Consider the following 115,343-nt stretch of genomic DNA (forward strand, 5'->3'; position numbering starts at 1 on the left):
GACCGAGCTGAACACCACGAGCTGCCCTTCGCCTTGCGCGCGCAGCAGATTCGCCAGGCTGGTGAGGACGCTGACCTGCGCGACGAAATCAATGTGCAGGATCGCCGTCGCGTGGGCGGGGTCTTTCTCGGCACGTCGCTGATCACCGAGCACGCCGAACGCCAGCACCGCGATGCCGATCCGTCCGTGTTCGGCGGCGACCTTCTCCAGCAGCGCCGGATGACTCGCGGTGTCGTCGGCGTCGAACTCGATCGTGTGCACGGCGCTCGCACCGGCGGCCGCGATCTCCGCACGCTGCTCGGCCAGCTCATCGCTGTGTCGCGCCGCGAGAATCACCACCCGCCCCGGCGCCAAGCGCCGCGCCACTTCGAGCCCGATTTCGCTACGCCCGCCCAGGAGCAGCACCGCCCCGTCGACCAACCCACGCGTTCCCATGCGCCACAGTCTGTCACTTGTCCGCCGCGCCATCGCACACCCCGGTGACCTGTTGTCAGCGGTTGTACCGAGCGGTGATGAATGCCGAAGCAGCTTGTCGTAGGTCGCGCGCCGGTGCGAGCCCACCCCTGGCCTCGCCAGAGGTCGGTACGGCGTCGCGGATGGCAAACACGGTCAAGAAGGACATCGATTCGGTCGAGAGCGCTGCCCGGTCGGGCTGCCGCGTGGCGGGTACTCGGCAGGGGCTACGGTCGGAGGATGCCGACCACTACCGCCGAATTGTCGCCCGCCGCCCTCGAGTTCGTCGCCGAACGGCACCTCGCCACGCTGACGACGTTGCGGGCGAATGGGACGCCGCACGTGGTGGCGGTCGGGTTCACCTGGGACCAGGACGCCGGGATCGCCCGCGTGATCACCAACGACGGCTCGGTGAAGGTGCGCAACGTGCGCCGTTCGGGATACGCGGCGGTCAGCCAGGTCGACGGCATCCGGTGGCTCACGCTGGAAGGCCCGGCGACCGTGCTCGACGACCCGGACAGTGTCGCCGACGCGGTGCGGCGGTACGCGGGCCGCTACCGGGTACCCAGGGAGAACCCGACCCGGGTGGTGATCGCCATCCAGGTCCGGCGCGTGCTGTCCAGCAGCACCCTCGTCGCACCGGCTACCGACGGCAAAGCCGAAGGCAACGGCGCCACCGCTTAGCGGTACGGTGGCGACCGCGTCCGCGCGTCACAGCACCGTGAGGCCGTGCGGCTGGTTGTTCAGCGACTCGCTGCCGTCTTCGGTGACGACGACGATGTCCTCGATACGCGCGCCCCACTGGCCGCGGAAGTAGATGCCGGGCTCGACGCTGAAGGCCATGCCCGGCTGCAGGACGAGGTCGTTGCCCGCCACGATGTAGGGCTCCTCGTGCACCGAAAGGCCGATGCCGTGGCCCGTCCGGTGCACGAAGGCGGAACCGAAACCGGCCTCGGTCAACGGATTTCGCGCTGCCGCGTCCACGGCGGCGGCCGTCACACCGGGGCGGACGGCCGCGACCGCCGCCGCTTGGGCGCGCTCGAGCGCGGCGTACCGGGAGGCCACCTCAGCATCGGGTTCCCCCAGCACGTAGGTGCGCGTCGAGTCCGAGTAGTAGCCGGGTTCGACCGGGCCGCCGATATCGATCACCACCACGTCCCCGGACTCGATGCGCCGCTGCGAGACCCCGTGGTGCGGGTCGGCGCCGTGCGGTCCGCTGCCGACGATGACGAACGCCGCCTCGGTGTGCCCCTCCGCCACGATCGCCTCCGCGATGCGGCGTCCGACCTCCGCCTCGGTGCGGCCGACCTGCAGGAACTCCCCCATCCGCGCGTGCACCCGGTCGATCGCCGCACCGGCCCGCCGCAGCGCGTCCACCTCGGCCTGGTCTTTGATCATGCGCAGTTCGCGCAGCACCGGAGTAGCGGACACCGGGAGGCCGGTGAAGGATTCGGCCAGCGGCAGCAGATGCAGCGCGGGCATGGCGTCGGCGACGGCCACCCGGGAACCCACGTGCAGCGCGGACTTCACCAGCGCATACGGGTCGGTTCCGTCGACCCAGTCCAGGACCCGCAAATCCAATTCGCCCGCCGCCGAGGCATCCAGCGAAGCCACTTCCAGTTTCGGGATCACCACCGACGGGGTCGCCCCGTCCGCGGGGATCACCAGGCAGGTCAGCCGCTCGAACGACTCGGCCGCCGACCCGATGAGGTAGCGCAGGTCCGGCCCTGGGGTGATCAGCAGGGCATCCAGATGGGCGGCCCGGATCAGCTCCACCGCCCGCTCCAGCCGAGCACCGTAGACGTCCGCCGCGAACCTGGAATCCGTATGCGAGCTCATTCGTCCGACGTTACCCGCCACGCGTGCCGGAGCAACGCCGAACTTCGCCGGGGGGTGTCGGTGCGGGCGAGTAGCCTCAGCGCGTGACCTCTGTTCCCGGTGCGCCCCTGTTGCTGTTGGACGGTGCCAGTCTCTGGTTCCGCGCCTTTCACGCGATCCCGGAGAAGATCACCGCGCCCGATGGCCGGTCGGTGAACGCGCTGCGCGGTTTCACCGACATGGTGGCTTCACTGATCACCAAGTACGCACCGGCCCGGCTGGTGGTATGCCTCGATCTGGACTGGCGGCCCGCCTACCGGGTTGAGCTGGTGCCGTCGTACAAGGCGCACCGGCTGGACACGTCCCCCGAGGCCGCACCTGGTGCGGAAATGGTTCCCGACAGCCTCACTCCGCAGGTCGAGATGATCCTCGAGGTGCTGGACGCGGCAGGCATCGCCACCGGCGGGGCGGCGGGCCTGGAGGCCGACGATGTCCTCGGCACCCTGGCCACCCGGGAGCGCACCGACGCGGTGATCGTGGTCAGCGGCGACCGCGATCTGCTGCAGCTCGTGCGAGACGATCCCGCGCCGCCCGTGCGGGTGCTCTACGCCGGGCGCGGGCTGGCCAAGGCGGAACTGTTCGGCCCGGCCGAAGTCGCGGCGAAATACGGTGTGCCGGTGCGCAATGCGGGCCCGGCCTACGCCGACCTGGCCACGCTGCGCGGCGACGCCTCCGACGGCTTACCCGGGGTGGCCGGTATCGGCGAGAAGTCCGCAGCCACGCTGATCTCCCGTTTCGGCTCCCTCGACGCGCTGCGCGCCGCGGTCGAGGACCCCGACGCCGAGCTGGCCAACGGCATCCGCGCCCGACTCCGGGCCGCCGAGGACTACCTGAAGGCCGCCGCGCAGGTGGTCCGTGTGGTCCGCGACGCCGACGTCGCGCTCTCCCGCTCCGACGTCCTCCCTGCCGAGCCCGTCGACCCCGACCGGCTACGGGCCCTTGCCACCGCCTACAACGCCGAAAGCCCCGTGACCAGGTTGATCACCGCGCTCGGGGCACGCACCGCCTGAGCCCGATACGAAGGAGCCACGGCGCGCGCCATGGCGATAGGGCCGCGGCGAAGGCGCCACAAGATAAACCGATCCGCGTCCAAGCGGCCGACAGGTCCGCGACGAAGTCGCCAGCCGCACTCGCCCGATCGCCCCCTCGCATCACGGCGCACCCAGGTCGGGCTGCTACCACCCCACGCGACCACCTCGGACAAAGCCCCGTTTTCGAGCGAAGCGAGACCGAGCACGTCCGTTCGCGGCCCGGCTCGCGTCCGAGCGGCCGCCGCGTCCGCGACGCAGTCGCCCAGCGGCGGTCGCTCGGACGCGAGCCACAAGAGGGCCGCGAACACGCCGCGCCGCGGGCGCGGCAAAACAAACACAGTCAGCTGGGCCGGCCGACCTCGTAGGTGCCGTCGTCCTTGGTGATCTTGATGGTGACCTTCTTGGCCTCACCACTGACCTTCACGTCGCACACGAACGTGGCGTCGACCTTGACCTCTTGGCCGGACGGGCAGGACACGTCGCTGACGTCCTGGATGCCGTAGGAGTCCGACAGCACCTTCTTCACGCCGTCCTGCACCGCGGCCTGGTCCAGTTGATCCTTGGCGGTCAGCAGCAGCACGAGGCCGACGATCGCGCCGAGGACGACGACGCCGAGCACGGACAGGCCGATGACCAAACCCTTGCCTTTTCCGCCCTGCGGCGGCGGCTGCTGCGCGGGGGCGCCCCACTGCGGCTGCTGCTGACCCCACTGCTGCTGGCCCTGCTGACCCCAGTCCTGCTGCTGCGGCTGGCCCCATTGCGGCTGCGCCTGGGCGGGCTGCTGACCCCACTGCGGTTGCTGGGGTTGCTGTGGTTGCTGTCCCCACTGCTGCTGCGGCTGACCCCACTGTTGCTGCGGCTGCTGCTCACCCCAGTGCTGGGTCGGCTGGGCCGAGGCCGGTGTCTGCGGTTGACCGCCCCACTGCTGCGTCGGACCCGCGCCGCCGGGCGCCTGCTGTCCACCCCACTGCTGGGTGGGATCGTTGCGTCCCTCCCCGGGTTCGTTCGGTCCGTAAGGGCCGCTCATCTGCTTGCCTCCACTCGCATCGTTGTACACACGGTAGCCCCCCGCATGGGCCTCGTCGCATGACACGACTCTTCCGCCACGGTCGGTACGCGAAAGAAATCAAATCACAATCGAATCCGCCGTGTTGACATTGGCGGCGTTCGCGGTGTCCGCTACGCGCGCCACCGAACCCGTCACCGACACCGGTCAGGCGGCGTCCACCGCGACGACACCCCGCCGGATCGCCCGCACCGCCTTGGCCGCCGTGGCGGCGACCTCCGGGTCGTCGGCGGTGCTGTGGATCTGGTCGAGCAGATCGATCACCTGCCTGCACCAGCGCACGAAGTCGCCCGCCGCCAGCGGTGCGCCCTGATCACCGCTGGCGAGCAGCGACTCGGCCAGCCCGTCGCCGCGCGCCCACTTGTAGACGCCGGTGACGAAGCCCAGATCCGGTTCCCTGGTCGGCGGCAGCTTGTGCCGCGCCTCGTCGGTCCGCAACTCCGACCACACGCCGATGGTCGCGCCGACGGCTCGCCGGATCGGCGCCGTCGGTCCGCTGGCGCCGAGATATCCGCCTTCCTGGCGGGATTCGTACACCAGGATCGACACGACGCCGGCCAACTCGGCCGGACCGAGGCCGCGCCACAGTCCCTGCCGGAGGCATTCGGCGACCAGCAGGTCGCTCTCCGCGTAGATGCGCGCCAGCCTGCGCCCGTCGGGGGTGACCTCGCTGTCGCGGACGAACCCGCGTTCCTCCAGCAGACCGAGGATCCGATCGAAGGTGCGCGCCAACGAGTTCGTGGTCGCGGCGACCTTCTGGCGCATGGACTCGGTTTCCCGGAGCAACCGGTTGTAGCGCTCGCCGACCCGGGCCAGCTGCTCGCGGTCGGGCCGGGTGTGCGCCGGATGCGCGCGCAGGCTGCGACGCAGCGTGGCCAGTTCCCGGTCGTCGGCCGCGGCGGAACGATTGCCGCGCCGCGGCCTGCCCGGCACCGAGATACCGGTGCTGCGCAGCGCCGAGGCCAGGTCGCGGCGGGTACGCGCGGTGCGGTGGTCCACCCGGCGCGGCAGACGCATGTGGCCGAGCGCTTCGGCGGGCACCGGGAAGTCGGCCACCGACACCCGGCCCGCCCACTTGTCCTCGGTGAGCACCAGCGGACGCGGATCCCCCGGCGTCGCGTCCGGCTCCAGGATCACCGCCAGCCCGGCGCGGCGCCCGGAGGGAATGGCCACCACGTCGCCGCGCCGCAAGGCGCCGAGCGCGTCCACCGCCGCGCCCCGCCGGTCGGCGCGGTTCTGCTGGGACAGCTGCCGTTCCCGCTGCTTGATCCGCTCGCGCAGGGCCAAGTAATCCAGGAATCCGCCTTCGGCGCCGCCGAGCTGGTCACGCAGCTTGCGCAGCGCGGCCTCGTTGCGCTCGATGCCGCGCACCAGCCCGACCACCGAGCGGTCCGCCTGGAACTGTGCGAACGACCGCTCCAGCAGGGCACGCGACTCGTCGGCGCCCATCCGGTCGATGAGGTTGATCGACATGTTGTAGCCCGGCCGGAACGAACTGCGCAGCGGATAGGTGCGGGTGGAGGCCAGGCCAGCGACCGCGCTGGTGTCCACCTCTGGCTGCCACAACACCACCGCGTGGCCTTCCACGTCGATACCGCGCCGCCCGGCCCGCCCGGTCAGCTGCGTGTACTCCCCCGGCGTGAGTTCCGCGTGCGATTCGCCGTTGAACTTGACCAGCCGCTCCAGCACGACGGTGCGCGCGGGCATGTTGATGCCCAGAGCCAGTGTCTCGGTGGCGAACACGGCGCGAACCAAGCCGTTGACGAACAGTTCCTCGACGGTGTGCCGGAACGCGGGCAGCATCCCGGCGTGGTGCGCGGCCAAGCCGCGATGCAGCGCTTCGCGCCACTCCCAGTAGCCGAGGATCTCGAGATCGGCCTTGGGCAGGTCACCGGTGTGCTTCTCGATGATCGCGTCGATCTCTTCGGTCTCGTCCGCGCGGCCCAGGTTCAGGCGCGACCGCAGGCACTGCGCGAGCGCGCCGTCGCAGCCCGCGCGGCTGAAGATGAACGTGATGGCCGGCAGCAGGCCCTCCTCGTCCAGCTTGACCAGCACCTCGTGCCGCGGCAGCGGACGGAAATCACGCCGTGGGCCACCTCGGCCGTTGCGCGGGGCGGCCCAGCCGTTCATCCGGTCGGCGGCTTCGCGATGCCGGATGAACCGCACCAGGTCCTCGTCCACGAGGACTTTCTGTTCGGTGGACTTGGTGTCGAACAGGTCGAACATCCGCCGCCCCACCATGACGTGCTGCCACAGCGGCACCGGCCGCGTCTCGTCGACCACGACCGCGGTGTCGCCGCGCACGGTCTCCATCCAGGCACCGAACTCCTCGGCGTTGCTGACCGTGGCCGACAGGCTCACCAGCCGGACATCCGGCGGCAAGTGCAGGATGACTTCCTCCCACACCGCGCCGCGGAACCGGTCGGCGAGGTAGTGCACCTCGTCCATCACCACGTAGGACAGGCCGCGCAGCGCGTCCGAGGAGGCGTACAGCATGTTGCGCAGCACCTCGGTGGTCATCACGACCACCGGCGCGTCCGGGTTGATCGACTGGTCGCCGGTGAGCAGTCCCACGTTGTCGCGGCCGTGCCGCTCGGTGAGGTCGGCGAACTTCTGGTTCGACAGCGCTTTGATCGGCGTGGTGTAGAAACACTTCCCGGCAGCGGCCAGCGCCAGATGTACGGCGAATTCTCCGACGACGGTCTTGCCCGCGCCGGTCGGGGCGCAGACCAGGACGCTGTGGCCCCCCTCGAGCGCCTTACACGCGTCGCGCTGAAATGGATCCAGCCGGAACTTCAGCTCGGCGGAGAATGCGGCCAACTCGCCCGTCTGCGACCGATGATCTGTCACTCGTCAGAGCGTATCGGAGTAGTCCGACACAGGTCGTGCGGATTTCTCCCCCGGAGTCGTGATCGACTCCGCCGGGTCGATCGGCTCGGGCGCGCCCAGCTCGGAGGCTTCCTCATCCGAGAGCGCGCCCCAGCCTTCGCGCTCCTTACGCGCCCGGCGCAGGTCGTTGATCCGGGAGAATTGGATGGCGACCTCGAACAGGACGGTCAGCGCCAGGGCCAGCGCCAGCATGGAGAACGGGTCCTGCGGGGTCACGATGGCGGCGAAGACGAACAGCCCGAACGTGATTCCGCGCCGCCAGGCCTTGAGCTTCTGATAGGTCAGGATCCCGACGAGGTTCAAGCCGATGATCAGCAGCGGGGTCTCGAAGCTGACCCCGAAGATGATCAGCAGCTGGATGATGAAGCTGAAATACTGCGAGCCGCTCAACGCGGTGATCTGCACGTTGTCGCCGATGGTGAGCAGGAAGCTCAACGCGTGCGCGATGACGACGTAGGCCAGCACCGCACCAGCGGTGAACAGCACGGTGCCCGAGGACACGAACCCGATCGCGTACTTGCGTTCCTTGGCGTACAGGCCAGGGGTGATGAACGCCCACAGCTGATACAGCCAGATCGGCGCCGCGAGCACGATACCGGCGGTCATGCCGACCTTCAGGCGCAAGGTGAACTGTTCGAACGGCGCGGTGGCCAGCAGGCGGCATTCCCCGTCGGGGCTCAGCGCCGCGCGCGCCGAGGCGGGCAGCGAGCAGTACGGCCCGCGCAGTATCTCGCCCAGGCTCTCGATGCCCAAGAACGAATGCCCGTACCAGAGGAAACCGAGCACGGTGGTGGCGATCACCGCGGCGATCGAGACCAGCAGGCGGTAGCGCAACTCCTGCAGATGCTCGACCAACGACATGGTGCCGTCGGGATTGGTCCTGCGCTTGCTGCGGCGCGGATCGAACGGGATTCGCATGGTTGGTGATCGCCCCTGGGTTGGTGTGCCTCGCTCGGCTCGGCAACAGCACTACGACCGGAGTGAGTTCTTCCTCACTCCGGCACGAGCGGACCCGCTCAGACCGACTTCGGCTCGGTGCGGGGCTCGGTCGCCGACGGCGTCGCCTGCTGCCCGGCGGGCAGCTGCGGTGCGGGCTGCTGAGCGGAGGCACCCGTGTTCGGCGCGTTGCTCTCGTTCTGCATCTGGCTGACCTCGCTCTTGAAGATGCGCAGCGAGCGGCCCAGGCTGCGGGCCGCGTCGGGCATCCGCTTCGCGCCGAAGAACATCACGAAAACGACCGCAATGATCAGCCAGTGCCAGATGCTCAGACTGCCCATGATCTACCTCCCAAGACTGTGATGTCTCGATGCTACCGGACCGTGACGTGCGCGAACGCCGCCGTCACCGCTAGTTCGCCCGGCGTTCGGCCGACCCGCCCGCCGCGGCGTCGCGCAACTGGCCGAGCAGTTCGGGACCGGTCCAGGTGCGCCGGTCGCCCTGTTCGGCGGCGACGATCAATTCGATCAGCCGCTGATTCACCGGCGTCGGCATCCCGACCATCGCGCCCAGCCCGACGATTTCGCCGCACAGCCAGGAGATCTCGGTCTTGCGTCCCAGCTCCAGATCGTCCGCCATGGATGAGCGCGCCACCGGATCGATGGCCAGGACCTGCCCGGCCACCCGCTGGAACAGGGCGTTGGGGACGGTCAGCAGCGCGGCCATCACACGGGGTGGCAGCGGGGTCAACCGCGCCGGGCGAATGCGCGCCCGTTTCATCGCCGCGAGCGCTTCGCGCTGGGTCAGCGCGAGGCAGCGGCGATAGTCGCGGTCGGCGAGTTCCTCGCGCAGCGGACGCCCGGACAGCGCGTTGATCGGGTTGTTCAGATTGAGCAGCAGCTTCGCCCACTGCACCGCGCGCAGATCCGGATACCGGCGCAAGCCGAGTCCCGCGCGCTCGAACACGTCCAGAAACGGCGCGAGCGCCGGGTCGTCCTGCACCGCGAGGCCGCCTTCGGTGCCGCGGTGGAAGCGTCCGCCGGGATGGTGCACGACGTTGAACATCACCATGCCCGCGAGCACGACGCACTGCGGCAGGATCTCCCGGATCACCGAGTCGTTGCCGATCCCGTTCTGCAGGCTGAGCACCACGGTGCCCGGCCGGATCTTCCCGCTGAGTTCGCGCACCGCCTCCGCTGTTGCCGCCGATTTCACCGTGACGAGCACCAGATCGGCCGATCCGGCGTCATCCGGCTCGGTGGCGACCCGGAACCGGTCCGCCGCGAGCGCGTCGTCGCCGCCGTCGAGGTCGGTGAGCCGCAACCCGGACGCGGTGATCTCGTCGAGCATCCGCCTGCGGCCGACCAGGGTGAGGTCCGCACCGGCCACGCCCAGCTTGCCGCCGACGAAGGTGCCGATGCTGCCCGCGCCGATCACCAGCACGCGACTTCTCACGCCGTTCCCGCCTCTCCTGCCCGGTGGGAGACCGGCACTCGAACCCTCATCGGGCCTCCAGGTATCCGGCTTCCTCGTAAGCCGCCAGGGCGGCGTTCGACCGCTCGCGCACGGCGGCGACCAGTTCCGGCGGACCGAGAACGGTGACGCCTGCGCCGAAACCGAGCAGCAGCCGTGCCATCCAGTCCAGGGTGGCGAACCGCATGGTCGCCTCCAGGCTGCCGTCCGGGTGCACCGCGAGCCGGTGCATCGGGTATTGATCGAGTACCCAAGCGTAGTCGGCGTGGATGCGCAACCGCGCCAGGGGAACGGCCGGATCGTCCTGGAACAGGTCCAGGCCCGCCGTCGCGTCGGTGGCGTGTTTCGGCGGCCGGGCGGGCTCGTCCAGTTCGGTCGCGGCCTCGATCCGGTCGAAGCGGAACAGCCGCACGCCTTCGGCCTGCCTGCACCAGGCTTGCAGATAGCTGTTGTCGTCCACGAGGACGATGCGGATCGGGTCGACGATGCGTTCGGACACGACATCGCGGCTGGCGGAGTAGTACACCAGGCGCACCGCGCGACTGACCGCCAGCGCCGAGCGCACGGCGGCCACGGCGGGCGCTTCCCGCGGCGGCATGCGTGACTGTTCGTCCTCGGCGGGCGCCGACCGGCCCGCGATGGCGGATTCGATCTTGGCGATGGCCGCGTGCGCCGCTGTCGGGTCGACCATGCCGGGCATGTCCACGATCGAGCGCAGCGCGACCAGCAGTGCGGTCGCCTCGGTGGAGGTCAGCCGCAACGGCCGGTCGATACCGGCGGAGAAGGTGACCTCGATGCTCTCCTCGGAGAAGGACAGGTCGATCAGGTCGCCGGGGCCGTACCCGGGCAGCCCGCACATCCACAGCTGGTTGAGGTCGCTCATCAACTGTTTTGTGGTGACACCGAGGTCGGCGGCGGCCTCGGCGGCGCTGATGCCGGGATGGGCGATGAAGTACGGGATCATGTTGAGCAGCCGCGACAGCCGCACCGAGAGCCGGGAACTCATGCCCGCACCTCCGTGTGGTCGAACACCGAGCGCAGCCGGGCGATGACATCGGTCCGGAGGGCCTCGGGAGCGAGCACCACCGCGTCCGGGCCGAGACCGGTGATGAGCCGGGCCAGCCAGTCGCGGGAACGCACCGGCAACTCCACCACGGAACCCGGGCGGCCGCCGATGGTGCGCTCCCCGGTCACCTCGCCGAGCCTGCGGATCTCGCGTCCCCGTCCCTCGGCCACCCAGACCGTGGCCGTCCCGCTGACCGGCGCCGTGCTGGTGACCTGGTCGACGATCGCGCGCAGGTCGACACCCTCCGGCTTGCGGACCGCGTTGCGGGGCCCGTGCGGGGTCACCTCGTCGCCGATCCGGGACAACCGGAAGCTGCGCACCGCGTCGCGGGCCCGGTCGTGCCCGACCAGGTACCACCGGCCGTGGTGGGTGACCACACCCCACGGCTCGACATCGCGCATCAGGTACGGGGCGTTGATCGCGCCGCGGTGCTCGAAGCGCACCGCCTGCCCCGCGTCGATCGCGGCCAGCAGCTTGCCCAGCACCGGTTCCGATCCGCGGGTGCGGGCCGGTACCGCGGGCACCGAAGCCACGGCGGCGTCGGTCTCCACATGGATGCCCGCCGCGCGCAGCTTGAGCAGCGCGCCCTCCGCGGCGGCGGCGAGCTCGGGCGACTCCCACATCTGCACGGCCACCGCGACGGCGGCGGCCTCCTCGTCGGTGAGGTCGATATCGGGCAGTTCGTAGGCGTCCCGGTTGATCCGGTAGCCCTCGATCGTCGAGTACCGGCTCACCGGTCCCACTTCCAGCGGGATACCCAGATCGCGCAGCTCGTTCTTGTCCCGCTCGAACATCCGGCTGAACGCCTCGTCGCTGGCGGAGTCCTCGTATCCGGCGACACTGTCCCGGATCCGCTCAGCGGTCAGGAACTGCCGGGTCGACAGCAGCGCGATGACCAGATTCATCAGCCGCTCGACCTTGGATATCGCCACGCGAGACAGAGTAATCGGCCCGTGGCACGGTAAGCGCCCCGGAGCATGATTCCACTCGGAGTGTTGTCAGGCTATGAGCTCGACGCGGCACGTCAGACCGGGAGCCTTGCTCAGCTCGGCGTCCGAGGTCAGTAACGGGATGACGAGTCGCGTGGCGAGCGCGACGTACAGACCGTCGTAGAGCGTGATGGTATGGCGCAGAAGCCACGCTTCGGAGGCGAGCCAGCCGTGATGGACGTACCGATGATCCACCACCGTGGCCAGCAGGCGTAACCCCGTCGCTGCCGCGGCATCGCTGATCCGTCCTTGCCGCTCGTGACGCCGCAACACGCTGCCGACCTCGGCGTCGATCAGGTGCGGCGCATGACTGATCGACGATTCGAGCAGCTCCACGATCGCCGTCCCCACCGCGTCCTTGCGCAGCAGCGCCGCCGAGAAAAGCGCCACTCCTACATGGACGCGATGAGGCGATCCACGCGCTCGTCGACCGACCGGAACGGGTCCTTGCAGAGCACGGTGCGCTGCGCCTGGTCGTTCAGTTTCAGGTGCACCCAGTCGACGGTGAAGTCGCGTCCCGCCTCCTGGGCGGCGGTGATGAAATCGCCACGCAGCTTGGCCCTGGTGGTCTGCGGCGGGGTGTCGACCGCGGCGTCCACGGCCTCGTCCTCGGTGACGCGCTTGGCCAGACCCTTACGCTGCAGCAGGTCGAACACACCGCGTCCGCGCTTGATGTCGTGGTAGGCCAGGTCCAGCTGAGCGATCTTGGGATCGGACAGTTCCATGCCGTACCGGTCCTGATACCGCTGGAACAGTTTCCGCTTGATCACCCAGTCGATCTCGGTGTCGACCTTCGCGAAATCCTGCGCCTCGACCGCGTCCAGGGTCCGTCCCCACAGGTCGACCACCTGGTCGATCTGCGGATCGCGGTCCCGGTTACGCAGGTGCTCCACCGCGCGGGCGTAGTACTCCCGCTGAATGTCCAGCGCGCTGGCCTGCCTGCCGCCGGCCAAGCGCACCGGTCGGCGGCCGGTCAGATCATGGCTGACCTCGCGGATCGCGCGGATCGGGTTGTCCAGGGCGAAGTCGCGGAACGACACGCCCGCCTCGATCATCTCCAGCACCAGGGCGGCCGTGCCGACCTTGAGCATGGTGGTGGTCTCGGACATGTTGGAGTCGCCGACGATCACGTGCAGGCGGCGGTACTTCTCCGCGTCGGCGTGCGGCTCGTCGCGGGTGTTGATGATCGGCCGCGAGCGGGTGGTCGCCGAGGAGACGCCCTCCCAAATGTGCTCGGCGCGCTGCGACAGGCAGAAGGTGGCGGCCTTCGGCGTCTGCAGTACCTTGCCCGCGCCGCAGATCAGCTGGCGGGTCACCAGGAACGGCAGCAGCACATCCGAGATCCGGGAGAACTCGCCCGCACGGACCACGAGGAAGTTCTCGTGGCAGCCGTAGGAGTTGCCCGCGGAGTCGGTGTTGTTCTTGAACAGATAGATGTCGCCGCCGATGCCTTCTTCGGCCAGACGCTGCTCGGCGTCGATCAGCAATTCCTCCAGGACCCGCTCGCCCGCACGGTCGTGGGTCACCAGTTGCGCCAGGTTGTCGCACTCCGCGGTCGCGTACTCCGGGTGCGACCCGACATCGAGGTAGAGCCGGGCACCGTTGCGGAGGAACACGTTCGAGCTACGGCCCCAGGACACCACCCGGCGGAACAGATACCGGGCCACCTCGTCGGGGGACAGTCGACGGTGACCGTGGAAGGTGCATGTCACACCGAACTCGGTCTCGATCCCCATAATTCGTCGCTGCACACCATCGACATTACAGCCATGTCAGGGTGTTGCGTGGGGCACCGAACAACCCGTATGCATACGTCTTCACAACGATTTGGCCCGCTTTGTCGGAATTTGCGCGCCCGAAATGGGGGTTGCGCCGGAGGATGGACACCTCGGCGCCACATACGGGCATGACGACACGGCCCGCGAACGAGCGTCGTTCGCGGGCCGTCGCGCCTTTCCTCGGCCGGTGGCTCACTCCGCGGAGGGAGTGTCCTCCCCCGAGGCTTCCTCGTCCTTCGACGCGGGTTTGCCGTCCTTCGACGCGGATGCATCGGCCTTCGGGCTCAGCAAACGCTCCAGCGCGGCGTTGGTGACCCGGCGGAACGCGCGGCGTGGACGCGCCTGCTCCAGGGTGGCGACCTCGAGCGAGCTCACCCCGAGCACCCGCTTCTCCTTCTCCGCGCCCTCCGGCACGCCCGCCTGCAGCGCGCGCACCGCGACGCCGACCGCCGCGGCCAGGTCCAGACCCGGCTGGTAGGACGACTTCAGCGCGGTGACGATCGGCTCGGTGGTGCCGCCCATCACCACGAACTCCCGCTCGTCCACGATCGACCCGTCGAAGGTGATCCGGTACAGCACCGACTGCGCGGCCTGCTCCGGATAGCCCACCTCGGCCACGCAGATCTCCACCTCGTACGGCTTGAGCTGGTCGGTGAATATCGTGCCGAGGGTCTGCGCGTAGGCGTTGGCCAGCGCCCGGCCGGTGACGTCGCGGCGGTCGTACTGATAGCCGCGGATATCGGCCTGCAGGATGCCGCCCCGGCGCAGATTCTCGAACTCGTTGTACTTACCGACCGCGGCGAACCCGACCCGGTCGTAGAGCTCACTCACCTTGTGCAGCGTCGCGGACGGGTTCTCCGCGACGAACAGCACACCCTTGTCGTAGGTCAGCACCACGACGCTGCGCCCCCGAGCGATGCCTTTGCGCGCCAGCTCGGTCTTGTCGCGCATGATCTGCTCGGCCGACGCGTAGTACGGCAACGTCATGATCAGGCGCTCCTTTCCTCGGCCGCCTCGCGGTCGGCGACGATCCCGCGGGTGATCTCCGCGAGCCGCGACTCGGCCACCTCGACCGCACCCTCCTCATCGATCATGATCGCCGTCGGGAAGATGCCGCGCACCAGATCCGGGCCCCCCGTCGCGGTGTCGTCGTCGGCCGCGTCGAAGAGCGACTCGACGGCGATGCGCAACGCGCGGTCATGATCGATTCCCTTGGCGTACAACTTCTTCAGCGCGGACTTCGCGAACACCGAGCCGGAACCGACCGCGGCGTATCCGAAACGTTCCTCGCTGCGTCCACCCACCACATCGAACGACACGATGCGACCCGCCTTGTCCGGATCGGTGGCGTCGAGGTCGTAGCCGACCAGCATCGGCACCACCGCCAGACCCTGCAGGGCCGCCGGCAAATTCTCCCGCACCATCTTCGACAGCTTGTTCGCCTTGCCGTCGAAGGTCAGCGGTACGCCCTCGAGCTTCTCGTAGTGCTCCAGCTCCACCGCGAAGATCCGCACCATCTCCACCGCCATGCCCGCGGTGCCCGCGATGCCCGCGGCGGAGTAGCTGTCGGTGATGTACACCTTTTCGATGTCCCGGCTGGCCAACAGGTTTCCCTGGGTGGCGCGCCGGTCACCGGCGATCAGTACACCGCCGCGGTAGCTGACCGCGACAATGGTGGTGCCGTGCGGAGCGATGTCCTTCGCGGAAGTGCCGCCGGAGATTCCGGCGGCACCCTGTCCGAACCTCATGGCTGGCAAGAGGTCCGGAGCATGCATGCGGAGGTAGTCGGAGAAGGAGGAGAGGGCGTACCCCAGGTGGAGCCGCGAGGGGTCACCGACTGTCACTGGCCACCTTTCTGCACGTACGCGCGGACGAAGTCCTCGGCGTTCTCCTCGAGCACGTCATCGATCTCGTCGAGCAGGTCGTCGGTTTCCTCCGCCAGCTTCTCGCGGCGCTCCTGACCGGCGGCGTCTACACCGTCCGGGCCCTCGTCCTCGTCGCCGCCCCCGGCGCGCTTGGTCTGCTCTTGTGCCATGGCAGCCGACCTCCTCTGTCCTCATCATGACGGGACCCATCGTGAGCACGATCCCGATCATGAGCATTGTCCGTGCTCGTCCCTCAACACTACCTACCAGCGCCGACAGTGTGCCGATTTTGTCGCCGCGCTGTGTCAGGTGGTCAGTTGCTCGACCAGGTCGGCGGCGGTGTCCACCCCGTCGAGCAGCTTGCCGACATGCGCCTTCGTGCCGCGGCGCGGTTCCAGGGTGGGGATGCGCACCAGGGAATCGCCGCCCAGGTCGAAGATCACCGAGTCCCAGCTCGCGGCCGCGATATCGGCGCCGAAGCGACGCAGGCATTCGCCGCGGAAGTACGCGCGGGTGTCGGTGGGCGGGTTGGTCATGGCGTCCAGCACCTGCTGTTCGGTGACCAGTCGCTTCATCGAGCCACGGGCGACCAGGCGGTTGTAGAGGCCCTTGTCCAGCCGCACGTCGGAGTACTGCAGGTCCATCAGGTGCAGCTTGGGGGCCGCCCAGCCCAGGCCCTCCCGGTGGCGCATGCCCTCGAGCAGGCGCAGCTTGGCGGGCCAGTCCAGCAGGTTCGCGCACTCCATCGGGTCGCGTTCGAGCAGGTCCAGCACCATGGCCCAGTTCTCGATGATGTCCTGCACGCGCTTGTCGTCGTTGCCGGTGCGGTCGACGAACTTGATCACCCGGTCCAGGTAGACGCGCTGCAGCGCCAGGCCGGTGAGCTCGCGCCCGTCGGCGAGCGCGACGGTCGCGCGCAGCGTCGGGTCGTGGCTGATCGTGTGCACCGCGGTGACCGGGCGGGCCAGTTGCAGATCCGACAGGTCCTCGCCCGCCTCGATCAGGTCGAGCACCAGGGCGGTGGTGCCGACCTTCAGGTAGGTCGACATCTCGGCCAGGTTCGCGTCGCCGATGATGACGTGCAGGCGGCGGTACTTGTCGGCGTCGGCGTGCGGTTCGTCGCGCGTGTTGATGATCCCGCGCTTGAGCGTGGTCTCCAGACCGACCTCGACCTCGATGTAGTCCGAGCGCTGGGACAGCTGGAACCCCGCCTGATCGCCGGACTGGCCGATGCCGACCCGGCCGGACCCGCAGACCACCTGGCGGGACACGAAGAACGGCGTGAGCCCGACGATGATCTGGTTGAACGGCGTCTCCCGGCTCATGAGGTAGTTCTCGTGCGTGCCGTAGGAGGCGCCCTTGCCGTCGACATTGTTCTTGTACAGCTGTAGCCGTGGCGCCCCCGGAACGCTGGAGGCGTGCCGTGCCGCGGCCTCCATCACCCGCTCGCCGGCCTTGTCCCAGATCACCGCGTCCAGCGGGTCGGTGACCTCCGGCGCGGAGTATTCCGGGTGGGCGTGGTCCACGTAGAGCCGTGCGCCGTTGGTGAGGATCATGTTGGCCGCACCGACCTCGTCGGCGTCGATCACCGGAGCCGGTCCGTTCATCCGGCTCAGGTCGAATCCCCGCGCGTCACGCAGCGGCGACTCCACCTCGTAGTCCCAGCGGGTGCGCTTCGCGCGCGGTACGCCCTCGGCCGCGGCGTAGGCCAGAACCGCCTGCGTGGAGGTGAGGATCGGGTTGGCCGACGGCTCGGTTGGGGTCGAGATGCCGTATTCGACCTCGATTCCGATGATGCGCTGCATGGTGTCGAGCCTAGGCGACGCGGCCCGCCGTACCCGCCGCGACCGGCGGAGTTGAATGTCATACCGCAGGTGGTACTTACGGAGGACCCGTCGCGGCGCAGGTCGGCGCGATAGTCTGGGCATGACCGAATCGATCGCCGACACGCGCGGCGACACGCCGGGCCGCCGCGGCGCGGCGGCTGCGCGGAACTCATCAGCACCCGCCCGACTCGTCGCCTTGGACGTGCTACGCGGCATCGCCATTCTCGGCACGCTCGGCACCAATATCTGGATCCTGACCGATCCGCAGGGACTGGTCGGCTACCTCCAAGAGCTGGGCCGGTCATCCGGCGGATGGATGTGGACCGAACGGGTCCTCCAGCAACTGACGCAGGGCAAATTCCTCGGGCTGCTCACCATCATGTTCGGCATCGGCCTGGCCATCCAGCAACGCTCGGCGACCAGAGCAGGGCGGCGCTGGCCGGGCAAGTACCCGTGGCGCGCGGGACTGCTGTTCCTGGACGGCCTGCTGAACTTCGTGTTCGTCGCCGAGTTCGACGTGCTGATGGGCTACGCCGTGACCGGCTTGGTCGTCGCGTTCGTACTCGCCACCGGAGAGCGCGCGCAGCGACGCTGGCTGGTCGCGGCGGCAAGTGTGCACGTCGCCATGCTGACCGCGATCGCGATCGTCATCGCCATTGTCGACCGAGGGGATTCGGCAGTGGATCGGACACTGGACCCGAACCCGTACGCCGACGGGTCGTTCTGGGATCTCGCGTTGTTCCGGCTGGAGAATGCGGGCCTGTTCCGAATCGAGGCAGTTTTCGTGTTCGCGATGTCGGTCGCGCTGTTCCTGGTGGGCGCCCGGCTGTTCCGTGCGGGGGTGTTCGGACCGGAGGGCGCGCGGATCCGCAAGCGGCTCATGGCCATCGGCTTGGGCGTTGCCGCGCCGATCGACCTGATCGCCGGTATCGCGGGTGGCGGCGATCTCATCCTGTTCACCCGCTACGGCAGCGCTCCGTTCGTCTCCCTCGGCATTCTCGCGGCGGCAGCCGAGTGGTACGTCCGGCGGCCCGAGGCCGGATTCGCCGGGCGGCGCCTCAGCGAGATCGGCCGGACCGCGCTCAGCTGCTACATCCTGCAGAATCTGGTGGCGTCGGTCCTGTGCTACGGCTGGGGATTCGGGCTCGCCGCCCGCGTCTCGACCGGCGACCGGGTTCCGTTCACCGTCGGGGTCTATCTGCTGGTGGCGCTGATCATCGCCGTCGGCGCACACCTGTGCTTGCGCCGCTTCGAGCGGGGGCCGGTGGAGTGGCTGTGGCAAGTCGGCTACCGGGCACTGGCCCGGGAGCGATGACGTCCACCAGATACTCGCACGGACGAATCCGGCTGCGTCACTTCCCTCTCGCCGGATCACAGGAGCGAACTCATCGCGTTGGCCGTCGAACTCCACCGCTCGGCGGCTCGGCCGACTTCGGAGCGGAACCGGACCGCGTAACCGCACGGACCGACCGGCTGGTCGCGCGCTGAGCAACTGCTGCACGTTCGCCAGATCCTGGCACGAGCAGAACTCGCGAATCCGCCGGACCAGGAGCGGCAAGATCCGCCGGCCCACCCACCGTCGAACTGGGGCAGAATCGAACGTATGGCAACGGCAACCTGGCACGGCCGCGTCCTCGCGACCAGCGACGACACCATCATCGTCGAGGGCAACCACTACTTCCCGCCGGATTCGGTGCGCTCGGAGTTCTTCCAGCCCTCCGACACCAATACGTTCTGCCCGTGGAAGGGCACCGCCAGCTACTACACCGTGGTGGTCGACGGCGAGACCAACCCCGACGCCGCGTGGTACTACCCCGACCCGAAGCCCAAGGCCGCGCAGATCAAGGATTACGTCGCCTTCTGGCGCGGTGTGGACGTGATCGACAACTGACCCGGAATCCGCCTCGGCCCCGCACGCCGGGTCGCTGCGCGCGCCTCGTTCCGAGTCCGCGTGGCGAGTCGGCGGGTGACATGTCCTCGACCGGTGCGTGACGCCGAGTCGGCGGGCGAGTTCGCTCCACATGCGAGCGGCGATCGGCACAGCGCGAACGCCGCGTGCGCGAAAACGCTGGTTGTCGACGGTGACCTGGCCGCGCAGGTCGGCGCCTTCGTCGACGATCTCCTCGAGGCGAAAATGGCTCGCGTTCAGCCCATCCGGTTCTCTATCGTCGTTCTCGGTTGCGCAAGGGGCGCACCGGATTCTCCGGATCGCGTTCCCCGCGTCGGCGCAGCCACGTCCTTCAGGTGGGCGCAGACCTTTCAAGTCTGTTGGGGTTCGATTCCTCTCCCGATGTCCTCCGCCATGGCCACATGCGCCAGACGCGGCCCTGCGGGCCGACCGGCACCGTCCGGCCACGCCCCCGCCGCGTCTCCGCGGCCGTGGCGGAGGCATCCGAAGGACAACGCGGACAACGACTTTCGGGGGAAGGAGTGAGACCATGTACACCACGGTGATGGAGTGGCAGCGCACGCTGCTGTACCGGGACGGCACGCTGGAGCGGGTTCTGGAGCCGGGACGGCACCGGTACGACGCGAAGCGCTGCACGCTGATCGAGATCGACATGCGCCCCCGGCTGCTGTACGTCACCGGGCAGGAGTTGCTCACCCGCGACGGGCTCGCACTGCGCGCCAGCTACACCGCGCAGTGGCAGGTCACCGACCCGGCCGCGTTCACCACGGGCGCGCAGAACGCGGAGACGGTGCTGTACGCCGCGGTCCAGGACGCCGCCCGCGGCGCGGTCGCCGCGCACACGCTCGAGGAGCTCATCGCCGATCGCGGCTTGCTCACCGGTGATCCCGGCGAGATCGGGGCGGCCGTGGCGAACCTGGGCATCCGGGTCGACGGAGTTCGCGCTCGCGATCTGATGCTGCCCGGCGAACTGCGCAAGGCGGCGCTGGAGACGGTGCTGGCCAAGGAACGCGGCCGCGCCGAACTGGAGAAGGCGCGTGCGGAGGCGGCGGCGTTGCGCTCGCTGGCCAATACCGCGCGGCTGCTCGAGCAGCACCCGGCGCTGCTGCGCCTGCGGACGCTCCAGGTCGCGACCGTGCCCGGTGCCCAGGTGGTGCTGGACCCGCGCGACAACGCCTGACCGCCACGCGACACCACCGCCCGGACGTCGAGCCGTTGGACAAGGCCACGGCTCGGCGTTCGCGGGTGGCTCGGGTCGCTTGATTCGCGCCGAGCCCGGACAGTGACGCCGTGCCGTCCGGATGGCCGCCGTACCCACTACGACGCCGAGCACAACGGTCGGTCGGCGACAGCAGAATGATCCGCCGCCAGGTGTGCTGAATCCGCTCGGAAGCGCTGGCCACCGGAACTGTCGTAAGCCGGAGTCCATTCCCGCCCGGGCGACGACCGCCCGACCGGCTCGGACCCCACGAGCACCCCTGCGACTCAGTCCGCCGCACGGGCCTCAACGTAGTACTCGGCCGAGATCGCCTTCAGCACCTGTCGGACACCCAGCGGCGCCCAGCTCGCCGACCGGTCGTGCCGAACCACCGGGTCGGTCAGCTCGACGACGCGTCCGCGGGTCTCCAGCGCGAATCCGCCCGCGGCGCAAATGTTCTTGACCCAGTCGACGTTTCGCCCGTACGTGAGCGCGATGCGGTAGGCGCCGTCCTGGTCGAAGACCATCACCGGCGTCCGGTAGGACCGCCCGGACTTCCGGCCTTTGTGCAGCACGATGCCGAAACCGGGCGCCCGGCCCGCGACCAGGCCCGTGGTCGGATTGGTGACATGCCGGTTGAAATTCGCCAGTGCGTGCGGAAGCACCATGGGCGGCGATCCTCTCTCAGGGTGGCGTGCGGTGTTCACGTTACTCTCGATCAATGTCCGCTCCCCCGCATCGTGACGCGCCGTACGCCGGGGACCCCCGCAGCGAACCGATCGCGGTCTACGACCCGGCGGGCAACCCGATCGGCGCCGCCGAGCGCGCTACCGTCTACCGCGACGGATTGTGGCATGCCAGTGCCGGCGTGCTGCTGCGTTCACGCGACGGCGCGCGGGTCTACGTGCACCGTCGCACCGACGCCAAACTGGTGTTCGCCGGTATGCACGACTGCCTGGCGGGCGGGGTGGTCGCGCCGGGCGAATCACCGCGCGACACCGCCCTGCGCGAACTGGCCGAGGAATTGGGCGTCACGCCCGATCCCGCGGAACTCGCCCCGGTGGCAACCGTTACTTGGGACGGCGAGTGGGACGACCGGCCGATGCGCTGCCATCTGTTCGCGTACGAACTGCGCTACGACGGACCTGTCCGGCACCAACCCGACGAGATCGCCGAGGGATGGTGGTGGACCGACGCCCAGTTGCGTGCGCGTCTGGCCGACCCGGATTGGCCGTTCGTCCCCGACACCCGCCTGCTGATCCCGGACCTGCTCTCCGCAGGCCAGCCGGAGGACGCGGCGGGGTCTACACCGTGATCAACTGGACGAGGCGACCGAGCCCGCCCACGCGGCGAACGCGCCGGGGTTGCGGGTCTGCAGCAGCACCCGGCCGGGACCGGTGAAGTCGAACACGAATCCCTCGCCGGACTTCAGCGACTGGATCGAACGACCCGAAACCGCCCGTCGGATGGTGAAATTCATCGCCAAGTCGTAGGCGACCACATGACCGGTGTCGATCGTGATCGGCTCGCCCGGCTGTAGATCGATGACATCGATCGCGCCGAACACCCCGACGACCACCTCTCCCTCACCGTGCGCCCGCAGACCGAAGCCGCCCTCGCCGCCGAAGAGGTTCGCGAAACCACCCCATTTGCCCTCCACCTGCACACCGGAGGAATTGGCGATCCAGCCTCCGCGGCTGATGAAGAACGGCCGGTCCTGGGTGATCTGCAGGTTCAGCATGTCGCCGGGCAGCGCGGGCGCCACGTCTACCCAGCCGCCCTGCGGCGGCGCGGTGAACGTGGAGACGAAGAACGATTCGCCGGCCAGCACCGACCGCTTCAACCCGGCCAGGATGCCGCCTTCGGCCTTGGCCTGCAACGTGACTCCCGCCGAATGGGCGACCATCGCGCCGCTCTCGACGCGCATCGGCTCGCCCCCGGCGAGAAAGCACCGCGCGACGGTCGAGGCAGGGCTGTGGCGCAGTTGTACCTTCATGCCCGCCGACCCTACCCCCGATTCCGGATCGTAAGGGTGGGCGGATCCACGCCGCACCGCGACGCCATCTCGGCCGAATCGGCTCGCGAATACGGGCCGGTGATCCTCAGAGCAGGTCGCGCAGCGCGGCCTCGTCGCGCGCGACCACAGCGGCGCCGTCGGCGGTGAACACGATCGGGCGCTGGATCAGGATCGGATGTTCGACGAGCGCCTCGATCCACCGGTCCCGGTCGGTGGCGGTGCGCCCCCAGCTCGCCATGCCCAGGTCCTTGGCGATCTGTTCCCCGGTGCGGGTGATGTCCCATGGTTCGGCGCCCAGCCGTCGCAACACGTCGCCGAGTTCGTCGGCTGTCGGCGGCTGGTCCAGATACTTCCGCACGGTGTAGTCGACACCGGCCTCGTCCAGGAACGCCGTGGCGTTGCGGCTCTTGGTGCACCGCGGGTTGTGCCAGATCTCGGTCTGCCCGGAAGTCATACACGCAGGGTACCGAGGGGCGCGGGCCGCACGCCGAGCACTCCGCGGTCCAGGAACCGGGACCATCCCCGTGCGGACGAGACAGTGGTGCGCCGCCGCCACTGTGCCGCCGGTCTCGGGCGAGACTGCGCATCGCGCTGGAAGATCCGATACTGGGAGGATGAGCGAGGCATCTGTTTCCGATTCATCGTCGTCCGAAAACCCTTACGGCACACCGACCACGTCCGGTCCCGAACCCATCCGGTCGTACCAGAACGTGGTCAATCGGATCGTGCGGACACTGTTACGCGTGCCGGGCATCTCGCGCGTCGTCGGTAAACGGCTGATGATCTTGCACGTCGTCGGGCGCAAGTCGGGCGCGGTCTACGACGTGCCGTTGGCCTACACCAAGCACGGCGAGACTCTGCTGATCGGAACCGCCCTGCGGCCCTGGGTGAAGAATCTGCGCGCGGGCGACCCCGTGCGGGCATCGTTCGGCGGCAAGCCCCGCACCTTCGATCCGGTGGTGCACACCACCGAGGCCGACGTGCTGCGGCTGTATGAGATCGTCGCGCGGGACAATCCGCAGAACGCGAAGTTCAACGGCATCGGCTTCGCCGCCGACGGCTCCCCCTCGAAGGCCGACATTTATCAGACCTGGCAGCGGGGCGGCGTCGTGGTCGAGCTGACGCCGCGCTGAGCACTACCGCCTCCTCGACGACCGCCAGGCCATCGTGCTGTTCGTCCGCCCGTCGTGGTCAGCGGCGGCACGATCTGTAAACGGTTGCCCGCGTTCGACCGCCGCAGCCTGAGCGCATTCGCCGCCGCGTGACCACGGCAATCGGTTCGGCGATCACCCGGCGCCGCGTATGGAGCAGCGGGCCGGTGCCCGGATAGTGCACAGCCCATCCAGAAGTCGAGAGGCCGCATCCGCAGGGTCCGAGCCGGGTGCGCCGACCGATGTGTGCCTGTGCCGCACGGTGGGTAATCGGGCCGTACGCCCACGCCGCGCGAGGTGAAATGGAATGATTCGCGCTGCATCGTCCGGTGCGCAACCCGAATGAAGGAGATTCCCAGCGGTGAGCAAAGTGCAGGCGCGACAACTCGTCAACGGTCGGCGCGCGGGGCGCCGTCGCTTACCCTGGCGCTCGCTGCGGGTTATCGGCATCGTGGCCGTTGGCGCGACGGTGGCGGTGTTCACCGCTGGCGGCGTCTCGGCGAATCCGGGACCGGCACGGGAGCAGGCGCCGGCGACCTGCGCCGCTCCGGTCGCTGGTCAGCCGAACGGCAAGCAGTGGCCCGCCGAGCCAGGTCTCACCATCGACCCCAACGCCGGGTACACGGCGACGCTGGCCACCACCTGCGGCACCATGACCATCGCGCTGGACGCGGCGCGCGCGCCGCGCACGGTCAATTCGTTCGTGTTCCTTGCCGGTGAGCAGTACTTCGACCACACGAAATGTCACCGGATCACCACCGAAGGCATCTACGTCCTGCAGTGCGGTGACCCGACGGCGACCGGTACGGGCGGCCCCGGCTATCGCTTCCCCGACGAGAACTTGGCGGGCGCCACGTACCCGGCGGGCACTGTGGCGATGGCGAACGCGGGCCCTGGCACCAACGGCAGCCAGTTCTTCCTGGTCTACCGCGACAGCCAGCTGCCGCCCGACTACACCCCGTTCGGTCGGGTCACCGCGGGCATGGACGTGCTCACGTCCATCGCCGCCGCGGGCGTCAAGGACCGTTCGGGCGACGGCGCACCCGCCGTCGACGTCGTGCTCGATTCCGTTGTGACCGTACGCAACTGAGTGACCGCGCGGTGGCGGCGCGGTGCCGCCACCGCGTGTCCGGTGGGGATCAGCCCTCGCGCTCCTCGAAGTACACGACCTCCCAGAGATGGCCGTCCGGGTCTGCGAAATAGCCCGCGTAGATGCCCCACGGCCGCTGCCGCGCCGAATGCACGATGCTCCCGCCCGCCGTGCGCGCGAGCTCCAGAGCCTGGTCCACCTCCGCGCGGCTGCCGACGAACCACCCGAGGCTGATCGGCGAACCGTTGACCCGATCGAGCGGGACGCCCGCGTCCTTGGCCAGGTCCTCGCGCCCGTACAGGGCGAGGATGAGCCCGTTGTCCAGCGTGAACATGGCGACCGAACCGCCGGGATTCTGATCATCGCCGACGAATTCGGTCCCGACGATTCCCGGCGACGACAAGCCGAGCTCCCGATAGAACCGCAAGGCGCGCTCCACGTCGCGCACACCGAGGGTGATCACATCGAGTCGCGCCTGCACGGCGGCACCTCCGAACTCTCGACCGACTATCTGCCGAGTCGAGTCAACTCTCTTGTCGGCCGGAGGTCTTGAACGAATCGGACATCGGAACCGGACGAGTCTCCTGCGGAAGGTTTCGCTCGGCAGACACTTTGCGGCGCCGGAGCACCAGCGTGAGAACCGGCTCGACGATTCGGCTGGCGATCGGGCCGAGGACCGCCATCAGCAGCACGTAGGTGGTGGCCAAGGCGGCGAACTCGCCGGGAACGGCGCCCGAGGAGACGGCGAGACCTGCGATGACGATCGAGAACTCGCCATGGGCGACCAGAGCGGTGCCCGCGCGCGCCCGACCGTAGCGGCCCGCACCGGCGCGCTTGGCCGCCCACCATCCGGTGGCGACTTTGCTCGCCGCCGTGACCAACGCCAGTAGGCAGGCCCAGCCCAGCACCGGCGGGATGGTCGCCGGATCGGTGCTCAAGCCGAACAGCACGAAGAACAGCGCCGCGAATAGATCACGCAGCGGTTCCAGAACCTTGGTGGCGTTGTGCGCGGTCGAGTCCGAGATAGCGATGCCGAGCAGGAACGCGCCGACCGCCGCGGACACCTGCACCGCGGACGCCGCTCCGGCCACCAGCAGCGCGGAGCCCAGCAGCTTCAACAGGAAGATCTCACGAACCTCGCTGTCGACGATCGCGGAGACGTAGCGGCCGTAGCGCAGCGCGACGATCAACACCACCGTGACGGCGATCAGGGCGATGCTCAACGTCTTCAACCCGGCGAGGAAACCGACACCGGCCAGCACAGCCGTGAGCACCGGCAGGTACCCGGCCATCACCAGGTCCTCGAACACCAGGATGGACAGCACCACGGGTGTCTCACGGTTGCCGAGCCTGCCCAGATCGTCGAGTACTTTCGCGACGATGCCCGAGGAGGAGATATACGTGACGCCCGCCATCGCGATCGCGCCGGTGAAACCCCATCCGAGCGCGAGGGCGACCAGTACGCCCGGGGTGGCGTTGAGCACGATGTCCATGACGCCCGCGGCCCAGGATCGGCGCATGCCCGTGACCAGTTCCGCCGCGGTGTATTCCAAGCCGAGCAGCAGAAGCAACAGGACGACGCCGATTTCGCTGGCGAGGTGGATGAAGTCGTCGACCTGCCGCAGCTCGACCAAGCCGCCGGTGCCGAACACCAGCCCGCCGATCAGGTACAGCGGGATCGGGGACATGCCGATGCGCGCGGCGATCCGGCCGAGCAGGCCGAGGCCGAAGAACACTGCGCCCAGCTGGATCAGCGCGAGTGCGGTCTCGTGGGCCACCATCGCCGCTCAGCCGTCGGACAGGACGGCGGCGGCGGCCTCCAGGCCCTCCACGGTGCCGACGACGACGAGCACGTCACCGGCGGTGAAGGTGAAGTCCGGACCCGGCGACGGGATCGGCTGCCCGCCGCGCACCACCGCGACGATGGATGCTTTTGTCCGGGTGCGCATCTGGGTCTCGCCCAGCCTGCGCCCGTCGTAGCGGGAGCGATCCGGAATGGACATCTGGCGTGTGGTCAGGCCGGTGAACTGGCGGTGCTCTTCGCGCAGCTGCTCGACCAGCTGCGGCGCACCGAGCAGATTGGCCAGCACGGCGGCCTCCTTCGCGGTCAGCGGGATCTGCACGGTTTCGTCGGCGTTGTCGTCCTTGCTCACGATCAGGTCCATCGTGCCGTCACGATGATCGATCACCCCTATCCGGCGCCGCGTGTTGGCCAGCGGAAACTCCTTGCGCACACCGATACCCGGCAGGGGTGTCACCTCAACGTTCACCACTCCACCCTATCGACCCGGGCATCCGCCGAGTCGGCAGGTGACCGAATTGTCCGTATCAATCCACCTTCCGCCCGACACTCCAACCCGCTTGAGGGCTCGTGGTTTACCACGCGTGGTAAGAGAAATGGCGTGTCTCGTACATCAGCTCGTCGCCTAGCCGTCACTTCCGGCTGCCGATCCGGCCGCGGCGCGCGAGTCCTGTGACGGTCGCCCGTGTGGTGAGCCGGTTGCGACGACCGGGTGCGGTCGTCGTCGCGGCGGCACCGCCGCCGGGCGCGAACGACGATGGCTACCGGCACGATCTGGACGGGCTGCGCGGGGTGGCGATCGCGCTGGTGGTCGCGTTCCACATCTGGTTCGGACGGGTCTCGGGCGGGGTGGACGTCTTCCTGGTCCTGTCCGGGTTCTTCTTCACCGGCTCGCTGCTGCGCGGCGCGGAATCCACGGGCACGGTCCCGGTGCTGCGCACCACGCGCAGGCTTGCTCGTAGATTGCTACCGGCCCTGGTGACCGTGCTCGCCGCGGTCGTCGCCGCGACCGTTGCGCTGCGTCCGTTCACCCAGTGGGGCGAGATCGCCGCGCAGACGCTGGCGTCGCTGCTGTACTGCCAGAACTGGTATCTGGCGCTGTCCTGGTCGGACTACCTGGCCGCTGATCCGTCCGTGAGCCCGCTGCAACATCTGTGGTCGATGGCGGTGCAGGCGCAGTTCTACCTGGCCGCTTTGCTCGGTGTGGCGCTCACGGCGCGGCTGTGCAGGCGGCTCGTGGGGTCCGCCGCGCTGCGGCCGGTTCTGGCGCTCGTCCTCGCGGCGGTCACGGTGGCCTCCTTCGTCTACGCGGCGCACGGCACTGCCGTGTACCAGGGCTGGAACTACTACGACAGCTTCGCGCGCGCCTGGGAGCTGCTGGCCGGTGCTCTGGCGGCGGTCGTGGCGCGCTGGCTGTCGCCCCCGCGGCCGGTGCGCGTCGCCGCGGCCGTGCTCGGCGTGATCGCGGTGCTGACCTGCGGCTGGCTGATCGACGGCGCCGACCGTTTTCCCGGTCCGGCGGCGCTGGTTCCGGTGGGCGCCGCGCTGGCGTTGATCGTGGCGGGCAACAATCTGCCCGCCGGTTCGCGCCCCCTGCCCAACCGTCTGCTCGGCGCGGCGGGCGCCGTGCGGCTGGGCGCGCTGGCCTACGCGCTGTACCTGTGGCACTGGCCGATCCTGGTCTTCGTTCTCGCGCGGACCGGAACCGCCACCGTTGGTCTCGTCGGCGGACTCGGCGTCATCGCGGCGTCGCTGGTGCTGGCCTACCTGACGAACAGGTTCGTCGAAGAGCCGCTGCGGATACGATCGGCCGACCGGGCACCCGCTCGCACCGGCCGAACCGGCCGGATGGTCGTCGCGCTCGGCCTCGCCGTGCTCACGATATCGGTGGGCGAACACGTGGTGACCCGGATGAATCCGCCGGAGGCGGTGGCCCTGCTGGATCCGGCGCACTATCCGGGAGCCGAAGCGCTGGTCAATGGGGCGAGCACGCCGCAGGTGCGGATGCGTCCGACCGTATACGAAGCCCCCGCGGACCTCGCCTATCCGGCGCGCGACGGCTGCATCGCCGACTGGGACACCCGCGACGTCATCACCTGCACCTATGGCGACGCAGACGCGCACCGCACGGTGGCGGTGGTGGGCAGTTCACACGCCGAACACTGGGTGCCCGCCCTGGACGTGCTGGCCCGCAAGCACGGCTTCCGCGTCGAGGTCTACCTGAAGATGGGCTGCCCGCTGACCGTGGCGGCGGAACCGAGGTACAAGGGCGAGGCCATCCCGGACTGCCGCGACTGGTCCGTCGAGGTGATCGACCGCTTAGCGGTGGACCGGCCGGAGTGGGTGTTCACCACAGCGACCCGCCCACGCGACGGTGTCGGCGACGAAACCCCGGCGGATTATCTGGACGTGTGGTCGCAATTGGCCGAGCGCGGGCTCAACGTGCTGGCCATTCGCGACACTCCGTGGCTGCGCCGCGACGGCGTGCGGTATCGGGCGATCGATTGCCTCGCGCAGCAGGGCGACCGGATCAGCTGCGGCATGCCGCGCACGGCCGCACTGGACGAGGTCAATCCGGCCCTGCAGTTCGCCGCCTCGTTCCCCAACGTATTCCCGCTGGACCTTTCCGACGCGGTCTGCGAACGCGAGGTGTGCGCGGTCGCCGAAGGCAACATCTTGATCTATCACGACGAGCACCACCTCACGGCCAGCTACTCGCGATCGCTCGCCCCGGAGCTGGGCAGGCAGTTGTCGCCGATCCTCGGCTGGTGGTGACGCGGCGGGTCAGTTCAGCCGCAGCATGTCCGGCCATGCCTGCGACCACGGCGTGCGCGGTCGCGCGCACCGCCAGAGGGTGACACCGCGCGTGACGCCCGGGAAGCCGAGCCGGGCGTCGACGCGTCCGATCGAGCTCACCTCGGCACAGTGCGCTCGGACATCCTCCTCGGCGCCGCCCACCCACAGGACCGTGGTCGCGTCGTCCGGCGGCGTGCCGAAGTAGCCGAAACCGCGGTTGGGGCTGTAGACGGCGGGCAGGCCGTAGGCCGTCCGGTAGACATCCAGCGCACTCGCTTGCCAATACGAATCGGCGACCACCACGGCCGACGCCCGCTCCGGTTCCGGCAGTGCGCGGTAGGCGGCCGCAGTCTCCGCCGCGAGTTCCGACCAGCCGAAACGCCCGTAGACCGCGATCTCCAAACCCGCCTGGGTCTGGGTGTCCACGGACTCGATCTTCGATTCCGGGCGCAAGGGCAGCGAGAACACGACCAGCGCGGTGGACAACGCGACGGCGGCGGCGGTGGCGATCCCGCGCGTACGCCCCCGGTTCTGCGTCCAGCGCACCGCGCCCACGGCGATCAGCGCGCCGTAGCAGCCCGCGGCGTAGTACGGGCGTCCGTCGGTCGCGACGAAGATCGCGATCAACACCAGCGGCAGCAGCCCGAGAAACCGGTAGGGCCGCCAGGATTCGGCTCGAAACAGCGTCCACACCGCGTAGATCAGCAACAGGCCGCCGAGCAATCCCGCCGACGCCAGCGCCAGCGGCAGCCAGACGTAACGGCCGCCGATCGTGGCCTGCTCCGCGGCGACCACTCCCCCGAGACGCAGCTGCGGCCATCCGTGCGCTGCCTGCCAGATCAGGCTGGGCGCCGTGGCAAACGCGACGATCCCCGCGCCCCACCACAGGGATGGGCGGCGCAGCAACTCACGAGGTCCGTAGCACGCCACACCGATCGCGATCGCGATCCAGAAGAACGGAATCAGCCACTTGACCTGCATATCCACCGCGGTGACCAGCGCCGCCGCCAGCAGCAAGCCGTCGCGGCGGGTGCGGACCCAGCGGATCACCAGCCAGCTGACCACCACCCACAACGCGGTGTCGATCGTGTTGGTGGCCAGCTGGTCGCCCTGCACCAGCAGAAACGGCGACGTGGCGTACGCCGCGGCGGCCAGCACCTGCGCGGCGCGGGTGCCGCCGAACTCCCGGGCGATCTGCGCCGTCACCACCACCGCGGCCACGGTGACCAGCACGGCCGGGATTCGCAGTGCCACCAGGGAACCCGGGGCGAGCAGATCCATCATCCGGGCGATCGCGGGCACCAGGGGCCCCTGGTCGGCGTAGCTGACCACCAGCCTGCGTCCCGCGGCGACGAAATACAGTTCGTCGCCGAAGAATCCGTACCGCCCGATCGAGACCAGCAGCGCCAGCGCGGCAAGCGCGGCCACCGCGCCGACACCGCCGAGCGCGAAGGGCGGCAGGGGCTTCCCGGAATCCGTCCGGCTGCGTTCGGTATCCAGTACCTCAGTCATCATCGGCCGCCTTCCGCGTCGCCATGTCGAACAACGTGCACAGATGCGCGGAATACGCGTCTATCGGGAAGTCCGGTTCCCGCACCGCGCGTCCGGCAGCGCCATCGATGGCGTCGCGAATCGACTTGGCCATCAACAGCGGATCGAACTGCCCGAACTCGCCGCCGCGCTGTCCCTCGGTGAGGATGTCGACAAGCGGGACGATGATGTCGCGTTCCCCGTCGGCGGACGCGAACCTCGGATGGCCGTCGGCGTCACGCAGATTCGTCACGACCTCGACGAGCGCGGCCACGTACGTGGTGTTCGCGGCGATGAAGCCGAGATTCGATTCGAGGTAGGCCAGCAGCTGGGCACGCGCGCCGACGGCCGCGCCCACCCGCGGCGCGATGTACTCCGCCGCCGAGACGTACAGCTGGATCACCAGCTGCGTCATCAGATCGTCTTTCCCCGCGAAGTGATAGGAGATGACGCCCTTGGAAATTCCGGCGTGCTCGGCGATTCGCGCCAGCGACGCGTTGCCGTACCCGACCTCGGAAATCACCTCCACCGCCGCGGCGATGATCTGCCGCCGCCGCGCCTCCTCGATGAACGACCTCCGTTGGCCGCCCGACTCATTTTCTGGCCGCATGGTCAGATTTTAGCACGGGCGGCCAATACGCGGCCTAACGCGCGGCGGCTCGCGCGGCATCGAATGGCGCGCGATCGAAGATGATCCGGATATGCGTGATCCGGCCATCGACGACGGTGTGGCATTCGGCGGCAGGCGCGCTCGGGACCGGAACGGTTGCGGTGTCATACATCAGCAGCGCGGTGCGGTCGTCGCCGAACGACGCCAGCAATGTCGCGTCGATCAGGAGATCCCTGCGGAACGGTTCGAGGAAGCCGCGGAATGCCGCAACCCCCGCCAACCGCCCCGAGGGCGCATCGCAGACGATGTCGTCGGCGAGATACGTCATCGCCCTGTCGAAGTCGAGTCCGGTCCAGGCGTGGTAGAAGGCCAGCGAGGTCCGCAAGGCAGCGCTGTCGGTGGGGTGGGACATGGTGTTTCCTTTCCGTGGACGCATCGGTTCGAGGCCGTGCAATTCGTACTGACACCACAGGCGAGCGGGACGGAACGCGCCGCGTGGAAGAAATCTCGGCATGACACGATGACCGGTGTGCAACGGACCCCGCTGGACCAAGCGCGCGCTGGCGACGAGCAGGCTTTTCGCGCTCTCGTCGATCCGTACCGGCGCGAGCTCGAGCTGCACTGTTATCGCTTGCTCGGCTCGCTCACCGATGCCGAGGACATGGTGCAGGAGACCCTCTTGGCGGCCTGGCGGGGCCTGGCGGGGTTCGAGGAGCGCTCCTCGGTGCGCACTTGGCTGTACCGCATCGCGACCAACCGCTGCCTCAACGCGCAGCGGGATGCCCGTCGGCGGCGACCACCCGAGCCGACGCCGCCGTTTCGGCCGCCAGAGCCCACTCGACGGGGTGAATTCCGCTGGTTGCAGCCCTATCCGGACAGCAGGCTCGACGTCGCCGATCCGGAGCCCGGTCCCGAAGCCAGGTACCAGGCCGCCGAAGCGGTCGAGCTGGCTTTCGTCGCGGGGCTGCAGCGGCTACCGCCGCGCCAAGCCGCCACCCTGGTGCTGCGCGACGTACTCGGTTTCCGCCTTGCCGAGGTGGCCGAACTCCTCGACAGCACACCGACCGTGGTCAAGGGCAGCCTGCAACGCGCACGCGCGACACTCGACCGGCACCGTGGTCGGCTCGACCGGCGGCCGCCCGCACCCGCCGAACTCGACCTCGCCCGGCGTTTCGCGGAGGCCTACCTCGCGGGCGACGTCCACGGCGTGGTCGATCTGCTCACCGACGATGCTTGGCTGTCCATGCCGCCCGCACCGCATGAGTACCGCGGTCGGGACGCGATCGCCGCGTTCTTGGGCGCATCCATCGCCTACCGCGGCGAGCGGCGGGTCCACCTGGTCGGTGTCCGGGCCAACACCCAGCCCGCGTTCGGCGCCTACCTCGACGACCCGGCGCACCCGGTGGCGACTCCGGCCGGGCTGATCGTGCTGACTCTCGCAGGCGATCGGATCAGCGCGATCACTCGTTTCCATCTCGACGATCTCTACCCTCGGTTCGGGCTTCCCGGTCATCTGCCGACCTCGCCGCGGGCCTGAGGCCGACTTACTCACGAATGCGCGAGAGCCGCGCCTCCAATGGAGACGCGGCCCTCGGTGATTCCGGCGAACCTTACAGGTACTGACCGGTGTTCGACTCGGTGTCGATGGCGCGGCTGGCGCTGGCGTTCTTGCCCGTGACCAGCGTGCGGATGTACACGATCCGCTCGCCCTTCTTGCCCGAGATGCGTGCCCAGTCATCCGGATTCGTGGTGTTGGGCAGGTCCTCGTTCTCGGAGAACTCGTCCACGATCGAATCGTAGAGATGCTGGATGCGCAGACCGGGGTTGCCGGTGTCGAGCACCGCCTTGATGGCGTACTTCTTGGAGCGGTCCACGATGTTCTGGATCATGGCGCCGGAGTTGAAGTCCTTGAAGTACAGGACCTCCTTGTCACCGTTGGCGTAGGTGACCTCCAGGAAGCGGTTGTCCTCGCTCTCGGCGTACATCCGGTCGACGACCCGCTCGATCATCGCGCGGATGCACAGCGCCTTGTCGCCGCCGAATTCGGCCAGATCGTCCTCGTGCAGCGGCAGGTCCTCGGTGAGGTACTTCGAGAAGATGTCCTGCGCCGATTCCGCGTCCGGACGCTCGATCTTGATCTTCACGTCCAGGCGGCCCGGGCGCAGGATGGCCGGATCGATCATGTCCTCGCGGTTGGAGGCGCCGATCACGATGACGTTCTCCAAGCCCTCGACACCGTCGATCTCCGACAGCAGCTGCGGCACCACCGTGGTCTCCACGTCCGAGGAGACGCCGGAACCGCGGGTGCGGAAGATCGAGTCCATCTCGTCGAAGAACACGATCACCGGAGTTCCCTCGGACGCCTTCTCGCGAGCCCGCTGGAAGATGATACGGATGTGCCGCTCGGTCTCGCCGACGAACTTGTTCAGCAGCTCGGGGCCCTTGATGTTGAGGAAGTACGACTTGGCTTCCTTGGCATCCTCACCGCGCGCCTCGGCGATCTTCTTGGCCAGCGAGTTCGCCACCGCCTTGGCGATGAGCGTCTTACCGCAGCCGGGCGGGCCGTAGAGCAGCACGCCCTTCGGCGGACGCAGCGCGTACTCACGGAAGAGGTCCTTGTGCAGGAACGGCAGCTCCACCGCGTCGCGGATCTGCTCGATCTGCCTGCCCAGACCGCCGATGTCGCTGTAGTCGACGTCCGGGACCTCTTCCAGCACGAGATCCTCGACCTCGGCCTTGGGGATGCGCTCGAAGGCGAATCCGGCCTTGGTGTCGACCAGGAGCGAGTCGCCCGGGCGCAGCTTCCGGATCGGGGAGTCGGGATCGTCCAGGTCGTCGAGTTCGGCGATGTTGGCCAGCGGACCGGCCAGCCACACCACGCGCTCCTCGTCGGCATGCCCGACGACCAGGGCGCGACGTCCGTCGTCGAGGATCTCCCGCAGGGTTCCGATCTCGCCGACCGCGTCGTAGTGCCCGGCCTCGACGACGGTGAGCGCCTCGTTCAGGCGGACGGTCTGGCCGTACTCGAGCGTCGAGGTCTCGATATTCGGCGAACACGTCAACCGCATCTTGCGACCCGAAGTGAACACGTCGACCGTCTGATCGTCGTACACACCGATCAGAATCCCGTATCCGCTCGGTGGCTGACCCAGCCGATCGACCTCCTCACGCAGCGCGACCAACTGCTGGCGCGCTTCCTTGAGTGTGTCCATCAGCTTCGTGTTGCGAATGGTCAGCGAATCGATGCGGGCTTCCAATTCCCGTGTGCGATCCGGCGAGTCGGCGAGTTGCCTTCGGAGTGCAGCCGCCTCGGCGCGTACTGCCTCGAGTTCTCTCCAGGCCGCCGAATCCGAATTCTCGATGGGGCTCATGTGCTGCTCCTCCCAGTCCCGGTCTATCAACGCTACCGGGCGCGACCCGTTCTCGCTTTCCGACATGGTTTCTTCGTGATCACATCTGGGCCGCGATCGGCCGCAGGACCACCATGTTAGCCTGCCCTAACAAGATCTCGGCGAGCCTGCTCGCCACCGAGCCGAAAGGTTGCTGACCATGCTCCTTCCCGCCAGAACTCTGCGCGTTTCCGTTGCCACCGCCGCGGCTGCGCTGGCCATTTCCTGCGGCCTGGCGGCGTGCGGCTCCGACGACGACTCCGCCGCCACGGCCACCTCGGCGGCGTCGGCCACCGCGACGTCGAGTACCCACGGCCACGGCGACCATGCGGCCGGAGCGCCGACCGCCGAGACGCTGCAGGCCGTGCTGGTCAAGCTCGCCGACCCGGCCGTGCCAACGGCCGAGAAGACGAAGCTGATCGTCAACGGCGAGCAGCGCACGGCGAACATCGACAAGATGAACGCGGGCCTGCAGGGCTACGCGCTCACCTTCACGGTCGCCGACATCACCACCCAGGGCACTACCGCGAATGCGCAGGTGACCATCGCCTCCCCGCACGGCTCCGCGCCCGCTGTGCCGCTGACCTGGGAAAACGTCGACGGAACCTGGAAGCTGTCGGACGCGAGCGGCTGCCTGCTGCTCGGCTTCGCGCAGGCGCCCTGCGTTCCCGCCTGAGCCGGGCGCACCCGGCGGCCGGGCGACCGGCGCCCGCCCGGCCGCGCTCATCCCTTCGAGGGCCTGCGCTGCGGCTTGGGGGTGACGGTGCCCTCGGCCAGCCTGCGGGCGCTGACGAGGAAGGCGGTGTGGCCTTGCATGCGATGCTCCGGACGCACGGCGAGGCCGACCACATGCCAGGGCCGCACCAGTGACTCCCAGGAGCGGGGCTCGGTCCAGCACTCCTGCTCGCGCAGCGCCTCCACCACCTTCGACAGCTGGGTGACGGTGGCCACATAGACGATCAGCACGCCGCCCGGCACGAGCGCCTTGGACACCGCGGGCAGCGCGTCCCAGGGCGCGAGCATGTCCAGCACCGCCCGGTCGACCGGCTCCCCGGCGTAGTCGGCCACGTCGCCGACCGTCAGCGACCAGTTAGCCGGACGTTCGCCGAAGAACGTCTCCACATTGCGGACGGCGTGGTCGGCGTGGTCGGCGCGAATCTCGTAGGAGATCACCTCACCCTGCGGCCCCACGGCGCGCAGCAGCGAGCAGGTGAGCGCGCCCGAACCCGCACCGGCCTCGAGCACGCGCGCGCCGGGGAACATGTCGCCCTCGTGCACGATCTGCGCGGCGTCCTTCGGGTAGATCACCGCCGCGCCGCGCGGCATGGACAGCACATAGTCGATCAGCAGCGGACGCAGCGCCAGGTACGGCGTGCCGTTGGTGGAATGCACCACACTGCCCTCGTCGGCGCCGATCAGGCTGTCGTGCTTGATCCCGCCGCGATGGGTGTGGAACTCCTTGCCCGGCTCCAAGACCACCGTGTACAGGCGCCCTTTGGCATCGGTCAGCTGCACCCGGTCACCGACGCTGAATGGCCCGGTCCGTCTGGCCGTCATGAATCTCCGTTCCCCTGGTTCGAATCCGTGCTGTCGCGCACCGGCGTGTCGGTGCCGCGGGATAGCCTGCCAGGTATGTGCTCGCCCGTGTCCACGCCCCCTGCCGACGACGCGCAGGCGTCCGAGCCCGGCGCGGCGGCCAACCGCGCCAGACCCGCGCTTTCGCCTTCGCGGGCAATGGATTTCAAGCAGTGCCCGCTGAAGTACCGGTTCCGCGCGATCGATCGGATCCCGGAGCCGCCGTCGCGGCACGCGGTGCGCGGCACGGTGGTGCACGCGGTGCTGGAAGACCTCTACGGGCTGCCCGCGGCCGAGCGCCTGCCCGAACGGGCCGACGCGCTGGTGCCCGCGGCGTGGGCGCGGGTGCGCGCCGACCGGCCGGAGGTCGCCGAGCTGATCGTCGACGAGGAACTCGACGCGTTCTTCGCCGAGGTGCGCGCGCTGGTGGGACGCTACTACCGGCTGGAGGATCCGACCCGGTTCGATCCGGAATCGCGCGAGGCGCACGTGGAGGTCGAACTCGACGACGGCGCGCTGCTGCGCGGGTTCGTCGACCGGATCGACGTCGCCCCGAGTGGTGCGCTGCGGGTCGTGGACTACAAGACCGGGCGCGCGCCCGGGCCCATGCAGGAGACCAAGGCGCTGTTCCAGCTGAAGTTCTACGCGCTGGTGGTGCTGCGCACTCGCGGCCTGGTGCCCGCCCAGCTGCGGTTGATCTACCTGGCCGACGAACAGATCCTCACCTACACCCCCGATGAGCAGGAGTTGTCCCGCTTCGAGCGCACACTGTCGGCTCTGTGGACGGCCATCCTGGAGGCGGGCCGCACAGGGGATTTCCAGCCCAACACGAGCTGGCTGTGCTCCTACTGCGATTACAAGCCGCTGTGCCCGGAATTCGGCGGCACGCCCCCGCCCTACCCCGGCTGGCCCACCGGCGGTGCGGCGGAATCACCGGACGAGACGCTGGCCGAGGCGGTGTCCGACTGAACGGTCGACCCGTATGCAGCAGGTCGGTCCGACGGTGGTGCCGTGTGCGCGGAGACGGGCGCGGCCACACGTACCGCCCGACAAGGCCGCGGCGTCGTGAACCCCGCGCCATGGAGAACGCCTTGCCGCCGATTTCTACCGGGTACCCGACCGAACCGGGGAGTGGCCCGGCATCGCCGATGCGGTTTCGGCGAACAACCTCCGCGAACACCCGAGCACAGGCCCGGGTACGGGATCTTCCGGCACCGTACCCGGGCGTTGCGCTCAGAGGGTGAAGTCGCGGAACAGCAGGACCGAAAGTCCAAGGCCGACAGCCAGGTTGACGACCGCCGCGGAACCGAACACCACGATCGGCCGCCAGCCCGCCTCGCGCAGTCCGCGCAGCGAGAACTCCAGGCCGATCGAGACGAACGCGAGGATCAGGAACCAGGTGCGCAGATCGTTGACGATCGCGATGTGCGCCGTGCCCGACTTCTTGTCCACGGCCTGCAGATACAGCGTGCCGATGATCGAGGCGGCGACGAAGCCGAGCACGAACTTCGGGAACCGCTCCCAGAACTGGCGCGCCGACGGCCGCACGGCGCCGGGTGAGCGCTCGACGCGCAGCGTGAAGTACGCGGTCAGGGCGATCGCGACGACGCCGATCAGCGCGTTCTGCGTGGTCTTCACAATGGTGGCGATCTGCAGCGCCTTCTCCCCCGCGATGGCGCCGGAGGCCGCCACCGCCGCCGTGGTGTCGATATTGCCGCCGATCCAGGCGCCCGCCACCGCGTCCGACAGCCGGAACACCTCCGCCAGCCAGGGCAGCAGGAAGATCGACGGGAGCGCGAAGAGGATCACCAGCGAGGCGGCGTAGGCGATCTGCTCGCGGCGCGCCTGCACCGCACCCGCGGCGGCGATGGCCGCGCTGACGCCGCAGATCGACACCGCGGAGGACAGCAGCGCGCGCAGCTTGTCGTCCAGGCCCAGCCGTCCGCCCAGCCACCAGGTGAAGCCGAAGACCGCCGTGATCAGCAGCAGCGCTTGGAGAATGGACGGACCCGCGGCGGTGACCAGGATTTTCAGGTTGATCGACGCGCCGAGTAGCACCACGCCCGTCTTGATGAAGAACTCGGTGCGGAATCCCGCCGAAAGCCGATCGCGCAGAGCGAGTTTGCCGAGCACGACATTGCCGATCAATCCGATCGCGATGGCATACACCGGGTATTCGATCGACTTGGCGACCCGCTTGACGGGGGTGTCCGCCGCCCACTGCGGGACGTGGGTGTCGAAGTAGCGGGTGAGCGCGCCGAGCACGAGCACGACCGCGACGCCCGCCGCGACGGCTCCCGCGGTCGGCCGCGCCACCGCCTGCACCGCCGCGGTTTCCGACGACGGCACCTCCGAACGCGCCGCCGCGTCGGATTCGTTCTCCCGCAATACTTTCGGTTCGTTCGCCGCTCCGGCGCCTTTCTCGGACATCACGGCACCAGCCAGTCCGGGATCACGCCGAGCAGCACCAGCGCGATCAGGATCAGGCCGACGATCGCGGCCAGCCAGTCCTCGTTCCAAGTGAATGTGCTGCCCGAGCTCTCCTCGGGTGATGGCTGTGACACGGGGCACTCCTTGCGTTCCTCATCGAGAGGCCGCACGGTAGCAACACCTGGTCACAGCGCACACCGATTGCGCTCAGCGTGAATGAATCACGCGAACCGGACGATTCCGGCGTTCAGAATGCGCGGCAGGAGCGAATGTCTGTGGCCAGGATGGCTTTCGCACCCAGATCGGCCAGCTTGTCCATCAGCTCGTTGCTCTGCTTCCGGGGAACGAGCGCGCGCACGGCGACCCAGCCGGTGTCGGCCAGCGGAGCCACCGTCGGCGACTCCAGTCCGGGGGTGATGACGAACGCCTCGTCGAGCAGGTCCTTGGGGCAGTCGTAGTCGAGCATCACGTACTGCTGGGCGAACACCACGCCCTGGATGCGGGCGACGAGCTGGTTGCGCGCCCGGTCGCTCTGATCGGCGTCCTTGCGTTCGACGAGCACACCCTCGGAATCGCACAGCGACTCCCCGAAGGCGACCAGGTTGTGCTGGCGCAGGGTGCGCCCGGAGCCCACCACGTCGGCGATGGCGTCGGCGACGCCGAGCTGGATGGAGATCTCCACCGCACCGTCCAAGCGGATCACCTCCGCCTCGATGCCGCGGCGGCGCAGATCGCTCAGCACCAGGTTCGGGTAGGAGGTCGCGATGCGCTTGTCGTAGAGGTCTTCGACCTTCCACTCCCGTCCGGCGGGGGCCGCGTAGCGGAAGGTGGAGCGGCCGAAGCCGAGGGCGAGCCGCTCCTGCACCGGCGCGCCGGAATCCAGGGCCAGGTCACGCCCGGTGATGCCGAGATCGAGTTCACCGGAACCGACGTAGATCGCGATGTCCTTGGGCCGCAGGAAGAAGAACTCGACTTGATTGGCCGGGTCCAGGACGGTCAGGTCACGCGAGTCGGTGCGCTTGCGGTAACCGGCCTCGGCCAGGATGGAGACGGCGGATTCGGACAGGGCGCCTTTGTTGGGGACTGCGACGCGCAGCATGGGGAGTCCTTTCGGGAGGAGAAACCGGGAATCGGACGGCCGTCACAGATGTCGGTACACGTCCTCGAGCTTCAGCCCGCGGCCCACCATCAGCACCTGCACCCAGTACAGCAGCTGGGAGATCTCCTCGGCGAGCGACTCGTCGCTCTCGTGTTCGGCGGCCAGCCACACCTCACCGGCCTCCTCGAGCACCTTCTTACCCTGGGTGTGCACGCCTGCGTCCAGCGCCGCAACGGTTCCGGACCCCTCGGGGCGGTTGACCGCACGATCCTGCAGCTCGGCGAACAGGGATTCGAAGTTCTTCACGAGGAGCCATTGTTTCAGACCCGGATGCGGGCCTGTTGCTCCGGCCCACGATGGCCACCGATGCCGACCGCCCGGCTCTCCACCCGTTCGAGGTGCGCAAGAGCCGGGCGGGACGCGACTAGTTGCCGGAGAGCAGCGCCGTCAGATCCGCCACCGCCGTGCGCAGGTGGTCGGCGAAGGCGTACATCTGGTCGGCGACCGGCTTCGGCGTGGCCAGGTAGATATTCCAGCGGTCCGGGAGCAGGACGTAGGCGACGCCGATGCACCGGGAGCTGGTGGAGCCGAAACCGAAGTAGCGGATGTTCACCGACGGCGCCGAGCTGGTGCTCAGGTAGTCGTCACGCATGATGGTCCAGCCGGGGCTGTCGTAGAGCGGGATCGGATCGGTGACGCCCAGTTCCGCTCCGCGGCGGCGCTGGATCCATTGCAGCTCCCACAGGTGCTGCTCGGGCGCGTCCCCCGCCTGGCACTGCTTGGCCCGCTCCACGTGCGCGGCCGCCGCCGCGCGTGCCGCGGCGAGCTTCATCGCGGCGTCGGCGGACGGGTCCTGCATGGTGTCCACGAAGGCGATCATCTCCGGGGTGACCACCCGCATGGCCTCGGTGCGGCCGTTGCGGTACTGCCTGGTCGCGATGGACTCGTAGGTGGCGCCGGTGAGTCCCTTGCTGCGCCGGTGGGCGAGCTGGTAGCTCAGCTGCGCGAACGCGTCCGGTGAGATGCCCAGCTGCTTGGCGCGGGTGGTCCCGAAATCCGGGAAGGACACCGTCTGGGTGGCGTTCTCGGCGGCATAGCGGGCGAAGTCGGCGCCCGCCGCGGCGATGTCGGCGCGCTGCGCCGCGTCGAGGACGAACTCGATCGGCTCGACCGGGGGCAGCCCTTGCGCCTGCGCGCCGGAGCGGGTGGCGTGTTCGGCCACGGGGGTTTCCAGCAGGGTGTCCACGAACGACAGGATGGTGGTGCCGTCCAGTCCGCAGTGCTCGACGTTGATGCCCGCCTGCCCGTCGCCGAAGACGATGAACGACACCGATTTGTCGAACCACCGGTTCGCGCTGTCCCCGTGCAGCAGTTGATCGCAGGCGTGCAGTTCGTCGCGCGGAGCGAAGTCCTCGAGACAGATGGCGAACAGCGCGGTCTCGACGGTGTCCAGCGCCGCGGCGTTCGCGGGCTCGGCGAGCAGCCGCTGCCTGCTCTGCGCCCATTCGGCGCGAGCCTTCGTCGTCAGATGTCCCACCGCGCTGTCGGTGCGGGCCGGGCGCGCGCCCGCCTTCAGGACCGCGCGCAGCCCGTCGGCGAGATCCTCCGGCGAGTAGGGCGCCCCGTCCGGGCCGATCACGTCCATCCGGAACATGCCGCCGCGGAAGAACACCACGATGTGCCGGGCGTCCGAGGGGCCGGGCCACTCGTCGCTGTAGGGCACCCGCACCGAGTCCTGCTCGGCGCCGGGAATCCTGGTCTCGGAGAACAGGTACTTGTTCTGCCACATCGACAGCTGCTGCCCGCGCTGGGTCACCGGCGGGATGGCCTCCTGGTCGAGGGCCAGCTTGTAGCCCACCGCGGCGGAGATGATGCCGGCGGCGCGATCCACCTGAGTCGCGGCCGTGGAGGTGGCCAGCGGCGTGTCGTCCCGGAACAGGAAGAAGAAGTTCGCGTTCAGCGCGATCCGGTCCCGCCGGCCCAGATACCGCGACGGCCAGAACAGATCCAGCCAGCTGCCGACTCCGGGTGTCGCGTCGTACTCCGCGAGCGCCGCGTGCAGGACGCGGCCCGGCCCGTCGGCGCGCAGCAGGTCGTCGACCGCTGCGCGGGTGGCGGCGAGTTCGTCGGCGGTCAGCAGCGGCTGGCACCACTGCAAGAACCGGCCGCAGCTGTCCTCCAGCGTCGGCAGGGGCACCCTGGGTAGGTGGTCGTCGGCGGCGAAGGTGCGTTCGGTCAATGCGGATCCTCGGTGTCGGCGTGATGTTTCGGCAGCGGCCTGGACACGTACAGGGTGGCATACAGCCACCCCTGGTCTTCCCGGCCGGTGGTGTCGATCCCATTGGCGGACAGGGTGTTCAGCACTCGCGCCTGCTCGGCCTCGGAGGCGAACCTGCGCTGCTCGTACAGCCCCGGCGCCTGTTCGGTTCGGTAGCCGAGCGCGGCGAGTTCCGCCGCGATCGGAGCGAAGTCGAACATGCGCAACACGAAGTGTGCCATCCACGGCCGCCTGCGCGGGTGTGCCGTGGCCACGCGGGTCAGCGTCTTTTCGGTGACATATCCGATGCAGCCGGTGGAGACCACCAGATCGGCGGTGGCCAGCAGCGCGCGCTGCTCGTCGGTCGGCTCGCCGGACTCCAGGTCGGCGTGCACCACGTCGTGCACCAGCCCGGCCTCGTGCGCGTAATCGAGCGCGGGGCGGGCGGCGTCCATGCCGACGAAGCGGACGTCGGCCGGTCCGGCACTCGCCGCCAGCCGGGCGCGGTCGCGCTGGATCAGACCGGCTCGGTCGCAGCGGGCGTCGGCGTAATGCTCGGCCAGGTCGCCGATGGTCGTGTCGAAGCGCAGCAGCGCGGCGTTCACGCCATAGGAGCAACCGATGTCCAGCACCGTCGGTGTGGTGACCCGCGCGGAGGCGCGGTACTCCCGGATCTGCTGTTGGAAGAACGGCTTCGCCAGGTCCGGAATGCGGTAGTCCAGATCGGACATGCGCGCGTAGTAGGCGCGCGGATCAGGGCGGTCGTAGATGTCGTCGAAAGACGCTTTCCCGGTGGTGTCTAACGGCACTGGCACTTGTCGGTCCTCTCGGGTCGAGCTCGGTCAGTCGAGCCGTTCGGCTCAGTCGAGCAGTCGATCGCCCCGGACAGCGTCGGCCGCGGCGGCTAGGTGGTCGGGTAGCACGCGGCCGAAGAGCTGCCGGGTACGCTCCACCGTGCCGACCATTCCGGGGCGATCGGTGTAGGCGAAGATGGCCGAATGGCGCTGGCGCGCACCGCTGACGGGTGAGACGCGGTGCAACGAGAAGCGACCGCGGAACAATTGCAGGTCGCCCGGACGCAAGTCGAGCCGCTGGACGAAACGGTCACCGGAGCCGGTCAGCACCGCCCGCACGTCATCGAGGTTCTCCGCCTCGGGTGTGCGGATGTTGGGGCAGTATTCGAAGACGCCACCGCTCTCCGCCGGCTGGGTCAGCATGGAGACGGTGAATTCGTTGGTGTCGAAATGCCAGGGATGCGACATGCCCGGCGCGACGACGTTGAGGCACAGTCCCGCGAGGGGATCGGCGAACTCGTGCAGCTCGGACAGGCCGAAGCAGTCGGCGACGAACCGCTGGAACAGCTCGTCGGTGTAGAGGCGGTGGATCAGCGCGTCGGCGGGGATGCGGTCGCGCGGCACGAACGCGTTGCCGCGCTCGAGCACGATCCGGCCCGGATGATCCTGCGGCAGTTGCGTATCCAGCGGAATGTTGTACGCGTTGACCTGCTCGACCTCGTAATACGCGTGCGGGGCCATCTGCTCTCCCTGCGCCCGCAGGGTGTCGGTCAGCTCCGGCCGGATGAAACCGCGCAATACGGTGCAGCCGCTGTCGGCCAGGTCCGCGCGGGCGTCGCGCACCACGGCACGCAGACCGGGACCGTCCGGGTCCGCCAGAGGAAACCGTGCGGTATCTACGATCTCGTCGAGTACGCCCAACGCTGCCATGGCGTCATTTTGGTGCAGCGCCCGCCGACACGCCCGAGATTCGGCGAGATTGCCGGTGATCACCGTCACACGTACTATCTGCGCGCACTCACGTTGCGGCACAGTAACTCTCGGCCGCTGGAACGATTCAAACGCGCACGCGTAACGTCTTTTCGAGGTCGCCGACGGTCAGCCCGACCAGCGAGTCGCGGAATACCCTCCCTCGCGCCGGGGGCACCGGAACCTCGCACGGAACCACTATCAGCGCGCAGCCCGCGGCCTGGGCCGCGCGCGCACCGGTCGGCGAGTCCTCCACCGCCACACAGTGTTCCGGGTCGAGGTCGAGCAGCTCCGCGGCGCGCAGATAGACGTCCGGCTCCGGCTTGCCGTGCGCCACCTCGTCGCCGCACACCGAGACATCGAAGAAGTCGCGACCGAGGGTGTCGAGCCCGAATTCCGTGAGCGACCGCTTGGTATTGGTGACCAGCGCGCTGGGCAGACCGGCCGCGCGAACCATGGCCAGCGCGTCCTTCGCGCCGGGCCGCCACGGGATGGGGCCGGTCATCAACTCGGTCACCCGCTGCTCCAGGAACTCCCCCGCCGCCCGCAGCGAGGCCGGGGTCGGCTCGATGCCCAGACCGGTGAACATGATCCGCAGGGCGTTCGGGCCCGACGCGCCGATCAGCGCGTGCCGGATCGCGTCGGTCATCTCGTGGCCGTGCTCGCGCGCCAGTTCGCGCACCGCGATGTCCCAGAGTTTTTCCGAATCGAGCAGCGTGCCGTCCATGTCCCAGAGCACTCCGGCCAGTCGCGCTGTCACGTTCGGTGTCTCTCCTCTGCTCAGGTGCCCGATGCGGCGATTTGCAGCTTGGCACTGTCCCCGACGACCTCGATCCATCGGTTCTCCGAGGTCGTCGTGCCGTTGTTCAGGGTATAGGTCAGTGCGACCACCGCCCGATTCGCGCCGCTCTGCGTGACCGAGCCCACGCGGACGGAACGGATCGTGCCCCAGAAGCGCACATAGGAGTCGTAGCCGGTCTGCGCCTGGTAGCCGGGCGACAGCTGGGTCCATGCGCCGGAGACGTTGGCGGGCAGCATGCCGTAGTAGCCCTGGATGAAGGAGGCGATCCGGTCCGGCGTCGGCGGGCCGGACTGGGTGGTGGTTCCGGTCGCGGTCGGGCCGGTCGTGGTCGACGGGGCGGGCGGTGTCGTGGCCTGGGGCGAGGGAGTCGGCGTAGGTGAAGCGGAGCTCGGTCCGGGCGTGGGGGTCGCCGGGGGCGTCGTGGCCGGGGCGGGTGGGGCTGGCACGGCCACGGAGGTAGGCGTCGACGCGGGCGTGGGCACGGCCGTAGCAGGCGCCGGAGCCTGTGCCGGGGCTTGCGCCGGAGCCTGTTGCTCGCCCGGCGCGGCCGCATCGGCCGACGGCGAACTCTCGGCGGCCACACCGGGAAGCACGACTGCCGATGTCGGTGTGGCGCCATCTCCCTCGCGGTTCCCGGCGTTCACCGTCGCGACGATTCCGGCCAGGATCAGCACCCCCACCACCGCCGCGGCGGCTACGGCGAGCATTCGGCCGCGGTTGGACCCGACCAGGACGCCCGGCAAGGTCGCGGCCACGCGGCCTTGCGCCGGGATCGGGGGGCGTTGGGCGGCAACCGGCTGCGGCGCGGGCGGACCCATGATCGCGGCGGGCACGACCGCGGTGGCGCCGGTGTCGCTGGACTTCTCGGTCGACGCGGTCACGGTCCGTTGCGGCAGGACCGTCGTCGCGGCCGTGCCCGGGGCGGGCATCACCTTGGTCACCGGCGCGGGCAGCTCCGGATTCCGCCCGGCGGCAACGGCTTCCAGCGCCTCCTTCGCCTCGTGCATGGTCGGCCTTGCGTCGATGGTCGGAGCGAGCAAGCGCATCAGCACCGGAGCGAGCGGGCCCGCGGACTCCGGCGGCGGGACCTCGGCCCTGGCCACCGCGTGGAGCAGCGCGAGCGGGTTGTCGCCCTCGCCGAACGGCGGGCTGCCCTGCACCGCCGCGTACAGGGTGGAACCGAGAGCGAAGACGTCGGAAGCCGGTTCGGGATTCTCGCCGCGCGCCACCTCCGGCGACAGGTAGGCGGGTGTGCCGGCGAGAAAGCCGGTGGCCGTGACGGTCACGTCGCCGACCGCGCGGGAGATGCCGAAATCGGTGATCTTCACCGTGCCGTCGTCGGCGACCAGGAGGTTGGCCGGTTTGACGTCGCGGTGCATGATGCCGGCGTCGTGGGCGGCGGCCAGGGCGCTCGCGGCCTGTGCGCCGATCTTGGCGACCTCCAGTGGAGGCAGGGTGCGGTTGCCCGACAGCTTGGCCGCCAGGCTCGGCGCGTCCAGATACTCCATGACCAGCCATGGCTGGCCGTCTTCCTCGGCGACGTCGAAGACGGTGATGGCGTTCGGATGGTGCAGACGCGCCGCGATCCGGCCCTCGCGCATGGCGCGCAGCTTCGCCTCCAGCGCCGCCGACCCGGACAGTCCGGGACCGAGCAGCAACTGCTTGACCGCCACGGTGCGCTGCAACCGCACGTCGGTGGCTCGCCAGACCACGCCCATGGCGCCGGTGCCGATCGGATCCGTGAGCCGGTATCGTCCCGCGATCAATCGATCCGCCGTCATCGTGGTGTGCCTCTCCTACTTACGCGCCAAGCCGTTCCGCACTCCGCGCGTAAGCCCCGGAGAAATCTCCGAAACACGTACGCGCCGAGGTGTTTTGCACCACCGAGCAGAGACGCGAACGCATCCGCCGACTGCTCCGGATGCAGTTACAACGCCTTCGACAATGGCACATCCACCCGACAGACATCCACCTACCCGCGCCGATATGGGCGATCGCCCAGGTCAACACCGCGCGCCCGCGCCCGGCGACGCGCCGTCCGGGTGCGCGCATCCGCACCGGATACGACATCCGACCAGGTAGCAAAGGACCTTCCCGCGGCCTATCGGGTGGCAGACGGCCGACACCATGGACGACCGCCCGACCGAGAACACCCCGGAACCGTGTCAGGAACGGCGATCCCATCAACCGATGACATCGCCTGCTCACACGATCGAAGGCCCGTCGACCCCGAGGCGAGTTCCGATGGATACAGCACCGGCCGATCGGCACCCACGCAGCGATGCCCTCGCCGTAACAGCCCAGACACTGCCGCACAGCCGACCCGGCTCGTCCTCCGAGTAGGCAGGCGGCAGGCCTACGCCGACAACCGGTTCAGGCGTTGAAGTACTTCGCCTCCGGATGCAGCAGGACGAAGGCGTCGGTGGATTGCTCCGGATGCAATTGCAGCTCTTCGGACAGGACGACGCCGATGCGGTCGGCCTCGAGCAGGTCCACCAGCTTGGCGCGGTCTTCCAGATCGGGGCAGGCGCCGTAGCCGAAGGAGTAGCGCGCGCCGCGGTAGCCGAGTTTGAAGTACTCCAGCACGTCGGCCGGATCGGATTCGGCGACCGCGTGGCCTTCCAGGACGAGCTCCTCGCGGATGCGGCGGTGCCAGTACTCGGCGAGCGCCTCGGTGAGCTGCACGCCGATGCCGTGCACCTCGAGATAGTCGCGGTAGCTGTCGCCCGCGAACAGCTCGTTGGCGAAGTCGGCGATCGGCTGGCCCATGGTGACCAGCTGGAACGGCAGGACGTCCACCTGGCCGATTTCCTTGGCGTAGGCGCGCGACCGGATGAAGTCGGCGATGCACAGGAACCGATCGCGCTGCTGGCGCGGGAAGGTGAACCGATACCGTTCCGGCGCATCGGGATGCGGTTCGGTGAGCACGATGACCTCGTCGCCTTCGGACACCGCGGGGAAATAGCCGTACACCACCGCCGCGTGCTGCAGCACGCCCTCGGTGCTGAGCCGGTCCAGCCAAGCGCGCAGACGCGGCCTGCCCTCGGTCTCCACCAGTTCCTCGTAGCCGGGCCCGTCGCCGCCGCGCTGCCCGCGCAGGCCCCACTGCCCGAGGAACAGCGCCCGCTCGTCGAGCAGGCCCGAGTACTCGTGCAGCGCGAGACCTTTCACCACGCGCGTGCCCCAGAACGGCGGCACCGGCACCGGCAGGTCCGCCGCGACGTCGGAGCGCTCGGGTACCACGACGGGCACCTCGGCCGCCCTGCGTTCCGCGGCGATCCGCTTGGACCTCTCGTGCCGCGCCTTGCGCTCGGCGGCTTTCTCCCGCTCGGCGATCGCCTCCGGGCTGTCCGGGTCGGGGCCGCCGCCGCGCTTGCGGGTCATGATGTCGCCCATCAGCCGCAGGCCTTCGAACGCGTCGCGCGCGTAGTGCACGTCGCCCTCGTACACATCGGTGAGGTCGTTCTCCACGTATGAGCGGGTGAGCGCCGCGCCGCCGAGCAGCACCGGGAACTGCCCGGCCACGCCCTTGGCGTTGAGTTCCTCGAGGTTCTCCTTCATCACCACGGTGGACTTCACCAGCAGGCCGGACATGCCGATGACGTCGGCCTTCTTGTCGATCGCGGCCTCGAGGATGGTGGAGATCGGCTGCTTGATGCCGAGGTTGACCACCTCGTAGCCGTTGTTCGACAGGATGATGTCGACCAGGTTCTTGCCGATGTCGTGCACGTCGCCCTTGACCGTGGCCAGCACGATGCGGCCCTTGCCGCTGTCGTCGGTCGCCTCCATGTGCGGTTCCAGATACGCGACGGCGGCCTTCATCACCTCGGCGGACTGCAGCACGAACGGCAGCTGCATCTGGCCGGAGCCGAACAGCTCGCCGACCGTCTTCATTCCCGCCAGCAGGGTCTCGTTGATGATCTGCAGCGGCGGCACCTCGGTCATGGCCGCGTCCAGATCGGCCTCCATCCCCGCCCGCTCGCCGTCGACGATCCGCCGCTCCAGCCGCTCGAACAGCGGTAGCGCGGCCAGTTCCTCGGCCCGCGACGCCTTCGACGACGACGTGGACACGCCCTCGAACAGCGCCATCAGCTTCTGCAGCGGGTCGTAACCCTCGGCGCGGCGGTCGTACACCAGATCCAGCGCGGCCTGGCGCTGTTCGTCCGGAATCCGGCTGATCGGCAGGATCTTCGACGCGTGCACGATCGCGGAATCCAAACCGGCCTCCACGCATTCGTGCATGAACACCGAGTTGAGCACCTGCCGGGCCGCCGGGTTGAGACCGAAGGAGATGTTGGACAGACCCAGCGTGGTCTGCACCGCCGGATGGCGGCGCTTGAGCTCGCGGATGGCCTCGATGGTCTCCAGGCCGTCGCGGCGCGACTCTTCCTGGCCCGTGCCGAGGGTGAAGGTCAGCGTGTCGATGATGATGTCGCTCTCCGACAGGCCCCAGTTGCCGGTGATGTCGGCGATCAGCCGCTCGGCGATCTCCACCTTCTTCGCCGCGGTGCGGGCCTGGCCCTCCTCGTCGATGGTGAGCGCGACCACCGCGGCGCCGTGCTCGGCGACCAGCCGCATGGTCTGCTGGAAGCGCGACTCGGGGCCGTCGCCGTCCTCGTAGTTCACCGAGTTCACCGCGCAGCGCCCGCCGAGATGTTCCAGCCCGGCCTGCAGCACCGCGGTCTCGGTGGAGTCGAGCATGATCGGCAGCGTCGAGGCGGTGGCCAGCCGGGCGGCCAGCTCGGCCATGTCCTGGGCGCCGTCGCGGCCAACGTAGTCGACGCACAGGTCGAGCATGTGCGCGCCGTCGCGGGTCTGGTCCTTGGCGATGTCCAGGCACTTCTGCCAGTCGCCCGCCAGCATCGCCTCGCGGAACGCCTTGGAGCCGTTGGCATTCGTGCGCTCGCCGATCATCAGGATCGAGGCGTCCTGCTCGAACGGCACCGCGGTGTACATGCTCGATACGCTCGGCTCGTGCACCGGGTCGCGACGCTCGGCGATCGGCGGCAGCGTGGGCTCGACCTCGCGCAGCGCCGCGGTGACCTGACGGATGTGCTCGGGCGTGGTGCCGCAGCAGCCGCCGACCAGCGCAAGCCCGAATTCTGTGACGAACCCGCGCAGCGCGACCGCCAGCTCCTCCGGGGTGAGCGGGTACTCCGCGCCGTTGGCGCCGAGCACCGGGAGTCCGGCGTTCGGCATCACCGAGACCGGCACCCGCGCGTGCCGGGACAGATGCCGCAGGTGCTCGCTCATCTCGTCCGGGCCGGTGGCGCAGTTCAGGCCGATCATGTCGATGCCGAGCGGCTCGAGCGCCGTGAGGGCGGCGCCGATCTCACTGCCGACCAGCATGGTGCCGGTGGTCTCCACCGTGACGTGCGTGATGATCGGGATCCGGCGGCCGAGCTCGGCCATCGCCCGCCTGCTTCCGGTCACCGCCGCCTTCACTTGCAGCAGGTCTTGGCAGGTCTCGATGAGGATGGCGTCGGCGCCGCCGTCCAGCATGCCGAGCGCGGCCTCGGTGTAGGCGTCGCGCAACGCGGCGAACGGTGCGTGGCCCAGTGTCGGCAGCTTGGTGCCCGGGCCCATCGAGCCGAGCACATACCGCGGCGTACCGTCGAAGGACGGGCCCATCTCGTCGGCGACTTCGCGGGCCAGCCGGGTACCGCGCTCGGACAGGTCGCGGATCCGGTCGGCGATGTCGTAGTCGGCGAGGTTGGACAGGTTGCAGCCGAAGGTGTTGGTCTCGACCGCGTCGGCGCCCGCCTCGAAATAGGCGCGGTGGATCGAGCGCAGCACGTCGGGCCGGGTTTCGTTGAGGATCTCGTTACAGCCCTCCAACCCGCGGAAATCGTCCAGGGTCAGATCGGTGGCTTGCAGCATGGTGGCCATCGCACCGTCGCCGATGACGACACGGCGGCGCAGCGTGTCGAGTAGCGTGGTGTCGAACTCGGCGGGGATGGACGCAGACATGCGTTCCAGCGTAGTGGGCAGGCCGGACAATCCAGGCCACCCCGTCGAAGCGTGGTGTCCTGTACCACAGTGGTCGTGCCGCCATGTCCGCCCCAGGCGAGGCGAACACAGCACCGATCCCACCGGCATACGGCACGCCGGGTCGACGAACGCCGTAGGCTGACCGAGTGAACGCCAGTGAAACTCCCGATCCGGAACTGCCGACGTTGCGGGATCCAGTACTGGTCGCCGCCTTCGAGGGCTGGAACGACGCCGGGGACGCGGCCAGTGGCGCCGTCGAACATCTGGAACTGATCTGGGACGCCGAACCGTTGGCCGAACTCGACTCCGAGGACTACTACGACTATCAGGTCAACCGGCCGACGGTACGCCAGGTGGACGGTGTGACCAGGGAAATCCAGTGGCCGTCGACGATGCTGTCGGTCTGCTCGCCGCCGGGCAGCGATCGTGACGTGGTGCTGCTGCGCGGCATCGAACCCAATATGCGCTGGCGCAGCTTCTGCGGCGACCTGCTGGAGTTCATCGAACAGCTCGGGGTGCAGACCGTCGTCATTCTGGGCGCGCTGCTGGCCGACACCCCGCACACCAGGCCGGTGCCGGTGACCGGCTCGGCCTACAGCAAGGAGGCGGCCGAGCGGTTCAATCTGGAGCAGACCCGCTACGAAGGCCCCACCGGGATCACCGGCGTGCTGCAGGACCAGTGTGTGAAGGCGGGGGTGCCCGCGGTGTCGTTCTGGGCCGCCGTTCCGCACTACGTCTCCCAGCCGCCCAATCCGAAGGCGACCATCGCGCTGCTGCACCGGGTCGAGGACGTGCTCGACATCGAGGTCCCGCTGGGCGAGCTGCCCAAGCAGGCCGAGGACTGGGAGACCGCGGTGAACGAGATGACCGTGGGCGACGACGAGATCAGTGAGTACGTGCGTTCGCTGGAGGAGCGCGGCGACGCCGCGGCCGACGTGAACGAGGCGATGGCCAAGATCGACGGCGACGCCATCGCGGCGGAATTCGAAAAGTACCTGCGTAGGCGGGGTCCGGGCAGCTTCGGGCTCTGAGCTCTCCGGCCGCGGCGGCCTCGGCTCGCGCGGCCGCACGCTCCGTTCACCGGAAGTTCGCCAGGGGGCCGCCTTCGGAGCGGAAAGCGGCCGCCTCCTACACTCTCGCCGGTGACCGTGCTCCCGATCGTCGCGCATCTGCGCAGCTTCGACGACCGGATCGCCGTCCACTGCCCCCATTCGGATGCGGCGAACGCGGTCGCGGCGCAGCCGATGCCGCAAGCAGCGCAGCGAGTCACCTACGCTCGCCTCGCCACGCTCGTCGAGGACTACGCGACCGAACTCGGACCGGGCCGCCGCCTCGTCGCGCTCGCCGCGCGCAACGATCTCGCCTCGCTCGTGGCGTATCTGGGCGCCCTGAGCGCCGGATGCGTCGTGCTGTTGACCGGAGAGATCACTGCGGAGTTGCGGGCGACCTACGATCCGGACGTCGTCATCGAGGCGGGCCGTGCCGAAGTGGTCCGGGAGAGCTCCGCGCATCGCCTGCACCCGGAGCTCGCGTTGCTGCTCAGCACGTCGGGTTCCACCGGGTCACCGAAGCTGGTCCGGCTCTCGGCGACGAACCTGCGGGCCAACGCCGCCGCGATCGCCGAGTACCTGGCGATCGGCCCGGGCGACTGCGCGGCCACCACGCTGCCGATGTACTACTGCTACGGCCTCTCGGTGGTGCACAGTCATCTGTTACGCGGCGCGAGCCTGCTCCTCAGCGACCGGTCGGTATTGGACACGGAGTTCTGGCGCGCGTTCCGCGACTGCCGCGCAACGTCGTTCGCCGCCGTCCCCTACACCATCGACCTGCTCGACCGCATCGGGTTCGTCGGCATGACGCTGCCGCACCTGCGCTATGTCACCCAGGCGGGCGGCAGGCTCGCGCCGGATCGGGTGCGCGAGTACGCCGCGCTCGGCCGGCGATCCGGCTGGGATTTCGTCGTCATGTACGGCCAGACCGAGGCGACCGCTCGGATGGCCTATCTGCCCGCCCATCTGGCGACCGAGCATCCCGACTGCATCGGAATCCCGATTCCCGGCGGAGAATTCACTCTCGAACCGATCGAAGAAGACCCGGACGGGACCGGCGAGCTGATCTATCACGGCCCCAACGTGATGCTGGGCTACGCCCGATCCGCCCGGGATCTCGCCCTCGGCCGCACGATCGGCTCGCTGCGCACCGGTGACCTCGCCCGCCGCACCCCGGAGGGGCTCTATCAGGTGGTCGGCAGACGCAGCCGATTCGCCAAGATCTTCGGCCTCCGCATCGATCTGGAACGCCTCGAATGCCGCCTCGCCGCCGCCGGATTCACGGCGTGCTGCACCGATGACGACGCGCACGTGATCGTCGCGGTCGAGAACCCCCGATCCGATCCCACCGAGATCGCGGCGCGACTGGCCGGGTTGCCCGCCGCGGCGGTCCGGATCCTTCCGGTCGAGCGGATCCCGCGGTTACCCAATGGCAAACCCGACTACCCGGCTATCCGGCGATCGGCCGAACCCGCACAGCAGACGCGCGACGTACGCGCCCTGTACGCCGCGACCCTCGGCATCGACCCCGCGCGGATCCGGCCGGACCGCACGTTCGTCGATCTCGGCGGCAACTCGCTGACCTATGTGACCACCGCGGCCCGGCTGGAGCGCATGCTCGGACACCTGCCCGCCGACTGGCCGAACACGTCCGTGGCGGAGCTGGAACGGATTCCGGAGAGGCGCAGGCGCTTCGGACGTGCGCTGGACACCGGAACGCTGCTGCGCGCCGTCGGCATCGTGCTGATCGTGGGATCGCACGCAGGCGCGTTCGTGCTGTGGGGCGCGGCGCATGTGTTGCTCGGCGTCGCGGGATTCAACTTCGCGCGCTTCGCGGTGACCGCGGCACCGCCCGCCGAGCGACTGCGCCACACTCTGCGCACCGTAACGTCGATCGCGGTACCGACGGCGGCCTGGGTTGCGCTCACCCTGGTGTGCAGTGATTACTACGGCTGGCAGAACGTGTTGCTGCTGAATAAGGTCCTCGGCCCCCGCGACAGCCCCACCGCAGGGCACCTGTGGTTCCTCGAGGTGCTCGTATACTTCATGCTCGCCGCCGCGCTGCTCATCCGGATCCCCTGGGTGGACCGTCTGCAACGGGCCGACCCGTTCTGGTTCGCGATGACGCTGGTCGCGGTGAGTCTGGTGTTCCGTTACCAGGCGTTCGGCCTGTATCCGGCGAAGGATGTCCCGTTCTCCCCGCTTGCGGTGTGGCTCTTCGCGCTCGGCTGGGCGGCGGCGAAGGCGAGTTCGGCGTGGCAGCGGGTCGCGGTCAGTGCCGTCGTACTGGTCACGGTGCCGGGGTATTTCGGCGTTCCCGATCGGGAAAGGCTGGTCATGGCGGGTCTGCTCGCGCTGGTGTGGTTGGCCGCGATCCGCGTTCCCGCCATCGTCGCCGCCTGCGCCGCTGTGCTGGCCGATAGCTCGCTGTTCGCCTATCTGCTGCACTGGCAGGTGTACCCACTGTTCGGTCGGTACCACCTCATGGCGCTGCTCGCATCTCTCGCGGCGGGTGTGGCCGCGGCCAAGGGGGTGGCGATACTGCGGCGATGGGGATCGAGGAGATTCCGGGCAATCCGGTCGAGCCGGTCAGCTCTCCACGGTCCAGACCCGAGCCGCGGCCTCCTGAGCGAGTTTCGCGATCAGGATGTCGCGCGGAATGGTCTGGCCGGCAAAGTGATCGAGTGAGGGAACCACCACGTGGTGCGCGTCGGCGCGCTTGAGTTCCGCGGTGAGCTCCGCCAAGGCCGTCCCGTCACCCCCGGTCGATTCGTGGAACGTCGCGGCGAAGCAGAGCCCTTCTTCGCGAGCGAGGCTGCTCATCGCCGCCTCCAGCTCTTTGCTGTGGCCATCGGCCAGATCGTCACGCAAGTATCCATAGATCAACGCTTCCACCCGAACCTCCGTTGGATTGGGATCGCTGTTCTCTGAAGTGGATCCACCCGTTCTACGGGGTTACTGCGCTTCGTGCAAGAGCAGATGTACTTGCAGTTGCTCTGGCGCGGATGCCTGGCAAACTTTCCGCGTCGATGTCAGCATGCACCATGCGGCAGCGCGAATCGAGCTGTCAACCCGATGACATCTGTCTGCCCTATCGGGGCCACCAAACGTTAACTGGTGCGATACTACAGACGTGGCCGCTACTGACGATCGACCCGTCTGGGCTGTCCGGATGCGTTCCGAGCGTGACGCGAGGGGGTGGTCGCAAGCCGACGCTGTTCGCGTGATGCGCGGAAAGTCATCGCACAACCTGCCGACGGACAGCACCCTCCTACGCAACTGGCGCCGTTGGGAATCGGGCGAATCACGCCCGGACGACTTCTACGCGCCCATCATCGCCGCCACCTTCGACACGGTGACCGCGGCGTTCTTTCCCAAGGCCAGACCGAACCGGGACGACGAATTGCTCTCCGCGACGGGCATGGACACCCTCGAGTTCCTGGGCAGACTTCGCATCTCGGACGTGTCCCCGGTGACACTGGAGGCCATCCGGATCACCGCCGAGCGCCTGTGCTGCGAATACTCCTACGCCGACCCGCACGAGCTGCACACCGAGGGCACCGCGTGGTTACGCAGGATCACCTCGTTGCTGGACGGTCGCCTGACCTTGGCCCAGCACCGCGAAATCCTGGTCCTCGCCGGATGGGTCGCCCTGTTGGTCGGATGCGTCGACTACGACCTCGGCCGGCGCACCGCCGCCGAGGCCACCCGCCGCGCCGCCCACTCGCTGGGTCAGGAGGCCGAGAACACCGAGATCACCGCATGGGCAGCGGAAATGGCCGCGTGGTTCGCGCTCACCCAGGGCAACTACCGTGGCGTGATCGAGACGGTGCGGCCGACGCTGGAAGTGAGCCAGGACCTGCGCGTCGGCGTGCAACTGGCCGCCCAGTGCGCCAAAGCCTGGGCCAGGCTGGGCAACCCGCGGGAGGTGGAGTCCGCGCTAGCGGAGGGGCGAGCAATCTTGGAGCGACTCGACCATCCGGCGAATCTGGACAACCATTTCGTCATCGACGCGCAGAAGTTCGACTTCTACGCGATGGACTGCTGCCGGGTGGCGGGCGAGGATCGGCTCGCCGAATCCTACGCACGTGAAGTGATCCGGAACGCGACCCGCCCCGACGGCACGGTGCGCAACCCGATGCGGATCGCCGAGGCGCACCTCACGCTGGCCGTGGTCGCGGTACGCAACCGTGATCTGGAAACGGCGGTGGCCGAGGGCATGCGCGCGTTCGCGGGCAGGCGACGCTCGCTGCCGTCGCTGATGTGGATCGCCGGCGAAGTCGCGCGCGAGATCATCGAGCGCTACCCCGGCGATCCGCGCACCCGCGCGTATCTGGAACAGCTGCGCTCGCTGTCCGTCGAGTGAGCCGGGCTTGCCCGCAGCCTCGGCGAACGGTGACGAACCGGACGCGTCCACGCCGAACACCGGAACGTCGTGCAGGCGGCGACCAGCCCGCTACTACCCTGTTCCCGGTGACCGACTCCGATGACGGCTGCGCCGACGACCGCTGGGACGAGCGGCTGCGGCTGTTCTCCTTCGCCACCGCCGAGCGCCGCGCGGACTACCTGCGGGTGCTGCGCGCCTTCGACAGCGCGCGGGCGGCGTACGTGGTGTTGCTGCACGCGGACGACGTCGCGGAGTGGATCGAGCGCAACGGAAGCACCCTGCGCCCACCTGATCTGGGCAATGAAAACCAACCGGTCGCGAATGGGCGGGGCGTCGATCGCGCCGAGCAGCGGCGAAATCCGCCCAGCGATGCACGGCAGGAGTCGGAAACCCCTGCGCCGGACCATTCCCCGGCTGCCGAACGCCCGGCGGCGCCGCGCCTGACCGCCGCCGAGATCGGTCCCCTGCTCGACCAGCTGCACCAATGGGGCGTACTGCAGCGCAGTTACGACGGAACCCGCGCCGCGACCCTGGCCGAGTATCGCAACCGGCACTACGTCTACCAGTTCTCCCAGGCGGGATTTCAGGCATACCGGGCGGTCGCCGGTGTGCTCAGCGCACGCCTCGACGAGGCCTCGCTCTCGCGGCTGGTGCTGCCGGAGCTGCTGGCCGATCTGCACGCGCTGGCCCACGCGAACCGGGCGGGCGACGCCGAGCGGGTCTACCGCACGCTGCGTCGACTCGATGCCGCGCTGTCGGATCTGGCCGCCCGCGCCGCGCACTTCTATCTCGGACTCGGCGATCTGGTCCGGACCACCGAGATCACCCCGGAGTCTTTTCTCGCGCACAAGGACGCGCTGCTGGCGCACATGCGAGAGTTCAGCCTCGACCTGGCCAGGTTCACCCCGCGACTGGCGGCGGCGATCGCGGAGATCGAGGAGACCGGCGTCGAGGAGCTGATCGCTCGCGCGGCGCGCTGTGACGAACGAGTGCTGCTGAGCGTCACCGAACGCCGGTCGGATTGGCAGGCGCGATGGGACGGGCTGCGGACCTGGTTCGTCGCCTCCGGCGGCGCTGAACCGGCGGGGGCGACGGAAGCCGAGCGGCTGCGCGAGGCGACCATGAGCGCCATCGCCGCGGTGCTGTCGCTGCTGCGGCGGGTCACCGAGACGCGGCGCGGTGGGGTGAGCCGGGAATCGGCGCTGCGGCATCTGGCCGCCTGGTTCACCGCGGCGCCGAGTGCGGACAGCGCCCACGCGCTGTTCGACGCGGTGTTCGGGCTCGGCAAGCCACGGCATCTGGCGATGGAGCACCCGGACGCCGACCTGATTCCGGCGATCAGGTCCTGGTGGGACGCACCGCCGTTGGAGATTTCGCGCACGCTCGCCGAAACCGGGCGGCCCCCGTCCGCGGGCGCGCCCGCGCGGATCCACCGCAACGACGCCGGGATCCGGCGACTGCGCGAGGCCCAATTGGACGCGCAGCGGTCCCGTGCCGAGGCCGCCCGGTCGCTGGCCTCCGGTGACGTGCACGAGCGGGTCCTGGATGAACGGGAAACCGAAGTGCTGCTGCGCCTGCTGGACGCCGCGTCCACCGCGTGGGTTCCGGTGCGCGGCCGGGTGGCGGGCAGCACCGGTTCCGACAGCGGGGTCACGCTGACGGTGTCCGAGCACGAGGGCCCGACCGTCGTGCGCACCACGCGCGGGCTGCTGCACTTGAACAACCGGGCACTGAAGATCGAGCAGACGACCAAGACGCGGCCGCGCGCGTCCGGGGAGCGTGGCTGATGCACGGACGCACCATCGACTCGCTCGCGCTGGACAACTATCAGCGCGCCGCCCGCGTCGTCCTGGCCAATCATCTGGTGACCCGCACCTATCCGGATCGGATCGCGTTGCCGCTGATCCGCCGCTGGGCCACCGAGCTGCGGGAGGATCTCGCCGAATTGTTCGGCTACCGGCTGGAAGTCACCGAGACCACGGCGCGGGTGTTCCCCGTGCTGGACCGCCTCGACGCCAGCAGGCCGGCCCGCACGCCTGCCGAGCGCGTGTTCGACCGCAGGCGCTATGCCTATCTCGCCTTGGCGCTCGCCGCGCTGGGCCGCGCGGGTGATCAGATCACGCTGTCCGAGCTGGCCGATCAGGTGGCCGCCTACGCGGGCCGGGTGGACGGCCTCGACCTGTCCACGGACCGGGCCTCCGATCGCGACGCGTTCGTCGACGCGGTCGGCTGGCTGACCGTGCGCGGGGCGCTGACCTTGGCCGACGGCGACGCGGGCGGGTGGGCCAGCGATCCCGACGCCGGTGAAGCGCTCTACGACATCGACCGCCCGGTGGTGTTCGCGTTGTTCCGGCCGCCGCGAGCGTTGCAGCATCTGCACAGTGTGCGTGGATTGTTCGCCGAGGAAGCCACCGCCACCGGCGTTTCCGCGCATGCCCCGACCACCGCGGAGATCGCCCGCCGGGTGCGCAGGGCGCTGGTCGAACGACCGGTGGTCTATCTCGATGACCTCGCGCCCGACGAACGTCCGGTGCTCGCGCAGGACCGGATCGTCGCGGATGTGGAGCTGTTGACCGGCCTGCGTGCCGAGCGCCGCGCCGAAGGCGTCGCGCTGATCGACACCTCGGGACGGCTGTCGGACACGCGTTTCCCGGGGACCGGCACGCTGGCCCAGGTCGCCCTGCTGCTGGCGGGGGAGATCGCCGATCGCGTGCTGGACATCGACAACCCGCTGCCACGCCGCCTCGGCGCCCCGCACCCGGGTGGGGCGCTCGCCGAGGAACTGGACGCGGCCATCCCCGAATCCACCCTGTTCACACCGCTGACCCAGCCGCGCTCGCCGGATTCGCCTCCCGCCGAGGCCGGCTCGCCGGATGCCGAGCCGGAGCAGGAGGACGCGCCGGTGGCGAGTACCTATCCCCTGGTCGACGCGGCGTGGCTGCGCGAGACGATGCAAGCGCTCGCCGACCGCTACGGCGCCACCTTCGCTGCGCAGTGGCAGGCCGACGTGCCGCGTCTCACCACGGAGGTGGTGGCGCTGCTGGAGCGGCTGCGGCTGGTTCGGTGTGTCGAGGAGGGACTGCTCGTGCTCCCCGCTCTGGCCCGCTACCGCGGCGCGGTCGTGACGGTGCGCACCAAGCGGGCCGCGGAACTGTTCGTCACCGCGGCCGACACCTACGGGCCCGGCGGCGCCGGGACGGAAGGGAACTGACGGATGTCGCTCATTCACGGAGGAGTGCGGTTCACTCCCACCCGCGCCGGGATCGTCAACCTCTGGGACTACCGCGACCAGGAATTCTGCTTCGCCGACGGCAGATTGGTGCTGCGCGGGCCGAACGGGTCGGGCAAGACCAAGGCGCTGGAGGTGCTGTTCCCGTTCGTGCTGGATGGGCGAATCGAGCCGCGTCGGCTCAACCCGTTCGCCGGCGAGGAACGCACGATGAAGTCGAACCTGCTCTACCGCAAGCAGGACTCGGCCTACTCCTATGTCTGGATGGAGTTCGCGCGCGGTCGCTGGGACGACCCCGAAGTGGTCACCGTCGGTATCGGCATGCGCGCCACCCGGTCCTCGGACAAGGTGACCCGCTGGTACTTCGTCGCCGACGGCCGCGTCGGCGTGGATTTCTCGCTGATCGGTCCGGACGACCGTCCGTTCACCCGCAAACAACTCGCCGAACAGATCGGCAGCGACTCGATCGTCGACCGCCCGGTGGACTATCGCAACGCCATCGACGCGCGCATGTTCGGTCTCGGCGCGCAGCGTTACGACCAGCTGATCAACCTGATCCTCACGCTGCGCCGCCCGCAGCTGGCCAAGAACCTCGATCCGCGCGGGCTCTCCCAGGCGCTGACCGACGGCCTGCGCCCGCTCGACGAACACCTGATCCTGGACGCCGCCCGGTCGTTCAGCGATATGGAGGAGGTGGCCCGAACCCTGGAGGGGCTGGTCCACGCCGACACGGCGACCAGGGCTTTCGTCGAGGTCTATCGGAAATACCTCGCGGTCCAGGCGAAAACGGACGTAGACCAGGTGCGGGCCCGGCTCGACGCGGTCACGCACGCGAGCACCGCGCTGTTCGCGGCGACCGCGCTGCGCGAGCGCAGGGAGACCGAACGCGCCGCCGCCGAGGCCCGAGCGGAGGACGCCGACCGCGCCTACGAGCAGGCCCTCGCCGATCGGGAAAACCTGCGGCGCTCCAGCGCTTACGAGGGCAAGCAGCAGCTCGACGACCTGGCTGACGCGGTACGGCGGCTGGAGACCTCGGCGGGCGTGCACGCCGACAAGGCGCTGAAAGCGCAGCAGACGGTGGACCAGCGCGCCGCGGAGGCCGAACGCGCGCGCAGCGCGGTCCGCGCCGCCGCTGCCGCGCTCGCCCGCGGCGAGGACGAGCTGCGCGCCGCCGCCGAGGACGCGGGCATCGCATGGACGCCGCTGCCCGAGACAGCACGGGCCGAACAGCTCACCACGGCCGTGCACAGCCACGCCGAGGAGCGCGACGCCGACGTACGGGCGGTGCGCAGGGCGTTGGGTGCGGTTGACGCCGCGGCCGCCGAACGCACCAGGGCCGAGCGGCTCGCCGAGCGTGCCCGCGAACTGCGCGACGCGGCCGCCGCCGAGGTCGCGCACGCCGAGGCGACGGTCGCGTTGGCCCGCACCGAGGCCGCGGGCGCGCTGCGCGGGTGGTGGGAGGAGCACCGTGCGATCTACTCCCCCGTCCGCGCCGGGCTGTTCGAGGCGCTGAACTCCGCGGTGACCGAGGCCGGTTCGGACGCCGCCACCGTCGCCGAAGTGCTGGCGGAGCGGGCCGAGCCCCTGCTCGACGAGATCCGCGGCCGTCGTCAGGAGGCCCGCGCGCGGGCGGCGACGGCGGCCGCGCGGGTCAGCGAGCTCACCGCCGAACGCGAGCGCGTCGCGGCCCAACGCGACGACGCCCCACCGGCATACGCGGCCCGGTCCGGCCGTACCGGCCAACGGCCGGGCGCCGCGCTGTGGCGTCTGGTGCGCTTCGCCGACGATGTGCCGCCCGAGACCGCGGCAGGTATCGAGGCCGCGCTGGACGCCGCGAACCTGCTCGACGGCTGGGTCTGCCCACCGGACGCGCTGCCGGGGGATTTCGAGTCGGATCAGTTCCTGGTGCCGCTGCCCGCCGCGGACCGGCCGACCGGCCGCACCCTCGCCGATGTGCTGGTCGTCGAGGACGATTCGGACGCGCTCACCGTGCCAAGGCAGGCCGTAGCCGACGTGCTCGCCTCCATCGCCCTGCACGACGGCGCGGACCGACCGGACGCGGCGGTGACGATCGAGGCCAGCGGTGGATTCCGTCAAGGCGTGCAGGTCGGCAGGCACCGGAAGGCCGACGCGGAGTACATCGGTGCGACCGCAAGGGCCAGGCGCCGCGAGATCCGCTCGGCAGAGCTGACCGCGGCCATCGCCGCCGCGGAGGAGGAGCTGCGCGTCTTCGAGCGGCAGGAGGCGGACGCCGCCGCGGAACTCGCGCGAATCTCCGCCGCCGCCAAAGGGCTTCCGCGTCCGACCGCGGTGCTCGCCGCGCTGCGTGCGGTGTCGGAGGCCGCGGGCATGATGCGCTCGCGTGCCGAAGCCGCCGCCCACGCCGAGCGCGAACTCGACCAGTCGATCGCGGAATTCTCCGCCGCGGAGAAGAAGCTGCGCGCCACCGCGGCGGCGCACCGCACCCCGCGCACGGGCACCGAGATCGACGCCCTCGCCGCCGCGATCCGGCACTTCGAGAACACCGGCGCCGGACTGCTGCGGCTACGCGGCGACCACGAGCGGGAACGCGAGCGGGAACGGGAAGCCGATGACCGCCTGGCCGAGGCCGCCGACCTGGCCGAGGCGTTCGTGGAGGAAGCGGAAGCCGCGCAGTCCGGCTACCGGGAACAGCTGCGCAAGCTGGAGACCCTGCGCGAGGCGCTCGGCGCGGGCGCGGCCGACATCGATCGCGAGCTGGAGCAGGCCAGGCAGCGGATCGAGGCGACCAAGGCCGAGCAGAAAGCCGCGCGCAAGGCCGCCAACGAGGCCATCGAGGCGGTCGGTGACGCCGAGGCCGCCTACCGCACCGCCCACGAATCGCTCGCCACCGCGCTCACCGAGGTGCTCGCGGAGGTGAAAGCCCTTGCGCCCTATGCCCAGCCCGATCTGCTTACCCTGCTGGGCGCGTCCACCGACGGGCGCTGGCCCGGTAGCGACGCCGCGTGGTCGACGCCCGAGCAACTGCTGTACCGGATCTCCACTGCGGGACCACAGGCGCAGCCGGGGGTGCTGCCCGACGAGGTCGCCGAGCTGTTCGACGCCCTCGCCGCCGCCACCGCCTCGGTTCGGGCGAGCGAGGCGGCACGCAAGTCCACCCGCAGCGCGGTGACCGCGGCGCTCCAGGAGTTCGACGCCGCCCTCGCCGGTTCCGGCCGCGACTACCGGCTCCAGTGGGACGCGGCCGACGGCCTCACCGTCGTGCAGGTGCAGGACGAGCACGGCGTCTCGGCGCTCGCCGAGTTCGCCGACCGCGTCGACACCGCGCGCCGCGATCAAGAACTGCTGCTCACCGACGCCGAGCGGCGCATCCTGGAGGACGCGCTGCTGACCGGCCTTGCCCAGCAGATCCACGAACGCACTAGCGACGCCCGCGATCTGATCGCCAGGATGGGCGCGGAGATGAAGCAGCGGCGGATGTCCTCGGGCAACACCATCGGCGTGCACTGGCTGCTCGCCGACAACCTGTCGGACTCGGCGCGGGCGATGTGCAAGCTGCTGGACCGGGACGCCTCGGCCCTGACGGCCGAGGACCTGGCGGCGATCCGGGCGCATTTCGCCGCCGAGATCCGCGCGGCGCGGGCCGCGCACCCCGAGCGCTCCTATCCCGAGATCCTCGCCGCCACCCTGGATTACCGCAGCTGGCGGGTGTTCTCGTTCACGCTGATCTCCGCCGACGGCAGCGAGGACAAGCTCACCGTGGCCAGGCACAGCGCGCTGTCGGGTGGCGAGCAGTCGGTGTCGCTGCACCTACCGCTGTTCGCCGCGGCGCACGTCATGCTCGATTCGGCCGACCCGCAGGCGCCGCGCCTGCTCGCGCTGGACGAGGCGTTCGCCGGTGTCGACGACAACGGCCGTAGCGAATTGCTGGGGCTGAGCGTGCAATTCGACCTCGACCTGTTCATGACCGGCTACGACCTGTGGATCACCTATCCGCACGTTCCAGCGTGCGCGCACTACGACCTGGCACACAGCGCGGCCGAGAACACCGTCAGCGCGACGCTGCTGGTGTGGGACAGCGGCGAGCTGCTCGCCGAACACGACGGAACCGATCTGACCGCCGCGCTCGGCTCACCCGACCGCCGCCGAGTTCCCACCACGATCGAAGGAGGGCTCGAACTCGCGCCGGTGACCTGATCAACGCACGCTCGCGTCCGGCTTCATCGGCGGGCAGTCCGCGCCAGGCAGGGTGGCCAGTTCGAAATGCCACCACTCGTTGTCGAACATCCGGCACAACCCCCAGCGGTTGCCGTTCGCCTCCAGCCACTGGGCGCCCTGCCGCGGACCGACGTCGATCGCCTGGCCGGAGACGTGCGTCGATTCCTCCGGCGGCAGCACCCAGCGGCGCGCGCCGTCCGGGCCGTAGGTCGCCACACCGTCCTCCCACAGCGCCTGCTGCTGGGCGCGCGTGCGGTATCCGGACGTGATGGACAGCGGCACACCCTGCGCGTGCGCCTCACGTTCGGCGAGCGTGTACGCAAGGGCCAAGGCGGGCTCGAGCCCTTCGGTCCCGGTCGCCGAGCCCACCGACTCCCGCTGCTCTATGCCGCTGAGGTCGGCCTGCGCCTGCCCCGCCAGAACGCCGGTCGCGACCAGCGCGGGCAGCACCGCCACCGATAGTCGCGCGAGCAACCGACTCCGATCACGATTCCGAAGCACCATGCGCTGATGCTATCGTCCGCGGTCGCCTATGCCGGGTTTGCCCCGGTTTGCCGGACCGCTGGCCTCGCCGTACCGCAGGAGACTGCCCTGGGACGAGCCCGGCACGTCGCGACGGCGAGTAGCCCGACGTCAACCATGCGCCCTCGACGGCCGGGTGCGCGCGGAGCCATCCCCAAGAGACCTTGTGGACAACATTCAGCGAATTCCACAGCTAACGGCACTACTTCACAGAATAGTGCCCTGATATGTCCGATATGTGCCCAATTATCCTCAGGCAGCAAATGTTTCGCTCACATGGAAGACTTGCTCTCCACAATGTATTCCAGTGTTGTGGATCACGCTGGATGGGTTGGCGCTATCACTCCCGGATTGTCGGAATCCCCAACACTTCTGAACAAGCCCGCCGGACCCGGCCGATCACGTCAAGGCACATCCGGGCCATTCCCCAGCAGCTTTCCACCCTCGGGAGGCATTCGGTTCGACTCGAATTTCACACTTCCTCCCCATGCGGAGATCGAGTCGGGAGCCACACGAGCCTTCGTTGACCGCGACAGCGACGGATCGAGCGACGCCCGAAATCCTTTGCTACCCAAGCGCCGCGAAGGCAACAGGCGCAGACGCACTGCGGACGGCTTCCGGCCTGCGCCGAAGAGCCGTCCGCGAGTGACATGCGACTGTGCACAGAGTGTGAGCATTTCCACATTTCGCTCCACAATATGTGAAGACCTACCGCACCGGACATTCCGGCCGAATCACGCGTGCGGGGGACCGTCCGGTACGCTCGGCCGCGTCGCCGCCGCGGCTACGCGCCGCCGACCGCGGCGAATCGCTTCCGCCGCTTGCCGATAGCGTCCGATCCGATCCAGGATCTCGCCGCCGTGCGCCCGGGCGTAGGCGAGCGCGACCCTGATCTTGCTCGTGTGCAGATCCGACTTCGCGCTGAGCACCGCGATACGGCGCTCCACCGGACCGTCCAACTCCCGTAGGCGCGCAACGACTTCCCAGATGTCGGGTCCGGCGGCCAGCGCCGCACGCCGATCGTGCAGCGGGCCACGGAAGACGATCCCGGGGTGGTCGAGCTGATCCACGCCCTCCTGGATCAGCCGATCGAGTAGCACTGTGCAGGTGGTTCCCTCGCGCGCGGCGCGTTCGGCCAATCGGCGCGCGGCCGACTCCGACACGCACAACGACGTGGACTCACTCCTGGATGTACCCATAACCACTCCTCGACCCGCATCGGTACCGGTCAACGACGTACTGCGTCGTGGGTGCCCGGTGCGACGGCGAGGCCACCCGGCGATCGGGGTGACATCGCCGTGTCCGCGGACTGCCGCCCGCGGCGGGGCGTGGCTCAGACGCGCTCCTTGGAGCGGGTGCGCACGCGCAGCGCGATGGGCTTCTGTGTTTCGGCGAAGAAGTCGTTGCCCTTGTCGTCGACCACGATGAACGCGGGAAAATCCTCGACCTCGATCTTCCACACCGCTTCCATGCCCAGCTCGGGATACTCCAGCACCTCGACCGACTTGATGCAGTCCAGCGCCAGCCGGGCGGCGGGGCCGCCGATGGAGCCGAGGTAGAAGCCGCCGTGCTCCTTGCACGCCTTGGTCACCTGCGCGGACCGATTGCCCTTGGCCAGCATGACGAACGAGCCGCCCGCGGCCTGGAACTGGTCGACATAGGAGTCCATCCGGCCCGCGGTGGTCGGACCGAAGGAACCGGACGCGTAGCCCTCCGGGGTCTTGGCCGGGCCCGCGTAGTAGACGGCCATGTCACGCAGGTAATCGGGCATCGGCTCGCCCGCGTCGAGGCGCTCCTTGATCTTGGCGTGCGCGATGTCGCGCGCGACCACCAGCGGCCCGGTCAGCGAAAGCCGGGTCTTGACCGGGTATTTGGACAATTCGGCGCGGATCTCGTCCATCGGCCGGTTCAGGTCGATGCGCACCACGTCACCGCCGAGGATGGCGTCGGTCTGCTCGGGCAGGTACTGCGCGGGCTCGCGCTCGAGCTGCTCCAGGAAGACGCCTTCGGCCGTGATCTTGGCCAACGCCTGCCGGTCCGCCGAACACGACACGGCGATGGCGACCGGGCAGCTGGCGCCGTGCCGCGGCAGACGCACCACCCGCACGTCGTGGCAGAAGTACTTGCCGCCGAACTGCGCGCCGATACCGAAGGACTGGGTCAGTTTGAAGACCTCTTCCTCCAGTTCCAGGTCGCGGAAGGCATGTGCCGACAGCGACCCCTCGGTGGGCAGGTTGTCCAGATAGTGCGCCGAGGCGTATTTGGCCGTTTTCAAAGCGAATTCGGCGCTGGTGCCGCCGATGACGACCGCGAGGTGATAGGGCGGGCAGGCCGCGGTGCCGAGCGAGCGGATCTTCTCGTCCAGGAACTCCAGCATCCGAGTGGGATTCAGGACGGCCTTGGTCTCCTGGTAGAGGAAGGACTTGTTCGCCGAACCGCCGCCCTTGGCCATGAACAGGAACTTGTAGGACGGGTGCGCCGGATCGCCTGCCGTGGAGTACAGCTCGACCTGTGCGGGCAGATTGGAACCGGTGTTCTTCTCCTCCCACATGGTGATCGGCGCGAGCTGCGAGTAGCGCAGGTTCAGCTTGGTGTAGGCGTCGAACACGCCCCGGCTGATCCATTCCGCGTCGTCGACGCCGGTGAGCACGCCCTCGGACTTCTTGCCCATGACGATCGCGGTACCGGTGTCCTGGCACATCGGCAGGATGCCGCCCGCGGAGATGTTGACGTTCTTGAGCAGATCCAGCGCGACGAAACGGTCGTTGCCGCTGGACTCCGGGTCGTCGATGATCTTGCGCAGCTGGCCCAGGTGCGCCGGACGCAGGAAATGGCTGATGTCGTGCATCGCCGTCTCGGTGAGCAGCCGCAGCGCCTCCGGCTCGACCTGCAGGAACGTGCGCCCGTTGTGCTCGAACGTGCTGACGCCCTCGGTGGTGAGCAACCGATAGGGGGTGTCGTCCGCGCCGATCGGCAGCAGGTCTGAATAGCGGAACTCCGGCGCGGTCACCAGTCGCACTCCTTCGGATGGGCCCGGGCGCCATGAACGGCCGGGCTGGTCACGAGCACAGCGAGCCTAGCCACCACCGCGCGCGCACCGATGGTTAGGCAACCCTATCTCGGACAGTTGGCCAAGAAAGGTTGCACGTTCAACCCCGGTGATGCTACCTCTCATCTCTGAGAACGCGCTCGGGCGTCCGGTCGCCCGGCCGCGCGCAGACTGTTCGCGCGCCGCACACGGCGAGGCCGAACGGTCTTTGTGATCACGCAGAGTTTGGAGCGCTATCGTGACCGATCCCCATTGGCTCGATGAGGTCGAGATGCGCGCCTGGGTCGGTTTCGTGCGCACCCGCGACCTCATCGCCGCGGCGGTCGGGCGGGATTCCACCAGGGAGTCCAACCTCACCTATGTCGAATACTCGGTGCTGGCCAACCTGTCCGACGCCCCCGACCACCTGCTCACCTTCGCCGATCTGGCGGCCGCCCTCGAGTGGTCGCAGAGCAGGCTGTCGCATCAGATCACCCGGATGGAGAAGCGCGGGCTGGTCGCGCGGGAGCCGATTCCCGACGACGCCCGCCGCACCGCCGCGCGGCTCACCCCGCACGGCGCCGAGGTACTGACCGGCGCCGCGCCCGCGCACGCGCGCAGCGTGCGCAGGCACATGATCGACGTCCTCGATCGCCAGCAGCTGGCCGCCCTGGCCGATATCTATGACACGTTGCTCGCGCATCATCGACGATCGGCGACCGAGAGCTGACTCAGGCGGGCGCGGCCGCCCCGCGATCACCCGAAGTGCCTGCCGAATCGGCTGATTCGGGCACACCGAGCGCCAGCTCGAAACCGGCGGGCACCACCACATCCGAGCGGTCCAGATCGGTGACGCGGGTCTTGCGCAGGCCCAGCAGCGCCGAATCGATGCCGCCGCGCAGGATGTCCAGCACGTTCTCCACACCCGCCTGCCCGTTCGCGGCCAGGCCCCACAGATACGCCCGCCCGATCAGCACCGCACGCGCCCCCAGCGCCACCGCCTTCACCACGTCGCTGCCGCGGCGGATGCCGCCGTCGAGCAGCACCTCGATCTGCGAGCCCACCGCGTCGGCCAGCACCGGCAGCGCGCGGACCGCCGCCGGAGTGCCGTCGAGGTTGTTGCCGCCGTGGTTGGACACCGAGATCCCCGCCACACCGGCGTCCACCGCCCGCAGCGCGTCGTCGACCCGCATCACGCCCTTGAGCAGCACCGGGCCGTCCCAGTGCGCGCAGATCCAGCGCACGTCCGCCCAATCCGGCGCCTGCGTGCCCATCCATTCGCCGTAGGCGCCGAAGAAGCCGGGTGCGGGGCCGTCGCCGACAGCCATGTTCGGAGCGGTCAGGTCCGGGATGCGGCCCGAGCGCACGTAGGTGGCCAGCCACCGCGGACGCGCCAGGGTCTGCGGTGCGAATTTCAGCATGGTGCGCAGGTCTAGTTTCTCCGGGATGACCGGGCTGCCCCAATCGCGCCCGTGCGAGAACGACCAGTCCAGCGTCAGGATCAGACCCACCGCCCCGGCGGCTTTGGCGCGCGCCATCCGATGCAGGATCTCGTCCTTGCCGCCGCACCAGTACAGCTGGAAGAAGGTGGCCGGGTTGGCCGCGACCACCTCTTCGATCGGCTTGCTGGCGAACGAGCTCAACCCCATCGCGATCCCGCGCGCGGCCGCGGCACGCGCGACGGCCACCTCACCGTCCGGATGCACCGCCTGCACACCGGTCGGGGAGATCAGCACCGGCATCGACAGCTGCTGGCCCAGCACGGTCGTCGACTGATCGCGCTCGCCGATCGGTCCGGCGACATGCGGCGCGAAACCCAGTTCGGTGAACGCCTTCTGGTTGTCCTCGATGGTCTGGCCGCGCTCGGAACCGGCGATCAGCGCGCCGTACACCGATTTCGGCAGCCGCTTCTTCGCCCGCCGCTGCGCTTCGGCGACGGTCTCGAACCACGGATTCATGTTCCGGTCCTTTCCGGGGAGTTCTCCGGCCACCAGAGCCGGGTTCGGTCGAGCAGGTCGGCGCAGAGGTGATCGAGCAGGGCGGCGCCTTCGGCCTCGGTCGCCCCCGCCGGGTCGCCGAGCACGCCGTTGGCGCTCACCGCGCGGACGCCCGCGGCGCGCAGCACCGGCAGCAGCTCGGCCAGCGGACGCGGGTCACCCGCCGCGGCCCGATCGGCACGCACTCGGTCCGGCGCGAGCGCCAGCTGCAACGCGGTCTCCGACCGCCCCGCGTGCAGGTCGCCGTCGAAGCGCGGCAGGTAGACGCGCACGTCGCGGGACTCGGCGCGCAGCAGGTCCTTCGCCCGACGCAGCGGTTCGAGGTTGCCGCCGTGCCAGTTCACCAGCAGGATGCGGTCGAAGGTGTCGGTCGCCGAGCGGCACAATTCGACCACCAGCAGCTCCAGCGCCGCCTGCCCGATCGAGAGCGTGCCGGGAAAACCCGCGTGCTCGCCGCTGGCGCCGTAGGGGATCGCCGGTCCGACAAGCACATCGGATCGTGCGGCGGCCAGCCGGGCACACAGCGCGGCGGCGACGTCGGTGTCGGTGGACAGCGGCAGATGCGGGCCGTGCTGCTCGGTCGCCCCGACCGCGACGGCGAGGATCGCGCCCGCGGCGGCCCGCTCGCCCGCCTCGGGCCAGGTCAGATCCGCCAACATGCGGCGAGATTATCGTCAGTCACTGACATAATCAAGAGTCGTGACGGCCGAGCAGAATCAGACGATGCGGCAGAACCGGACCACGCGCGGACGCCCACGCGGCACCACCAAACGCGAGCTCGAACTGATCGCCATGCGGCTGTTCACCGAGCAGGGCTTCGACGAGACCACCGTCGAGCAGATCGCCGCCGCCGCCGGCATCAGCGGACGCACGTTCTTCCGCTACTTCCCCACCAAGGCGGAGGTGCTCTGGTACCAGTTCGACGACGAGGTCGCCGCACTGCGCGCGGCCTTCGCCACCGTCGCCGACGACGTCCCCATGATGACCGCCGTGCGCGGAGTCGTGGTGAACGCCAACCGATATCGCGCGGAAGACGTCCCGGAACTGCGCACCAGGATGCAGCTCATCAGCACCGTCCCCGCGCTGGCCGCCACCGCGGGCGCGCACTACGACGCCTGGGAACGCGCGGTGAGCGCCTTCGCCGCGGAACGGCTCGGCGAACCCGAGGACGGACTCATCCCGCTGGCCGTCGGGCGCACCACGCTCGCCGCGGCCCGAGCCGCGTTCGACGCCTGGCTCGCCCGCGCCGACGCGGACCTCACCGTGTATTTGGACGAGGCGCTCGCGGCGCTCGAGCGCGGGTTCGCTACGGTGCCGTGAGGGCCGCCACATCCGAACAACAGGCGAACAACCGGCAGGTTTCGTCGGCGACGCGGGTGGGGTATGACTAGGCTCGGAATCGGCGAGCAGCCGAAGCACGAAGATCCCGACTCAACCGTCGAAAGGGGCAGGAGTTTCCATGTCCGAGGTGTCCATGAGCCTTTCGGCGGATTCCCTGACCGCGGGACCGGTCGACAATCTGCTGCCGCAGCTGGTCGAGCACCTGCGCCAGAACCGCACCGCGCTGCGCGAGGAGTGGGCCCGGCGCATCACCGACGCCCAGCTGCTGACCGCGATGACCCCCGAGGAGATCTTCTCCGAGGCGACCTCGGTCTACGACAACTACGTCGAGGTGCTGGAGACCGGTAGCGTCGAGGCCCTGCAGGCCTACGCCAGGGACCTGTCCGAACGCATCATCCCGCGCGGCGTCGAAACCGACGAGGTACTCGGCATCGTCCTGTTGCTGCGCGACGTGCTGGCCCGCTCGCTGTTCGAGAAGTACCAGGCGGACTTCGAACTGCTCAACGCCGTGCTCGACGCCTACGAGCCGGCGGCCAACCGCATCGCCAACACCGTGGGCGTCTCCTTCGTCCAGGAGCGCGAGCGCGTCATCCGCCAGCAGCAGGAGGCCATCCGCGAGCTGTCCACGCCGGTGCTCCAGGTGCGTGAGCAGCTGCTGATCCTGCCCATCATCGGCGTGCTGGACAGCCAGCGCGCCCGCCAGCTCACCGAGCAGCTGCTGCGCGCCATCCGGGCCAACCGCGCGAAGGTCGTCGTCATCGACATCACCGGTGTGCCCGCGATCGACTCCACGGTGGCCAACCACCTGGTGCAGACCGTCGACGCCTCCGGACTGATGGGCGCGAACGTGATCATCACCGGTCTGTCCTCGGAGATCGCGCTGACCCTGGTCACCATCGGCCTCGATCTGTCGAAGATGAACGCGGTCGGCGACCTGCAGGGCGGTATCGAGGAAGCCGAACGCCTTCTGGGTTACGAGGTTTCCCGCGTCACCGAACGGGTCACCGAACGCGACGGCCGCTGATCAGGCGGGCGGGCACATGCCGGTTCCGATTCTCAAACAGGGTACGTATCTGATCGCGTCGGTGCAGTCCGCGCTGACCGACGCCGATACCGAACGCCTGCAGGACGACCTGATGAAACAGGTCAGCAAATATCGGGCACACGGCATCATCGTCGATGTCACCGCAATCGACGTGATGGATTCGTTCGCCGCGAGATCGTTGCGTACCATCGCGCACATGACGCAGCTGCGCGGCGCCGAAACGGTGATCGTCGGCCTGCAACCAGAAGTCGCGTTCGCCATGGTGCAACTCGGTCTCACCTTCGAGGACATGCACACCGCTCTCGATCTGGAAGAGGGACTCGCCTGGTTGGACCGCAAAACCCCAGCCCGTCGCCAGCGAGACGGTCGTGACAGTGGCCGCTGAGAACGTGGTGATCGCGGTCAGGGTGTCCGGGGACATCGTGACCGCACGTCAGGCCGGACGCGAACTGGCAGCAAAGCTCGGATTCACCCTCACCGATCGAACCATGATCTCCACGGCGATCTCCGAAATCGCTCGCAACATCACCAGTTACGCGGGCAGCGGCGAGATCCGTTTGCTGGTCGATGACCGAGAAGGCCGCCAAGCGCTGGTGGTGCAAGCCGAGGATCAAGGGCCCGGGATCATCGACATCGCTCGCGCGCTGGAGGACGGCTACTCCACCGGGCGCGGTCTCGGGCTCGGCCTGCCCGGCGCCCGGCGGTTGATGGACCGGCTCACCGTCGACTCGGCGCCCGGACGCGGCACCCTGGTGGAGATGTGGAAGTGGGTGCCCAACGGTGCATGAGGATGGGCTCATCGGCCGGATCGAGTGGGCGGTGGCCGGTCGCGCACTGCCGGGCCAACAGGTCTCCGGTGACCGCGGCGTGGTCCTCGACACCGGCGGCGGCACAGTTCTTTTCGCCGTCATGGACGGGCTCGGGCACGGCGCCGCCGCCGCGGACGCGGCCGACCGCGCCGTGCGGGTACTCGCGGAGAACCGCGCCGAACCGCTCGACGTGCTGATGGTGCTGTGTCACCGCGCGATGGCCGACACCCGCGGAGCGGCGATCTCGCTGGCCCTGTTCGACGAGCGCGACACGGTGCGCTGGCTCGGCGTCGGCAATGTCGAATCCCAAGTGCTGACCGCGGGTCCCGCCGGTCTGACCGTGCACGCCACCGTGCTGCTCACCGCGGGCATCGTGGGCTACCGGCTACCGGCGAACCTCCAGCCGCAGTCCGTGGCCGTGCGCCCCGGCGACCTACTGCTGATGTGCACCGACGGCATCGTCTCCGAATCCGCGTCCAGGATCGACCTTTCCAAATCCACCGCCGACATCACCGCCGAAATCCTGGCCCAGCACGCCAAGGACACCGACGACGCACTCGTGCTGGCCGCCCGGCACCGCGGTGCGAGGGGAGCGCCGGGGCGCGCGGCAATGGCAGAGCCGCGCGGCAGCGAGGCGCGGGCATGAGCGCACTGCTGGCCGATTTCCTGGACGCCTACGCGGACGCGCTACGGCGGCACCTGCATTCGCCCAGCCAAGCGGGTCTCGCCGAAGGCTACGAACTCGGCAGGCGCGCGCTGGTGGAGGGCATCAGCCTGCTCGATCTCACCGAGAATCACTTCCGGGTCGTCCAGGACGAACAGCAGCGGCACGACGCCGCGCCCGAAGGCGGCGAGTCCGAGAACCGGGTGCCCGAGCACGCGCTGGAATTCCTGTTGCAGACCCTTGTTCCGTTGGATATCGCCACCCGCGGCTATCTCGACGGCACCCGCCGATACGAGCAGCAGCGTTCGCGCGCCGACGATCTCGCCGGACGGGACGCCTTCCGCACCGCGCTGGTCGAATCGCTGCAGGACGGCTTCTTCGTCGCCGACGCGCAGGGCACCATCATCGAGGTCAACACCGCCTTCGGCGCGCTGACCGGCTACGGCGCCGCGGGTGTCCCCTATCCGCTGCCGCATCCGTGGTCGAGCCCGGAGGGAACGCGCTATCCCGATCTGGGCACCGAGGCACAGCGTTTCGTCATCCCGATCCGGCATCGCGACGGGCGCAACGTGTGGCTCGCGGTCAGCACCAGCGCGCTGATCAGGCCGGAGGGCAACGAGCGGATCTTCGTCGGCACCATTCGCGATGTGACCGCCGAACACGACGCGCAGGCGCGCGATCAGGCGGCCTCCCGGCTGGCGACCGCGGTCGGTGCGGCGACCAGCGTGGTGGAGGTGCTCGCCGTCGGGCTCGACGAACTGCGCCGCACCGTGGGCGCGGAGACCGCGGTGGTGGCGGTGTGGCCGAGCCGCAACGCCGCGCCCGAAGTGTACGTTTCCGGCGCGGGCGCCGACGGTGCCTCGCACAACGGCGCCGCCTCCCTCGACGACCGGTCGCGCGCGCTGCTGGACCGGGCCAGGCGCAGGCCGCCGCGCAGCCTGCTGGCCATCCCCGAGGGCGCCGAGAGCTCCGAGGGCATCGTCGCTCCGCTCGGTGAGACCGGCGACGCCGCCATGTGGTTGCGGTTCGCCGCGCCCCGCGCGATCGGCGCCGCGGACTGGACGCTGTTCTCCCTATTGATCGGCCACCTCAGCCTCGCGGTTCAGCGGGCGCGCAACTTCGACCAGGCACGCGCCACCTCGCTGACCCTGCAACGGGCCATGCTGGGGCCGATCGAGCTTCCACCGCGCTTCTCGGTGCATTATGAGCCAGCGCTGCCGCCGCTGGAGATCGGTGGCGACTGGTACGACGTGGTGCCGCTGCGGGACGGCACCATTGGCGTGGTGGTCGGCGACTGCGTGGGTCGTGGCCTGTCCGCCGCGGTGGTGATGGGCCAGCTGCGGACCGCGGCGCGCGCGCTGCTGCTGCGCGGCGCCGGACCGGCGCAGTTGCTCGCCGAACTAGACACGGTCGCCTCGCGCATCCCGGGCGCCATGTGCACCACGGTGTGCGCCGCCGTGCTCGACCCGGTACGCGGGCTGGTCCGCTACAGCAGCGCCGGGCACATGCCACCGATCCTCGCCGATGTCGGCAGGACCGGCAGACTGCTCGAGGGTGGCCGATCGGTGCCGCTGGCGACGTTCGATCCGCCGCGCCGCCCGGAGGCCACCACGGCCGTGGCGCCCGGCTCCACGTTGGTGTTGTTCACCGACGGCCTGGTCGAACAGCGCGGCGTCGACATCGATGAGGGGTTCGCCAAGATCGCCGCGGTGCTGGCCGACACCTCGGGACGGCTGCCGCGCGAGGTCGCCGACGCGGTGCTGTCGCGGCTGCGGCCCGCGGCCGGATACGACGACGACGTGGCCATGGTGGTCTACCGCCAGCCGCCCGCGCCGCTGCGACTGGACGTGCCCGCGCACGCGGACGAGCTCGCGGTCCTGCGGCGCACGCTGAAAGGCTGGCTGGCCGCCGCGGCGGTGCCGCACGACTTGGCCGCCGATCTGGTCGCCGCGGCCAACGAGGCGTGCAGCAACAGCATCGAGCACGCCTACCGCAACGGGGACGCCGGGCGGGTCCTGCTGTCGGCCACCTGCGATATCGACACCGTCGTGATCGTGGTCACCGACACGGGCAACTGGAAGCCACGCGCCTCCGATCCCGGCTATCGCGGTCGCGGCATCGACATGATGCGCGCGCTGACGGAGGAACTCGACATCGACAACTCGGGACCGGGCACGACGGTCCGGATGTCGGTGACATTGCCCGCGATCACCTTCCCGGTGGCCAACCCGCTTCGGGGCACGAACCGGCGGATTCCCGGGTGATCGTGCGGCGATAGGGTTTCCGCCAGCCTGCGGCACACGCGGTGCTCACCTACCTTTCGTTTTCGATGAGGCGCAGGCCGGTGACGATGTCGGGTTCGATGGCGATCACCGCATCGGTGACCCCGTCGACCCATGGCCGCAGCAACTGCTCGTAGTGGGCGGCACGGGCGGGATCGGTGACCGGGTGCGCCAAGCCGACCACGACGACCGACCATCCCAGATGCCGGACCGGGTCGATCTCGTCAGCCTCGTAGGCCACCACTACCGGGGAGTTTCCGCGCACCGCGGTGGTGAGCCCGGAAGAGAGCCGGGTCCGCACGATGATCGCGCCGCGGTCGTCGACCAGGTGATTGACCGGACGGATGGCCGGTAAGGCGTTGCGGGTGAAGACCACTCGGCCGATCGGCACCCCGGCCAGCAGTCGCATCGCTTCCGCGCGGTCGAGCGCGACGGTCGCACGGGCCGTGGGCCCCGCGGTGATTCGCTCGGTCATGAGTCGGCCCCCAGCACGGCCGCCACCGACACGGCTTCAGCCGACTCCAATTCGGAAGTACTCACCCGGCACCGACTCGCTTTCCGTTCCGGCGATCACCACTACGACCCTGGCGAATATCCCCGGATCGGCGCGTCCCCGAGTAGGGCCGAAAGTCCCCGTGCCGGATGACCAGCGCACCGCCGCATGCCCGATCCGGACATGACCCGGCACATTTACCGGAAGAAGAGCGTCACGGTGACCGCCACGGCGATGGCCGCGGCCGCCAGGGCGGCGGTGACAGGCCAGCCGAACCAGCCGACGGCGGCGGCACCGAAGGCGGTGCCCACGCTGCCTCCGATGAAATAGACGACCATGTAGGCGCTGTTGAACCGAGCCGGGGCCGCCGGGTCGATGGCGAGAACCGTGCTCTGGTTGGCTACCTGGGCCGCGAACAGTCCGGCGTCGAAGAGGCCGAGGCAGATGAGGGTCATGACGGTATTCGACAGAACGACGCCAAGGGCCGCCGCCGCCGAGACGGCGAGCACGAGCCCGAGCAGGACTACTCGCCGCGCGCCGACGCGATCGGTCCACGCCCCGGAAACGCGCGTGGCGGCGACGCCGAGGAGTCCGGCGAGGGCGTACATCCCGATCCGTTCGGGCGAATACGAGAACGGCGGCTGGGACAGCGCGACCGCGATTCCGGCCCAGATCGTGCAGAAGGCGAAGAACCAAAGGGCGCCGCGACCGGCCGCCACCCGGAGTATCGGAAATCGGGCGTATAGGCCTGGGATTCCTCGCAAGGTCGCCAGATAACTCCCGGTGGCACTCCCCTCCGCGGCGGGCAGCGCGAAGTAGGCGGTGACCGCGATAGCCGCGCACGCCACTGCGAACACCGAAAGCATTCCGCGCCAGCCGATCAGATCCGTCAGCCACCCGCCGACAATCCGCCCCCCGAGAACCCCGGCGGAGATACCCGCGGTCACGACTCCCAGTACCGTGGCCTGCCGCCGCGGTTCCGCGAAACGCCCGGCGACCGAGCTCAATTGCGCACCGACCGAGGAGCCCGCCCCGATCAGGCCGACGACCAGGCCGAGCAGCCAGGGCGAGCCCACCACCGCACCCGCCGCCAAAGTGAGGGCCAGCGCACCGAACTGGGCCGATACCACGATCCGCGGCGCGAACCGGTCCACCAGCGGTGCCAGTAGCGCCAGCCCCGTCAGATAGCCGATCGGCCCGCACGCCAGAGCCGTGCCGATCACCGCGAGCGAGGCGTGCAGTGAACCTGCCACCTCCGCGATGGCCGGTTGCAGCGGATAGGTGCTGGCGGTGCCGAGCGCGGCCGCGAGCGCCATGAACCACACAATCGGTGTCCGCAGCACCGCGACGCGAGTGCCTGGAATCAGATCGGTTTCCATGGCACCGACGGTAGGAACGCCGAGACCAGGATTCTGGCGGAAAACAGACGCCACCGTCGCCCGGAGCCGGAGCTGATCCAAGCCGCCGGTGTCGACCGTCAGAGGGTCAACGGAGCGGTAGGCGGGAAGGTGACCGGCAATTCGGCCAGCGCCCGGTGGAAGGGGCCCGGCCGCCAGTTCGGCGCCTGGTTCGGCAGGTTCAGTTCGATCTCCGGCAGTGCGTCGAGGAGTTGGTCGATGGCGTCTTGCGCGATCAGGTAGGCCAGCGGTCGCGCGGGGCAGGCGTGCGGGCCGAGGCCCCAGGCCAGGTGGGAGCGGTTGCCGGTCAGGTCGTCGGCGCGGATCGCGGGGTCGTTGTTGCAGGCGGCCATGCTGATGACGACGGGCTGGTGCGCGGGCAGCCAGACATCGTCGATGAGGATCGGATGGCGCGGGTAGGTGATCAGCAGGTTCGCCAGTGGCGGGTCGTTGAACAAGACCTCGTCGAGGGCATCGCGGGACGACAGGTTGCCGCCGAGGATGCTGTCGCCGAAACGCTCGTCGGTGAGCATCAGCAGCAGGGTGTTGGCGATCAGGTTCAGCTCGAATTCGATCCCGCTGCCGTAGACCTGCAACGCATGTTGGGACGCCTCCACGTCATCCAGCCGGGCGGGATGGTGCAGCAGTACCGAGGTGATGTCGCGTTGGGGTTCGGCGCGTTTGAGCGCCACCAATCTCATCACCGCCTCCCCGACCATCCGGTTGCCCTTCTCGGCGTCGATACCTTCGAGCAGGGCAGCCGTACCGGCGGCGACCTGCTCGCCGATCTCCGGGGGACAGCCGAGCAGATAGTTCACGACTTGGAATACCAGAGGGAACACGTACTGGCGGATCAGGTCCGCGGCGCCGTCCTGGCAGAAGGAGTTGATCAGCGGAATGGCAAGTCCCTCTACCACGGAGTGGAGGGCGTACAGATCGACCTCATCGATGCTCGCGGTGATCGCCCCTCGGTAGCGGGCGAAGTCGGCTCCGGCGCTGCGGCTGGCCATCGGCCGCCACTCCATGAGCGGGAGAATGGGGCAGTCAGCGGGAATGTTCTTCTGCCAGGCGCGCGGGTCGGCGGGAAAGTGCTCGGGATCATTGAGGATCCGCACCGCGGTGCTGTAGCCGACCACCAGGGTGGCGGGTACGCCGGGTGACAACTCCACCGGCGCCAAAGATCCATACCGCCTGCGCATTTCCCGGTAGGCGCGGTGTGGATCTGCCGCGAACTCCGGCGAGTACAGGGGCACCCGCGGGACGTCGGAATCGATCGGCGAGCCGTGGACGACCGGGCACGACTGGGCTGAAACCTGAGACCGCGGCGTACTCAAGAAGCGAACTCCCAACTGCTGGTAATGCACTGCACGATTGCTGAACTACCGGCTCCCTGCCCTGAGGAGGACCCGGCCACCGGGTCCGAGCCGGAACCGGTCGATGGTATAGCGCACGAAACAACATCGACAGGGCAATGCGCGGCCGGACTCCCGCCCGGCCGCGACACCGCGATGGGCAGCAAAAGCGATCGGTGTCAGACGCCGAGAGCGTCCAGCGAATCATGATCGTCGATCGCCGTGGTGATTCGCCTCAACAGCGTCAGGCAGGTCTCCACCGGCTGCATCTCGGGTTGATACGCCGCTCTGCCGATCGTGAACGCCCAAGCCGCCGAGTCTGTCACAGGCAGCCATCCGCGGGTAGGGTGCTGGATCGAACGGCGGCACGGATTGGAGCGGACTGGTGCATGTCCATCACTTGGACGCCGGGGGAACCCGCCCCTTTGGAGGCCGTTTGTTCGACGGCCGACCAGGGGTCCTGCGCCAGGCGGACGGAGCGTGTCATTGCCTGTTGATCGAACATTCGGCCGGGTTGGTCCTGGTCGACACCGGTTACGGCGAGCAGGCAATGGTGCGGCCGGATGCCTGGGTGGGTCGGAAACTCATCCGGCAATCGAACCCTGTTCTCGACCGCCCGATCGTGCGACAGGTAGAGGAGCTGGGGTTTTCTCGTGATGACGTCCGGGACATCATCGTGACGCACTTGGACCTCGATCACGCGGGCGGCCTCGCCGACTTCCCGCACGCGACCGTGCACGTTCACCAGGCCGAACTGGACGCTGTCGGAGGGCCGTTCGGCCGCCGGGAAAGGTTCCGGTATCGGCCGGTGCAATTCGAGCACGGACCGAAGTGGTCGGCCTACAGGGAGTCCGGCAGCCGTGGCGAGGGCTGGTTCGGGTTTCAGGCGGTGCGCGAGTTGCCAGGTCTGCCACCGGAAATACTGATTGTTCCGCTGGCGGGACACACACGCGGCCATGTCGGAGTCGCCGTGGACACCGGGACCGGCTGGCTGTTGCACGCAGGAGACGCGTACACCTACCACGGCCAGATGGCTGCGAAGTCCTCAATGCCCATGGGGACGCGGATCTTTCAGTGGTACGTGGACACTGGACGCCGGTCCCGGATCGAAAATCAGCGGCGGTTGCGGCAATTGGCTCGCGATCATCGTGACGCGGTGACGGTGTTCTCCGCGCACAGCCCCACGGAGTTCGAGCGACTGCGCCATTGAAATCCACTGTCTCGCGTCGTCGCCGAACCATTGCGTCAATGCCTGGGTGGCAGGGATCCATGGCGACCTGGCGTCGGCAATCCGCTGTAGGCGAGGTGGTTATTCGCGGGTGCGTACGGCGTGGAGGTATTCGGCGATGGCCGCGCGGTTGCGCGTGAGGCAGTCGATGCGGCGGGACATGCGGGTGAGTTCCGCTTCCAGCAGTGCGAGCATCTCCGGGGTGGCGTCGTCGAGCACGATCGAGCAGGGCTTGTCGAGGCAGGGCAGGATCCGTTTGATGATGCGAGTCGGCAGTCCGGCATCGAGCAGTCCCCGGATCTGCCGAACCCGGTCTACCAGGCGCTCGTCGTAGCTGCGGTAGCCGTTCGGGCAGCGCTGCGCGGCGATCAAGCCCTGCTCTTCGTAGTAGCGCAGCAGCCGGCGCGAAGTGCCGGTCCGCTCGGACAACTCTCCGATGCGCATGTGTTCCACCTCATAGTGACCCGAGTTGACCATCACATACATGTGAAGGTTTCAGCATATGGTTCATGAAGATAGGTATCACCACCTTCGTTACCGACGAGGGGATCAGCGCTCCGAAGCTCGGCCCGGCGCTCGAGGAGCGCGGGTTCGAGTCTTTGTTCTTGGCCGAACATTCGCATATTCCAGCGAGCCGGAAGTCCCCGGCCCCGGGCGGAGGCGAGCTGCCGCGGACGTACTACCGCGCGGTGGATCCGTTCGTCGCCCTCGCCGCCGTCGCGGCCGTCACCGAGCGGTTGCTCCTCGGGACCGGCGTGAGCCTGCTGATCCAGCGCGACGTCATCCACACCGCCAAGGAGGTCGCGACGCTCGACCTGATCTCCAACGGGCGATTCGTATTCGGCGTCGGTGCGGGCTGGAATCGGGAGGAGATGGCCGATCACGGCACCGACCCCCGCACCCGCGGCGCGCTGCTCGACGAGCAACTCGACGCCATCCGAAAGATCTGGACCGAGGACCTCGCCGAATATCACGGTCGCTTCGTCGATTTCGACCCGATGTACGCCTGGCCGAAACCGGTGCAACAGCCACATCCGCCGATCTTCGTGGGCGGCGGGCAAGCAGCGGCCGAACGCGCGATCCGCCTCGGTGTCGGCTGGATCCCCGCCGCGGTGAGCGATCCCGCCGCGATCCCGGCTCAGCTGTCCCAACTCGGCGGAAACGACGTGCCTGTCACGGTCGCATTCGTCGCGGCCGATCCGGCCCTGATCGAGGGCTATGCCGAGGCCGGGGTGCAGCGATTGCTGTTCAGCCTGCCGACCCTCCCCGAGCCGGAAACACTGCGCGCCCTCGATGAAATCGCGAAGATAACCGACCACTACCTGGCCTGAAGCGCGACCCCACGCGCCAGGTCTTGCCTTGACATCGACGACAAGGTTTAGCGTTGCGACGCCGGTGCGGTGCGCAGGTCGCCACCGCGCCGACGCGCACACGAAGGAGAGTCTGTGAAGTTTGCGATCAGCTACAGCACGCCATTCAACGGGACCGATCCCGACCGGCTCGTCAGATTCGCCCAGCATGCCGAGAGGTCCGGTTTCGAGGCCCTGTATCTGCAGGACCACATCGTGTTGTATCCCGGCGCGTCCTACGGCGCCGGGGAACTCCCCCCGACATTGCCCTACTTCGATCCGCTGGACTGTCTGAGCTTTGTCGCCGCAGCGACGCGACGGCTACTGCTCGGCACCGGTGTGCTGTTGCTGCCATACCGCCACCCTGTGGTGCTCGCCAAACGCTTGGCCACCATCGATGTCCTGTCCAGAGGGCGCATGCGACTGCTCACCGTCGGACTCGGCGCCCTGCCGGGCGAGGCTCAGGCGATGGGGGTGGACTTCCACACCCGCGGCCGCCGCGCCGACGAGGCGATCGATGTGCTGCGGCTGCTGTGGTCGGGCGGCCCCGAGGGGGTCGGGTATCACGGCGAGTTCTTCGCCTTCGACAATCTCTGCAGCTACCCGAAACCGCATGAGGCGGCAGAGCTTCCGATCCACGTCGGCGGATCCAGCCGGGCTGCCGCCCGACGCGCCGGTCGACGCGGCAATGGCTACTTCGCGGGCGGGATGCTCGACGAGGCCGAGCGTGATCTGCAGATCGAGCTGGCCCGCAAGGAAGCCGCGGAAGCGGGCCGTGACCCGGCCGCCGTGGAGTACACCCGCTGGGGCTCAGCCGATCTGTCGGTCGAGCAGGTCCAGCAACTCGAAGAACGCGGTGTCACCCGGATCGTCGTCAACCTGCCCCCGGCGACCGCCGACGAACAGCACGACCGAATGTCGGAATTCGCCGCACGATTCGATCTCGTGGCGAATGGTCGCTCCTGAATCGCTTGCGGTGCGGCCTCACCCATCCGCCACCGAGGCGTCGTGTTCATCCACCTTGCGAACTCGGGTGGTCGCCGCGGTGACGAGCTTGCCCTCGTGGTTCTCGGCGCGCAGTGGGGCGACGGGGCTGCCGTCATGGTCGACGAGTGTCGAGTGGGGTTCGTTGTCGGTGAAGGCGTGGCGTTCGCCCCATTGGCGCAACGCTACGACGATGGTGAAGAGGTCCTGCCCGGCTTCGGTGAGTTCGTAGCTGTGCCGCTTGCCGCCGGGGGTGGTGCTCGTGGTGAGGATGCCGTGGTCGACGAGCCTGCGCAGGCGATCGGTGAGGATGTTCCGGGCGATCCCGAGCCGCTGCTGGAATTCGGTGAAGGTCGCCGCGCCGTCCATGGCGTCGCGCACGATCAGCAGGCTCCAGCGATCGCCCACGATGTCGACAGTTCGCGCGACGGGGCAGGTGGGATCGGTCCACTCGCGGCCGGAACCGAGCGTCGTGGTCATGAGCCTCCTCGCAATCGGTTGCAATTCGAAACCATTATTCCCTACCCTCAAATGGTTGCATTTTGCTACTGATTTGGAGGTGCGGTGACGACAGGAGTCACAAGGTCGCAGCGATTTGTCCTGGCGTTGGTGTGCGCGGTGGCCGTATCGACGATCTATGCGATCCAGCCGGTACTGGAGACAGCGGGCACCGGCCTGGGATTGGCGCGCGAATCGCTGGGCGGGCTGGTCGCCGCCGGGCAGATCGGCTACTTCATCGGTCTGATCCTGCTGGTGCCGCTCGGAGACATGGTGAATCGCCGTCGGCTCATCACCGTGCATCTTGTACTGACCGCGGCGGGAGCCGCGGTCGCGGCCGCCGCCCCAAACGGTGTCGTCGCGGTGACGGGACTGGCGATCGCGGGCCTGTTCGCGGTCGTGGTTCAGGTGACTGTCGCATATGTCGCCGCCGTCTCCGCGCCGAGCGAGCGGGGCCGCAATATCGGCGCGGTCACCTCGGGTGTGGTGATCGGCATCCTCGGCGTCCGGGTCCTCGCGGGCGTCCTGGGCGACACGGTCGGCTGGCGTGCCGTGTACGCGCTGCTCGCCATACTCTGCGTGGCTCTGGCCCGCACCGTCCGCGCGACACTCGACGCGGACCACAGAACTCCCGGCGCACGGTACGCGCAGGTGCTGGCGTCGACGGGGCGGCTCGCTCGCACGGACCGCCTGTTTCTGAGCCGAGGCATGATCGCCTTCTTCCTTTTCGCGTCCTTCGGAACCCTCTGGAGCGGGCTCGCCCTCCCTCTCGGCACCGAGCCCTGGAACCTCGGCACCACGCAGATCGGCCTCTTCGGATGCGCCGGACTGGCCGGAGCGCTCGGCGCCGCCCGCGCGGGACGATGGGCCGACTCCGGTCACGCACAGGCGATCACCGGTTCCGCGCTGGCCTTGCTCGCCGCCTCCTGGCTGCTCATCGCCCGGACCGAAACAACCCTGTGGCTGCTCGTCATCGGCATCATCCTGCTCGACTTCGCCGTCCAGGCAGTGCATGTCAGCAGCCAGCACCTGCTCACCGCGGCGCATCCCCACCACGCCAGCAGCGTCATAGGCGCCTACATGGCCTTCTATTCCCTCGGATCCGCCCTCGGCGCGATCACGACCACCTGGGCATACAGCACCTGGGGATGGTCGGCCTCCTGCTGGGTCGGGGCGGTCTACTCCCTCGCCGCACTGGTTCTGTGGGGACTGGCGCAGGTCACCGCCATCACCCGGCGCAGTACGGCGAGTTCGCCACGACCTCGATCGAAGTGTCCAGAAGCGGCGCAGCGGGGACACGGCCGGGGCGCCGCCGCAACTGCTCAGATGCGAAGAAGGCGTGCCGTGGGAGGCTGCGGCTGATCCCGGGTGGCGCGGAGGTGGTCGGCCCGATCGAGTCGAATCCGCTTGTGCCAGCGGGTGTCCGGCGCATTCCCAACACTGGTGAATTACTGGCTATCAATCGGCCTATCCTCCCGTTACCGCGCCGGATCGCGGCCCGACAGTCGGCGAGCGCCCGATCCGCGAACGACCACTACCTTTGGGGCTGGCGATGACCCGATTCGCGCACTTCGTGGGCAGCGTGCCCGCACCGTTGACGACCAGCGACCGCGACGTGCTGGAATGGTTCGTCCGGCACAGCCGCGGCCAGCGGTTGACGGGAGTTCCCCGGGACCTCGATCCGAACTGGGTGGTGCAGTATCTCCGCGACCGGGAAAGACACCTCGACGTCTTCGAGGTGGTGCGTCGCGGTGACTTTGCCGATTACTCCGACATGCGGGCCTACGGCATACGCCGCGGCCGCACACTCGAACCCCGACACGTGTCGATGGATCGCACGGAGCGGATTGCGGAAGTTGTCACGGAATTTCGCGCGTTGCGGCGCCGCCACCCGGAACTGGCGGACACGCCACTGCAGATCAGTCAGCCGAATCCGCTGGACATGGCGCTGTTCGTGTTCGCGGGCGCGGCGGTTGCCGACGGTCTTCCGCTCGGACGCGCCCTGCGCACATCGCGACGGTCACGCCCGCGCTGCGCGCCTTGCCGGTGTTCGTCGAGGCCGTGCTGGCCGAAATGGCGGGTCTGGTAGCGGATTACGGCGACCTGCTCACCTGGCAGGTGGAGTCGCCGATCGCTCAACTGGCGCTGGTGAAGGCGTCGCGGTTCGGCGCGCAGGCGCCGGTCGGACGGTTGGTGGCCGGACAACTCGCGGGATTCCTTGCGCGGGCATACGACACCGGCGCACAGACGGTTCTTCACCTCTGCTATGGCGACTACCAGCACAAGGAACTGCTCGCACCGCGCAACCTGGCGCCGTCGGTGAATCTGTTGAACGCCGTCGCACGAATACTGCGCGCACGCGGAGTCCCGCTGCCGCCCGCGCACATTCCGTGTGCCTACGGTGCTCATCCCGCGCCGCTGGACCCGGCCTTCTACCGGCCGCTGCGCCGCTTGGACGCGAGCTGGCGCGTCATCGCCGGGGTCGTGTCACCGGCCGGCGTCGACGGCAGCCTCGAGGCGCTGCGGCTGTTCGAGCGGGCCGCCGACCGCCCGGCGTACGCAGTGGCGACCGCGTGCGGTCTCGGACGATGCAGCGTCGAGGAGGCGGAGCGGGCCGCGGCGGTCACCATCGCGACCGCCGAAGCGGCTCCTTTCGTTGCGGCGCAAGCCTGAGTGGTTCCGGCACCCGGCGCGGACGTTACGGCTGCTCCGAAACAGCGTGCCTCCGCGAAATGCGTGCCGATCAACTCGCATACACAGTTGCGGAGGCTCCCGCGAAAACAGCGACACCGTCACAGTGTGCGGTGAGGGATATGGTCGCCTGTCCGGTGGCGTCATCTATCGCTCGGACCGTGCCGCCGAAGGTGATCTCGGCGACGCGGTGGGGATCCACGAGAACCGGGCTCGCGAACTGCACGTAGTAGCTGACGACACAATCCGCGACGCCGAGCCATTCGGTCAGGCACGCGGCGCCGAGCCCCATCGTCAGCATGCCGTGGGCGGTGACCGCGCGCAGCCCCGCATGCCGGGCGGCTTCGTCGCTCCAATGAATCGGATTCACATCGCCGGAGACACCGGCGTAGTGAACGAGTTCACCACGCGACAGGCGGAATACGCGCTGCGGAAACTCCCGCCCCACCGTCAAATTCGGCACAGCGGCGTGTGCCCCGGCCGCTGTCGCGGGCTGCGACGATCGCACGGGTTGCGGCGCGGGACCGGTCACTGCCGGTCCGGGAAGGTCGAGCATGGCGAGGGCCGCCACGGTCGGTGCGAGTTCGTCAGCGCGCCCGGCGAGCGTGGTGTGCACGGTCTGCACCAGGTTCGCCAGGCCGTCGCGGATGACGGTGGTGACCGCTATGAGGTCACCGCTCGGTGTGGATCGACGCGAATCGACGATGATCTCGTGTGTCAGCCGATCCCCTGCGACTACGGGGCGGTGGCAGCGAATGTCCTGATCCACCTGGAGTAGGCGCGCTGGGTCGTAGCCGTCGAGCGCGGCCCGCATCTGCGACCGTTGCGTCAAGGAGCCGACCGCCGAGGCGAAGGTGATCGGCGCGACCAGCCCCGGATGGCCGAGCGCGGCGGCGGTGGCGTCGTCCCAGTGCGCGGGATGGAAATCCTGGACGGCGCGGGCGAAATCCCGGATCTTTTCTCGGCCCACCTCGTAGTGGTCGGCAACGTCGTAGCTACGGCCCACGGTGGGGTGCGGGAACATGATCGTCTCCTCGGGTCACCGTGGGGTACGAGCGGCGAAGATCCGTTGGCCGTGCGCGGCCAACGCGTGCTCCGGCCCGGGCAGAACCAGCCACGCGGGCAGACCGGCCGCGATGAGCTCGGCGCGCCATTGGGTTTCGGTCAGGAAGATGCGGTCGGTGCCCGCGCGGACATCGTCGCGACCGGGACGGACACCGCCGGGACGGGGGGACATCAGGAAATGCATGGAGGTGAGCAACTGGCAGTGCTCGCGACAGGACTCGATGACGACGAGGTGACCGCCGGGGCGCAACAGCTGGTTCAGCCGTCCCAGCGCCATGCCGCAGTGGTGGGCATTGTGCAGCGCGTTCGCGGCCAGGATGATGTCGAAGGACCGCTCCTGCGGCAACTCGGCGTTGAGATCGAGCAGGTCGAACCGCAGCCAGGAGTAGCGCGAGAAGCGCGCCCGGGCGGCATCGAGGAAGAACGACGACACATCGGTGAAGTGGTATTCGACGGGGAGGCCGTCGAGTAGCGGGAGGAGGTCGGCGGTGGTCCCGCCGACACCCGCGCCCAGTTCCAGAATGCGTACGGGGTGGCGGTCGGCGGCGAGTGCGTCGACAGCGCGGGTGACGACCGCGCCGGCCGCCGCGTTCAAGTATCGGTTGACCGGGTTGTCTCGGTATGCGGCCTCGGCGGTGAGCAGGTCGGCGTCCGGGAACAACAGTTCCTGGGCGAGCACTCGGTCGCGCAGCAGATCGAGCACACGGCGGTTGGCGGCGGCGAAGAAGCGCGCGAGCTGCGGGGAGAACCCGAGGTCGACGCATACTCGGTGGAGATCGACGCGGTGCGGCGCGGTGACTTCCCGAAGGGACGAGAAGGTGTGTCCCTCTTCGTGTTCCAGCCACCCGTTCACGCTGAGCATCCCGAGCCAGCGCCGCAGCAGCCAGCGATGTCGCGGTGCGACATCCAGCGCTACCGCGATGTCGTCCGCGGTGCGCGCCGTACCGCCGGACAGCGCTGGCCGCAGCGCGGCGGCCATGGCGCGCAACCCGAACAGGTCGAGGTCGTCGCGCGCGGAAAGGAGGTGCCGCGCGTCGAAATCGGCGACCGCGTCCGCGGCGCGCGCAGCGATGTCGAGGACCTCGCCGGTGGTCATCGCGCACCGTTCAGCGGCGGGATGTTGTGATTGCAGCGGAACAGGTTGTCGGGATCGTAGATGCCTTTGAGCTGCCGCAGTCGCGGATAGGAATCGCGATGGTAGGCACGGCGCACCCGTTCTGGTGACGCGGTGTCGTCGAGGATCCCGATGTAGGGCCCGCCCGCCGAGCAGCCCTGCAGCGCCGCCAGGACCTCGGCGATCCACCGCCGCGAGGGGTCCAGGTCGGTCCCGGTCGGCCCGCCGGAGAACATGACGGCGTGGTAGGCCGCGTCGTGGTATCCGAACGCGGCCGCGTCCACCGGCATACGGCGCAGCGCGCCGCCGAGTTGATGGACCGACACGAGCGAGTACGGGGTGGGCATGCCGGCCGCGAGGTCGACGAGCGAGTCGATGGCGTCGTCGTCGAATGCGCGCAGCCATTCGGTTCCGGTGGCGGTGCCGTGGCCTTCGTGAAACGCCTGCTCGGTATTGCGTTGCAGCTGCGGGTATTCCAGCGGCCGGATGAGGTCGAGCTCCGGTTCGCCCAGACGCTTCAGTTTCGCCAATTCCGCACGGGCCCGGTCGTCGGGCCCGAAGTAGGCGACCGTGACCGCGGCCATCGGCGGCCCCTCCGGCGCGGTGGGCGGCCAGTGGAGCATGGTCGCGCGCAGCGCCAACTCGTCCGGGGCCTGCGCGCAGAGCTCACGGAACGCACGGAAGACGGTGCGCCCTGCCTCCAGCCGGAACAGCAGCGTGCCCGCGTGCACGGAGCCGATCGGATGCAGTTCGAACTCGACGGCCACGACGACACCGAAATTGCCGCCGCCGCCGCGCAGCGCCCACAGCAGGTCGGGGTGGTGCTCGGGGGTAGCGTGCACCAGCTGTCCGTCGGCCAGCACCACGTGGGCGGAGCGCACGCTGTCGCAGGTGAAGCCTGCCATCCGCTGTAACCAGCCGCTGCCGCCGCACAGCGTGGAACCGATCACGCCGACCGTGGACACGTCCGCCCCGGTCACGGCCAGGCCGTGCCGATGACAGGCACGATCGAATTCCGCCCAGCTGACGCCCGCGCCGACGGTGGCACGCCGGGCGATCGGATCGATGGTGACCGTGCGCAGTTCCGAAAGATCCAGCAGCAGTGAGCCGTTCGCCGCCGCGTGCCGCGCGACTTCATGGCCGCCGCCACGTATCGACACGGCCATCCCGTGCCGCCGCGCCGTCATGACCGCGGCCCGCACGTCAGGGACTCGGGCGCAGCGCACGATCGCGGCGGGCCGCTGGTCGACGGCTGCGTTCCACCGTTGCCGGGCCCGGTCGTAACCCGGATCGCCCGGGGCCAAGACGGCGCCGCGGCAGGTCGCGCGCAGGTCGGCGAGATAGTCCGTCGAGTGGGTAGGGATCATGTGGCGGCGAACTCCTCGGAGACGACGATGGGAGGCTGTGCCGTAGCGCCGCGCAGCAATTCGAGATAGTCGGTGAGGACTTCCGGTATCCGGCGGCGCACGTAGCGCGTGAACGGGTCGTTGCAGGCGGCGTCCGTCGGATCGGCGCGCACGGCTTCCAGATCCGCCTGGTGTTCGGGGCGGCCGACGGCCAGCAGCCGCGCGTCGGCCGAGTCGAGCAGGACCGCGCATTCCGGCGGCAGCGCCGCCGCGAGCGCAGCCGGGGCGACCGCGTCCGCGGCCTCGTGGTCGAGCAATGCGTTCGGGATGCCGGTGACCATGGTCGCGTCCCCGCGTACGGTGTCGGCGAGCGCGGCGATCCGGTCGGCGTCGCCGCGACCGGGAAGGTCGCGCCAGGCGACGGTACGGTGCGGGCCCGGCGCAGGCGCGTCGGCGGTCAGCACCACGTCGTAGCGGTATCGGGTCAGCTCGGTATCGTCTCGCATCGGCTTGGCGTAGCACGCGACCCGCACCTGTCGGGGATGCCTGCGGGCGATCCGAGCGAAAAGCCGGGGATCGCACAGCAGCTCTTCCTCCGCGTCGAATCGGGCGGCGGCCCGCCGAGCCAGGTCGTCGGCACTCAGGCCGGGATCGCGGGCCAGTTCCAGCCATCGAGCGAAATCCCGCGCCCCGAGGAGATTGCGGATGTCGCCGACGACGACGGTGCCGCCGGGCGCGACCGCGTCGAGTGCGTCATCGACGACGGCGGTGAGGTAACGCTCGTCCGGGAAGCACTGGGTCACGCTGTTGAGCACCACGCAGTCCGGTCGCCCGCTGGGGTCCAGTGCACGCAGTGCCGCCCCGACCTGGTCGGTGGTGAGCTCGTGCGCGGCGGCGCGCAGCACCGACACCCCTGGAAGCCGTCGAGCGCGCAGCCGTTCCACCACGGGCGCGGCCGGGTCGAGCCCAAGATAGCCTCGCGTGGACGGATACAGCCGGTGGACGAGAAGCCCACTGCCGCAGCCTATCTCGAGGACGATTTTGGGTTGCCCGCGACGGACCAGGCCGACGGCGTGGCCGATCCACTCCAGCATGTGCTCGCGCGGGAACGCCGCGCCGGTGTCGGAGGCCCGCCATCCGGACAGATCGAGATCGTCGCCGTGGCGTAGCTCCTCGGAGGAATAGACGTACTCGTACACGCGCCGCCAGTGCTCGAGGTACTCGATGAGCAGCGCCCCGGGAGCGGGCCGCACCGCGACGGCGTCGGCAGCGGGGCGCACCACGAGCGCCGCCCGCCGCCCGTCCCACCACGCCGAATCGACCCACGGGTGCCGTCCGAGCGCGGCGGCCAGCTGATCGGTCACGGCTTGCGTTCCTCCGCCACGGCCGCGAGTTCGGCCGCCGCGAACATCCGGTACACGCGTTCGGGATCGTTGGCCGCATGCGCTCGCCCTCCGTGCACGTCGCGCCAGAAACGCTGCACGGCGCTGTCGGGCCGCAGCGCGCGGCCCCCGGAGCTTTCGAACAGCCGGTCCATGGCGGCCACCGCGCGCTCGGTGCCGCGGACCTGGTCGCGGCGCAGGCGCAATCGGTCACGCGGTCCGATGGGCCGGTCGGCCGCCGCCAGCGCGTACAGTTCGTCGATGTTGTGGGTGATCTGGCGCCAGGCGGCATCGATCTCGGTGGCGGCGAATGCGATTCGCTCCAGCGTGGCCGGGTCCTCACGGAACTCGTCACCGCGGTATCCGGTGTCCTTGCGGGCATCGCCGGGCAGTGCGGCCCGCACCCGGCCGCTCTGCTGCTCGAGATACGCCCGATAACCGCCGCGCGCCATGCCGACAATGGCCGCGGTGATGGCGCTGGTGTGCAGGCAGCCGAACGGGATCCGGTACAGCGCGCCGTCGTTGACCTGCTGACCCGGCGTTCGGCATGCGGTCACCGCGTCGGAGGCGAGCACCCGGTGTGCGGGCACGAAAACCTCGTCGACATGGATATCGTTGCTTCCGGTGCCGCGCAGGCCCATCGCCTGCCACACGTCCGAGACGAGATAGTCGGCGGCGGGCACCAGGAATGTGGCCGAATCGACCGGTTCGCCCTTGTCGAGGACCCGCGCGCCGAGCAACGCCCACCGCGCGTGGTCGCAGCCGGAAGCGAATCCCCATGTGCCGCTGAGCCGGTAGCCGCCGTCGACGGGAACGGCGGTGCCGGTCATGGCGTAAGAGGAGCAGATGGGGATGTCGGCATCCGACCCCCACACTTCGTCCTGGGCGCGACGGTCGAACAGCGCCACGTTCCAGGGCGACACACCGAGGACGGAGGCGACCCACCCGGTCGATCCGCATGCCGAGGCCAGCTCGGCGGCCGCGGTGTAGAAGATGGCCGGGTGCGCCTCGTGCCCGCCGTAGCGCCGCGGGCGCAGCAGGCCGAAGAACCCCGTCGTGGTGATCTCTTCCAGCGACTCGATCGGAATCCGCCTGGCCTGCTCGGTGTCCTGGGCGCGCTTGCGCAGCGTCGGCAGCAGTTCGCCGACCGCGGCCAGTACCGCGGCGGTGGCGTCGTCGGTCATTGCGTTGTCCTCCCTAGCGGGTCGGGTGATCAGGCATGTCCGGTGGGCCGTCTCGTCCGTTCCGTGCGACACCGGATACGGCGATCGGTCAGCGGGTGAAGCGCAGCAGCCCGGTCGCCGGGTCCGCGTCGGCCAGCCGCAGACCGGCCGTGCGCGCCTCGGCGGTGAGGCGGTCGGCGTCGGCGGGCCATACGTGGTGCTCGGTCCGCACCTCCTGCACCAGTTGGTCGCCGTCGTAGCTGCGGTAGGTCATCCGCCAGACGAGAGACTCCGCGTCCACCGGGTCGGCTCGGCTCCAGCCCTCGTACCGCAAGTCACCCGCCCTGGCGGTGGTGTACCGGCGTTCCGCCGACGGCTCGACGCGCCCGGGTCGCTGCACTTCCACCACGGCGTCGGCTCCTGGGGCGAGCGAGTCCGCGATGGCATTCCATACCCGGGTGCGGGTAGCGGGGTCGAAGTGCCCGATCACCCCGAGAGCGATCACCGCCGCGCATCCCGTGGGCAGTCGTGTATCGAGGAATCCGCGCGGCAGCACGGTGATTCGCGCGCGGAGATCTTTGCGGGCGGCCAGTCGCGACAGCAGCACCGCGCGCATCGCCGCGGCCGGTTCCACGGCCACGATCCGCGCGTCGGGCAACGCGTCGGCGACCAGCATCGTGGACAATCCGGTGCCAGCCCCGATATCGGCGACCGGTCCGGCGATGGTGTCCACCTCGGCCAGCATTCTCGCCAGCACGGGTTCCACGCCGGCCACGTAGGGTGTGGCCATGAGGTCGTAGAACTCCGCGGCGGCGGCATAGTCGTCGGTCACGGCTGCTCCGAATCGCCCAGGCTCGCGAGCAGTTCCGACACCATGTGGGCCACCGTCAGGACGGCAGGCGGTCGCAGCAGCGCATAGTGGTGTGCCGCGACCGGCCGGGTGTCGATGACGACGCCGGTGTGCGCCGCCCACCCGAGGTCCTCCAGATCGGAGCAATCGTCGACGCCCATGCCGACCCCGGAATTGTGCGGTGCGGGCAGATCGGCGCGCACCAGGAGCATCTCGATTCCGTCGCCGTCGAGATGACCGGTGTGATGTGCGCCGAGCGCGCGCAGATGACGCCGGAATATGTCTTCCCTGGCCTGCTGGTCGGCCCGGTCGCCGCGCTCTACGAGGCCGGCGGCGGCCAGCCTGCGCCGGATCTCGGCTCGCTGCTGTTCGTCCGGATGCCGATCGAAATCGGCGCTCAGCGTGCCGGTTTCCAGGTCGAGATCCAGGAAGGCGGCCAGCGAGCCGAGGTAGCGCGTCCAGAATTCGCGGCCGTCGACATGATGGATGCGATCGGCGATATTCGAGTCGAGCATCACCAGCGCCTCCACGGTGTCACCGGCCGCGCGCAGCCGTCGTGCCAGCTCGTGGGCGATGATCCCGCCCATCGACCAGCCGCCGATCCGGTAGGGGCCGGTCGGCTGGTGAGCGCGCACGACCCCCTCGTACACCCGTGCCAGATCGGCGATCGTTTCCGGTCCGGGAGCACCGGCCAGTTGCGGGTCCTGGATTCCGATGACCGGTGCGCGGGTGTCGAGACCGCGCGCCAGATCGACATAACAGAGCACGTCGCCGCCGGTGGGGTGGATGAGGAACAGCGGCCGTCCGACGCCGTCGCGCAGCGGCACCAGACAGTCACCCGGCGCCGACGGCTCCGCGGCTTCGCGCCGCGCGGCCGCGGCGACCGCGGCCAGCGTGGGATCGGCGAGGAATTCCCGTGGTGTCAAGGCCAATCCGAGCTCGGTACGCAGGCGGTTGAGCATCCGGATGGCGAGTACCGAGTCACCTCCGATGGTGAAGAAGTCGGTGCCGCGGTCGAGGTCACCGGGGACGTCCACCATCTGCTGCCACAGTCCGGCGACGGCGCGCTCGGCATCGGTGGCGGGCGGTCCGCCTACCACCGCAGGTACCGGTGCGGCGACGAGGGAGGCGGGTCGCTCGGCATCGGGTACCTCGAGCGGCGCCGTCCAGGTGCCGGGCCGGTCGACGAGCGCGGTGATCGTGTCGCACACCTGCGCGAACAGCGTGTCGAGCACGCCAGGGGGGAACAGTTCCGCGACCGCGTCCAGGTTCACCACCACCGAGTCGTCCCAGTCCCACTGGAACACCTGCATGTCCAAAGCCACTTGCGGCGTGCGTACACGCTGGTAGAAATCCCGGACGACGACCGCGTCGGGGGTGCCGCCCGGCGGATTGAGCCCGAGGGTGCTGTGGAAGACGACGGGCGCCTGGGGTGCGGTGTCGCGCCTGCGCCGCGCCAGTTCCCGCAACACCTCGACGCCGGTGACCTGTCCGTGGTCGAGCATGGTGGCGATGGCCTCCTGCACGGTCCGGGCGGCGGTCAGGAACGTCGGTCGCGCGGGCAGGGCGATGTCGAGCAGCACGGTCCCCGCGTAGGGGCCGATGGCGTGATCGAGATCGCGCGGAAGGTGCAGGCGGTTGAGATAGAGCACGTTCAGCAGGAAGCGGCGGTGCCCGGCCATCCGGGCCAGCGCCGACGCCCAGCAGGTGGCGAACACCGTGGTGGGTGTGATGTTGTACTCTGCGCAGCGGTCGCGCAGGACCGCCATGCGCTGGCCGGATACTCGGAATTCCCGTCGTTCCAGCGCTTCCGGACGTGCCTGATCGAACGGCACCGCCAGAGGTAACGCGGGAGCGGGCGGGAGATCGTCGATGCGTTCCCACCACCAGTCGCGCTGTGCCCGCCATTCCGGTTCGCCGCGCTGGCGCGAGATTGTTTCCACGTAGTCGCCGAAATGCGCGGTGAGCGCGGGCAGCACCGTATTGGGTTCGTCCAGGTAGGTGAACAGCTCGGTGAACATCAGCTGCACCGACCACCCGTCGGCCACGAGCAGGCTGCAGACGATGTGCAAGCTCAGTTCGTCGCCGGGAAGCCGGACGGCGGTGACCGCGAACGGCCACGGATCCAGCCGCGGGCCGATGCGCTGCGCCTCGGCGCGGATGGCGGCCAGCCGCCGGTCGATCTCACCGCCACTGGCCCCCCTCAGGTCGAGGTGGACGATCGGGAGCGCACCCAGTCGCGGATCGTCGAGGGGCAGTACCTGCTGCGTGCCGTCCGGAAGGAAGACCGCCCGCAGCATGGGCTGGCGTTCCACCTGCCGACGCACCGCCGCATCCAGGACGGTCGGATCGATCCCGGCGAGCCGGAAATCGACATAGTTGTGCGCCGAGTCGTAGCTGAGGGCGTACCCGTGCTGCTGCCCGACCCAATAGGCCTCTTGCAGCGGAGTGAGCGGGAACGCTGCGGCCGGGTCGGCCTGCCGCGCCAGCTCGACAGCCGTCGCCGAGGTACCGGAACGGCGTTCGGCGATCAGCGCGACGAGGTCGGCGAACGACAGATCCCCGACCAGCTCCGCCACGGGCACCGCGACACCGAGTCGCGTGCGAACCATGGTGGCCATGCGCACCGCCAGAACCGAGTCCCCGCCCAGACCCACGAACGTGGAGTGGGATTGCACGGCAGCGATGTCCAGGCCGAGGACCTGCGCCCAGATCTCGGAGACAGCGGCGGCCACGTCCTCGTCGCGATCCGCTTGGCGCACACCGGAATCCGGTGCGGTCCACGCCTTCGGATCACCGGCGAGGCGGCGCAGCCACTCCACATACGAGGCGAACGCGGTGTCCGCGGCCGCCGGATCGAGGACGGTCTCGAGGACGTCCCACTGGAGTTGCACTCCCCCGGCGTGGACGAACGCCTGATGGTCGAGCCACACCTGGGGTGTCTGGCTCACGCCGTGCACGATTCTGCCCGCCCACTCCAGATCCGGGGCGCCGCCTACCAGTTGAGCCACATCGAGGGCGCTGGTGAACACCACCGGCAGCAGGCGGCGCTGCCCGGTGCGGGAGGACAGTTCGGCGAGCAGATCCAGCGCCGAATACTCGCGGTGATCGATGTCGTCGAAGAGTCGCCGCTGTGTGCGGACGACCCGCTCTCGGAAGGATCCACCGGCGGTGCGATCGACTTCGTGGGCCAGGAGCGTGGTGAAATCACCCACCGCGCCGTCGATTCCTGGCAGCGCCACCGGCCGGTCGACCAGGGTCAGCGACAGGGTGAACCGCTCGTCACCGGACCAGGCGGCGAGCACGTCCGAGTACGCGGTGAGCAGCACCGCGGACGGCGTGACGCCGTGCTCTGCCGCCAGCCGCCGCAGCCCATCCCATTCCTGTGGTGCGAGCCGGGCCTCCCGGCGGCCGAACCACGGCTGCGCCTGCGTGCGGGTGTGGGTCGGGAGGTCGGGCGCCGCGGGCAGGCTGTCCATCCGCTGCCGCCAGTAGTCGATCGCGCGACTGCGGTCCGCGGACTCCGCGCGGGTCTCGGTATATGCCACGTAGTCGGCGAACCGCGTCGGCAGCGGCGGCAACACCGCGGCCGGATCGGTGTAGAGCAGACGCAGATCTCGGTCGAGAACGAGGAAACTTCCCGCATCGCAGACCAGCGCATCGATGCCGATGAACAACCGGGTGGTGGTGTCGTCCAGCAGCGCGGCCCGCACGTCGAACAACGGCCAGCGGTCCGGGCGGTGCACCCGATGCGACAGCCGCCGCCGCAGGTCCGACAGCGTGTCCTCACGTGCGGCGCCGGCGGAGCCGGTGAGGTCGTGGCGGCGAATCCGGAACTCCGGCACCTGGGCGAGGATCCGATTACGCCCGTCCTCGGTGATGACCGCGCGCAGCATCTCGTGCCGCCGGATCACCTGGTTCCACGCCTGCTCGTAACGATCCAGATCCAGCTTGTCGCAGTCGTATTCGAGGTAGATGTGGCAGGACACGTCACTCAACCCGAATGCGCCCGACCGGCCGACCCAATATGCGTGCTGCACCCGGGTCAGCGGGAACGTGGCGTCGACGACCGCACCATCGTCCGGACGTTCGATGGCGGTGGCAGACGGTTCGGGTGAATCCGGCGCGGCCGCGGCGGGCGACGCCGGTCGGCGACCTCGCAGCAGCGCGGAGAAGGCGGCCACGGTCGGGTGCGTGAGTAGCTCCCGCATGCGGATATCGGTGTGTTGACCTTCGTTGAGGATGTCCAGCATTCGGGTCGCCAGCATGGAGGTTCCACCGAGTGCGAAGAAGTCCGCCTCGGCGTCGGCTATCCGCTCGCCCAGCAACTCTTCCCAGAGCGCGGCGACCTGCTCCTCCTCCGCACTCGCGAGCGTGCGCGATGCGGACGGTTCCACGGCGGCGGCCGTTGCCTCGGACGCGCTCTTCGCGCTCACCGGAGCAGGTGCGGCCGGTGACGTCGCCGGTAGCGGGCTGCCGTTCCGCGTCGGCGATTCGGTCCGATGGTTCGTCTCCGTCGCCGCCGACCGGCCGTCGGGCATCACCGGCTCACGGGTGGGCATCACCGCCGACAGTCCGAGGGCCGCTGGGGCCTGCGCCTCGGATCGTGCGAGCACCGTCGCCGGAGCTTCGAGTCGAATGCCCGCGCCATTCGGTGCGGGAGGCGCTGCGGACCGGGTACGGGGCGCGGTCGGTGCCGTCTGCGTTCCAGTGGGCGGGTCGATCCACAGACTCCGGCGTTGAAAGGGGTAGGCGGGCAGACGAGTGCGGCGGCGGCGACGATGCATGGCCTCGACGTCCACGGCCGCGCCGCTACACCACAGGTGACCGACCGCGGTCAGCAGCGCGGCGCGATCCGGGGCCGAATCACGGGTCTGCTCTTCGGGTTCCGCGAGCGTGCTCAGCGCCGCGGTCAGATTGGCCGGGGCGTTGCGTCGTGCGAGCGCGGCCAGCGAGCTGCCCGGTCCGACCTGCATGAGAGTTGTCGGAGCCGCGGCAGTCGCGGCTTGCAGCGCGGCCGCGAACAACACCGGTTCCCGTAGATGCCGCGCCCAATGCTCGGCGTCCAGCGATCGGATCAGTCGACCGGTGCGGGTGCTGTAGAGCGGCAGCGTGGCCGGAGCGGACGGTACGTTTTCGGCCGCGGTGCGCAGCGGCTCGACCGCCGCGGCCACGGCGGGAGAATGCAGTGCGGCGTTGATACGCAGCCTCCGGGCGCGGATCGCGGCTCGATCGAGGGCGGCCGACAGCGCCTCGATGGCGTCGACCGGTCCCGACACCACACAGGCGTCCGGGCCGTTGACGGCGGCGAGCGCGATCTCGGGGTAGCGGCCCACAGCGGCGCGCGCGTCCTCCTCGCCGAGCGCGACCGCCAGCATCGCGCCGGGCGCGGCATCCGCCAGTGCGCTGGACCGGACCGCCACCAACCGGGCGGCGTCCGGCAGGCTCAGCACTCCCGCGACGACGGCGGCGGCGTATTCGCCCAAACTGTGGCCGATGACGCCGTCGGGCTCGATGCCATAGTGACGCAGGATCACCGCGGTGGCGAGCGACACCGCGAACAGAGCTGGCTGTCCGTAGCGCACGCCGTCGACGTCGTGCCGGGCAGCGCGGCCGCTCACGATCTCGCGAATGTCGTAGTCCAGCAACGGCAGCATCGCTTCGGCGCATTCATCGATATGCGCGGCGAACACGGGCTCGTCGCGGTAGAGCCCGGCCCCCATACCCGAATACTGCGCACCGGCACCTGGAAACGCGAAGACGATGTCCGGTCGCTTGGACGGTAACGGCCCGGCGGCAATGGGCCGCGGATTCGGATCGTCGCCCGACAGCAGGGCCGTGGCACGCCACCCGGTCTCCGGATGTCTCCCGCGCGACACGGTGTAGGCGTAGTCGGCTCTGGTTTCGGCCGTCCCATCGGTGTCGGCCCGCGCGATTTGCTCCTGGCATCCGGCTTCCGTGACCGCCGAGACCAAGAGCAGTTGCGCGCGCGGGTCGGGGTCGCTGGAGCCGCTGTGCACGGGGGCTTGTTCGAGCACCACGTGACAATTGACGCCGCCGATGCCGAACGAGCTCACCCCGGCGATCCGGGTGCCATCGCGTTCGGGCCAGTCCCGGGTGTGCTCGACGGCTTCGAACAGCCCACGATGGCGTTCCAGGTCAGGATGGGCCGGAACCGCGTGCAACGTCGCCGGAATACGCCGATGCGCGAGGGCGAGGGCGGTTTTGATCAGTGACGCGATGCCTGCCGCACTGTTGGTGTGGCCGATATTGCTCTTGACCGACCCCAGCGCGATCGGCTGCGGCGCCGTTCGGCCGGTGAACACCGCGGCCAGCGCCGACAGCTCGATCTGATCGCCCAGCGCGGTCGCCGTGCCGTGTGCCTCGATCAGGTCGACCGCGTCGATCCCGACATCGGCGACCGCGAGCGCCTCGGCGATGGCCCTCGCCTGTCCGGCCGCCGACGGAGCGGTGAATCCGGCCTTGCCGCCGCCATCGTGGTTCACCGCGCTGCCGCGCACGATCGCGTAGATCGGGTCGCCGTCGGCGAGGGCGTCCGCGAGCCGCCGCAGCACCACCATGCCCACGCCCTGACTGTGCACCATGCCGGTACCGCCCGCTCCGAACGCCCGGGTGTGGCCGTCGGCGGAGAAGACCGCGTCCGGAACATGCAGGTAACCGCGTCCCTGGGGGACGATCAGCGACGCGCCGCCCGCCAGGGCGGCGTCGCATTCCTCCGACAACAGCGCCTGCGTGGCGAGGTGCACCGCGACCAGCGAGGTCGCGCAGGTGGCCTGCACCGCCACAGCGGGACCGGTGAGGTCGAGCCGGTAGGCGATCTGCTGGGGAAAATAGTCCGTCAGCGTGCCCGTCTCCGCCTGCAGCCGCCCGATCGGATCTCGTTCGGCGTTCAGGCGATAGGCGGCGAGGTTGTGCTCCAGATAGTCACTGCGCGAGGCCCCGGTGAAAACGCCGACGGCGCCGAGGCCAGCGCCGACACGGTATCCCGCGTCGCCGAGCGCGTCCCACGAGCATTCCAGCAGCAGCCGCAACTGCGGATCCATCAGTTCGGCGTCGCGCGCGAGAATCCCGAAATGCTCTGGCTCGAAACGATCCTGCCCGTCGATCACCGCACCGACCGGCACGTAGTTGCGGTGCGCGCGCAATTCGGCGGACACGCCGCGCGCGGCGAGCTCCGCGTCGTCGAACCGGGTGAGGCCTTCCCGGCCCGAGGCGAGGAGATCCCAGTACGAGGCCAGGTCGGGTGCGCCGGGAAAACGGCAGGCCATGCCGATGATGGCGACGGCGTTGTCGTCGTTCACGATTCGATCTCCATTTCCGAGTCCACCGCCAGTTGTCCGCGCATCATCGCCAGCACCGGGCACGAGGCCTCGACGAGCCGATGCAGCTCCCGATACCGGGCCGGTGTGTCGGGGCCACCGACCCGAGCCCGGATGTGCACGCGCCCAGGCTGTGCCGGATCCGTGAGCCCGAAGACAGGACCGAGATCCACGTCGGCGGTGACGTCCACCGACAGCGAGTGGATGGCGATACCCAGCCGTGCCGCGTGAAACCGGTAGGTGACCGCCTGACAGCTGCCCAGCGCGGCCAAGGCCATTCCGATCGGGTCGGGACCGGCGTCACCGCCGCCTGCCGCCACGGGTTCGTCGACCACGAGGCTGCGGCGGCCGATGCGCACCCGCATCTCGGTCGGGGTGCCCGAGCGGTGTTCGGTATGGACGGTGAAACGCTGTCTGCGGTCGGCCGCGCGGCCGGAAGCGGCACGCAGCCGGAACACGGTGTCAGCGAACGACATCCGCGAGCCTCCCTTTCGATCGGTGCGCACGCCGGCGGCGTCCGCGCGCTGCGGCGTCGGTGAGATCGATCGGCGCGGCGCCGGATCGGCTCGTCGACGGGTCGGGGGCGACACGGTCGGCGATCCAGTCCGCGAGTCGCCGGACGGTGCCGAGCCGGAAGATGTCCGGGACCGTGAGCGCCGGGGTGAGATGGCGCAGCCTGCGATGAGCGCGAACCAGGGTCAGAGAGGTCGCGCCGAGATCGTGGAAAGGGGTGGTCGCCGCGACCTCGGGGCCCAGTAGATCGGTGAATACCTCGCTGATCACGGCCTCCACGCGCGCCCGGGCGGCCGTGGCGGTCGTGGTGGCGGCGGTGAGGACGAGTTCGGCCGCGTCGCCGTAGCGGGCCTCGGCGACGAGCCCGCCGGCCGTGGCCGAGGCGTGCAGTCGGCCTACCCACTCGTCGGCGTGGTGCGCTGTGGTGCCATCGATGGGTTCCGCGCGCAGCGTCAGCGTCAGCCCGAGCGCTTCGGCCTGCCGCGCCGCGTGCACCAGCCAGTCGTCGGCCGGTGTCCACACCTGGTCCCCTGCCCGGTCCGGTGCGCTCGCCGGAAAACAGGAGGCCGCAGCCGCCGCACCGGTCGTGACGTCGGCTACTCGCGCGAGAAGTGTTTCCGGATCGACCTTCTCGGGCGTGGGACGATCGTTGCGGCCGGACCTTACTGCTCGACCGTTCTCGACCGGTCCCTGGGACGCCGCGGCGGTCGCGACGGAACGGAACGGGTTCGGCAGCCGGGAATGGTCGACCTTCCCGTTGGACGTCAACGGCAAGGCGTCCAACGGCACCCACCGGGACGGCACCATGTAGTGCGGCAGGTGTCGCGCCGCATGGTCAGCGAGTTCCGCGGTGTCCACCGGTGCGGCGCCCGCCACGACGTACGCCACGAGCTGCGGCCGGTCGTCCGCCCCCGGCACCGCCGCCGCCACACAGCGGCGAACTCGCGGATGCCGGGCGAGCACGGCTTCGATCTCGCCCAGTTCTATGCGGTGGCCGCGCACCTTGACCTGCCGGTCGACGCGGCCGAGGAACTCGATGGCCCCATCCGGACGCCATTTGCCCAGGTCGCCGGTGCGATAGAGCCGCTGGCCCAGCCGGTCGTCCCGGATGAAGCGGCGCGCGGTCTGCTCGTCGTCGCCGACATACCCGCGTGCCAGACCGGCTCCGCCGATGTGCAGCTCACCGGGTACGCCGACCGGACACGGTCGGCCCTGCTCGTCGAGCACGAGGAAGGACTGGCCGCGCAATGCCGTGCCATAGGGGATGCTGGTCCATTCGGGCCGCACCTCCCGGATCGGATGACAGATCGACCAGATGGCGGCCTCGGTCGCGCCACCCAGACTGATGACCCGCACATGGTCGCCGATCACCGCACGGAGCCGGTCCGGCAGCGACAGCGGAATCCAGTCCCCGGACAACAGCAATACGCGCAATGAGCGCAACCGCGCCGCCGCCGCCACATCGGCCTGGGCGTATTCGACGAGCATCTCGGCGAGCGCGGGCGCGGTGTTCCACACCGTGACCTGATGCGCCGCGACGAGCTCGCACCAGTGCCCTGGGTCGCGCAGCCGCTCGGCGTCCGGCAGGACCAGCGCGCCACCCGCGCCGAGCACGCCGAAGATGTCGTACACGGACAGATCGAAACTCAACGCCGACAGCGCGAGCACCCGGTCGCTCGGGCCGATGCCGAAGCGCTCGTTGATGTCATCGATGGTCGTGCGCGCGGCGCGATGTTCCACCGCGACGCCCTTCGGCTCACCGGTCGATCCGGAGGTGAAGATGACGTAAGCCAGAGCGTCGTCCGCAGTGGCGATCGGCTCGGCCACGGTTACCGCACCGGAGGCGGCTTCCAGCGGATGCGCGGTGACGTTCTGCGGAAGTTCGACGCCCGGTGCGGTCAAGGCGTGCGTGATTCCGGCGCGGCGACAGACCGAGGCGATCCTCGATGCGGGCCAATCGGGCTCGACGGGCACGAATGCCGCCCCTGCCCACAACACGGCGTACACGGCGACGATCTGTGCCGCCGACTTCGGGGCGAGGACCGCCACCCGGTCATGTGGCCGGACCCCGGCCGCGATCAGCCGACCGGCGAGTGTGCGCGCCCGCGTGGCTATCTCGCCGTGCGTGAGCGTCTCCCTGGCGGACAGCACGGCAGCGGCCTCGGGCCGCGTCGCCACCTGATCGCGTTGCGGGTCGATGAGCAGCCCGGCGCCGAGTCCGGGCGGAAGCGGTTGCACCTGCTGGAAGTGCGGGTTCCAGCCCAGGTCCACGGTTTCCCAGGCGTCGTCGTCCTCGGCCAACCGACGCAGCAGGCGGGCGTGGGCGGTGAGCATCTGGGTCACGAAGTCGGCCGGGAAGACCTCCTCGACCGCGTCCCACGCCAGCCGAAGTCCGCCCGCCTCGTCCCAGACGATGTGGTCCAGGGTCACCTGCGGGGTCTGCGAGACGCCGAAGATCTCGTCGCCCAGCCATCCCGCGGCCGGGCCCTCGGCCTGGCCCAACCCCACGCCGCTGGTGAAGACCACCGGATAGCGCGGGGCCAGGTCGGGGAACTGCTCGCGCTGCACCTCGACACCGCTGTAGGAACGGTGTTCCAGATCGGCCCAGAACCGGGCGTTGACGCGGCGGGCGAAACCGGTGAAGCCCTGCCACGAACCCGGGTCCGGCGACGGCATCTCGACCAGCGCGGTGGTGCTGAAATCCCCGACCACGCCTTCGATGTCCGCGGTGTCGGGCCGATCGAACAGGGTGGCGTTGAGGCAGAACGCGTCGGTGGCACCCCAGCGCGACAGGGTGAGGCCGAAGGCCGCGAGCAGCACGGCGGTGGGGCTCAGTCCGCGCCGCGCCGCCTGCGCGGTGAGGGCCGACCAGTGCGACGGACTCAGCCGTTCTTCGTGACGGCGGAAGCGAGCGGTGCGAATCGTTTCCGGTGCGGCGGCGTAGGGCAACCGAGGACCGGGTGGCAGGACGGTCAGTCGCTCCCGCCAGTACGCCTTGTCCCGTTCTCGTCGCTCCGTTTCGGCCATCCGGCGTGCGCGCAGTACTCGAAGGAACGTGGTCGGCGGCGCCGCCGGCACGGCGTCGGGATCGGCGACGAATCGCCCCCACTCGCGCATGAGCTGAATCCAGCTCGCCATGTCCAGCATCATGATGTCGAAGCCGACGTACAGCCGTATCGCGCCGGATGGCAGCAGCGCGGCGTGGATGTCGAACAACGGACCGGTGGCGGTATCGCGCACCTGATGCGACTTCTCCTGGCGCAGCCGCGCCAGTGCCGCGGCGGCGTCGCTTCCGGGATCCCGCAGATCGGTGATCTCGATGCGGTAGGGATCCCCCGCCGGCAGCACCCTTTGCCGGCCATCGTCGGTGACGACGGCCCGCAGCATGTCGTGCCGGGCGACGACCTTGTTCCACGCCGTCTCGAGCGCGGCGACCTCGGACCACGCGTTCGCCGCCACGAACCGCTCTGGATCACGGTCGAACTCGAAGTAGTAGAAAGTGGCCACTCCGCCGAGTGGCATCCCCTTCTCCCGGCCGACCCAGTATGACGCCTGAATCGGGGTGAGCTCCTCCTCGTCGACGGCGTCGGACACCTCGGCGGCGGATGACACGGCATCGGCGACAGACGTGTGATCGAGTGTCCCACCGCGATTTTCGACCTCGGTGGCCAAAGTCTCGAGTGTGGCTCCGACAAAGGAAGCCAGCGGAACACGGACGCCTGTGCGTTCGGCCAGGCGCAGATGCAGACGGGCGGCGAGGAAGGAATCCAGTCCCAGTTCCTGCAACGGGCGCCGCGCATCCACCGCGCTCGCGTCGATTCCGAGAACCGTTGCAGCGCAACGGCGAACTACGTCTACGGTGGTCGCCATCTCCAGCCCTTGCTCGGGAAAACCAACGCGCCTACACTAACCAGTAATGACAATCTTTTTCAACAACGCGTTGGACTGCTACCGGTTATTGGGGCGGTCGGGACTGCGCGTGTCGCCGATGGCATTGGGCACCTTGACCTTCGGGTCCGCCTGGGGATGGGGGGCGGACAAGCGGGAGGCCCGGCGGATCTTCGACGCGTATGTCACACGCGGCGGCAACTTCGTCGACACCGCAGGCAACTACACCGGCGGCACCGCCGAGGAATGGCTCGGCGAGTTCGCCGCGGCCGACCGGGACAGCCTCGTCCTCGCGACCAAGTACACCGCGCTGCGACGGCTCACCGACCCCAACTCCGGTGGCAACCATCGCAAGAACATGATCGCCTCGGTCGAGGCCAGTCTGCGCCGCCTGAACACCGACTATCTCGATCTGCTCTATCTGCACCTGTGGGACGACCTGACCCCGGTCGAGGAAATCCTGCGCGGCATGGACGATCTGGTGCGCACGGGCAAAGTGCTCTACGTCGGCATCTCCAACACCCCCGCCTGGCAGATCGCCCGCATGCAGACCATTGCCGACCTGCGCGGCTGGACGCCGCTCATCGCCGTCCAGCTCGAATACAACTTGGCCGAACGCACCGTCGAGCACGACATGCTGCCGATGGCACGTGCGCTCGGCCTGGGCGTCGTCGCCTGGTCGCCACTGGCAGGTGGCGTTCTCACCGGCAAATACACCCGGGACGATCTACCGTCGGACGCACGCAAGCCGACGCTGGGGACATCCCGGAAGGAGTTGATCCTCGCCGGTGAAGGTCTCACCGAACGAGCTCTGGCCATCGCCGACGCCGTGCGCCGCGTCGCCGAAGAGCTCGGCCGATCACCGGCGCAGGTAGCCCTCGCCTGGACGCTGCGCCAACCCGATGTCACCGCGCCCGTTCTCGGCGCGCGCACCCTCACACAGCTCGAGGACAATCTCGGCGCGCTGACCGTGCAGTTCGAGGACCATCAACTGGAGTACCTCCGGAAAGCATCCGCCACCACTCCGGGATATCCGCACAACGTCCTCGCACGCCCCATGGCGCGCCGGACCATCGTCGGAGACATGCGCATCGAAACGCGCTCCACATCCTGACACCGATCACCGACGTCCCGAGGAAACGATTGTGGCTCTCTTCGACCTGTTCATCGACCACCTGCTGCGCCGACCGCGAGGGCGGCTGGCCCGGATGATGTGGCGCGACATGAAGTCTCACCGCGAGATCTTCCGCGACACGCTGGCGGCGCTGAACCTCACCCCCGACGACAACGTGCTCGAAATCGGCTGCGGCGGCGGCACCTTCGCCACACAGGCGCTCGCGCTCGGCTGCCGGATGACCGCGGTCGATCACAGCGCCGACATGGTGGCGCTCACGAAATCGGCCAACGCGGACGCCGTGCGCGAAGGCCGACTCGAGGTCATCGAGGCAGCCGCCGAATCGCTACCCCTCCCGGATCGGCACTTCACCTGCGCGACCGCGATGAACCTGCTGTTCTTCGTTCCCGTTCCGGCCCTGCTCACCGAACTGCATCGCGTCCTCGCACCGGGCGGACGTCTCGTCCTGCACACCGTCGCGCCCGAACCGCCGCGCTCGGTCATGCCCGCGCCGCTGGCCGAACGCGTGCGCTTGCACTCCGACACCGAACTCGTCGCCATGCTCGAAGCGGCAGGCTTCCACCAGCCGCGCGTCGAGCGAGTCCGCGACGCCTACCAACTCGTCACGGCGGCACGGCCGAGCTGAATGAACGCGCTAGAACAGATCAGCCAGCTTGGCAGCCACTTCCGAGCTGGACTCGTTGTCGGTGTCGATGACCAACGCCTCACCGCGGGATCGACGGAGGACAGCTGTCTCCTCAGTGGAGCGAGCAATTGTTCGCATCTGTTGCTGAGCCGACGCCCCGACCAGTGAATCGCCCGCCAGCTCAGGACCGTGACCGCGGGCGCGCTGTGCGATCCTCTCGGCCAGCGCACTCGGGGATGCCTCCAGGTACGCAATGGTGACAGCCTCGTCTGCGAAAGCATTCCGATATGGATGCGGCGTACCCCGCGCGACGACAACCAGCGCTCGCGCACCTGCGTCCCGGTAGCCGCGCCAGACCCGAATGAGGTTGTCGACTTTGGCGTTCGGTGCCGAGTCCGACTGGTGGAACCCGAGCTGATCCACGTCGATATACGCGGCCGGGATGTTGCGACTCCACAGCATTCGGAAAACTTCCCATCCCACGGTCGATTTGCCCACCGCGGTCGGACCGGCGAGAAGCAGCACCGATGCCGGACCCTCTGGCGCAGGCGCTATGGGTGCCGAGGCCGGTCGCAGGATCGGGTGCGTCTGCGTCGCGAGAGGAACCCGGTCGGCCAATGCCTCGACAACCGCGCCGGGGGACATGGTCGTGATATCCAACGGCAAACCCACCGCACTGCGGTCGAGAGCATCGGCGAACGCTATCGCCCCCTCGAGCCGTTCCACAGAGGATCCGCGCTCGAGGTAGCGGCGCCGCAGTTCCTCGCGTGCGCAGCGTAGGCGCACCAACGTGAACTCGACGTCGCGAGCCGTGCGAACGTACGGGTCGATCCCGCGATGCGAATCGACGACGCCGGACACAATGAGTTGCTGGGCACCGTGGTCGCGAAATGTATCGATCACCGCGATGAGATTCGTCGCCTTAAGACGATGGTATTCCGGGTCGCCTGGCGGTGCCGGAACGAGCAGTCCGAGTTGATCGATATCGACATACGCGACCGGTCGGCCCCGCGCCGTCGCCCACAGGTACAGCGCCCAACTCACTGTCGATTTGCCGACGCCCGGCGCGCCGGTCAGCCACAGTACCGACATAGGCCGCAATCGAAATCCCTTCGTATCCCCGATCGAGCCGCCCATGATCCCGGGTGCGACTTCGGCCGCTCAACCAAATTTCCGCCGATACATGCAACGGTCTCAACTCTGGGTCTCCCGACGTTCGCCCGCGTCGCCGAGGTCGGCCGCCAGTCCCGATCCCGATCGCGCGGAAACCCTCGCCCGCGCTACCAGCGACTCACAGCGCCAGATCTACACTCTCGCCCGGATGGGACCGACTCGGCACCTCCAGAGTCCCGAAGGGAAGTTCGAGCTCACGATCGTTGACGGGACACGGTTACGAGCACTTCTCGACATGCGGGCAAGGGTTCACACGATCTGGTCGAGGACGGCTGCCATTTCGCGGGACTGGAGTATGACACCTACGTGGCCGGCGGGCAGGCGGGGTATGCGTCCCCACGTCTCGGCCCCCATCGACCACCGGTAGCCGAGCGGCTGAAACGAGAAAGGCTCCGCACCGTAACGGTGCGGAGCCTGCAAGTCACGCTGGATCAGATAGCGCGGACGTCCTGAGCCTGCGGACCCTTCTGGCCCTGCCCGATCTCGAACTCCACACGCTGGCCCTCATCGAGGGTCTTGAAACCCGAGCCACCAATGGCCGAGTAATGCACGAAGACGTCAGGACCGCCTCCGTCTTGAGCGATAAAGCCGAAGCCTTTTTCGCCGTTGAACCACTTCACGCTGCCTTGAGCCATGCTGTACTAATTCTTTTCTGTAGATGAGCCGCGCAGATCACTTCGATTAGCCCGGTCTCGCGTCCCACTATGCCACACTTCGAAGACTCGCACGTCCACGGCTCGAGACTGTAGGCAGCGTCACTGATCGCGCGCCGTCTCCCAGGTGCCCCTCTGTCCACCTCCCATGAGGCGCGGATGCAGGCCCGGACATCGAGCTGCCTGACGCAGGGGCAGCGCCCCCGGCGCGACGCCTCGCCCAGGTCGTCGCACGCTGGGACGGCGCCGCACGGATGCGTACGAGGCGATGGGCAGATGACCGAGCGGCCAGTGCCGCTGCGTCTTCCGTGCAATTTCACGGTACGCTGAAATACGTTTCAGCAGGTGCTGAGACCGCATCAGCAGGCGATCATGCGCGATCGCGGAACGGGCGGAAGGGGGACAGCAGGACATGGCGGCACGAGCTGGGAGGGGGCCGCGTGGGGAACGCGGCGCGCAGGCGGACCGTATCTTGACGGCGGCCCGCAAGTCCTTCGCCGAGCGGGGCTACAGCGGGACCTCACTGCGGTCGGTGGCTCAGGCCGCCGATGTGGATCCCACCCTGGTGAACTACTACTTCTCCAACAAGACCGGACTGCTGAAGGCGGCGCTGGAGCCGCCGGACGCCTTCGGTGCGGGCATTGCCGAGGCCGCCCGGGCGCCGCTGGAGGAGCGCGGGCGAGCCTTCGTGGAGGCGGCGCTGCGCATGTGGGACGACCCGGCCACCGCGGAGGTCCTGCGCTCGATCATCCTCGCGGCAAGTCACGAGCCCTTCGCCATGGAGCGGCTTCGATCCGTCTTCTCCGCGCTCGTCCTGCAGGTCGTGTCGGCGAGCCTTCCCGACGCCGAGGCCGAGCTACGCGCGGATCTGGTCTCCACGCAGATCGTGGGCCTGGCGATGACACGTTACGTCTGGGCGATCGACCGCATCGCCGACATCCCCTCAGAGCAGGTCGTTCGCCTGATCGCGCCGACTGTGCAGCACTACCTCACGGGCGCACTGGGCGAGGACATCCCGGCGAACGCCTGACCGCTACTGACTGCCGGGGCGGACATCGCCGGTCAGCCCGCTGGTTTCCAGCGCAGACCGCCGATTGCCGAATCTCCAAATAATTCCCGCACCATGGGATGACCTGCGAGGACGGTGCACCTGCCCCGGTCCGCAGCCCCCTCGGGCATTCACGACCCCGACACGTACGACACGGTCAGCGGGCGCGGACCCGCCATATTTTCACGGCACATGGAAATTACTCTTGTCCGCAGTCAGCCGGTGCGCGTACGGTGAGGACAGTTAATTTCAGTACACGTGGAAATGAAGGTGCCATGGTCCGATTCAAGGCCGCTGGAGTGGAGCCCGGTCAGCGTCAGCTCAACGGACCGCAGACCACCGGGCGTCAGTACCGCAACCTGTCCCCGGCGCTCCACGGGACGACACGCCAGGACAATGTGCCCGTCCCGGTCCGCGACGGCACCCAACTCCTGGCCGACATCCACCGGCCCGACGCGGAGGGCAGGTTCCCCGCCCTCATCGCGGCGGCCCCCTACCCCCGCCAGCTCCAGGATCTGGGCGCCCCCGCGGCCATCATCGAGGCCGGTGCCAGCGACTTCTGGGTGCCGCGCGGCTACGCCCATGTCATCGCCAACCTCCGGGGCACGGTCGGCTCCGGCGGCACCTACACCTTCTTCGACGAGCAGGAGCGCAAGGACCTGTTCGACTTGGTCGAGTGGGCCGCCGGGCAGCCCTGGTGCGACGGAAGGGTAGGCATGATCGGCATCAGCTACTACGCCATGAGCCAGTTGGAGGCAGCCACCCAGCGCCCGCCGCACCTCGAGGCACTGTTCCCCTTCAACGTCACTGTCCAGGTCCGGGAAGCCGCCTACCACAACGGCCTGTTGAGCGAGGCCTTCATCACCCCCTGGATCCATGCGCTGGGCGTCCTGTCCGCCCACGGCGACCGCCTCTACCGCAATGGCCTGTCCCGTCTCCTGCGCCGGTTCCTCGCTATCCCCGCCGTCCACCGGCGGTTCAGCCGGACCGACGCTGTCCAGGTACACCGCCGCCTGGAGCAGGTCAGCCGCTTCCGCCACGACGCCCAGCCATGGAATGCCCTGCTCGAGGCGGTGGCGACCGAGCACCCCACCCGCGATGCGTGGTGGGACGAGCGTGACCTGACCGGACTGCTCGCCGATGTCGACATACCCGTCTACCTCGGCGGCGAGTGGTCCAACGTCCCCCTGCACCTGACCGGGCTCTTCGAAGCCTGGGACGCCCTCGCCCACAACCAGCAGGTGCGCATGGCCATGCTCGGGGACCACAGCCTGCCCTGGCCATGGGAAAGCATGCACGTCGAGGCCCTCGCCTGGTTCGACCACTGGCTCAAGGGCCGGGACACCGGCATTCTCGAAGGCCCTGCCATCCGATACTGGTTGCCCGGGGCCGAACAGTGGCACACCGCCGACTCCTGGCCTCCGCCGGCCACCCACACCGCCTTGGCTCTCAGCGCCGATGGCTCCCTGACGACCGACGAGCGGCCGGGCGAACGCAGTTACGCCACCGACAGCGCGAAACCCCTGCCAGGGCAGCTGAGTTGGACCAGCGCCCCCCTTCCCGACGACATCGACATGGTCGGCCACCCCGAACTACGGCTCACCGCCACCAGCAGCACGACCGACACGGCATGGATCGTGCTCCTGCAAGACGTCGGCCCGGACGGCACGACCGCCGACATCACCCAGGGCTGGCTGCGCGCCAGCGTGCGGCAGGTCGACGAGGACGCGAGTGAGACGGGTCGGCCCGTCCTCCCAGCGCGGGCGCAGATCCCCATCCCTCCGGGCGAGCCGGTCGACTACCGCATCCCGCTGGTCGCCAACGCCCGCCGTTTCCAGCGCGGGCACCGCATCCGGCTGATCCTCACCAGCGACGACAATCGCAAGGAGTTCCAGCCCATGCTGCGGTTCAGTCACGCCCCCGTCGGCGTGGTGTGCGTCAACACGGTGCACTCCAGCTCACGCCTGCTCCTTCCGATCCTGGACGGCGAATGAACGGGATGCGCTGCGGCCGCGACGATCCGGCGGCCCGCTCGTCTCGATCACCCTCCGGGTGAGCCGCGGCGTGGCGCACCAAACCCCTGTTCACCGCGGCGCCCCCTAGGCAAGACCGTCCCGATCTCATGGAGTTCGCTGATGACCACTACATCCACCCGCAAGGCGAGCCCGAGCCTCCTCCGCCACACATCCGCGATCGGCGGCGCCGTCCTGGTCACAGCCCTGCTGTGGGCCGCAGCCCACAGCCTCGGCGTCGAACTTCGCGTCGATGCCCGCAACGGACGGCCGCCCCAGACCGTCGGCCTGCCCCTCGTCGTCGGCAGCACGCTCGTCGTCTGCCTGCTCGCCTCGGCGACGCGGAAGTGGCTGGACCGGTTGACCGACCGGGCCCCGACGGTCTGGACCCGACTGACCGTCACCGTCTTGCTGGTATCGCTCGCGCCCCTGACCTACGTCCAGGCATCCGGCAGCGCCAAAGCCACGCTCGCCCTGATGCACCTGGCAGTCGCCGCCGTACTCGTTCCGCTCCTGGCTCGCGGAAGCGGCGACCGCCCCGGAACGCAGCAGCACGCCAGCAACCAATCGATCCGCTGAGAGCGCGGAGCGTGATCCGTCCGCGGCCCGGAACGTCGAAGGATCCGCTGCTGAAGGCGCGTGAGTTTCTCGATCATGGCAGTACAGAGAGGTCGGCAAAGTGATGCAATGCCATGTCACAGTCCGATTCCCGGGTTGGCCGCCGATGCATTACAAGGCCGACTCCGTGGCAGCGCATACTTTTGCGAAGGCAGCATATGAAATGGGACTTGCAACAATTCAAATCGATCAGGATATGCGCGAAGCATTGCGGCCCATGCCTTGTCAGCGGCTCTGGCAATGAACAAACATGCCTGATGCCGCGTGCCGCAGCAGCTGATGAGCTCGGTCGGAGCCGAATCCCGTGTCGTGCCAGGCTGTTCGAGATCCAGCCGAACTCGACTCGGACTCGAACACACCCCACCGCTCATCGCCGACCGTACCGTGGATGGGCGGTGGCTCATGGATGCCGAACGCGAGTTGGCCACTACCGGGGCATGGGCATGTTCGGGTCAGACCAGTAGGCGGGGTCGCGGCCGTAGTTCGGTGTCCGGTACGCCAGGTCCCATGGCGCGCCGGGGACGATGAGTTCGCGCCAGGGAGCGACTTCGACGTAAAGAACACGCATCGCATTGAGCGCCGCGAAATGCAGGGCGGGCCCATCGGTGCTGACCGCGTCCTCGGCGACGGCAACCTCGAAATTGCGTTCCAGACCTGCCCGAACGGTCGCCTCGACACACACATTGGTCTGCAACCCGGCGACGATCAGCCGACGGACGCCCATACTGCGCAGGATCGGGTCGAGTTCGGTGTAGGCGAAGAAGCTGTGGCGGGTTTTGTCGAGTACCAGGTCATTCGGCTGCGGTGCCACGGCATCGATGATCTGTGATCGCCAGAGCCGATCCTCGGCCGTCAGCCTCGGCAACAGCGGGGCGCGCAAGCGTCGATGCCGGGCGGAGCGAGGATTCAGCGCCAACGACCCCGCCGGGCTGGGAAGTTGACGGGAATACACCACCGGGACGCTCATCGAGCGGGCAGAGTCGGCCAGCTCACGGCACGCGGTCACCACCTGGTCCAACTGCCAGATCGGCGGCCAACCCAGCGCATCGCGGACGTCTTGGACGAGATAGCTATTCTGCAGGTCGATCAGCAACAACGCAGTGTCGGACAACGGCTCCCCCAACTGACGAACACAACTGATCCTCGGACAAGACAGCGTAGGGCCTGCCCGCATCACTGCGCGGCGGTTCGCCTGAGCTCGGGTTGTATGAGCCGGTGAACACACTCCCTGGTCCGCCGCCACGTCGCCGCCATGCTGGACTGGCGCACCGAGGATTGGGGGCTGCCGATCAACCAGACCGACATGGCCGCCACACTCGTGGGCGCGCTGCTCGCGCCGTTCATCGGCGGCCTCGTACTGGGAATGATCCCCTCCCGCAGCGAAACCATGGCCGCCGCGCACTTGACCCGGTACGTCGGCTGGCTCATCGGTGTCGAGGAACAGTGGCTTCCCACCGGTTTCCGGGATGGTGTCGCGATCCTGCACCACTGCCTCGGTGCCATCACCAACCCCAATGACACCAGCCGCCGGCTCGCGCTGCCGATGGCTGATGACCCGCTGAACTGGCACTATCCGAACCTGCCCGGTCTGCGCGGTCGGATCGCCCGCGCTCAGCACTTGTCGGTGAGCAGTTCGTTCCTCGGACCCAAGGCCATGAAGATCCTCGGGCTGCCCGCCTACATGCCCCCGTGGTATCCCGCGCTGCGTATCCCGGTGAACCTGGTGCGCAGCGCGCTGGTGCGCTGGTGCGGGGCATCCCCGGCGGAATGGAGCGCGCGGCGGTGCAGGGCCGGCGTGAGCGGGCTTCCCTCGCCGCCGTGCGGTCATCCGGGTCGGCCGGCGGCCGGTGGGTGTGGCCACTCATCCGGAGCGACCACTGGCATATGTCGCCAACTCCAAGTCCGATACTCTGTCGGTAATTCGTGGGGAAGAACAAATCGCGGCGGTCGATGTGGGTTCACGGCCGTTCGGCGTGACCGCCGATCCCCTGAACCGGATCTGGGTCACACACGACGCCGGTGCCGTGTCGATAGTCAATGCATTGAGCAACACCGTAACGGCGACGGTGGAGGCCGGCTCGCGCCCAACCGGGGTCGCCGTCGACCTCCACAGCGGCCATGCCTATGTCGCCAATAGCGGTGAGGACACCGTGACCGTCATCGAACCATGAAATAGCCGCACGCATTCCCGAACTCGACCACTCGCATACGATCGTTCACCAAAGCCGTTCAGCGACAACCGCAGCACGCATTACCCCGCATTCCGACTCGAACCGCCCAACCACGGTCGTGCCGGCGCGAGCGTCGGCTGGCCTGACGGGGTATTTCTCGAACCCGCGGCCTGGAGAATCGGTAATTCGAGTAGTCCGTTACTCACGTCGAGCCGACCTCCGGGCAATATTCTTCCCCTCTACCGGGCGATCCGCCGGAAGGGGCACTGATGGCGAGCGTTGACACCGTTCTGCCGATACCGGCAATTTCCCGCCGCCACCTGCTCCGGACTCACCACGACCGTTCACATTCCGATTGCTGCGTCCCGAGGGCTGGCTCACCTCGGCGAGTCGGCGGGCGTAGTGCGGAGCGCTTGGTGCGCGCACTGCCTCACCCCAGTTCGGGCAATCAGAGATGTCGCCGTACCAGCCGATTCTCGCCCCATACCCGGGCTCACTGCCGACCAACGCCTCGAAGGGATAACGAATTATGGGACTCAAAAGCATGCTGCTCACCTCGCCGAGCCCCGACCAACAGCTGGAGAACTGCTTGGTTTCCGATCCGGCACATATCGGAGAGGGAATCAATGCCGTCGGCGAGCACGTGCGGCGGATTCAGATCGCGCTCAACGAGGTCGACGATGCCGGTCTGGAAGTCGACGGTATCTATGGGGAGGACACCGGTGACGCGGTCGAGGACTACAAGAACGTGCGCCACATTCTGGCCCCCGGGCAGACCCAGGCCGACCGCATCGTCGGCAAGCGAACGATCAAGACCCTCGACGAGGAGGTGTTCGAATTCGAGAATACGACGCCTCCGGAATCCGGCTTGGTCTCGCCGACCGCGGCGGGCCTGCCGCACGATCACCAATCGTGCCCGACCCCGCCGCGGGTGCGGCACGCAGGACCGGACGGGCGCGCCGAGCATCGTGGTACGCCGATCAATCCCATCGGCACCGCGATGAAGATCAACATCTATGGCGAAGGCGAAACGGACTATGTGGGCTTCGCCGACTTCGCCACCGAGCCTCAGTTCGCTCTCGGCCGGCCGATGACCTCAACCTTGGTCGATGGATGCGCCAGCGACATCTGTGTACGCCATTCACCGCTCAGCGCGGTGACCCTGAGCGAGATCCGGCGTCTGGCTCAGTCGGCGCTGGTCGGTGGATGCCGGTTCACATACGCATCGAACCGAGAACTGTTCCTGACCCCCCGCGCGGACATCCTCGGTCTCGGCACGGTCATCCAGCAGCACCGCATCGCCGATCCGGACCATCCGAACAACCCCGCGAAGGACATGGAGGTGTGGGTCGTCGACATGTTCTGAATGAGAGCGCGGCATCGGCGAAACGTGTGCGTAGGCCCGAATGCGACAGGGCGATTCAAGTAGTTCGCTACTCATGTGGCTTCAATCACACGAATCTATCTTCAGGGTAGTTGACCAGCGATGCAGTCCGATCGCCATAGCTAGCCAGGAGGTAGCGTGGACCCGAAAGAGCTGTTGGCCCGGGTGGCGGGCCTGCTGTGGGGGTTGGCAGACCGGTCGGCGGCTTCGGTGGCGGACACGGTGGACGCATTGCCTGAGCTTGCGGGCGAGACCGAACCCGCATTGCGGGGCAAACTGCTCGAGCCGCTGGCGGATCTGCCGCGGCGGGAAAGCCTGCTGAAATTGGCGCACGATCTGCTGGGGAATCCGACCGATGCGGGAGCGCCAGTTCGCGCGCACGGGTGGCAGCGGGCCCAGGGCGCGCGGCGCGGGATCGCCTTCGTGTTGGCCAAGAACGGGGCGCGGGCTGTTCTGGCGGTGTCGCCGGGGCCGGTGGTCGATCTCGTCGTCACCCCGAACGCGGCCCTGGACCATACCGTGCTCGGCCAGGAACTCGATCTGCGCTTGGATGTCCGGACCACCGGTGCGTGGACCGCGTCGTTCGCACCGGGTGCCACCGCGGTGGCACCGAATGGCGAGGCTCATATCACCGTAGGGAAGAAACAGCTCACGGCGGGTTCG

The 115,343-nt window shown here is 69.0% G+C and carries 99 protein-coding genes and 1 pseudogene (1 of these 100 running past the window's edge); 40 read left to right on the plus strand and 60 right to left on the minus strand.

Annotated elements, in window-relative coordinates:
- Positions 1-435: SDR family NAD(P)-dependent oxidoreductase (locus tag ON34_RS14120; RefSeq protein WP_040779534.1), on the minus strand; the 435-nt coding region annotated here is incomplete at its 3' end.
- A gap of 258 nt (positions 436-693) precedes the next feature.
- Between ON34_RS14120 and ON34_RS14125 the strand changes: the two genes are divergently transcribed.
- Positions 694-1,137 carry a PPOX class F420-dependent oxidoreductase gene (locus ON34_RS14125; protein WP_040779535.1) on the plus strand — a complete coding sequence of 148 codons (444 nt, stop codon included), beginning with the start codon at positions 694-696 and terminating at the stop codon, positions 1,135-1,137.
- A 27-nt stretch (positions 1,138-1,164) separates the two neighbouring features.
- Here the strand turns inward: ON34_RS14125 and ON34_RS14130 are convergent, their stop codons facing one another.
- Complete coding sequence (locus ON34_RS14130; RefSeq protein WP_040779536.1) at positions 1,165-2,292, minus strand: M24 family metallopeptidase; 1,128 nt, start codon at positions 2,290-2,292, stop codon at positions 1,165-1,167.
- 83 nt (positions 2,293-2,375) lie between these two features.
- Here ON34_RS14130 and ON34_RS14135 point away from each other — a divergent pair, with 83 nt between their 5' ends.
- A complete protein-coding gene (locus ON34_RS14135; RefSeq protein ID WP_040779537.1) occupies positions 2,376-3,341 on the plus strand; it encodes a 5'-3' exonuclease in 966 nt (321 codons plus the stop codon).
- A gap of 361 nt (positions 3,342-3,702) precedes the next feature.
- Here the strand turns inward: ON34_RS14135 and ON34_RS34590 are convergent, their stop codons facing one another.
- From ON34_RS34590 to dop, 13 genes are all read right to left on the minus strand, one after another.
- Complete coding sequence (locus tag ON34_RS34590; RefSeq protein WP_051022570.1) at positions 3,703-4,389, minus strand: DUF4333 domain-containing protein; 687 nt, start codon at positions 4,387-4,389, stop codon at positions 3,703-3,705.
- A 186-nt stretch (positions 4,390-4,575) separates the two neighbouring features.
- Positions 4,576-7,278 carry a DEAD/DEAH box helicase gene (locus ON34_RS14150; protein ID WP_040779538.1) on the minus strand — a complete coding sequence of 901 codons (2,703 nt, stop codon included), beginning with the start codon at positions 7,276-7,278 and terminating at the stop codon, positions 4,576-4,578.
- A gap of 3 nt (positions 7,279-7,281) precedes the next feature.
- A complete protein-coding gene (gene tatC, locus ON34_RS14155) occupies positions 7,282-8,235 on the minus strand; it encodes a twin-arginine translocase subunit TatC (protein ID WP_040779540.1) in 954 nt (317 codons plus the stop codon).
- Positions 8,236-8,333: 98 nt separating this feature from the next.
- Positions 8,334-8,594, minus strand: a complete 261-nt coding sequence (tatA, locus tag ON34_RS14160; protein ID WP_040779541.1) for a Sec-independent protein translocase subunit TatA — start codon at positions 8,592-8,594, stop codon at positions 8,334-8,336.
- A 70-nt stretch (positions 8,595-8,664) separates the two neighbouring features.
- The gene (locus tag ON34_RS14165; RefSeq protein ID WP_040779542.1) at positions 8,665-9,708 is read right to left on the minus strand and encodes a 2-dehydropantoate 2-reductase; all 1,044 of its coding nucleotides are present in this window, start codon (positions 9,706-9,708) and stop codon (positions 8,665-8,667) included.
- A gap of 46 nt (positions 9,709-9,754) precedes the next feature.
- The gene (locus tag ON34_RS14170) at positions 9,755-10,732 is read right to left on the minus strand and encodes a helix-turn-helix transcriptional regulator (protein WP_040779543.1); all 978 of its coding nucleotides are present in this window, start codon (positions 10,730-10,732) and stop codon (positions 9,755-9,757) included.
- Positions 10,729-11,724: a helix-turn-helix transcriptional regulator gene (locus ON34_RS14175; RefSeq protein ID WP_083889420.1), complete on the minus strand. Its 996-nt coding sequence runs from the start codon at positions 11,722-11,724 to the stop codon at positions 10,729-10,731. Before ON34_RS14175 ends, ON34_RS14170 begins: the two co-directional genes overlap by 4 nt.
- A gap of 66 nt (positions 11,725-11,790) precedes the next feature.
- Entirely contained in the window at positions 11,791-12,171 is a 381-nt protein-coding gene (locus ON34_RS14180; RefSeq protein ID WP_040779544.1) for a type II toxin-antitoxin system VapC family toxin, read from the minus strand.
- A 2-nt stretch (positions 12,172-12,173) separates the two neighbouring features.
- Complete coding sequence (gene pafA / locus ON34_RS14185; protein ID WP_174186519.1) at positions 12,174-13,532, minus strand: Pup--protein ligase; 1,359 nt, start codon at positions 13,530-13,532, stop codon at positions 12,174-12,176.
- 219 nt (positions 13,533-13,751) lie between these two features.
- Positions 13,752-14,546 carry a proteasome subunit alpha gene (gene prcA / locus ON34_RS14190; protein WP_040779550.1) on the minus strand — a complete coding sequence of 265 codons (795 nt, stop codon included), beginning with the start codon at positions 14,544-14,546 and terminating at the stop codon, positions 13,752-13,754.
- A 2-nt stretch (positions 14,547-14,548) separates the two neighbouring features.
- Positions 14,549-15,403 carry a proteasome subunit beta gene (prcB, locus tag ON34_RS14195; RefSeq protein ID WP_040779552.1) on the minus strand — a complete coding sequence of 285 codons (855 nt, stop codon included), beginning with the start codon at positions 15,401-15,403 and terminating at the stop codon, positions 14,549-14,551.
- Complete coding sequence (locus tag ON34_RS14200; protein ID WP_014986166.1) at positions 15,400-15,594, minus strand: ubiquitin-like protein Pup; 195 nt, start codon at positions 15,592-15,594, stop codon at positions 15,400-15,402. Before ON34_RS14200 ends, prcB begins: the two co-directional genes overlap by 4 nt.
- A gap of 135 nt (positions 15,595-15,729) precedes the next feature.
- Positions 15,730-17,229: a depupylase/deamidase Dop gene (dop, locus tag ON34_RS14205; protein ID WP_040779556.1), complete on the minus strand. Its 1,500-nt coding sequence runs from the start codon at positions 17,227-17,229 to the stop codon at positions 15,730-15,732.
- 121 nt (positions 17,230-17,350) lie between these two features.
- Between dop and ON34_RS14210 the strand changes: the two genes are divergently transcribed.
- From ON34_RS14210 to ON34_RS36055, 3 genes are all read left to right on the plus strand, one after another.
- Positions 17,351-18,565, plus strand: a complete 1,215-nt coding sequence (locus ON34_RS14210; RefSeq protein ID WP_040779558.1) for a DUF418 domain-containing protein — start codon at positions 17,351-17,353, stop codon at positions 18,563-18,565.
- A gap of 288 nt (positions 18,566-18,853) precedes the next feature.
- Complete coding sequence (locus ON34_RS14215; protein ID WP_040779560.1) at positions 18,854-19,141, plus strand: DUF427 domain-containing protein; 288 nt, start codon at positions 18,854-18,856, stop codon at positions 19,139-19,141.
- A gap of 547 nt (positions 19,142-19,688) precedes the next feature.
- Complete coding sequence (locus ON34_RS36055) at positions 19,689-20,339, plus strand: slipin family protein (protein ID WP_040779562.1); 651 nt, start codon at positions 19,689-19,691, stop codon at positions 20,337-20,339.
- Between the two features lie 305 nt (positions 20,340-20,644).
- On the opposite strand, the gene ON34_RS14225 is transcribed toward ON34_RS36055, so the two are convergent.
- Complete coding sequence (locus ON34_RS14225; protein WP_040779564.1) at positions 20,645-21,025, minus strand: nitroreductase family deazaflavin-dependent oxidoreductase; 381 nt, start codon at positions 21,023-21,025, stop codon at positions 20,645-20,647.
- 53 nt (positions 21,026-21,078) lie between these two features.
- On the opposite strand from ON34_RS14225, the gene ON34_RS14230 reads away from it, so the two are divergent.
- Positions 21,079-21,672: an NUDIX hydrolase gene (locus ON34_RS14230; protein WP_051022575.1), complete on the plus strand. Its 594-nt coding sequence runs from the start codon at positions 21,079-21,081 to the stop codon at positions 21,670-21,672.
- Here the strand turns inward: ON34_RS14230 and ON34_RS14235 are convergent, their stop codons facing one another.
- On the minus strand, positions 21,673-22,353 hold the full coding sequence (locus tag ON34_RS14235; RefSeq protein ID WP_040779566.1) for a TIGR00266 family protein: 681 nt from the start codon (positions 22,351-22,353) through the stop codon (positions 21,673-21,675).
- Between the two features lie 106 nt (positions 22,354-22,459).
- Entirely contained in the window at positions 22,460-22,828 is a 369-nt protein-coding gene (locus ON34_RS14240) for an arsenate reductase family protein (protein ID WP_040779568.1), read from the minus strand.
- Positions 22,829-22,988: 160 nt separating this feature from the next.
- Between ON34_RS14240 and ON34_RS14245 the strand changes: the two genes are divergently transcribed.
- On the plus strand, positions 22,989-23,507 hold the full coding sequence (locus ON34_RS14245) for a nitroreductase/quinone reductase family protein (protein ID WP_085997075.1): 519 nt from the start codon (positions 22,989-22,991) through the stop codon (positions 23,505-23,507).
- 379 nt (positions 23,508-23,886) lie between these two features.
- A complete protein-coding gene (locus ON34_RS14250; protein ID WP_083889424.1) occupies positions 23,887-24,615 on the plus strand; it encodes a peptidylprolyl isomerase in 729 nt (242 codons plus the stop codon).
- 49 nt (positions 24,616-24,664) lie between these two features.
- Here the strand turns inward: ON34_RS14250 and ON34_RS14255 are convergent, their stop codons facing one another.
- From ON34_RS14255 to ON34_RS14265, 3 genes are read right to left on the minus strand one after another with little or no spacing between them, the layout of a single operon-like run.
- The gene (locus ON34_RS14255) at positions 24,665-25,096 is read right to left on the minus strand and encodes a VOC family protein (RefSeq protein WP_040779571.1); all 432 of its coding nucleotides are present in this window, start codon (positions 25,094-25,096) and stop codon (positions 24,665-24,667) included.
- Between the two features lie 43 nt (positions 25,097-25,139).
- Entirely contained in the window at positions 25,140-26,396 is a 1,257-nt protein-coding gene (locus ON34_RS14260; RefSeq protein WP_040779573.1) for a cation:proton antiporter, read from the minus strand.
- 6 nt (positions 26,397-26,402) lie between these two features.
- Positions 26,403-26,885, minus strand: a complete 483-nt coding sequence (locus ON34_RS14265; RefSeq protein ID WP_040779671.1) for a cation:proton antiporter regulatory subunit — start codon at positions 26,883-26,885, stop codon at positions 26,403-26,405.
- Positions 26,886-27,106: 221 nt separating this feature from the next.
- Between ON34_RS14265 and ON34_RS14270 the strand changes: the two genes are divergently transcribed.
- On the plus strand, positions 27,107-29,191 hold the full coding sequence (locus ON34_RS14270) for an acyltransferase family protein (RefSeq protein WP_083889440.1): 2,085 nt from the start codon (positions 27,107-27,109) through the stop codon (positions 29,189-29,191).
- Between the two features lie 9 nt (positions 29,192-29,200).
- Here ON34_RS14270 and ON34_RS14275 read toward each other — a convergent pair whose 3' ends face one another.
- Genes ON34_RS14275 through ON34_RS14285 form a run of 3 tightly spaced genes read right to left on the minus strand, consistent with a single transcriptional unit; the run spans position 29,201 to position 31,764 of the window.
- On the minus strand, positions 29,201-30,724 hold the full coding sequence (locus ON34_RS14275) for a glycosyltransferase family 39 protein (protein WP_040779575.1): 1,524 nt from the start codon (positions 30,722-30,724) through the stop codon (positions 29,201-29,203).
- Positions 30,717-31,352: a TetR/AcrR family transcriptional regulator gene (locus ON34_RS14280; RefSeq protein WP_040779576.1), complete on the minus strand. Its 636-nt coding sequence runs from the start codon at positions 31,350-31,352 to the stop codon at positions 30,717-30,719. Before ON34_RS14280 ends, ON34_RS14275 begins: the two co-directional genes overlap by 8 nt.
- A 34-nt stretch (positions 31,353-31,386) precedes the next feature.
- Complete coding sequence (locus ON34_RS14285; RefSeq protein ID WP_040779578.1) at positions 31,387-31,764, minus strand: nuclear transport factor 2 family protein; 378 nt, start codon at positions 31,762-31,764, stop codon at positions 31,387-31,389.
- A 117-nt stretch (positions 31,765-31,881) separates the two neighbouring features.
- Here ON34_RS14285 and ON34_RS14290 point away from each other — a divergent pair, with 117 nt between their 5' ends.
- Positions 31,882-32,889 (plus strand): RNA polymerase subunit sigma-70, encoded by a 1,008-nt coding sequence (locus tag ON34_RS14290; RefSeq protein ID WP_040779673.1) that lies wholly within the window; start codon positions 31,882-31,884, stop codon positions 32,887-32,889.
- A gap of 73 nt (positions 32,890-32,962) precedes the next feature.
- Here the strand turns inward: ON34_RS14290 and arc are convergent, their stop codons facing one another.
- A complete protein-coding gene (gene arc, locus ON34_RS14295) occupies positions 32,963-34,723 on the minus strand; it encodes a proteasome ATPase (protein ID WP_040779675.1) in 1,761 nt (586 codons plus the stop codon).
- A 178-nt stretch (positions 34,724-34,901) separates the two neighbouring features.
- Between arc and ON34_RS14300 the strand changes: the two genes are divergently transcribed.
- Entirely contained in the window at positions 34,902-35,417 is a 516-nt protein-coding gene (locus ON34_RS14300) for a WKL family lipoprotein (protein WP_040779677.1), read from the plus strand.
- Between the two features lie 47 nt (positions 35,418-35,464).
- On the opposite strand, the gene ON34_RS14305 is transcribed toward ON34_RS14300, so the two are convergent.
- Positions 35,465-36,298 (minus strand): tRNA (adenine-N1)-methyltransferase, encoded by an 834-nt coding sequence (locus tag ON34_RS14305; RefSeq protein WP_040779587.1) that lies wholly within the window; start codon positions 36,296-36,298, stop codon positions 35,465-35,467.
- Positions 36,299-36,475: 177 nt separating this feature from the next.
- On the opposite strand from ON34_RS14305, the gene ON34_RS14310 reads away from it, so the two are divergent.
- Complete coding sequence (locus tag ON34_RS14310) at positions 36,476-37,285, plus strand: RecB family exonuclease (protein ID WP_245548033.1); 810 nt, start codon at positions 36,476-36,478, stop codon at positions 37,283-37,285.
- 264 nt (positions 37,286-37,549) lie between these two features.
- On the opposite strand, the gene ON34_RS14315 is transcribed toward ON34_RS14310, so the two are convergent.
- The 10 genes from ON34_RS14315 to metH form a co-directional block, all read right to left on the minus strand.
- A complete protein-coding gene (locus ON34_RS14315) occupies positions 37,550-38,746 on the minus strand; it encodes a YeiH family protein (RefSeq protein ID WP_083889425.1) in 1,197 nt (398 codons plus the stop codon).
- Positions 38,746-38,880, minus strand: a complete 135-nt coding sequence (locus tag ON34_RS38100; RefSeq protein ID WP_281032450.1) for a hypothetical protein — start codon at positions 38,878-38,880, stop codon at positions 38,746-38,748. Before ON34_RS38100 ends, ON34_RS14315 begins: the two co-directional genes overlap by 1 nt.
- A gap of 113 nt (positions 38,881-38,993) precedes the next feature.
- On the minus strand, positions 38,994-39,845 hold the full coding sequence (gene hisG, locus ON34_RS14320; protein WP_040779589.1) for an ATP phosphoribosyltransferase: 852 nt from the start codon (positions 39,843-39,845) through the stop codon (positions 38,994-38,996).
- A gap of 42 nt (positions 39,846-39,887) precedes the next feature.
- Entirely contained in the window at positions 39,888-40,169 is a 282-nt protein-coding gene (locus tag ON34_RS14325; protein WP_174372036.1) for a phosphoribosyl-ATP diphosphatase, read from the minus strand.
- A 100-nt stretch (positions 40,170-40,269) separates the two neighbouring features.
- Positions 40,270-42,084, minus strand: a complete 1,815-nt coding sequence (locus ON34_RS14330; RefSeq protein WP_040779591.1) for a choline/carnitine O-acyltransferase — start codon at positions 42,082-42,084, stop codon at positions 40,270-40,272.
- Positions 42,081-42,917, minus strand: a complete 837-nt coding sequence (locus ON34_RS14335; protein ID WP_174372035.1) for a class I SAM-dependent methyltransferase — start codon at positions 42,915-42,917, stop codon at positions 42,081-42,083. The genes ON34_RS14330 and ON34_RS14335 overlap by 4 nt, the downstream gene beginning before the upstream one ends.
- A 45-nt stretch (positions 42,918-42,962) precedes the next feature.
- Positions 42,963-43,826, minus strand: a complete 864-nt coding sequence (locus ON34_RS14340; protein WP_040779683.1) for a HalD/BesD family halogenase — start codon at positions 43,824-43,826, stop codon at positions 42,963-42,965.
- Between the two features lie 127 nt (positions 43,827-43,953).
- Positions 43,954-44,625, minus strand: coding sequence for an HAD family hydrolase (locus tag ON34_RS14345; RefSeq protein ID WP_040779596.1), 672 nt, complete (start codon positions 44,623-44,625; stop codon positions 43,954-43,956).
- Positions 44,626-44,645: 20 nt separating this feature from the next.
- A complete protein-coding gene (locus tag ON34_RS14350) occupies positions 44,646-46,448 on the minus strand; it encodes a serine/threonine-protein kinase (RefSeq protein ID WP_040779599.1) in 1,803 nt (600 codons plus the stop codon).
- A 592-nt stretch (positions 46,449-47,040) separates the two neighbouring features.
- Positions 47,041-50,637, minus strand: a complete 3,597-nt coding sequence (gene metH, locus ON34_RS14355; protein ID WP_085997077.1) for a methionine synthase — start codon at positions 50,635-50,637, stop codon at positions 47,041-47,043.
- Between the two features lie 167 nt (positions 50,638-50,804).
- Here metH and ON34_RS14360 point away from each other — a divergent pair, with 167 nt between their 5' ends.
- Positions 50,805-51,689: a PAC2 family protein gene (locus ON34_RS14360; RefSeq protein ID WP_040779604.1), complete on the plus strand. Its 885-nt coding sequence runs from the start codon at positions 50,805-50,807 to the stop codon at positions 51,687-51,689.
- A gap of 117 nt (positions 51,690-51,806) precedes the next feature.
- The gene (locus tag ON34_RS14365; RefSeq protein ID WP_373291920.1) at positions 51,807-54,395 is read left to right on the plus strand and encodes an AMP-binding protein; all 2,589 of its coding nucleotides are present in this window, start codon (positions 51,807-51,809) and stop codon (positions 54,393-54,395) included.
- On the opposite strand, the gene ON34_RS34600 is transcribed toward ON34_RS14365, so the two are convergent.
- Entirely contained in the window at positions 54,297-54,602 is a 306-nt protein-coding gene (locus ON34_RS34600) for a hypothetical protein (RefSeq protein ID WP_067475793.1), read from the minus strand. The two genes, ON34_RS14365 and ON34_RS34600, sit on opposite strands and share 99 nt — an antisense overlap.
- A 331-nt stretch (positions 54,603-54,933) precedes the next feature.
- Here ON34_RS34600 and ON34_RS14375 point away from each other — a divergent pair, with 331 nt between their 5' ends.
- The 4 genes from ON34_RS14375 to ON34_RS14390 all read left to right on the plus strand — a co-directional run bounded on the left by ON34_RS14375 (position 54,934) and on the right by ON34_RS14390 (position 63,499).
- Positions 54,934-56,073, plus strand: a complete 1,140-nt coding sequence (locus tag ON34_RS14375) for an NsdA family TPR-like regulatory protein (RefSeq protein WP_040779687.1) — start codon at positions 54,934-54,936, stop codon at positions 56,071-56,073.
- A gap of 155 nt (positions 56,074-56,228) precedes the next feature.
- Positions 56,229-57,881 (plus strand): TIGR02677 family protein, encoded by a 1,653-nt coding sequence (locus ON34_RS14380; RefSeq protein WP_051022639.1) that lies wholly within the window; start codon positions 56,229-56,231, stop codon positions 57,879-57,881.
- Complete coding sequence (locus ON34_RS14385) at positions 57,881-59,305, plus strand: TIGR02678 family protein (protein WP_040779612.1); 1,425 nt, start codon at positions 57,881-57,883, stop codon at positions 59,303-59,305. Before ON34_RS14380 ends, ON34_RS14385 begins: the two co-directional genes overlap by 1 nt.
- Positions 59,306-59,308: 3 nt before the next feature.
- Entirely contained in the window at positions 59,309-63,499 is a 4,191-nt protein-coding gene (locus ON34_RS14390; protein WP_040779614.1) for a TIGR02680 family protein, read from the plus strand.
- Here the strand turns inward: ON34_RS14390 and ON34_RS14395 are convergent, their stop codons facing one another.
- The 3 genes from ON34_RS14395 to ON34_RS14405 form a co-directional block, all read right to left on the minus strand.
- Positions 63,500-64,024, minus strand: a complete 525-nt coding sequence (locus ON34_RS14395; RefSeq protein ID WP_083889428.1) for a M15 family metallopeptidase — start codon at positions 64,022-64,024, stop codon at positions 63,500-63,502.
- A gap of 752 nt (positions 64,025-64,776) precedes the next feature.
- A complete protein-coding gene (locus ON34_RS14400; protein ID WP_051022585.1) occupies positions 64,777-65,241 on the minus strand; it encodes a hypothetical protein in 465 nt (154 codons plus the stop codon).
- Positions 65,242-65,375: 134 nt separating this feature from the next.
- Entirely contained in the window at positions 65,376-67,052 is a 1,677-nt protein-coding gene (locus tag ON34_RS14405) for a fumarate hydratase (RefSeq protein ID WP_051022642.1), read from the minus strand.
- 277 nt (positions 67,053-67,329) lie between these two features.
- On the opposite strand from ON34_RS14405, the gene ON34_RS14410 reads away from it, so the two are divergent.
- The gene (locus tag ON34_RS14410) at positions 67,330-67,800 is read left to right on the plus strand and encodes a MarR family winged helix-turn-helix transcriptional regulator (protein ID WP_040779620.1); all 471 of its coding nucleotides are present in this window, start codon (positions 67,330-67,332) and stop codon (positions 67,798-67,800) included.
- A gap of 1 nt (position 67,801) precedes the next feature.
- On the opposite strand, the gene mftD is transcribed toward ON34_RS14410, so the two are convergent.
- Entirely contained in the window at positions 67,802-69,028 is a 1,227-nt protein-coding gene (gene mftD / locus ON34_RS14415; protein WP_040779622.1) for a pre-mycofactocin synthase MftD, read from the minus strand.
- Positions 69,025-69,726: a mycofactocin biosynthesis peptidyl-dipeptidase MftE gene (gene mftE, locus ON34_RS14420; RefSeq protein ID WP_040779624.1), complete on the minus strand. Its 702-nt coding sequence runs from the start codon at positions 69,724-69,726 to the stop codon at positions 69,025-69,027. Before mftE ends, mftD begins: the two co-directional genes overlap by 4 nt.
- A gap of 64 nt (positions 69,727-69,790) precedes the next feature.
- Here mftE and mftR point away from each other — a divergent pair, with 64 nt between their 5' ends.
- From mftR to ON34_RS14450, 6 genes are all read left to right on the plus strand, one after another.
- On the plus strand, positions 69,791-70,387 hold the full coding sequence (gene mftR / locus ON34_RS14425; protein ID WP_040779695.1) for a mycofactocin system transcriptional regulator MftR: 597 nt from the start codon (positions 69,791-69,793) through the stop codon (positions 70,385-70,387).
- 139 nt (positions 70,388-70,526) lie between these two features.
- Positions 70,527-71,432, plus strand: a complete 906-nt coding sequence (locus tag ON34_RS14430) for an STAS domain-containing protein (RefSeq protein WP_040779626.1) — start codon at positions 70,527-70,529, stop codon at positions 71,430-71,432.
- A 16-nt stretch (positions 71,433-71,448) separates the two neighbouring features.
- The gene (locus tag ON34_RS14435) at positions 71,449-71,838 is read left to right on the plus strand and encodes an STAS domain-containing protein (protein WP_040779629.1); all 390 of its coding nucleotides are present in this window, start codon (positions 71,449-71,451) and stop codon (positions 71,836-71,838) included.
- Positions 71,828-72,241, plus strand: coding sequence for an ATP-binding protein (locus ON34_RS14440; RefSeq protein WP_051020806.1), 414 nt, complete (start codon positions 71,828-71,830; stop codon positions 72,239-72,241). Before ON34_RS14435 ends, ON34_RS14440 begins: the two co-directional genes overlap by 11 nt.
- Positions 72,234-72,908, plus strand: coding sequence for a SpoIIE family protein phosphatase (locus ON34_RS14445; protein WP_051022588.1), 675 nt, complete (start codon positions 72,234-72,236; stop codon positions 72,906-72,908). Before ON34_RS14440 ends, ON34_RS14445 begins: the two co-directional genes overlap by 8 nt.
- The gene (locus ON34_RS14450; RefSeq protein WP_040779631.1) at positions 72,905-75,190 is read left to right on the plus strand and encodes a SpoIIE family protein phosphatase; all 2,286 of its coding nucleotides are present in this window, start codon (positions 72,905-72,907) and stop codon (positions 75,188-75,190) included. The genes ON34_RS14445 and ON34_RS14450 overlap by 4 nt, the downstream gene beginning before the upstream one ends.
- A 49-nt stretch (positions 75,191-75,239) precedes the next feature.
- Here the strand turns inward: ON34_RS14450 and ON34_RS14455 are convergent, their stop codons facing one another.
- From ON34_RS14455 to ON34_RS36065, 4 genes are all read right to left on the minus strand, one after another.
- The gene (locus ON34_RS14455) at positions 75,240-75,683 is read right to left on the minus strand and encodes a pyridoxamine 5'-phosphate oxidase family protein (protein WP_040779633.1); all 444 of its coding nucleotides are present in this window, start codon (positions 75,681-75,683) and stop codon (positions 75,240-75,242) included.
- 215 nt (positions 75,684-75,898) lie between these two features.
- Positions 75,899-77,080, minus strand: a complete 1,182-nt coding sequence (locus ON34_RS14460; protein WP_051022590.1) for an MFS transporter — start codon at positions 77,078-77,080, stop codon at positions 75,899-75,901.
- A gap of 98 nt (positions 77,081-77,178) precedes the next feature.
- Positions 77,179-78,432 (minus strand): cytochrome P450 family protein, encoded by a 1,254-nt coding sequence (locus ON34_RS14465; RefSeq protein ID WP_040779635.1) that lies wholly within the window; start codon positions 78,430-78,432, stop codon positions 77,179-77,181.
- A 197-nt stretch (positions 78,433-78,629) separates the two neighbouring features.
- The gene (locus tag ON34_RS36065) at positions 78,630-78,776 is read right to left on the minus strand and encodes a hypothetical protein (protein WP_245548030.1); all 147 of its coding nucleotides are present in this window, start codon (positions 78,774-78,776) and stop codon (positions 78,630-78,632) included.
- 59 nt (positions 78,777-78,835) lie between these two features.
- Here ON34_RS36065 and ON34_RS14470 point away from each other — a divergent pair, with 59 nt between their 5' ends.
- Positions 78,836-79,660: an MBL fold metallo-hydrolase gene (locus ON34_RS14470; protein WP_040779636.1), complete on the plus strand. Its 825-nt coding sequence runs from the start codon at positions 78,836-78,838 to the stop codon at positions 79,658-79,660.
- 99 nt (positions 79,661-79,759) lie between these two features.
- Here ON34_RS14470 and ON34_RS14475 read toward each other — a convergent pair whose 3' ends face one another.
- Entirely contained in the window at positions 79,760-80,122 is a 363-nt protein-coding gene (locus ON34_RS14475; RefSeq protein ID WP_040779701.1) for a MerR family transcriptional regulator, read from the minus strand.
- A 65-nt stretch (positions 80,123-80,187) separates the two neighbouring features.
- Here ON34_RS14475 and ON34_RS14480 point away from each other — a divergent pair, with 65 nt between their 5' ends.
- Together ON34_RS14480 and ON34_RS14485 are read left to right on the plus strand one after the other, a co-directional pair.
- Positions 80,188-81,009 (plus strand): LLM class F420-dependent oxidoreductase, encoded by an 822-nt coding sequence (locus ON34_RS14480; RefSeq protein WP_040779637.1) that lies wholly within the window; start codon positions 80,188-80,190, stop codon positions 81,007-81,009.
- 114 nt (positions 81,010-81,123) lie between these two features.
- On the plus strand, positions 81,124-81,993 hold the full coding sequence (locus tag ON34_RS14485) for a TIGR03619 family F420-dependent LLM class oxidoreductase (RefSeq protein WP_040779638.1): 870 nt from the start codon (positions 81,124-81,126) through the stop codon (positions 81,991-81,993).
- Between the two features lie 18 nt (positions 81,994-82,011).
- Here the strand turns inward: ON34_RS14485 and ON34_RS14490 are convergent, their stop codons facing one another.
- Positions 82,012-82,491, minus strand: coding sequence for a winged helix-turn-helix transcriptional regulator (locus tag ON34_RS14490; RefSeq protein ID WP_040779639.1), 480 nt, complete (start codon positions 82,489-82,491; stop codon positions 82,012-82,014).
- 84 nt (positions 82,492-82,575) lie between these two features.
- Between ON34_RS14490 and ON34_RS14495 the strand changes: the two genes are divergently transcribed.
- The 3 genes from ON34_RS14495 to ON34_RS14505 all read left to right on the plus strand — a co-directional run bounded on the left by ON34_RS14495 (position 82,576) and on the right by ON34_RS14505 (position 85,182).
- Entirely contained in the window at positions 82,576-83,871 is a 1,296-nt protein-coding gene (locus tag ON34_RS14495; RefSeq protein ID WP_083889430.1) for an MFS transporter, read from the plus strand.
- A 190-nt stretch (positions 83,872-84,061) separates the two neighbouring features.
- The gene (locus ON34_RS14500; RefSeq protein ID WP_040779640.1) at positions 84,062-84,598 is read left to right on the plus strand and encodes a hypothetical protein; all 537 of its coding nucleotides are present in this window, start codon (positions 84,062-84,064) and stop codon (positions 84,596-84,598) included.
- A complete protein-coding gene (locus ON34_RS14505) occupies positions 84,550-85,182 on the plus strand; it encodes a hypothetical protein (RefSeq protein WP_157172299.1) in 633 nt (210 codons plus the stop codon). The genes ON34_RS14500 and ON34_RS14505 overlap by 49 nt, the downstream gene beginning before the upstream one ends.
- 70 nt (positions 85,183-85,252) lie before the next feature.
- On the opposite strand, the gene ON34_RS14510 is transcribed toward ON34_RS14505, so the two are convergent.
- From ON34_RS14510 to ON34_RS14550, 9 genes are all read right to left on the minus strand, one after another.
- Positions 85,253-86,224, minus strand: coding sequence for a fused (3R)-hydroxyacyl-ACP dehydratase subunits HadA/HadB (locus tag ON34_RS14510; protein ID WP_040779642.1), 972 nt, complete (start codon positions 86,222-86,224; stop codon positions 85,253-85,255).
- A gap of 15 nt (positions 86,225-86,239) precedes the next feature.
- Positions 86,240-87,361 (minus strand): class I SAM-dependent methyltransferase, encoded by a 1,122-nt coding sequence (locus tag ON34_RS14515; RefSeq protein WP_051022592.1) that lies wholly within the window; start codon positions 87,359-87,361, stop codon positions 86,240-86,242.
- Entirely contained in the window at positions 87,358-88,746 is a 1,389-nt protein-coding gene (locus tag ON34_RS36070; protein WP_040779643.1) for an FAD-binding oxidoreductase, read from the minus strand. The genes ON34_RS14515 and ON34_RS36070 overlap by 4 nt, the downstream gene beginning before the upstream one ends.
- Positions 88,743-90,089 carry a class I SAM-dependent methyltransferase gene (locus tag ON34_RS14525; protein ID WP_051022594.1) on the minus strand — a complete coding sequence of 449 codons (1,347 nt, stop codon included), beginning with the start codon at positions 90,087-90,089 and terminating at the stop codon, positions 88,743-88,745. Before ON34_RS14525 ends, ON34_RS36070 begins: the two co-directional genes overlap by 4 nt.
- Positions 90,086-91,291, minus strand: coding sequence for a 3-hydroxy-9,10-secoandrosta-1,3,5(10)-triene-9,17-dione monooxygenase oxygenase subunit (hsaA, locus tag ON34_RS14530; protein ID WP_051022597.1), 1,206 nt, complete (start codon positions 91,289-91,291; stop codon positions 90,086-90,088). Before hsaA ends, ON34_RS14525 begins: the two co-directional genes overlap by 4 nt.
- Before the next feature lie 88 nt (positions 91,292-91,379).
- A complete protein-coding gene (locus ON34_RS14535; RefSeq protein ID WP_051022599.1) occupies positions 91,380-92,102 on the minus strand; it encodes a class I SAM-dependent methyltransferase in 723 nt (240 codons plus the stop codon).
- A complete protein-coding gene (locus ON34_RS33560; protein WP_051022601.1) occupies positions 92,099-99,442 on the minus strand; it encodes a type I polyketide synthase in 7,344 nt (2,447 codons plus the stop codon). Before ON34_RS33560 ends, ON34_RS14535 begins: the two co-directional genes overlap by 4 nt.
- Complete coding sequence (locus ON34_RS14545) at positions 99,439-99,936, minus strand: OsmC family protein (protein ID WP_051022603.1); 498 nt, start codon at positions 99,934-99,936, stop codon at positions 99,439-99,441. Before ON34_RS14545 ends, ON34_RS33560 begins: the two co-directional genes overlap by 4 nt.
- Complete coding sequence (locus ON34_RS14550) at positions 99,923-103,843, minus strand: non-ribosomal peptide synthetase (protein WP_083889434.1); 3,921 nt, start codon at positions 103,841-103,843, stop codon at positions 99,923-99,925. Before ON34_RS14550 ends, ON34_RS14545 begins: the two co-directional genes overlap by 14 nt.
- A 46-nt stretch (positions 103,844-103,889) precedes the next feature.
- Here ON34_RS14550 and ON34_RS14555 point away from each other — a divergent pair, with 46 nt between their 5' ends.
- Together ON34_RS14555 and ON34_RS14560 are read left to right on the plus strand one after the other, a co-directional pair.
- Positions 103,890-104,975: an aldo/keto reductase gene (locus tag ON34_RS14555; RefSeq protein ID WP_040779644.1), complete on the plus strand. Its 1,086-nt coding sequence runs from the start codon at positions 103,890-103,892 to the stop codon at positions 104,973-104,975.
- A gap of 31 nt (positions 104,976-105,006) precedes the next feature.
- The gene (locus ON34_RS14560; protein WP_051022608.1) at positions 105,007-105,621 is read left to right on the plus strand and encodes a class I SAM-dependent methyltransferase; all 615 of its coding nucleotides are present in this window, start codon (positions 105,007-105,009) and stop codon (positions 105,619-105,621) included.
- Between the two features lie 9 nt (positions 105,622-105,630).
- Here ON34_RS14560 and ON34_RS14565 read toward each other — a convergent pair whose 3' ends face one another.
- On the minus strand, positions 105,631-106,713 hold the full coding sequence (locus ON34_RS14565; RefSeq protein ID WP_040779645.1) for an AAA family ATPase: 1,083 nt from the start codon (positions 106,711-106,713) through the stop codon (positions 105,631-105,633).
- Positions 106,714-107,225: 512 nt separating this feature from the next.
- Positions 107,226-107,429, minus strand: coding sequence for a cold-shock protein (locus ON34_RS14570; RefSeq protein WP_011209970.1), 204 nt, complete (start codon positions 107,427-107,429; stop codon positions 107,226-107,228).
- A 490-nt stretch (positions 107,430-107,919) separates the two neighbouring features.
- On the opposite strand from ON34_RS14570, the gene ON34_RS14575 reads away from it, so the two are divergent.
- From ON34_RS14575 to ON34_RS14585, 3 genes are all read left to right on the plus strand, one after another.
- Positions 107,920-108,477, plus strand: coding sequence for a TetR/AcrR family transcriptional regulator (locus ON34_RS14575; protein WP_051022610.1), 558 nt, complete (start codon positions 107,920-107,922; stop codon positions 108,475-108,477).
- A gap of 293 nt (positions 108,478-108,770) precedes the next feature.
- Entirely contained in the window at positions 108,771-110,489 is a 1,719-nt protein-coding gene (locus tag ON34_RS14580; RefSeq protein WP_040779648.1) for a CocE/NonD family hydrolase, read from the plus strand.
- Between the two features lie 141 nt (positions 110,490-110,630).
- A complete protein-coding gene (locus ON34_RS14585; protein WP_051022612.1) occupies positions 110,631-111,086 on the plus strand; it encodes a DUF6069 family protein in 456 nt (151 codons plus the stop codon).
- 466 nt (positions 111,087-111,552) lie between these two features.
- On the opposite strand, the gene ON34_RS14590 is transcribed toward ON34_RS14585, so the two are convergent.
- Entirely contained in the window at positions 111,553-112,299 is a 747-nt protein-coding gene (locus ON34_RS14590) for a cysteine hydrolase family protein (RefSeq protein ID WP_218003891.1), read from the minus strand.
- A 129-nt stretch (positions 112,300-112,428) separates the two neighbouring features.
- On the opposite strand from ON34_RS14590, the pseudogene ON34_RS38315 reads away from it, so the two are divergent.
- From ON34_RS38315 to ON34_RS14610, 4 genes and pseudogenes are all read left to right on the plus strand, one after another.
- A pseudogene (locus ON34_RS38315) lies at positions 112,429-112,779 on the plus strand (oxygenase MpaB family protein); the annotation flags it as partial.
- Between the two features lie 199 nt (positions 112,780-112,978).
- Positions 112,979-113,296, plus strand: a complete 318-nt coding sequence (locus tag ON34_RS36775) for a YncE family protein (protein ID WP_169333871.1) — start codon at positions 112,979-112,981, stop codon at positions 113,294-113,296.
- A gap of 529 nt (positions 113,297-113,825) precedes the next feature.
- Complete coding sequence (locus ON34_RS14605) at positions 113,826-114,662, plus strand: peptidoglycan-binding domain-containing protein (RefSeq protein WP_040779652.1); 837 nt, start codon at positions 113,826-113,828, stop codon at positions 114,660-114,662.
- 156 nt (positions 114,663-114,818) lie between these two features.
- Positions 114,819-115,343 carry the beginning of a DUF6603 domain-containing protein gene (locus ON34_RS14610; RefSeq protein ID WP_051022616.1) on the plus strand. 2,217 nt of this gene lie beyond the right edge of the window, so 525 of the gene's 2,742 nt are visible here — the first part of the coding sequence; it begins with the start codon at positions 114,819-114,821; its stop codon lies beyond the right edge, outside the window.

The organism is Nocardia pneumoniae NBRC 100136, from assembly GCF_000308755.1.
GTDB lineage: Bacteria > Actinomycetota > Actinomycetes > Mycobacteriales > Mycobacteriaceae > Nocardia > Nocardia pneumoniae.

Excerpts from the sequence above, each read along its gene's own strand:
- ON34_RS14125 (WP_040779535.1), top strand. The coding sequence starts at position 694 with ATGCCGACCACTACCGCCGAATTGTCGCCCGCCGCCCTCGAGTTCGTC.
- ON34_RS14130 (WP_040779536.1), bottom strand. The coding sequence starts at position 2,292 with ATGAGCTCGCATACGGATTCCAGGTTCGCGGCGGACGTCTACGGTGCT.
- ON34_RS34590 (WP_051022570.1), bottom strand. The coding sequence starts at position 4,389 with ATGAGCGGCCCTTACGGACCGAACGAACCCGGGGAGGGACGCAACGAT.
- tatC (WP_040779540.1), bottom strand. The coding sequence starts at position 8,235 with ATGCGAATCCCGTTCGATCCGCGCCGCAGCAAGCGCAGGACCAATCCC.
- tatA (WP_040779541.1), bottom strand. The coding sequence starts at position 8,594 with ATGGGCAGTCTGAGCATCTGGCACTGGCTGATCATTGCGGTCGTTTTC.
- ON34_RS14170 (WP_040779543.1), bottom strand. The coding sequence starts at position 10,732 with ATGAGTTCCCGGCTCTCGGTGCGGCTGTCGCGGCTGCTCAACATGATC.
- prcA (WP_040779550.1), bottom strand. The coding sequence starts at position 14,546 with ATGACGTTGCCGTACTACGCGTCGGCCGAGCAGATCATGCGCGACAAG.
- ON34_RS14200 (WP_014986166.1), bottom strand. The coding sequence starts at position 15,594 with ATGGCACAAGAGCAGACCAAGCGCGCCGGGGGCGGCGACGAGGACGAG.
- dop (WP_040779556.1), bottom strand. The coding sequence starts at position 17,229 with ATGCAGCGCATCATCGGAATCGAGGTCGAATACGGCATCTCGACCCCA.
- ON34_RS14210 (WP_040779558.1), top strand. The coding sequence starts at position 17,351 with ATGACCGAATCGATCGCCGACACGCGCGGCGACACGCCGGGCCGCCGC.
- ON34_RS14215 (WP_040779560.1), top strand. The coding sequence starts at position 18,854 with ATGGCAACGGCAACCTGGCACGGCCGCGTCCTCGCGACCAGCGACGAC.
- ON34_RS36055 (WP_040779562.1), top strand. The coding sequence starts at position 19,689 with ATGTACACCACGGTGATGGAGTGGCAGCGCACGCTGCTGTACCGGGAC.
- ON34_RS14225 (WP_040779564.1), bottom strand. The coding sequence starts at position 21,025 with ATGGTGCTTCCGCACGCACTGGCGAATTTCAACCGGCATGTCACCAAT.
- ON34_RS14230 (WP_051022575.1), top strand. The coding sequence starts at position 21,079 with ATGTCCGCTCCCCCGCATCGTGACGCGCCGTACGCCGGGGACCCCCGC.
- ON34_RS14235 (WP_040779566.1), bottom strand. The coding sequence starts at position 22,353 with ATGAAGGTACAACTGCGCCACAGCCCTGCCTCGACCGTCGCGCGGTGC.
- ON34_RS14240 (WP_040779568.1), bottom strand. The coding sequence starts at position 22,828 with ATGACTTCCGGGCAGACCGAGATCTGGCACAACCCGCGGTGCACCAAG.
- ON34_RS14245 (WP_085997075.1), top strand. The coding sequence starts at position 22,989 with ATGAGCGAGGCATCTGTTTCCGATTCATCGTCGTCCGAAAACCCTTAC.
- ON34_RS14260 (WP_040779573.1), bottom strand. The coding sequence starts at position 26,396 with ATGGTGGCCCACGAGACCGCACTCGCGCTGATCCAGCTGGGCGCAGTG.
- ON34_RS14275 (WP_040779575.1), bottom strand. The coding sequence starts at position 30,724 with ATGACTGAGGTACTGGATACCGAACGCAGCCGGACGGATTCCGGGAAG.
- ON34_RS14280 (WP_040779576.1), bottom strand. The coding sequence starts at position 31,352 with ATGCGGCCAGAAAATGAGTCGGGCGGCCAACGGAGGTCGTTCATCGAG.
- ON34_RS14285 (WP_040779578.1), bottom strand. The coding sequence starts at position 31,764 with ATGTCCCACCCCACCGACAGCGCTGCCTTGCGGACCTCGCTGGCCTTC.
- arc (WP_040779675.1), bottom strand. The coding sequence starts at position 34,723 with ATGAGCCCCATCGAGAATTCGGATTCGGCGGCCTGGAGAGAACTCGAG.
- ON34_RS14300 (WP_040779677.1), top strand. The coding sequence starts at position 34,902 with ATGCTCCTTCCCGCCAGAACTCTGCGCGTTTCCGTTGCCACCGCCGCG.
- ON34_RS14305 (WP_040779587.1), bottom strand. The coding sequence starts at position 36,298 with ATGACGGCCAGACGGACCGGGCCATTCAGCGTCGGTGACCGGGTGCAG.
- ON34_RS14310 (WP_245548033.1), top strand. The coding sequence starts at position 36,476 with ATGGATTTCAAGCAGTGCCCGCTGAAGTACCGGTTCCGCGCGATCGAT.
- ON34_RS14315 (WP_083889425.1), bottom strand. The coding sequence starts at position 38,746 with ATGTCCGAGAAAGGCGCCGGAGCGGCGAACGAACCGAAAGTATTGCGG.
- hisG (WP_040779589.1), bottom strand. The coding sequence starts at position 39,845 with ATGCTGCGCGTCGCAGTCCCCAACAAAGGCGCCCTGTCCGAATCCGCC.
- ON34_RS14340 (WP_040779683.1), bottom strand. The coding sequence starts at position 43,826 with ATGGCAGCGTTGGGCGTACTCGACGAGATCGTAGATACCGCACGGTTT.
- ON34_RS14350 (WP_040779599.1), bottom strand. The coding sequence starts at position 46,448 with ATGACGGCGGATCGATTGATCGCGGGACGATACCGGCTCACGGATCCG.
- metH (WP_085997077.1), bottom strand. The coding sequence starts at position 50,637 with ATGTCTGCGTCCATCCCCGCCGAGTTCGACACCACGCTACTCGACACG.
- ON34_RS14375 (WP_040779687.1), top strand. The coding sequence starts at position 54,934 with ATGCGCGGAAAGTCATCGCACAACCTGCCGACGGACAGCACCCTCCTA.
- ON34_RS14385 (WP_040779612.1), top strand. The coding sequence starts at position 57,881 with ATGCACGGACGCACCATCGACTCGCTCGCGCTGGACAACTATCAGCGC.
- ON34_RS14390 (WP_040779614.1), top strand. The coding sequence starts at position 59,309 with ATGTCGCTCATTCACGGAGGAGTGCGGTTCACTCCCACCCGCGCCGGG.
- ON34_RS14395 (WP_083889428.1), bottom strand. The coding sequence starts at position 64,024 with ATGGTGCTTCGGAATCGTGATCGGAGTCGGTTGCTCGCGCGACTATCG.
- ON34_RS14400 (WP_051022585.1), bottom strand. The coding sequence starts at position 65,241 with ATGGGTACATCCAGGAGTGAGTCCACGTCGTTGTGCGTGTCGGAGTCG.
- mftD (WP_040779622.1), bottom strand. The coding sequence starts at position 69,028 with ATGAATCCGTGGTTCGAGACCGTCGCCGAAGCGCAGCGGCGGGCGAAG.
- mftE (WP_040779624.1), bottom strand. The coding sequence starts at position 69,726 with ATGTTGGCGGATCTGACCTGGCCCGAGGCGGGCGAGCGGGCCGCCGCG.
- mftR (WP_040779695.1), top strand. The coding sequence starts at position 69,791 with ATGCGGCAGAACCGGACCACGCGCGGACGCCCACGCGGCACCACCAAA.
- ON34_RS14430 (WP_040779626.1), top strand. The coding sequence starts at position 70,527 with ATGTCCGAGGTGTCCATGAGCCTTTCGGCGGATTCCCTGACCGCGGGA.
- ON34_RS14435 (WP_040779629.1), top strand. The coding sequence starts at position 71,449 with ATGCCGGTTCCGATTCTCAAACAGGGTACGTATCTGATCGCGTCGGTG.
- ON34_RS14450 (WP_040779631.1), top strand. The coding sequence starts at position 72,905 with ATGAGCGCACTGCTGGCCGATTTCCTGGACGCCTACGCGGACGCGCTA.
- ON34_RS14455 (WP_040779633.1), bottom strand. The coding sequence starts at position 75,683 with ATGACCGAGCGAATCACCGCGGGGCCCACGGCCCGTGCGACCGTCGCG.
- ON34_RS14460 (WP_051022590.1), bottom strand. The coding sequence starts at position 77,080 with ATGGAAACCGATCTGATTCCAGGCACTCGCGTCGCGGTGCTGCGGACA.
- ON34_RS14475 (WP_040779701.1), bottom strand. The coding sequence starts at position 80,122 with ATGCGCATCGGAGAGTTGTCCGAGCGGACCGGCACTTCGCGCCGGCTG.
- ON34_RS14480 (WP_040779637.1), top strand. The coding sequence starts at position 80,188 with ATGAAGATAGGTATCACCACCTTCGTTACCGACGAGGGGATCAGCGCT.
- ON34_RS14490 (WP_040779639.1), bottom strand. The coding sequence starts at position 82,491 with ATGACCACGACGCTCGGTTCCGGCCGCGAGTGGACCGATCCCACCTGC.
- ON34_RS14500 (WP_040779640.1), top strand. The coding sequence starts at position 84,062 with ATGACCCGATTCGCGCACTTCGTGGGCAGCGTGCCCGCACCGTTGACG.
- ON34_RS14510 (WP_040779642.1), bottom strand. The coding sequence starts at position 86,224 with ATGTTCCCGCACCCCACCGTGGGCCGTAGCTACGACGTTGCCGACCAC.
- ON34_RS14515 (WP_051022592.1), bottom strand. The coding sequence starts at position 87,361 with ATGACCACCGGCGAGGTCCTCGACATCGCTGCGCGCGCCGCGGACGCG.
- ON34_RS36070 (WP_040779643.1), bottom strand. The coding sequence starts at position 88,746 with ATGATCCCTACCCACTCGACGGACTATCTCGCCGACCTGCGCGCGACC.
- hsaA (WP_051022597.1), bottom strand. The coding sequence starts at position 91,291 with ATGACCGACGACGCCACCGCCGCGGTACTGGCCGCGGTCGGCGAACTG.
- ON34_RS14545 (WP_051022603.1), bottom strand. The coding sequence starts at position 99,936 with ATGTCGTTCGCTGACACCGTGTTCCGGCTGCGTGCCGCTTCCGGCCGC.
- ON34_RS14550 (WP_083889434.1), bottom strand. The coding sequence starts at position 103,843 with ATGGCGACCACCGTAGACGTAGTTCGCCGTTGCGCTGCAACGGTTCTC.
- ON34_RS14555 (WP_040779644.1), top strand. The coding sequence starts at position 103,890 with ATGACAATCTTTTTCAACAACGCGTTGGACTGCTACCGGTTATTGGGG.
- ON34_RS14565 (WP_040779645.1), bottom strand. The coding sequence starts at position 106,713 with ATGTCGGTACTGTGGCTGACCGGCGCGCCGGGCGTCGGCAAATCGACA.
- ON34_RS14570 (WP_011209970.1), bottom strand. The coding sequence starts at position 107,429 with ATGGCTCAAGGCAGCGTGAAGTGGTTCAACGGCGAAAAAGGCTTCGGC.
- ON34_RS14580 (WP_040779648.1), top strand. The coding sequence starts at position 108,771 with ATGGTCCGATTCAAGGCCGCTGGAGTGGAGCCCGGTCAGCGTCAGCTC.
- ON34_RS14585 (WP_051022612.1), top strand. The coding sequence starts at position 110,631 with ATGACCACTACATCCACCCGCAAGGCGAGCCCGAGCCTCCTCCGCCAC.
- ON34_RS14590 (WP_218003891.1), bottom strand. The coding sequence starts at position 112,299 with ATGCGGGCAGGCCCTACGCTGTCTTGTCCGAGGATCAGTTGTGTTCGT.
- ON34_RS14605 (WP_040779652.1), top strand. The coding sequence starts at position 113,826 with ATGGGACTCAAAAGCATGCTGCTCACCTCGCCGAGCCCCGACCAACAG.